Annotated in this window: 93 protein-coding genes, 1 tRNA gene and 1 other RNA gene; 28 read left to right on the top strand and 67 right to left on the bottom strand. The window is 72.3% G+C overall.

Annotated features, from left to right (window positions below; genetic code table 11):
* Positions 1–52 precede the first annotated feature (52 nt).
* From npdG to ACI79I_RS19230, 3 genes are all read right to left on the bottom strand, one after another.
* On the bottom strand, positions 53–748 hold the full coding sequence (npdG, locus tag ACI79I_RS19220) for an NADPH-dependent F420 reductase (protein ID WP_456993915.1): 696 nt from the start codon (positions 746–748) through the stop codon (positions 53–55).
* Positions 749–820: 72 nt separating this feature from the next.
* Positions 821–1,003: a hypothetical protein gene (locus ACI79I_RS19225; protein ID WP_456944992.1), complete on the bottom strand. Its 183-nt coding sequence runs from the start codon at positions 1,001–1,003 to the stop codon at positions 821–823.
* A gap of 46 nt (positions 1,004–1,049) precedes the next feature.
* On the bottom strand, positions 1,050–1,523 hold the full coding sequence (locus ACI79I_RS19230) for a cupin domain-containing protein (protein WP_456993916.1): 474 nt from the start codon (positions 1,521–1,523) through the stop codon (positions 1,050–1,052).
* Between the two features lie 117 nt (positions 1,524–1,640).
* On the opposite strand from ACI79I_RS19230, the gene ACI79I_RS19235 reads away from it, so the two are divergent.
* The gene (locus ACI79I_RS19235; protein ID WP_456993917.1) at positions 1,641–2,786 is read left to right on the top strand and encodes a diguanylate cyclase; all 1,146 of its coding nucleotides are present in this window, start codon (positions 1,641–1,643) and stop codon (positions 2,784–2,786) included.
* A gap of 66 nt (positions 2,787–2,852) precedes the next feature.
* Positions 2,853–4,163, top strand: a complete 1,311-nt coding sequence (locus ACI79I_RS19240) for a M24 family metallopeptidase (RefSeq protein ID WP_456993918.1) — start codon at positions 2,853–2,855, stop codon at positions 4,161–4,163.
* On the opposite strand, the gene ACI79I_RS19245 is transcribed toward ACI79I_RS19240, so the two are convergent.
* The 9 genes from ACI79I_RS19245 to ACI79I_RS19285 form a co-directional block, all read right to left on the bottom strand.
* Positions 4,147–5,163: an SDR family oxidoreductase gene (locus tag ACI79I_RS19245; RefSeq protein ID WP_456993919.1), complete on the bottom strand. Its 1,017-nt coding sequence runs from the start codon at positions 5,161–5,163 to the stop codon at positions 4,147–4,149. The genes ACI79I_RS19240 and ACI79I_RS19245 overlap by 17 nt on opposite strands.
* Before the next feature lie 110 nt (positions 5,164–5,273).
* Positions 5,274–9,404 carry an nSTAND1 domain-containing NTPase gene (locus tag ACI79I_RS19250; RefSeq protein ID WP_456993920.1) on the bottom strand — a complete coding sequence of 1,377 codons (4,131 nt, stop codon included), beginning with the start codon at positions 9,402–9,404 and terminating at the stop codon, positions 5,274–5,276.
* A 48-nt stretch (positions 9,405–9,452) separates the two neighbouring features.
* Positions 9,453–9,779 carry a CU044_2847 family protein gene (locus ACI79I_RS19255; RefSeq protein WP_456993921.1) on the bottom strand — a complete coding sequence of 109 codons (327 nt, stop codon included), beginning with the start codon at positions 9,777–9,779 and terminating at the stop codon, positions 9,453–9,455.
* 219 nt (positions 9,780–9,998) lie between these two features.
* A complete protein-coding gene (locus tag ACI79I_RS19260) occupies positions 9,999–10,424 on the bottom strand; it encodes a ChaB family protein (RefSeq protein ID WP_456993922.1) in 426 nt (141 codons plus the stop codon).
* Between the two features lie 31 nt (positions 10,425–10,455).
* Entirely contained in the window at positions 10,456–11,340 is an 885-nt protein-coding gene (locus tag ACI79I_RS19265) for an alpha/beta fold hydrolase (protein WP_456993923.1), read from the bottom strand.
* A gap of 4 nt (positions 11,341–11,344) precedes the next feature.
* The gene (locus ACI79I_RS19270; RefSeq protein ID WP_456994005.1) at positions 11,345–11,737 is read right to left on the bottom strand and encodes an acyl-CoA thioesterase; all 393 of its coding nucleotides are present in this window, start codon (positions 11,735–11,737) and stop codon (positions 11,345–11,347) included.
* Entirely contained in the window at positions 11,734–11,964 is a 231-nt protein-coding gene (locus ACI79I_RS19275) for a hypothetical protein (protein ID WP_456993924.1), read from the bottom strand. Before ACI79I_RS19275 ends, ACI79I_RS19270 begins: the two co-directional genes overlap by 4 nt.
* Position 11,965: 1 nt before the next feature.
* Positions 11,966–12,223: a DUF2795 domain-containing protein gene (locus ACI79I_RS19280; RefSeq protein WP_456993925.1), complete on the bottom strand. Its 258-nt coding sequence runs from the start codon at positions 12,221–12,223 to the stop codon at positions 11,966–11,968.
* 28 nt (positions 12,224–12,251) lie between these two features.
* Entirely contained in the window at positions 12,252–13,385 is a 1,134-nt protein-coding gene (locus ACI79I_RS19285; protein WP_456993926.1) for a baeRF2 domain-containing protein, read from the bottom strand.
* A gap of 138 nt (positions 13,386–13,523) precedes the next feature.
* Here ACI79I_RS19285 and ACI79I_RS19290 point away from each other — a divergent pair, with 138 nt between their 5' ends.
* Positions 13,524–13,868 (top strand): hypothetical protein, encoded by a 345-nt coding sequence (locus ACI79I_RS19290; RefSeq protein WP_456945002.1) that lies wholly within the window; start codon positions 13,524–13,526, stop codon positions 13,866–13,868.
* A gap of 67 nt (positions 13,869–13,935) precedes the next feature.
* Here the strand turns inward: ACI79I_RS19290 and ACI79I_RS19295 are convergent, their stop codons facing one another.
* The 9 genes from ACI79I_RS19295 to ACI79I_RS19335 form a co-directional block, all read right to left on the bottom strand.
* Entirely contained in the window at positions 13,936–14,823 is an 888-nt protein-coding gene (locus tag ACI79I_RS19295; protein ID WP_456993927.1) for a type II secretion system F family protein, read from the bottom strand.
* Positions 14,823–15,764, bottom strand: coding sequence for a type II secretion system F family protein (locus tag ACI79I_RS19300; RefSeq protein WP_456993928.1), 942 nt, complete (start codon positions 15,762–15,764; stop codon positions 14,823–14,825). The genes ACI79I_RS19295 and ACI79I_RS19300 overlap by 1 nt, the downstream gene beginning before the upstream one ends.
* On the bottom strand, positions 15,764–17,197 hold the full coding sequence (locus ACI79I_RS19305; RefSeq protein WP_456993929.1) for a CpaF family protein: 1,434 nt from the start codon (positions 17,195–17,197) through the stop codon (positions 15,764–15,766). Before ACI79I_RS19305 ends, ACI79I_RS19300 begins: the two co-directional genes overlap by 1 nt.
* A 28-nt stretch (positions 17,198–17,225) precedes the next feature.
* A complete protein-coding gene (locus ACI79I_RS19310) occupies positions 17,226–18,416 on the bottom strand; it encodes an AAA family ATPase (RefSeq protein WP_456993930.1) in 1,191 nt (396 codons plus the stop codon).
* Positions 18,413–19,201 (bottom strand): Flp pilus assembly protein CpaB, encoded by a 789-nt coding sequence (gene cpaB / locus ACI79I_RS19315; RefSeq protein ID WP_456993931.1) that lies wholly within the window; start codon positions 19,199–19,201, stop codon positions 18,413–18,415. Before cpaB ends, ACI79I_RS19310 begins: the two co-directional genes overlap by 4 nt.
* 9 nt (positions 19,202–19,210) lie before the next feature.
* A complete protein-coding gene (locus ACI79I_RS19320; RefSeq protein ID WP_456993932.1) occupies positions 19,211–20,182 on the bottom strand; it encodes a pilus assembly protein TadG-related protein in 972 nt (323 codons plus the stop codon).
* Entirely contained in the window at positions 20,170–20,565 is a 396-nt protein-coding gene (locus tag ACI79I_RS19325) for a TadE/TadG family type IV pilus assembly protein (RefSeq protein ID WP_456993933.1), read from the bottom strand. Before ACI79I_RS19325 ends, ACI79I_RS19320 begins: the two co-directional genes overlap by 13 nt.
* Positions 20,566–20,665: 100 nt before the next feature.
* A complete protein-coding gene (locus ACI79I_RS19330) occupies positions 20,666–20,878 on the bottom strand; it encodes a Flp family type IVb pilin (protein WP_456993934.1) in 213 nt (70 codons plus the stop codon).
* A 215-nt stretch (positions 20,879–21,093) separates the two neighbouring features.
* On the bottom strand, positions 21,094–21,783 hold the full coding sequence (locus ACI79I_RS19335; protein ID WP_456993935.1) for a prepilin peptidase: 690 nt from the start codon (positions 21,781–21,783) through the stop codon (positions 21,094–21,096).
* Positions 21,784–22,243: 460 nt separating this feature from the next.
* Here ACI79I_RS19335 and ACI79I_RS19340 point away from each other — a divergent pair, with 460 nt between their 5' ends.
* The 6 genes from ACI79I_RS19340 to ACI79I_RS19365 all read left to right on the top strand — a co-directional run bounded on the left by ACI79I_RS19340 (position 22,244) and on the right by ACI79I_RS19365 (position 25,440).
* On the top strand, positions 22,244–23,323 hold the full coding sequence (locus ACI79I_RS19340) for a sigma-70 family RNA polymerase sigma factor (protein WP_456993936.1): 1,080 nt from the start codon (positions 22,244–22,246) through the stop codon (positions 23,321–23,323).
* Positions 23,320–24,219, top strand: a complete 900-nt coding sequence (locus tag ACI79I_RS19345; RefSeq protein WP_456993937.1) for an STAS domain-containing protein — start codon at positions 23,320–23,322, stop codon at positions 24,217–24,219. Before ACI79I_RS19340 ends, ACI79I_RS19345 begins: the two co-directional genes overlap by 4 nt.
* Complete coding sequence (locus ACI79I_RS19350) at positions 24,216–24,602, top strand: STAS domain-containing protein (RefSeq protein WP_456993938.1); 387 nt, start codon at positions 24,216–24,218, stop codon at positions 24,600–24,602. The genes ACI79I_RS19345 and ACI79I_RS19350 overlap by 4 nt, the downstream gene beginning before the upstream one ends.
* Positions 24,599–24,880: a phosphatase RsbU N-terminal domain-containing protein gene (locus tag ACI79I_RS19355; RefSeq protein WP_456993939.1), complete on the top strand. Its 282-nt coding sequence runs from the start codon at positions 24,599–24,601 to the stop codon at positions 24,878–24,880. Before ACI79I_RS19350 ends, ACI79I_RS19355 begins: the two co-directional genes overlap by 4 nt.
* A gap of 75 nt (positions 24,881–24,955) precedes the next feature.
* On the top strand, positions 24,956–25,315 hold the full coding sequence (locus ACI79I_RS19360) for a hypothetical protein (protein WP_456993940.1): 360 nt from the start codon (positions 24,956–24,958) through the stop codon (positions 25,313–25,315).
* Complete coding sequence (locus tag ACI79I_RS19365) at positions 25,312–25,440, top strand: hypothetical protein (protein ID WP_456993941.1); 129 nt, start codon at positions 25,312–25,314, stop codon at positions 25,438–25,440. Before ACI79I_RS19360 ends, ACI79I_RS19365 begins: the two co-directional genes overlap by 4 nt.
* A gap of 7 nt (positions 25,441–25,447) precedes the next feature.
* Here ACI79I_RS19365 and ACI79I_RS19370 read toward each other — a convergent pair whose 3' ends face one another.
* A complete protein-coding gene (locus tag ACI79I_RS19370) occupies positions 25,448–25,960 on the bottom strand; it encodes a DinB family protein (RefSeq protein ID WP_456993942.1) in 513 nt (170 codons plus the stop codon).
* 80 nt (positions 25,961–26,040) lie between these two features.
* Between ACI79I_RS19370 and ACI79I_RS19375 the strand changes: the two genes are divergently transcribed.
* Both ACI79I_RS19375 and ACI79I_RS19380 read left to right on the top strand, forming a co-directional pair.
* Positions 26,041–27,009, top strand: a complete 969-nt coding sequence (locus tag ACI79I_RS19375) for a zinc-binding dehydrogenase (RefSeq protein WP_456993943.1) — start codon at positions 26,041–26,043, stop codon at positions 27,007–27,009.
* Positions 27,010–27,054: 45 nt separating this feature from the next.
* The gene (locus ACI79I_RS19380; RefSeq protein ID WP_456993944.1) at positions 27,055–27,273 is read left to right on the top strand and encodes a hypothetical protein; all 219 of its coding nucleotides are present in this window, start codon (positions 27,055–27,057) and stop codon (positions 27,271–27,273) included.
* Between the two features lie 33 nt (positions 27,274–27,306).
* Here ACI79I_RS19380 and ACI79I_RS19385 read toward each other — a convergent pair whose 3' ends face one another.
* Together ACI79I_RS19385 and ACI79I_RS19390 are read right to left on the bottom strand one after the other, a co-directional pair.
* The gene (locus ACI79I_RS19385) at positions 27,307–27,999 is read right to left on the bottom strand and encodes a response regulator transcription factor (RefSeq protein ID WP_456993945.1); all 693 of its coding nucleotides are present in this window, start codon (positions 27,997–27,999) and stop codon (positions 27,307–27,309) included.
* A 206-nt stretch (positions 28,000–28,205) separates the two neighbouring features.
* Entirely contained in the window at positions 28,206–29,663 is a 1,458-nt protein-coding gene (locus tag ACI79I_RS19390; protein WP_456993946.1) for a protein adenylyltransferase SelO, read from the bottom strand.
* A 264-nt stretch (positions 29,664–29,927) separates the two neighbouring features.
* Here ACI79I_RS19390 and ACI79I_RS19395 point away from each other — a divergent pair, with 264 nt between their 5' ends.
* A complete protein-coding gene (locus ACI79I_RS19395) occupies positions 29,928–30,404 on the top strand; it encodes a DoxX family protein (protein ID WP_456993947.1) in 477 nt (158 codons plus the stop codon).
* Between the two features lie 7 nt (positions 30,405–30,411).
* On the opposite strand, the gene ACI79I_RS19400 is transcribed toward ACI79I_RS19395, so the two are convergent.
* Complete coding sequence (locus tag ACI79I_RS19400; protein WP_456993948.1) at positions 30,412–32,244, bottom strand: GmrSD restriction endonuclease domain-containing protein; 1,833 nt, start codon at positions 32,242–32,244, stop codon at positions 30,412–30,414.
* 383 nt (positions 32,245–32,627) lie between these two features.
* Here ACI79I_RS19400 and ACI79I_RS19405 point away from each other — a divergent pair, with 383 nt between their 5' ends.
* Genes ACI79I_RS19405 through ACI79I_RS19415 form a run of 3 tightly spaced genes read left to right on the top strand, consistent with a single transcriptional unit; the run spans position 32,628 to position 34,702 of the window.
* On the top strand, positions 32,628–33,038 hold the full coding sequence (locus tag ACI79I_RS19405) for a YciI family protein (RefSeq protein ID WP_456993949.1): 411 nt from the start codon (positions 32,628–32,630) through the stop codon (positions 33,036–33,038).
* A 9-nt stretch (positions 33,039–33,047) separates the two neighbouring features.
* The gene (locus ACI79I_RS19410) at positions 33,048–34,268 is read left to right on the top strand and encodes an RNA polymerase sigma factor (RefSeq protein ID WP_456993950.1); all 1,221 of its coding nucleotides are present in this window, start codon (positions 33,048–33,050) and stop codon (positions 34,266–34,268) included.
* Complete coding sequence (locus tag ACI79I_RS19415) at positions 34,265–34,702, top strand: VOC family protein (RefSeq protein WP_456993951.1); 438 nt, start codon at positions 34,265–34,267, stop codon at positions 34,700–34,702. Before ACI79I_RS19410 ends, ACI79I_RS19415 begins: the two co-directional genes overlap by 4 nt.
* A gap of 450 nt (positions 34,703–35,152) precedes the next feature.
* Here ACI79I_RS19415 and ACI79I_RS19420 read toward each other — a convergent pair whose 3' ends face one another.
* Positions 35,153–35,716, bottom strand: a complete 564-nt coding sequence (locus ACI79I_RS19420; protein ID WP_456993952.1) for a dihydrofolate reductase family protein — start codon at positions 35,714–35,716, stop codon at positions 35,153–35,155.
* A 294-nt stretch (positions 35,717–36,010) separates the two neighbouring features.
* Positions 36,011–36,808 carry an endonuclease domain-containing protein gene (locus tag ACI79I_RS19425; protein WP_456993953.1) on the bottom strand — a complete coding sequence of 266 codons (798 nt, stop codon included), beginning with the start codon at positions 36,806–36,808 and terminating at the stop codon, positions 36,011–36,013.
* Positions 36,809–37,631: 823 nt separating this feature from the next.
* Between ACI79I_RS19425 and ACI79I_RS19430 the strand changes: the two genes are divergently transcribed.
* Positions 37,632–37,979: a recombinase family protein gene (locus ACI79I_RS19430; RefSeq protein WP_456993954.1), complete on the top strand. Its 348-nt coding sequence runs from the start codon at positions 37,632–37,634 to the stop codon at positions 37,977–37,979.
* Between the two features lie 411 nt (positions 37,980–38,390).
* Here the strand turns inward: ACI79I_RS19430 and ACI79I_RS19435 are convergent, their stop codons facing one another.
* From ACI79I_RS19435 to ACI79I_RS19485, 11 genes are all read right to left on the bottom strand, one after another.
* Complete coding sequence (locus ACI79I_RS19435; protein ID WP_456993955.1) at positions 38,391–39,905, bottom strand: hypothetical protein; 1,515 nt, start codon at positions 39,903–39,905, stop codon at positions 38,391–38,393.
* Positions 39,902–41,254: an SMODS domain-containing nucleotidyltransferase gene (locus ACI79I_RS19440; protein WP_456993956.1), complete on the bottom strand. Its 1,353-nt coding sequence runs from the start codon at positions 41,252–41,254 to the stop codon at positions 39,902–39,904. Before ACI79I_RS19440 ends, ACI79I_RS19435 begins: the two co-directional genes overlap by 4 nt.
* The gene (locus tag ACI79I_RS19445; RefSeq protein ID WP_456993957.1) at positions 41,251–41,718 is read right to left on the bottom strand and encodes a hypothetical protein; all 468 of its coding nucleotides are present in this window, start codon (positions 41,716–41,718) and stop codon (positions 41,251–41,253) included. Before ACI79I_RS19445 ends, ACI79I_RS19440 begins: the two co-directional genes overlap by 4 nt.
* A 175-nt stretch (positions 41,719–41,893) precedes the next feature.
* Entirely contained in the window at positions 41,894–42,628 is a 735-nt protein-coding gene (locus tag ACI79I_RS19450) for a M48 family metallopeptidase (RefSeq protein ID WP_456993958.1), read from the bottom strand.
* Positions 42,618–45,740: a type I restriction endonuclease subunit R gene (locus ACI79I_RS19455; protein ID WP_456993959.1), complete on the bottom strand. Its 3,123-nt coding sequence runs from the start codon at positions 45,738–45,740 to the stop codon at positions 42,618–42,620. Before ACI79I_RS19455 ends, ACI79I_RS19450 begins: the two co-directional genes overlap by 11 nt.
* On the bottom strand, positions 45,737–46,975 hold the full coding sequence (locus ACI79I_RS19460; protein WP_456993960.1) for a restriction endonuclease subunit S: 1,239 nt from the start codon (positions 46,973–46,975) through the stop codon (positions 45,737–45,739). The genes ACI79I_RS19455 and ACI79I_RS19460 overlap by 4 nt, the downstream gene beginning before the upstream one ends.
* Positions 46,972–49,422 carry a type I restriction-modification system subunit M gene (locus tag ACI79I_RS19465; protein ID WP_456993961.1) on the bottom strand — a complete coding sequence of 817 codons (2,451 nt, stop codon included), beginning with the start codon at positions 49,420–49,422 and terminating at the stop codon, positions 46,972–46,974. Before ACI79I_RS19465 ends, ACI79I_RS19460 begins: the two co-directional genes overlap by 4 nt.
* Positions 49,423–50,761: 1,339 nt before the next feature.
* Positions 50,762–51,112, bottom strand: coding sequence for a histone-like nucleoid-structuring protein Lsr2 (locus tag ACI79I_RS19470; protein WP_456993963.1), 351 nt, complete (start codon positions 51,110–51,112; stop codon positions 50,762–50,764).
* A 78-nt stretch (positions 51,113–51,190) separates the two neighbouring features.
* Complete coding sequence (locus ACI79I_RS19475; protein ID WP_456993964.1) at positions 51,191–52,564, bottom strand: helicase-related protein; 1,374 nt, start codon at positions 52,562–52,564, stop codon at positions 51,191–51,193.
* A 428-nt stretch (positions 52,565–52,992) separates the two neighbouring features.
* Positions 52,993–53,973, bottom strand: a complete 981-nt coding sequence (locus ACI79I_RS19480) for an AAA family ATPase (RefSeq protein ID WP_456994006.1) — start codon at positions 53,971–53,973, stop codon at positions 52,993–52,995.
* Between the two features lie 2 nt (positions 53,974–53,975).
* The gene (locus ACI79I_RS19485) at positions 53,976–54,167 is read right to left on the bottom strand and encodes a helix-turn-helix transcriptional regulator (protein WP_456993965.1); all 192 of its coding nucleotides are present in this window, start codon (positions 54,165–54,167) and stop codon (positions 53,976–53,978) included.
* Positions 54,168–54,273: 106 nt separating this feature from the next.
* On the opposite strand from ACI79I_RS19485, the gene ACI79I_RS19490 reads away from it, so the two are divergent.
* The 3 genes from ACI79I_RS19490 to ACI79I_RS19500 are packed head-to-tail and all read left to right on the top strand — an operon-like array spanning position 54,274 to position 55,974.
* The gene (locus ACI79I_RS19490; protein ID WP_456993966.1) at positions 54,274–54,846 is read left to right on the top strand and encodes a helix-turn-helix domain-containing protein; all 573 of its coding nucleotides are present in this window, start codon (positions 54,274–54,276) and stop codon (positions 54,844–54,846) included.
* Positions 54,839–55,459 (top strand): site-specific integrase, encoded by a 621-nt coding sequence (locus tag ACI79I_RS19495; RefSeq protein ID WP_456993967.1) that lies wholly within the window; start codon positions 54,839–54,841, stop codon positions 55,457–55,459. Before ACI79I_RS19490 ends, ACI79I_RS19495 begins: the two co-directional genes overlap by 8 nt.
* Positions 55,460–55,497: 38 nt before the next feature.
* Positions 55,498–55,974: a site-specific integrase gene (locus ACI79I_RS19500; RefSeq protein ID WP_456993968.1), complete on the top strand. Its 477-nt coding sequence runs from the start codon at positions 55,498–55,500 to the stop codon at positions 55,972–55,974.
* A 46-nt stretch (positions 55,975–56,020) separates the two neighbouring features.
* Here the strand turns inward: ACI79I_RS19500 and rnpB are convergent.
* The 5 genes from rnpB to ACI79I_RS19525 form a co-directional block, all read right to left on the bottom strand.
* Positions 56,021–56,421: RNase P RNA component class A (gene rnpB, locus ACI79I_RS19505), an RNA gene on the bottom strand.
* A gap of 48 nt (positions 56,422–56,469) precedes the next feature.
* The gene (locus ACI79I_RS19510) at positions 56,470–57,192 is read right to left on the bottom strand and encodes a PIG-L deacetylase family protein (RefSeq protein ID WP_456993969.1); all 723 of its coding nucleotides are present in this window, start codon (positions 57,190–57,192) and stop codon (positions 56,470–56,472) included.
* A 39-nt stretch (positions 57,193–57,231) separates the two neighbouring features.
* The gene (locus tag ACI79I_RS19515) at positions 57,232–57,792 is read right to left on the bottom strand and encodes a dihydrofolate reductase family protein (protein WP_456993970.1); all 561 of its coding nucleotides are present in this window, start codon (positions 57,790–57,792) and stop codon (positions 57,232–57,234) included.
* 30 nt (positions 57,793–57,822) lie between these two features.
* Positions 57,823–58,527, bottom strand: a complete 705-nt coding sequence (locus tag ACI79I_RS19520; RefSeq protein ID WP_456993971.1) for an alpha/beta fold hydrolase — start codon at positions 58,525–58,527, stop codon at positions 57,823–57,825.
* Between the two features lie 4 nt (positions 58,528–58,531).
* Positions 58,532–60,058: an MFS transporter gene (locus ACI79I_RS19525; RefSeq protein WP_456993972.1), complete on the bottom strand. Its 1,527-nt coding sequence runs from the start codon at positions 60,056–60,058 to the stop codon at positions 58,532–58,534.
* Between the two features lie 62 nt (positions 60,059–60,120).
* Here ACI79I_RS19525 and ACI79I_RS19530 point away from each other — a divergent pair, with 62 nt between their 5' ends.
* Positions 60,121–60,876 (top strand): sulfite exporter TauE/SafE family protein, encoded by a 756-nt coding sequence (locus tag ACI79I_RS19530; RefSeq protein WP_456993973.1) that lies wholly within the window; start codon positions 60,121–60,123, stop codon positions 60,874–60,876.
* Between the two features lie 206 nt (positions 60,877–61,082).
* Positions 61,083–61,301, top strand: a complete 219-nt coding sequence (locus ACI79I_RS19535) for a hypothetical protein (RefSeq protein ID WP_456993974.1) — start codon at positions 61,083–61,085, stop codon at positions 61,299–61,301.
* A gap of 83 nt (positions 61,302–61,384) precedes the next feature.
* On the opposite strand, the gene nadA is transcribed toward ACI79I_RS19535, so the two are convergent.
* The 4 genes from nadA to ACI79I_RS19555 form a co-directional block, all read right to left on the bottom strand.
* Positions 61,385–62,416: a quinolinate synthase NadA gene (gene nadA / locus ACI79I_RS19540; protein ID WP_456993975.1), complete on the bottom strand. Its 1,032-nt coding sequence runs from the start codon at positions 62,414–62,416 to the stop codon at positions 61,385–61,387.
* A 115-nt stretch (positions 62,417–62,531) separates the two neighbouring features.
* Positions 62,532–62,654, bottom strand: a complete 123-nt coding sequence (locus tag ACI79I_RS19545; protein WP_456993976.1) for a hypothetical protein — start codon at positions 62,652–62,654, stop codon at positions 62,532–62,534.
* Positions 62,655–62,731: 77 nt separating this feature from the next.
* The gene (locus ACI79I_RS19550) at positions 62,732–63,826 is read right to left on the bottom strand and encodes a bifunctional RNase H/acid phosphatase (protein ID WP_456993977.1); all 1,095 of its coding nucleotides are present in this window, start codon (positions 63,824–63,826) and stop codon (positions 62,732–62,734) included.
* A gap of 52 nt (positions 63,827–63,878) precedes the next feature.
* Positions 63,879–64,619 carry a zinc ribbon domain-containing protein gene (locus ACI79I_RS19555; protein ID WP_456993978.1) on the bottom strand — a complete coding sequence of 247 codons (741 nt, stop codon included), beginning with the start codon at positions 64,617–64,619 and terminating at the stop codon, positions 63,879–63,881.
* Positions 64,620–64,869: 250 nt separating this feature from the next.
* On the opposite strand from ACI79I_RS19555, the gene ACI79I_RS19560 reads away from it, so the two are divergent.
* On the top strand, positions 64,870–65,133 hold the full coding sequence (locus ACI79I_RS19560; protein ID WP_456993979.1) for a hypothetical protein: 264 nt from the start codon (positions 64,870–64,872) through the stop codon (positions 65,131–65,133).
* Positions 65,134–65,161: 28 nt separating this feature from the next.
* Here the strand turns inward: ACI79I_RS19560 and ACI79I_RS19565 are convergent, their stop codons facing one another.
* From ACI79I_RS19565 to ACI79I_RS19580, 4 genes are all read right to left on the bottom strand, one after another.
* On the bottom strand, positions 65,162–65,995 hold the full coding sequence (locus ACI79I_RS19565; protein ID WP_456993980.1) for a Nif3-like dinuclear metal center hexameric protein: 834 nt from the start codon (positions 65,993–65,995) through the stop codon (positions 65,162–65,164).
* Between the two features lie 47 nt (positions 65,996–66,042).
* Positions 66,043–67,428 (bottom strand): FAD-dependent oxidoreductase, encoded by a 1,386-nt coding sequence (locus tag ACI79I_RS19570; protein WP_456993981.1) that lies wholly within the window; start codon positions 67,426–67,428, stop codon positions 66,043–66,045.
* A gap of 298 nt (positions 67,429–67,726) precedes the next feature.
* A complete protein-coding gene (locus tag ACI79I_RS19575) occupies positions 67,727–69,112 on the bottom strand; it encodes an FAD-dependent oxidoreductase (RefSeq protein ID WP_456993982.1) in 1,386 nt (461 codons plus the stop codon).
* A 99-nt stretch (positions 69,113–69,211) separates the two neighbouring features.
* Complete coding sequence (locus tag ACI79I_RS19580) at positions 69,212–71,578, bottom strand: ATP-binding protein (protein ID WP_456993983.1); 2,367 nt, start codon at positions 71,576–71,578, stop codon at positions 69,212–69,214.
* A 135-nt stretch (positions 71,579–71,713) separates the two neighbouring features.
* Between ACI79I_RS19580 and ACI79I_RS19585 the strand changes: the two genes are divergently transcribed.
* The 4 genes from ACI79I_RS19585 (at position 71,714) to ACI79I_RS19600 (ending at position 77,179) form a co-directional block, all read left to right on the top strand.
* Positions 71,714–73,687: an FUSC family protein gene (locus ACI79I_RS19585; RefSeq protein WP_456993984.1), complete on the top strand. Its 1,974-nt coding sequence runs from the start codon at positions 71,714–71,716 to the stop codon at positions 73,685–73,687.
* An 18-nt stretch (positions 73,688–73,705) separates the two neighbouring features.
* Positions 73,706–74,662, top strand: coding sequence for an alpha/beta fold hydrolase (locus ACI79I_RS19590; protein WP_456993985.1), 957 nt, complete (start codon positions 73,706–73,708; stop codon positions 74,660–74,662).
* Positions 74,663–74,736: 74 nt separating this feature from the next.
* The gene (locus tag ACI79I_RS19595) at positions 74,737–76,140 is read left to right on the top strand and encodes a WS/DGAT/MGAT family O-acyltransferase (RefSeq protein ID WP_456993986.1); all 1,404 of its coding nucleotides are present in this window, start codon (positions 74,737–74,739) and stop codon (positions 76,138–76,140) included.
* A gap of 40 nt (positions 76,141–76,180) precedes the next feature.
* Positions 76,181–77,179 carry an NAD-dependent epimerase/dehydratase family protein gene (locus tag ACI79I_RS19600; RefSeq protein WP_456993987.1) on the top strand — a complete coding sequence of 333 codons (999 nt, stop codon included), beginning with the start codon at positions 76,181–76,183 and terminating at the stop codon, positions 77,177–77,179.
* Between the two features lies 1 nt (position 77,180).
* On the opposite strand, the gene ACI79I_RS19605 is transcribed toward ACI79I_RS19600, so the two are convergent.
* Positions 77,181–78,095 carry an alpha/beta fold hydrolase gene (locus tag ACI79I_RS19605; protein WP_456993988.1) on the bottom strand — a complete coding sequence of 305 codons (915 nt, stop codon included), beginning with the start codon at positions 78,093–78,095 and terminating at the stop codon, positions 77,181–77,183.
* Positions 78,096–78,325: 230 nt separating this feature from the next.
* Between ACI79I_RS19605 and ACI79I_RS19610 the strand changes: the two genes are divergently transcribed.
* Positions 78,326–79,138 carry an esterase/lipase family protein gene (locus ACI79I_RS19610; protein ID WP_456993989.1) on the top strand — a complete coding sequence of 271 codons (813 nt, stop codon included), beginning with the start codon at positions 78,326–78,328 and terminating at the stop codon, positions 79,136–79,138.
* Positions 79,139–79,193: 55 nt separating this feature from the next.
* Here ACI79I_RS19610 and ACI79I_RS19615 read toward each other — a convergent pair whose 3' ends face one another.
* The 4 genes from ACI79I_RS19615 to ACI79I_RS19630 form a co-directional block, all read right to left on the bottom strand.
* On the bottom strand, positions 79,194–79,994 hold the full coding sequence (locus ACI79I_RS19615; RefSeq protein ID WP_456993990.1) for an alpha/beta fold hydrolase: 801 nt from the start codon (positions 79,992–79,994) through the stop codon (positions 79,194–79,196).
* 15 nt (positions 79,995–80,009) lie between these two features.
* Entirely contained in the window at positions 80,010–81,257 is a 1,248-nt protein-coding gene (locus tag ACI79I_RS19620; protein ID WP_456993991.1) for an LLM class flavin-dependent oxidoreductase, read from the bottom strand.
* 160 nt (positions 81,258–81,417) lie between these two features.
* Positions 81,418–82,200, bottom strand: coding sequence for a bestrophin-like domain (locus tag ACI79I_RS19625; RefSeq protein ID WP_456993992.1), 783 nt, complete (start codon positions 82,198–82,200; stop codon positions 81,418–81,420).
* Between the two features lie 1,569 nt (positions 82,201–83,769).
* The gene (locus ACI79I_RS19630; RefSeq protein WP_456993993.1) at positions 83,770–84,636 is read right to left on the bottom strand and encodes a phage major capsid protein; all 867 of its coding nucleotides are present in this window, start codon (positions 84,634–84,636) and stop codon (positions 83,770–83,772) included.
* 290 nt (positions 84,637–84,926) lie between these two features.
* On the opposite strand from ACI79I_RS19630, the gene ACI79I_RS19635 reads away from it, so the two are divergent.
* Complete coding sequence (locus ACI79I_RS19635; RefSeq protein WP_456993994.1) at positions 84,927–85,556, top strand: hypothetical protein; 630 nt, start codon at positions 84,927–84,929, stop codon at positions 85,554–85,556.
* A gap of 146 nt (positions 85,557–85,702) precedes the next feature.
* Here the strand turns inward: ACI79I_RS19635 and ACI79I_RS19640 are convergent, their stop codons facing one another.
* The 11 genes from ACI79I_RS19640 to ACI79I_RS19690 form a co-directional block, all read right to left on the bottom strand.
* Complete coding sequence (locus ACI79I_RS19640; protein ID WP_456993995.1) at positions 85,703–86,809, bottom strand: EVE domain-containing protein; 1,107 nt, start codon at positions 86,807–86,809, stop codon at positions 85,703–85,705.
* A gap of 48 nt (positions 86,810–86,857) precedes the next feature.
* On the bottom strand, positions 86,858–87,418 hold the full coding sequence (locus tag ACI79I_RS19645) for a hypothetical protein (RefSeq protein WP_456993996.1): 561 nt from the start codon (positions 87,416–87,418) through the stop codon (positions 86,858–86,860).
* Complete coding sequence (locus ACI79I_RS19650) at positions 87,415–87,723, bottom strand: hypothetical protein (protein WP_456993997.1); 309 nt, start codon at positions 87,721–87,723, stop codon at positions 87,415–87,417. Before ACI79I_RS19650 ends, ACI79I_RS19645 begins: the two co-directional genes overlap by 4 nt.
* Positions 87,720–87,926 (bottom strand): hypothetical protein, encoded by a 207-nt coding sequence (locus tag ACI79I_RS19655; protein ID WP_456993998.1) that lies wholly within the window; start codon positions 87,924–87,926, stop codon positions 87,720–87,722. The genes ACI79I_RS19650 and ACI79I_RS19655 overlap by 4 nt, the downstream gene beginning before the upstream one ends.
* Positions 87,927–88,057: 131 nt before the next feature.
* Entirely contained in the window at positions 88,058–88,303 is a 246-nt protein-coding gene (locus tag ACI79I_RS19660; protein ID WP_456993999.1) for a hypothetical protein, read from the bottom strand.
* Positions 88,303–88,584 carry a hypothetical protein gene (locus ACI79I_RS19665; protein ID WP_456994000.1) on the bottom strand — a complete coding sequence of 94 codons (282 nt, stop codon included), beginning with the start codon at positions 88,582–88,584 and terminating at the stop codon, positions 88,303–88,305. Before ACI79I_RS19665 ends, ACI79I_RS19660 begins: the two co-directional genes overlap by 1 nt.
* A 125-nt stretch (positions 88,585–88,709) precedes the next feature.
* Entirely contained in the window at positions 88,710–90,383 is a 1,674-nt protein-coding gene (locus ACI79I_RS19670) for a DNA primase family protein (protein ID WP_456994001.1), read from the bottom strand.
* The gene (locus tag ACI79I_RS19675) at positions 90,380–90,841 is read right to left on the bottom strand and encodes a hypothetical protein (protein WP_456994002.1); all 462 of its coding nucleotides are present in this window, start codon (positions 90,839–90,841) and stop codon (positions 90,380–90,382) included. The genes ACI79I_RS19670 and ACI79I_RS19675 overlap by 4 nt, the downstream gene beginning before the upstream one ends.
* A gap of 143 nt (positions 90,842–90,984) precedes the next feature.
* On the bottom strand, positions 90,985–91,257 hold the full coding sequence (locus tag ACI79I_RS19680; protein WP_456994003.1) for a hypothetical protein: 273 nt from the start codon (positions 91,255–91,257) through the stop codon (positions 90,985–90,987).
* Positions 91,258–91,550: 293 nt separating this feature from the next.
* Positions 91,551–92,492: a tyrosine-type recombinase/integrase gene (locus tag ACI79I_RS19685; RefSeq protein ID WP_456994004.1), complete on the bottom strand. Its 942-nt coding sequence runs from the start codon at positions 92,490–92,492 to the stop codon at positions 91,551–91,553.
* Between the two features lie 100 nt (positions 92,493–92,592).
* A tRNA-Val gene (locus ACI79I_RS19690) sits at positions 92,593–92,664 on the bottom strand.
* Positions 92,665–92,855 lie beyond the last annotated feature (191 nt).

The raw sequence follows: 92,855 nt of genomic DNA on the forward strand, positions 1-92,855 counted from the left end.
CTGTGGCGCGTTCTCGCGCCACAGGTGCACACCACCCAGGGCCCGCGGCCCCTCAGACGTCGGTGACGCGGATGCCGGCGTGCGCCTTGTACCGGCGGTTGACCGAGACCAGGTTGATGGTCAGCGCCTCGACCTGGCGGGCGTTGCGGAGCCGGCCGGCATAGACGCCGCGCATGCCGGGCAGCCGGCCGGCCAGCGCCTGCACCGTGTCGGTCGCCTCGCGCACGTCCCCGACGACCATCACGTCGCCGTCGAGGGTGGGCCGGGAGAGGTCCTCGAGCAGGACGGCGGACAGGTGGTGGAACGCCCCGACCACGTGGGAGTCGGGCAGCAGCGCGGCGGCCTGCTGGGCGACCGACCCCTCGGGCACGTCGAGGGCGTAGGCCCCCAGCTCGTCGAAGGCCATCGGGACGACGCAGTCGACCACGACCTTGCCGGCCAGCGGGGTGGCCAGCTCGGCCAGGGTGTCGGCGTGCCCCGCGTACGGCACGGCGACGATCACCAGGTCCGCAGCGCCGGCGACGTCGACGTTCGAGCCGCCCTGCACCGACACCTCGGCGCCCCCGGACGCGGCCGCGGCCCGACCGACGACCTCCTCGGCCACCGCGGCAGCCCGCTCGGCGTCGCGCGAGCCCAGCAGCACCCGCTGACCGGCCGCGGCCAGTCGCACGGCGAGCCCCCGGCCCTGCGGACCCGTGCCGCCGATCACCCCGACGACCAGGTCCTCGCCCGAACGTCCGTCAGTCACGTGGCCACCTCCCGCGCCGCCGGACCGCCCGGCGTCCCCCGCCGATCATGCCGGTGCGGGGGCGCGGCCTCGTCAGTCCCCTCGCCAGTCGCGGTCCTCGGCGGTCAGCTTCTCCTCGCGCTCGGCCACCGACTGCAGCGCGTGCTCGGCCTCCTCGCGGGTGGCGTACGGGCCGAGCCGGTGGCGCTCGGCGCAGCCGTCCCGGTCCTCGACGGTGTGGTGCTTGAGGCAGTAGAACCACGGCCCCTGCGGCATGTGCGCCTCCTCGCGATCGCAGGCTGGGGACCCCACCCTGCCACCGTCAGACGTCGACCATCACCTGGTCGTGGCGGGCGTAGAACGCGGTCATCTCCTCCGGCGACAGCTGCCGGCCGCTGTTGCGCAGCTCGGCCATCTCGGCGAAGAACTGCTCGCGGGCGATCCCCGGGGCGAACAGGATCAGGAAGGTCGCCGGCTCGTCACCGTCGTTGCGGAAGCCGTGCACGCCGCGCTCGTGCACCAGGGCGAAGTCCCCGGCCCGGTGCGGCGCCCACGCGCCGTCGGCGAAGACGGTCAGCTCCCCGGAGAGCACGTAGAAGGACTCGGAGAACGTCTGGTGGTAGTGCGGCGCGGCCCCGGCACTGTGCGGCGCGACGGTGTACTCCACCAGTCCGAAGCGCCCGGCGGTCACCGAGCCGGGGGCCACCATCCGCAGCGAGCTGGCCGGCCCGTTGGGGACCAGCGGGTGGTCGGTCAGCGTCCGGACGACGACCCGGCCGGGCTCGGGGTGCGACATGCCCGCCACCCTGGCACCGGGCGCGGACGGCGTCGACCGGGAGCGCGTGCCCGGGGACACGGAACGGCCGAGGCTCGGGACGTGCCACGCAAGACACTGGTAGGGCATGCTGCGTCCGTGACCAAGTGGCGACGCATGGACACCGACACACCGATCGAAGGATGGGACGTCGCCGTCAGCCGCGGCATGGAACGCCGGGTCGCCGTCATGACCCTCGCCATCGTCACGTTCCTCGGTGGGCTGGTCGGCTGCGTCTCGTTGCTCGTGGACGGCACGGTGCACCCGGGCACCGCCCGGCTCTGGTACGCGCTCGTCATGATCGGGTGCCTGGCCGTCTCCCTGCCGCTGGCGGTGCGGCAGCGGGTCGGGCCCGTGGCCACGTCCGGCCTGGTGCTCATGGGTCACCTGGTCTACGTGGTCTCCGTCCTCGCCATCGAGGAGCCGCGGCACGCGCCGCCGCTGCTGCTCCTGCTCCCGTCCTTCGTCGCGGCCTGGTTCCTGGGCCCGGGGATGGTCGGCGTGAGCATGGCGATGACCGTGGTCTCCAGCGGCACCGCACTGGTCCACACCGAGGGGCTCACGCCGGGGGTCCTCGCGCAGTGGGCGATGGCCGCCGGGGTGCTCAACGGCGCATCGTTCGGCGTCTACGTGCTGCGCCGGCGGGTGCAGCGGCTGCTGGCGGCCACCCAGGCGATGTCCCACCAGGACCCGCTCACCGGCCTGTCGAACCGCCGGCACCTCGTCGAGCAGGCGCCGCGGCTGTGGCGCCAGGCCCGCCGGGAGGGGTCGCGGGTGGCGGCCATGGTCCTCGACCTCGACCACTTCAAGCAGCTCAACGACGCCCACGGTCACGCCGCCGGGGACGCGGTGCTCCGGGCGGTCGCCGGCTCCCTGTCGGCCACGGTCCGGCCCAGCGACGTCCTGGCACGCATCGGCGGCGAGGAACTGGTGGTGCTGGGGTTGGTGAGCGACTCCGCCGAGGCGGCGCGGCTGGCCGAGCGGCTGCGCCGGGCCGTGGCCGGCAGCCGGTCCGACGACGGTCACGCGGTGACCGCGTCGGTCGGTATCGCGTTGGTCCGGCCGGTCGACGGGGAGGACGCCACCGACGCGATGTGGCGGCTCGTCGACCGGGCCGACGGCGCCATGTACGAGGCCAAGCAGGCCGGGCGGGACCGGGTGGTCGCCGTCCTCCCCCGCCAGCGCACCGTGCGCCTGGAGGGCAACCGCCCGCACGAGGGCAGCCCCGCCGCCGAGCCGGCCTGACGGAGCCCCGCTGCCTCCCTCACCGCTCGACCGGTGAGGACGCCGGTTCTCTGGTTCCCTGTCTCCGTGACCCTCGTCGCGCCGGACCCGACCCGCACGGTGCCGCTGCCGCTGCGCGAGCAGGCCGACGTCCGGGAGCGGTGGCTGACCCAGCGGCTGCTGGACCTGCTGCCGGGGCTCATGGACCGCGCCGGCATCGACCTGTGGCTGGTGATCGGCCGCGAGTACAACGAGGACCCCGTCCTCGCCACGCTGCTCCCGGCGACCTGGCTGTCGGCGCGGCGGCGCACGATCCTGGTGCTGCACCGCAGCGACGACGGCGTCACCGCGGTGGCGGTCTCCCGCTACCCCGCCGGACAGTTCCTGCCCGCGTGGTCCCCGGAGGACGACGGCGGTCCGCGCACCGAGGCCGCGCAGTGGGCGGAGGTGCGCCGCATCGTGGCCCAGGCCGGCCCGCGCCGGATCGGGATCGACGTGTCGGCCGACTTCGCGCTCGCCGACGGCCTCTCGCACACCGAGCACCGGCTGCTCACCGAGGCGCTGGGTCCCTTCGCCGACCGCCTGGTGTCGGCCGAGGACCTGGCGGTGGGCTGGCTGGAGACGCGGCTGCCCGAGGAGATCGCCGCGCTGCACGGACTCAACCGGCTGGTGCGCGAGGTGGTCGAGGAGGCCTTCTCCCCGGCGGTCCTGACCGTGGGCGAGACGACCGCCACCGACCTGGCGTGGTGGCTCCGGCAGCGGTTGGCCGACCTGGGCGTCGAGCCCTGGTTCCAGCCGGTCGTCGACCTGCAGCGCGCGGGCGTGCCGCCGGCCGCCGAGCGCGGCGCGCTGCTCCCCGCCGTCCCCTACGACGTGCCGGTCGAGCCCGGGGACCTGGTGCACTGCGACGTCGGGCTGTCCAGCCTGGGGCTCCGGACCGACAGCCAGCGCAACGGCTACGTCCTGCGGCCGGGCGAGACCGACGCCCCCCAGGGGTTGCGGGCGGCGCTGGCGGCGGGCAACCGGCTGCAGGACCTCACCGTCGCCGAGCTCGTCGTCGGCCGCACCGGCAACGAGGTGCTCGCCGCCGCCCGTGCGGCCGCCGCGGTGGAGGACATCGACGGGGACGTCTACTCCCACCCCGTCGGGTTCCACGGCCACGGCGCCGGACCGGTGATCGGCATGTGGGACGACCAGCGCGGCGTCCCCGGGGCCGGGGACCGGGTGCTGCACCCGGACACCGTCTACGCCCTGGAGCTCTGCGTGCGCGTGCCGGTGCCCGAGTGGGGCGGCCAGCCGGTGCGGATGGCCCTCGAGGAGGGGATCGCGCTCACCGCGGAGGGCGTGACCTACCTGGGCGACCGGCAGACCGACCTGGTGCTCATCCCCGCTCGCTGACGCCGGCGCCACCCGAGGGACGCCGCCGGATCGCGCGCAGCAGCAGCTCCCCCGGGCGCAGCACCGCGCCGGCGACCCGCGTGACCGGGCTGGTCTCGAGGACGGAGTCGGCGAACTCGCCGCGCACCCGTCCGGGCCCGGACGTCGGGGTGTCGAGGATGTCGGTGCCGGTGTCGGGCCGGTCGGTGGTCTGCAACTGCCGGCCGGTGACGGCGAGGACCGCGTCGGTCAGGGCCGGGCTGAGCCGCTGGCCGGCGAGGAAGCCGAGCGCCGCGTCGCCGACCGGGATCTCCCGGCGCGGGTGCGTCGAGGCCCGCACGATCGCCTCGGCCACCAGTTCGGGCGCGTACACCGGCGGCGGGGGCTTGGGCATCGAGCCGAGCTTGGTGCGGGCGTGCTCGAAGAACGGGGTGGCGATGCCGGCCGGGAGCACGGTGGCCACCTCGACCGGCGAGGTCGCCTCGGCCAGCTCCATCCGCAGGCAGTCGTAGAAGGCCCGGAGGGCGAACTTGCTCGCCGAGTACGGGGCGTGCAGCGGGACCGCCCGGTAGCTCTCCACGGAGCCGATGCCGATCAGCACCCCGCCGCCGGCCCGCTCCAGCGCCGGGACGGCGGCCTGCGCCGCGGCGACGTGGCCGAGGAAGTTGACCTCCAGGACCCGGCGGAACTCGTCGAGGTCGATCTGCTGCACCGAGCCCCAGATCCCCACGCCGGGCACCGTGACGAACGTGTCGATCCGGCCGAAGCGCCCCTCGGCGGACGCCACCAGGGCCTGCACGGCTGCGGCGTCGGTGATGTCGGTGGGGACGGCGACGGCCTCGGCCCCCGCCCGGGTCAGCTCGTCGACGAGGGTGCCCAGCGCCTCCTCGCCGCGGGAGGCGACGACGATGCGCGTCGCTCCCTGCCGGGCGAACTCCAGCGCGGCTGCCCGGCCGATGCCGCTGGAGGCGCCGAGGACGACGACCACCTGGTCGCTGACGGGGCGGGGGGTTGCGGTCATGCCGCCGGGCTACCCGCGACCCGCCGCAGCGGAACGCCCCTGCACACCTCGCCTGCTCCGTCTCCGACGAGTTCTCGTCGTCACAGGCCAGTGGTCGTGGGGCCGGGACACTACGGACAGGCCGCCACGCGATCGACGTCGGGGGCGTACTGATCCCACTCCGTCCGCGACAGGTTCTGGCCGTCCGTGATGTCACACACGAGAGACAGCGCCGCTGCGGGTTGAAAGGCAACGACGTGCACGCCGGCACCGGCCATCACCAGTTCGATCCCGTCCTGGGTGAAGACGAAGGCCCCGGTGGAGGGCAGGAGTCCCAGGAAGGAGATGGGCAGGACCCCGATGAGCTCCCCGTCGAGGACCCTCCAGACAGTGATCTCTGACGAGTACGACGCGGTCTCCGTCGCGATGGCCAACAACTGCTCATCCGCACTGAACGTGGCCTGTCCGTATGAGGCTCCGGCAGGGAGTGGAGCGGGCTGTTCCTCGAGAGGGTCCATGGCCCACAGTCGCGTGTCGATGGAGGTCGTCACGCTGAGCCACCGGCCGGTAGGGCTGAAACTGAGCGCGCTCACCCCACCCCCCGCGAGTTCTGTCCTCTCCCTGCCCGAGCTGTCCAGCAACAGAGCTCTCCCGGCGTCGTCGAAGACGGCCACATGCCCTCTCTGAGGATCGAGAGCGAGTCCCGTCACCACGAATCCAGCGGGCGTGGCGAATCTCCGCTGGAGACCCTCGCTCGCACCCGTGGACCAGATGACCACCTCGGACCTGTCAGCGCCGTCGTCCCTGTGGGCAGCCGCCAGCAGTCGTCCGCGGGGATCGAACGACAGGACGTCCGGGGCTTCCTGCAGCTCGCGCAACCGTGTGCCGCCTCCATCCGGCGGGCTCCTGACATCAGCGAGGACGAGTTCCATCGCGGTGTCGTCCCAGAAGGCGAGAGATCGTCCGTCAGGACTGAGCGCCGGCTGCACGGACGAACCGGACACCATCGGGAAGTGTGACAGGGGTTCGTACTGGGTGCTGCCGATGCCGGCGAGCAACATCTCGCCGGTCGCGGACAGTATGACGACCTCGCTCCCGTTCCCGCCGGAGACGGCGACCTGCGATGCCTCGACCGGGATCCCCGAACTCGTTCCCACAGGCACGAGTCCGACGTATCTCTGAGCCGCTGAGAACGCGATCATCCGGCCGTCACGGTTCAGGACGACCTGTCCGAAGGACGGGACGACGTACGCCCCCACCAGCTCTCGCACGACCAGGTCCCAGATGTAGGTGCCGACGTCCGTCGACGCCAGAGCCCAGCGGCTGTCAGGCGTGAAGGACACGGTGGGGGGCATGGTGTTCGACAGTCGCGTCACTCCCGTGTCTCCCATCCGTGTTCGGTGGTCGACGTCCCACCAGAAGGTCTGTCCCTCCCCCGTGTCACACAGGGCGAGATGGCCGTCCGGGGTGATCGAGCAGCCGAAGAACTCGCCAGCGGACTCCACCACGCTGTCCCGAGAGACGAGTTGGCCCCCTGGCACGTCCCAGACGGTCATCTCGCCACGATCGAAGAACACGACGTCGCCATCGGCGGTGAACCCGAAGCCGCACGTGTCGCTGACCATCGGGATGGAGGCGACCAACCGCGGCTCGTCCACCGTCCAGAGTTGCACGTCGGCTCCGGTGCAGATGGTGAGCAACCGGTCGTCCGGCGTGAAACGCAAGGTCACGTAGTCCGACTCACCGAACACCATCGGGATGTCGATGACGCGGTCCTCCCCGGGCAGCCACACCCCGATCGACCGACGGTCCCCGTAGCCCTCGAAAGCCAGCATCCGCCCGTCGCGGCTGAACGTGGCCCCCGAGATGCTCGCGAACTGGTCGAACGTTCGTCGGTACAGGGTCGCCTCCCGCTCGATGTCCCACAGAGCCACGTCCCTGGTGCCCGACAGCGCCAGGACGTTCGGGTCCTCGGGACTGAACTCGAGACCGGAGACCGCGAAACTGGTGGCCTGGAGCCTCTCGGTGTGCCTGAGACCGCCTGCCAACCCGGTGAGGGTCCTCGTCGCCTCCTGTGTGGGTTGCAGGCGGTAGGCGGAGGCAGCGAGAGCCAGTGCTGCGTCCGGCCGGGAGCCGGCCAGGCTCGTTGCTCGGTCGGCGAGGAAGCGGGAGTCGGCGATGTCGTTCTCCACCGCGGCTCCGTGCAACTGCCAGGCCACGACCCCTCCGAGACCGGATGCGACGAGCACCAGGAGGGTCAGCGTGGCCACCGCTGTCCGCAGCCGGCGCACGGAACGCTCACGGACGGCCTTGCTCGCCCGGATGAAGTTCTTCTCGGGCTCGCTGAGGTCGCCCTCGCGGTCCTCCAGCCAGCGGTCGGCCTCCGCGAGTTGCACACCTCGTAGCAGCGCCTCCGGATCCCGCCCTGCCTTCTCCCAGGCCTGGATCGACGCACGCAGTTGCTCCTGCCAGGCCCGGAAGGCCATGTCCCCGGTCACCCACTCGTGCAGCCGTGCCCACCCGTCGATCAGGGCCTCGTGCACGAGTTCCACGGACTCCGCGCCGCTCGCGTCACGGTCGGCGACCAGCAACCGGGTCGCGGCGATGCGCTGTCCGAGCCGCCACCGCTCCTCGCCGAGTTCCGCGCGCCGCGCCACGCGGCGTACGGGTGCGGCTTCCGACGGTCGGACCAGTTGGATGAACAGGCGGCGGGCCTCGTCCTGGTCGTCCGGGAGCAGTTGCTCGGAGTACACGCGTTCGGCGTAGGTCGCGAGGGCGCCGTCCACTCCCCCCAGTTCCGTGTAGGCGGAGTGGCTGAGCAGTCCTCGCTCCTGCCGCTCCCACAGCAGGGTGAGGGCGAACTCCAGGAGCGGCAGGCTGCCGGGCTCCTCGCCGACGTCCTCGAGTATCCGGTCGACGAGCCCGGCCTCGAACCGCACCTCCGGCGGCAGGGGGCAGAGGATGACCGACTGGAGGTGTTCCCGGCCCATCTGCCCGATGGTCACGACCGATCCGGCCAGGGCGTCGGCCATCACCGGGTCCTGGAGCGCGCTTCCGAGGAAGTCGGCGCGCAGCGTCAGGACGACCGTGAGCGCCGGCCGTGACCCCTCCTGGGCCTGCAGCGCGGACAGGAGCGCGCGGGTGAACTGGGCCGTCTCCTCCGACGTCCCCCGCACGAAGAGCTCCTCGAACTGGTCGACGACCAGTAGCAGGTGGGCTGCGTGCTGCCGCGCGAGCACCCGGTCGACGACGTCGCACAGGTGCCCGTCGCGCAGCACCCCCGCCAGGCGGTCCAGGGCGGCGAGCCGCTCGGTCTCCGACTGGTCCGGCTCCAGGACGGGCAGGAACGCGCCGGCCAGTGCGTGCAGCGGGGACGACGCCTGGGCCGGCCGCATGCTGACGCTCACCCAGCCCGACCGCTGGAGGAGGCTGGGCACGAGGCCGGCGAAGACGACCGACGACTTCCCGCTCCCCGAGGGGCCGACCACGGCGACGAGCGGTCTGCGCAGCGTCTCCCGCACCAGCCGCTCGATGAGCTCCTCCCGGCCGAAGAAGAGGTCCGCGTCCTGGGCCCGGAACGGGTACAGGCCGCGGTACGGGCAGGGCGGCAGGGTCCGCCGAGCCAGCGGTGGCCAGGCCTCGATCAGGGTGTCCGCGGGGATGAGGTAGCCGGTGCGGAGGTCGCTGCGCGCATCCGCCGCAACGGTCATCCCGACGACACCGGCCAGCTCGTCGTCCCAGACCGGGCCGCCGCTGAAGCCGGCCTCGACGGGGTGACCGGACGGCACGCCCTCCATCTGGACCCAGCCGGCCCCCTGGGCGCCGCGCAGGACACCCGCGGCCCAGACCCCGTGGTCGTGTCGCCGGGGGTACCCGAACGCGCGGAAGCCGTGTCCCCAGAAGTCCGCAGCGGAGGTCAGCCGCGCCGGCACGACGCCCGGTGGTGTCTCGCCGGCGAGGGACAGTACGGCGATGTCGCCCCGGTCGTCCGGCTGGATGGGGTGCCACGCCGCCACGGAGGCCTGTACGGAAGCACCTGCGGCCACGAGAGGGAACTCGATGACGACCGTCTCACACTCGGCCGGCGCGTCCTGACCGCTCCGGCCGAGCGCGCTCGCCACGACGTGGGCGCAGGTGACGACGTGGGACGGATCGACGAGGAACCCCCCGCCGACCACGTCACCCGCCGCTGACCGCACGCGCGCGACCGCAGCCTCGAGGTCCCGCGGGACACCGACCGGTCGGCTGGTCCCCTGCTCCACCTCGCGCCCACCTCCACTCCGCGGTACAGGAGCGCTCGGGCTGTGGTCTCAGGTCCGGGAGGAGCCGTTCGGCGACCACGACAACTTGACGCTGAAGTGCCCCTCGGCGGCGGTCTTGGCGATGATGGCGCCAGCCTCGCCCGCGAGCTTGACGCCGAACTCGAGCTCGAGGCCGTCGGGCGACAACGAGTGCAGGACGTCGATCGACGCCTGCGCCGCGTCCCGGACGCTGCCCAGGGCCTCTGTCAGGCGTCGGCCGGCTTCGACGACCCCGTCCGGACCTCGACTGACCCGTTCGACACCGAAGGCGTCCTCATCCACCTCGACCAGCACCGTGGAACTGTCGCCTACCTGGAAACGCACGACCTCGGTCACCGCGCCCCCCTCCCCCGAGGAGGAGTCTGACAGCACAGAGTGGGCTGGGACAGACACACCGTGCTGAGGTGCTCCTGCAGACAGCGCTGCGGACGAACGCGTGCTGGCGCCCTGGACGAGGCGGTCGCGCACATCATCGAGGACGAGGACGAGACGCTGCGCGACGCCGTCGAGATCCGGCAGGAGACGGTCGCTCGTCCCCGTACCGGCAGGTGAGGACTAGCCGCGCTTTCGCGCCTCGGCCGTCTCCTTGTCGTTCGCCTTCTTGATGGCGTCGACGAGCTCGTCCTTGGTCATGCTCGACCGGCCGGGGACGTCGAGCTCCCGCGCGATGTCCATGAGGTGCTCCTTGGTGGCGTTGGCGTCGACGCCGCCCTTGGTCTCCCGGTTCGTGTCCCGGCCGCCCTCGGCCTGCGGGTCGCTCGGGCCCTTGTGGTCCTTCGGCTCCCAGTGGTCGCCGACCTTCTCGTGCGTGTGCTTCACCGCCGACCACGCGACCTGGTTGGCCCGCTGCTCGTCGTCGTAGGAGTCCATCGCCGAGTCGTGCGCCTTGGCGAAGGTCCGCTGCGCCTTCTCGTCGGATCGCTGCAGGGTGCTGGGGATCTCGCTCTGCTTCGCGTCCCCGCGCTTCGTCGTCTTCGGCATGCCCCTGCACTACCCCGCGGTCCCGGCACGATCACCCGCGCAGGAACGGGGCCAGGGCCGCGACCAGCTCCTCGGGCGCGTCCTCGGCCATGTGGTGGCCGCTGTCGACCGGTCCGCCGCCGCGCAGGTCGGTGGTCCAGTCCGCCCAGATCGCCCGCGGGTCCCCGTGCAGCTCCTCGAGGTCGTCGCGGGCCGACCAGAGCACCAGCGTGGGGCAGGTGACCCGTCGTCCGGCGGCGCGGTCGGCCTCCTCGGCGGCGCGGTCGACCGTGAGGCCGGCCCGGTAGTCCTCGAGCATGGCCCGGACGGTGGCCGGGTCGGCGATCGCGCGGCGGAAGTCCGCGTGGTTCTCCGGGCCCATCCGTTCGGCCCTCCCCGGTGCGAGTGCGCCGTACCAGGCGTCGGGGTCGGCGAGGATCGCCCGCTCCGGCTTGTCGGGCTGGGCGAAGAAGAACCAGTGCCACCAGGCGGTGGCGAAGCGCGCGTCGGCGCGGTCGAGGTGCTCGACGATGGGGACGCAGTCGAGGACGGCGAGGTGGGTGACCACCTCGGGGAGGTCCAGCGCCGTCCGCAGCGCCACGTAGCTGCCCCGGTCGTGCCCGACGACGGCGAACCGGTCGTGGCCGAGGGCCCGCATGAGCGTTCCCACGTCGGCGGCCATCGCCCGCTTCGACGCCTGCGCGTGGTCGCCGGCCGGGGGCGGGGCGGTGGAGGACCCGTAGCCGCGCAGGTCCGGGCAGACGACGGTGTGCCCGGCCGCGGCCAGCCGCGGAGCGACCCGGTGCCAGGTCGTGTGGGTCCGCGGGTGGCCGTGCAGCAGCACCACGGGCGGGCCGGCCCCGCCGCTGCGCACCCGCAGCGTGACGCCGTCGGCCACGTCGACCCGCTGCTCGGCGAAGCCCGCGAAGAACGCCACCGGCTCAGTCCACCCGGAAGCCGGCCCAGTGCGCCCGCTCGGCGTCGGTCATCGCCCGGCTGGTGTCGGTGGCGAAGTCGAACTGCACCATGACGACGTCGGCGCGGATCGCGACCCGGTCGTCCTGCACCAGCTCCTGGCGCACGGTGAGGGACTTGGTGCCCAGCCGGGTCACCCAGCTGCGCACGCACAACCGCTCCCCGACCCGGTAGTACAGCTGGCGGAGGTAGTCGACCTCCAGCCGGGCGAGGATCAGCCCCCGGTCGCCGGACGACCCCTCGGCCATCGCCAGCCGCGCGTCCTCGAGCAGGCTCAGCGCCCGGGCGTGGTTGACGTGGCCGAGGGAGTCCGGGTCCGACCAGCGCAGCTGGACAGGGTGCTCGTGGACGCCGCTCAGGGCAGGTCCGCGGTCTCGGCCGACTGCCGGTGGGCGCCCTGCGCGTCGTCCGGGTCGGTGTGCACCGTCCGCTCCTCGGACTCGGCCAGGATCACCTCGGCCGCCACCTCCTCCATGCCGCTGCCCTGGAGGGCCTCCTCCTCGGGCAGCAGCTGGGACCGGGTGCGGACGTTGTCCTCGGTGACGTTGGCCAGGGCCTCCCCGCTCGGCTCCTTGTTCGTGGTCATCTCAGAAGCGCTCCTGCTCGGTGCCGATGCCCAGGGCGCGGGCGACGTCCTGCACGTTGGTGAACTCCTCCCCCGACGGCAGCCGGCGCAGGTCGGCGAGCACCCGGTCGGGGGCGTTGCCCTCCTGCGCCTTGGCCACGAGGGTGTCCCGGTCCGCGGGCCACACCTCCTTGCCGAGGGCCTCGGCGAGCGCGGCGCGGCGCTCGACGTCACCGGTCGAGGTGCCGGGGGACGTGGCGGGCTGGTGGGGGTCAGTCACGACGTTCTCCTCGTTGGTCGGGGCGCGGTCACTGGGGCGACGGCGTGGAGTCGTCGGTGTAGCGGAGGATGGCGGCCACCGGGATGTCGCCGGGCATCGCCGCCCGCGGCACGACGACGACCGCGGCGCTGCTGGCCACGGCCGCGGCGAGCAGCGCGCGGTCGGCGGGCACCGAGTGCACCTCCTGCGCGTTCAGCGCGTCCATGTCGCCCTGGTCGACGCCGAGCTCCAGCGGGGATGCGCCCACCAGCAGCTTCTCGTCGTCGGGCTGGTCGGCGAGCACGAGCGTCTCCACCTGACCCTTGCGGAGGGCCTCCACCACGTTGGCCGTGCCGGTGACGGCCAGGCCGTGCGCACCGGCCGACGAGATCTTCTCGACGGTCTCGGCCTCCTCGTGGGCCTCGCGCTCGGCCACCAGCTCGGCGGCGCGCCGGTCGACCGGCTCGCGGTCGGCGCCGGCCGCCCGGCCGCCCTCGTCCATGGAGACGATGAGGTCCGACCACAGGTCGCTGGCGCGGTCGGTGAGGATCTGCCGGGCGCGCATGTCCCCGGCGAGCAGCACGAACTCCGGGCGCAGCCGGCGGACCAGCGAGGCGATCCGCTCGGCCACGTTGTCGGCGTTGTGGATCCACTTGTTCTCGGCGTTGTGCTGGTAGCGGTGGTGCGCCCAGCCGCCGCCCTGGAACTTGCGGATCTGGAAGCTGTCGCCCTCGACCTCGTCCTCGATCTCCGGCCGGCCGACGAGGCTGGCCACGGAGATGTCCGCGCCGACCCGGTCGGTCACGACGACGATGTGCGGCACGCGGCCGGGCAGCTGGCGCAGGACCGGCAGCAGGTCCGGTGCGGGCGAGTACTCGGCCACCTCCTGCCGCGGCGCGTCGACCAGCGGTTGGTCGAGGACGACGGAGCCGTCCGCGGCGACGACGAGGGCGCGCCCCTTGAGGGTGGCGATCTCCCCGCCGTCGTTGGCCTCGAGGAGGCGGCTGCGGACCGCCTCGACGACCGCCTCCGGCGCGCCCTGCTCGCTGAGCCGCTCCGCGACGGCGCGGACCCGGAGGTCGACCTCCGTGTCGGCGTTCTCTGTGGTGTGCGTGACGTCGGCGCACACGGTGGCGTAGGGCCCGGAGGCGGTGAAGACCTGCTCCAGGAAGGACACGTCCATGGGGTGGGGACCACTCCTCGATCACTGTCGACGATGAACAGCAGGACCCGCTGTGGGGCGCTCCGCTCCCGCCGCCTACCCACCGACCGTGCCCTCACACCCGGTGTCGGATCGGCGGGAACGGGTAGGCCGACCCCCATGACCGAGCACGACCAGCTGCCGCTGCCCGACTACGACCATCTGCCGGTGGAGGGGCTCACCTCGCGCATCCGCACCCTCGACGCGACCGGGCTCGAGACGCTCCTGGAGTACGAGCGCGCGCACGCGAACCGGCTGCAGGTGGTGACGATCATGGAGAACCGGCTCGGCGCGCTGCGAGAGGGCGCCCAGCCCTCCGGCGGCGACCCGGCCGCCGCGGCCGTCGACGACCCGGTGCACGCCGCGGCCGGCTCGAAGGTCTCCGGCGCGACCACCGGGCCGGTGATCAACCCGCCGTCGCAGGGCGACCCGACCAACCCGGCGCAGCCCCGCTCCACCGGCTGAGCCACCGCCCGGGACCGGCGCCCGGCGGAGGGTGGGAGCGCAGCGGACCCGCGCTCCCACCCTCCGTTCAGCCGCTGAACGCGTCGACGATGTCCAGGGCGGCCGGTCCCAGCAGCACGATGAACAGCGTCGGCAGGATGCACAGGATCAGCGGGAAGATCACCTTCACCGGGATCTGCATGGCCTTCTCCTCGGCCCGCTGCCGGCGCTTGAGCCGCATCTCCTGCGCCTGGGTGCGCAGCACGTCGGCGATGGAGACCCCGTAGGCGTCGGCCTGGACGACGGCGCGGATGAACCGGCGCAGGTCGGGCACCGCCGTCCGCTCGGCCAGGTCGAGGTAGGCCTCGCGCCGCGGCCGGCCGACCGCGATGTCCTGCAGCGTGCGGACGAGCTCCTCGGCCAGCGGCCCCCGCCCGTTGCGCCCGGCCCGCGCCACCGCCGCCTCGAACCCCAGACCGGCCTCCACGGCGATGGTCATCTGGTCGAGGGTGTCGGCCAGCTCCAGCGCGATGGCCTGCTGTCGCTCCTGGCCCCGGCTGTACAGCAGCAGCTCCGGCACCACGTAGGCCACGCCGGTGACCACCGCGGCCATGAGCACGGTCAGGGCACCGGGACGAGCGACGACGACGATCAGCCCGAGGGCCCCCGCGACCGCGGCCAGCACCAGCTTCGCCGCGACCAGTCGCGGCACCGGCCAGTCGGCCGGGCGCCCCGCGGCACCGGCCAGCCGGTTGAGCCGGCCGACGGTCCCGGCCGGGGTGAGCGCGCCGACCAGCCCGGCCAGCGCGCCTCGGCGTTGCCGGACGGCGACCGGCCCGGCCGGGTCGAGCCCGCGGCTGAGGTTGGCCCGCGCCCGCGCGGCGGCGTCCTGCGGGCGGGCGAACAGAGCCCACCCCAGCACGGGCAGGGCGAGGGCCACCGCGATCGTCGCGGCGTACACGGGAACCGGTGTCATCAGAACCTGATCCGGACGGTCTTCGTGAGCCACAGCGCGCCGACCACGAGCAGCACCACCGCGATGCCGGCCATGACGTACCCGGCCAGGCTCGAGGTGAAGGCGGACAGGTAGTCGGGGTTGACCACCGACAGAAACGAGATGACCCCGAACGGCAAGGCCATGAGGACGATCGCCGAGAGCTTGCCCTCCGCCGACAGCGCCTTGACCTGGCGGCGGATGGCGTTGCGCTCGCGGATCGTCTGCCCGACCGTGTCGAGGACCTCGGCCAGGTTGCCCCCGACCTCGCGGTGGATGGCGATGGCCTGGGCGATCCACCGGAAGTCGTCGCTGTCCATCCGCTCGGCGACCTCGTCGAGGGCGTCGCCGAGGTCCCGGCCGACCCGGGTCTCGTTGACGATGCGCGCGAACTCCTCGCACGTGGGTGCGGCGGCCTCGGTGGAGACCGAGTCGACCGCGCGGAGCAGGCTGTGCCCGGCCCGCAGGCTGCTGGCCATGAGTTGGAGCGCGTCGTCGAGCTGGTCGGCGAAGGCGGCCTGTCGACGGTGCGTGCGGACCGCGATCACCAGCCGGGCGGCGAGCGGCGCCGCACCGGCGAGGACGGCGGCCAGGAGCACCCCGCCCAGCAGCGCACCGAGCGCGCCGAGCACCAGGGTGGCCAGTCCGACGAGCAGCACGACGTCCGGCAGGGACATGGCCACGCCGGCCCGCTCCAGAGCGGCGGCGCCGGCCGCGATCCGGCCACGCCTGACCAGCACCCGCTCGACGGCGGCACCGGCGGCGGCCGACGCGCCGGCGAGCGCCGACGCGGGTGGCGCGACCGTGGGGTCGAGCCGGCTCAGCGGCACGCGTCGCGAGCCGGCCGGGAGGACGACCAGCGCGACGAGCAGCAGGGACCCGGTGACAGCGAGCAGCCCGAGCAGCAGCAGGGCCGGCGACATCAGGCCCACCCCCGCCGCACCGGCTCGACGACCCCGAAGGCCCGTGGCGACAGGGTGATGCCGAGCTCGTCGAAGCGGTCGGTGAACCGGGGCCGGACGCCGGTCGGCACCGGCTTGCCGAGGAACCGGCCGCCCGCGTCGACGCCGGCGGAGTAGTCGAACAGGAAGGCGTCCTGGAGGGTGACCGTCTCACCCTCCATGCCCTGCACCTCGGTCACGTGGGTGACCCGGCGGGTGCCGTCGCGCAGCCGGGTCAGCTGGACGACGACGTCGACGGCCGAGGCGATCTGCTCCCGGATCGCCCGCAGCGGCAGGTCCATGCCCGCCATCAGCACGAGGGTCTCCAGCCGGGCGATCGCATCGCGCGGGGAGTTGGCGTGCACCGTGGACAGCGACCCGTCGTGGCCGGTGTTCATCGCCTGCAGCATGTCCAGGCTCTCCCCGCCGCGGCACTCCCCGACCACGATCCGGTCCGGCCGCATCCGCAGCGAGTTGCGCACCAGGTCGCGGATGGTGATCGCGCCCCGGCCCTCGACGTTGGGTGGCCGCGACTCGAGCCGGACGACGTGTTGCTGCTGCAGCTGCAGCTCGACGGCGTCCTCGATGGTGACGATCCGCTCGTCCTCGGGGATGAACGAGGAGAGGACGTTGAGCAGGGTGGTCTTCCCGGTGCCGGTGCCGCCGGAGACGATGATGTTCAGCCGGGCCTCGACGCAGGCGCGCAGCAGCTCGGCCATCTCCGGGCTCAGCGTGCCGAAGCCGATCAGGTCGTCGACGCCGAACGGGTCCTTGGCGAACTTGCGGATGGTCAGCGTCGACCCGCTGAAGGCCAGCGGCGGGATGATCGCGTTGACCCGTGAGCCGTCGGCCAGGCGTGCGTCCACCAGCGGTGAGGACTCGTCGATCCGCCGTCCCACCCGCGACACGATGCGGTCGATGACCCGGCGCAGGTGCTCCTCGGAGGTGAACCGCGAGCCGGTCCGGACCAGCTTGCCGCCCTGCTCGACGTAGACGTTGTCCGGACCGTTGCACATGATCTCGGTGACCGTCGGGTCGTCGAGCAGGCGCTGCAACGGTCCGAAGCCGAGGACGTCGTCGGCCAGCTCCCCGGTCAGCCGCTGCCGTTCCTCGCTGCTGAGCGGGATCCGCTCCTCCTCGACGACCTCGTCGAGCTCGCCGAGCACGAGAGCCCGCAGCTTGTCCTCGGACAGCGACGGGTCGTTCATCCGCTTGCCCATGCGCTCGAACAGGGCCTTGGCGACCCGGTCCTTGAGCCTGGTCAGCGCGTCTGTCGGTGGCGGGGCGGCCGGGGTCACCGGCCGGGGCGCAGGGACGGCGGACGGGGTGGCCGGCACGGCGACGGGGGGCGCCGCCGGGGCGTCCGGCGCCGCGGAGCGCCCCTGGACGGCGGCCAGGCGGGCAGCGAGGTTCACGGGGCCCTCCGGACCGGCGGAGCGGGGTTCACGACGCCGCCCGGTGCCTGGCCCGGTAGCGGCCGGGCTTCATCAGCGGGGTCGCGGCGAAGCGGGCGACGAGCCGGCGCAGCTCCTTGACCGCCGGGTCCTTGCGCCCGCTGGCGAGGATGGGCACGCCCTGGTTGGTCGACGCCGGCACCGCCGCGGAGCGCGGGATGACGACGTCCACCCCCGTGCCGATCGCCGTCTCGACGTCGCGCACCGACAGCCCGCCCTTGGCGTCGGCGAGGTTCATGACCACGTGCCGCCCTGCCGGGATCATGCACAGCTCCCGCAGGACGTCGAGCTCCTTGCGCAGCCCCCGGACGCCGGGGACGTCCATGCTGCTGAGCATGACCACGTCGGTCGCCCGGTCGAGCGCGGCCAGGGTCTGCTCGGACAGCCCCGGAGCGGTGTCCACGACGACGTAGCGGAACTCCCGGGCCAGCGCGGTCAGCAACCGGGTGACGTCGGCGCCGGTGACGGTGTCGCCGGCGGCCGGTGACTCGGCCCCGCACACGGCGTAGAGGCCGCTCGGGTGCTGGGTGAGGAAGGTCTTGAGCACCATCGTGTCCTCGCTGGCCGGGCCCTGGACGGCCTCGGGCAGCGTGTGCTCGGGGACCAGGCCCAGGGCGGAGGCGACGTCCCCGAACTGCACGTCCAGGTCGACCAGCACCGTCGACTGCGGTGCCGCAGAGGTGAGGCCCAGCGCGAGGTTGGCGGCGATCGTCGTCTTGCCGACCCCGCCCTTGGGCGAGGCGATGGTGATGACCCGCCCGGTGTAGCGGGCGGTCTCCTCCAGTGGGCGCAGCACCCGCCGCCGGCCGGCCGCGGCGGCGCCGGCCCGTTCCACGGCGGCACGGATCCCCTGGGCGTCCGCGCCCGGGGTCAGCAGGTCGCGGATGCCGGCCCGCATGGCCGCCTGCAGCATCTCCGGCACGGGCTCGGCCAGCAGGACGACGCTGATGCCGGGGCACTGGACGTCCAGCCGCTGGGCGAGTGTGAGCACCTCCTGCGGCGGCGCGAGCGGTCCGATGAGCAGCACGTCCGGCAGCTCCCCGTCGAGCAGCTGCTCGAACAGCCGCGCCGGGTCGCCGGGCAGGCGGCCGGGCGGGAGGACCTGGACGTCACCGTCGACCGCGGCGTGGACCCTCCTGGCGAGCCCGTCGTCCGCCGCGGCCAGGACCACCCGGCTCACTCGGAACCCCCGTAGACGGTGCCGAGGCCGGCGAGCAGGTCGCCGTAGACGTTCCCCTGGGTGACGATCCTGGTGTCGTCGACGTCCGCTCCCTCGGGCTCGAGGGCCAGCCACACGGTGCCGTGCTCCATGCCGAAGACGACGAGCTCGGCGTCCCGGGACGGCACGGCGAGGGTCACCATCAGGCTCCCCGTCGGGGCCGCGCCGCCCGAGGAGGCCGTCTCGACCCCGTCCTCGGTCTCGGGTGCGGGAGCGCCCTGGACCTGGGTGACCAGGACGCCGTGCAGGGTCGCGTGTGTGACCCCGATCTTCTTGCCGGCGTCGTTCTCGAGGTCCATGGAGATGTAGACGCCGATCTCGTTCCCGGCCGCGAGCCGACCGCCGACGGCGCGCTGCGGCTCGAGCAGCACGCTCACCTCCGACGAGCCCTCGGGTGGCGGCACGGTCCCGGGGAGGGCCATGTCCTCGGGAGCGGTGAACCGGCTGGCCAGCAGCTGCTCACCGGGCTGGAGGTCGGCGGTCGCCACCTGGCCGGCCAGCGCGGACAGGTCGGTGACCCGGCCCTCGACGGCGGCCTTGGCGGGCAGCTCCTCGGTTCGCACCAGGTCTGCGATCTCCTCGCCGGCCGTCCCCTCGGGGATGAGCCGGTCGACGACGAGCACCTCCACGGTGCGCACGCCCGCGAGGGCGCGGGCGTCGGCACCGCGCACGTAGGCCAGGAGGACCACGGCGCCGGCGGCGGCGAGGACGAGCGCCGCGACGGCGGCGAGGAGTCGGCGTCTCACGGAGTGCCCCTATCTGATGAGTCGGAGGACGGACGCCCCGGTCACCGGCGCGCTGGGGTCGTAGTCGAAGCGGTCGGACATCTCGACGAAGCGGGTGAAGTAGCCGCTGACGCAGCGCTCGTTCCCGCCGCACGGCCTGGGACTGGAGCTGAACTGGCCGCCGAAGTGGAAGCCGGTGACGTGGAAGGCCGCGTAGGCGTAGACGTGGTACCAGGCGTTGCTGCCGGTGTCCCCGGAGGCGTCGAAGAGCGGCAGGAGCACGGTGTCGCCCACCAGGGACGCGACGTAGGAGGGCTCGCACACCGACGGCGGGGTGTTGCCGGTGGACGAGTACGAGCGCTCGCCGCGCGCACTGGCCGCCTCGCAGGTCCCCGGTGGGGTGTCGAGGTAGGCGAAGCCGCCGGGGACGACGTTGCGCGACGGCCCCGTGCAGCCGACCGTGCCGGACGTCTTCGTGAAGTAGATGGTCCTGATGGCCGTACCGGACGGCAGCCCACCGCCGGTCTGCTGGGAGAACTCGCACCAGGAGAAGGTCAGCGGCAGGACGGCGGTCCCCCGGCTGGGACCGCCCCAGGCGACGGTGGCGGTCGCCTGGACCTGGGTGGCGTCGTGGCCGAGGACGGGCGCGAACCAGTGCTCGGTCGGCGTGCTGCTGGTGACCGTGACGCTGGTCGGGTTGCTGCCGAGCAGCGGCGGGGCCGCGTCGGCGCCGCCGAGGTTGGCGTCGACCAGGCTCTGCGCGGTGGCCCGCATGTCACCGCAGGCGCCCATCGCGCAGTCGCGGGCGACGGCGAGCGCGGCGGCGTCGGCCGCGGTCTGCAGCCGGGCCTTCTCGGCGTACATCGCCCCGACGTCCACGGCGATGGCGGTGAAGCCCAGGACCGGCACGAGCAGCAGGGCGACGAGGACCGCGGTGGACCCGCGCTCGCCGGCGAGCCGGCGGCGGGCCCGCGCGAACCGGCGGGCGGTCAGCCGTTGCACCGCATGACCCCCGTCCCGGTGAGGTCGATGCTCGCGCCGAAGAAGTCGGTGAGGAACGGCATCGGGTAGTCGATGGTCACGCGGACGGTGGCGGGCCCGGACGTGGTCGTGGGGCAGGAGGCCGGCGTGATCGCGATCTGCGCGTCGGTGATCGCCGGGTCGAGCGTGGGGGCCGCGGTCCGGACGGCGGTGCGCGCGGCGGCCCGGTCGTTCTGCAACGCCATGACCCGGGCGCCCTCGCGGGCCGCGGCCGACAGCGTGCCCTGCACCTGGAAGGCGTGACCGAACTCGGCGATGCCCAGCACCAGGACCAGCAGGAGGGGCACCACCATGGCGAACTCCACCGCCGCGGCCCCGTGCTCCTCAGGCATGCGCTTGCGCACGTCCCCCTCCTCTCCGTGGTCGTCGTCCGCACGTCCGTGTGCGGCGGCGCAGCGGCTCGCCGGGGGAGAGAGCCGCTGCGCCGCGGTGGCCTGGGGCGGTTCAGCCCTCGCCGGCGCCGTTGAGGGCTGCGGAGATCTCGCGGAACAGCCCGTCGAGCTCGTCGCCGAGCAACATGACGGCGCCGATGATGAAGACAGCGATCAGGCCGACCATCAGGCCGTACTCGACGGCGGTGGCGCCCTTCTCCTCGCGCTGGACGCGGTCCTTGGCGAGGGAGACGAGGGTGACGAGGGTGGCGAGCGGGTTGAACACGGGGACTCCCAGGGGGATGGGTGCCGAGCCGGTCCGGATCGGTCGATCCGGCCTCGCGGCAGTGAGGGAGCCGTCGGACAGGTCGTGCGCCGACTTGAGGGGCATCCACCCGGTCGGCCGACACACACCCCTCTCCCGGGCGTACCTCGACGTCCCCGCTGACTCCGCGTGACACCGGTCACGCGCACGTGATGCGCGACCGGTGTCAGTCCCCGTCAGGACAGCAGCGCGCTCCACCCGATGGCGACGGCGGCGCCGGCCAGCATGGCCGGGCCGAAGGGGAGCTCACCGCGCAGCCCGATGCGCCGCGTGGCGAGCAGGCCGAGGGTCACGGCGGCCTGCAGGACGAACCCCGCCAGCGCCCCGGCGAGGACCGCGCCCCAGCTGAGCCAGCCCAGGCAGAGGCCCAGCACGGCGGCGAGCTTGACGTCGCCCATGCCGAGTGCCCCCGGGGAGACCAGCGCCAGGACGAGGAAGACGGTGAAGAGGACGACGGCACCCGCCCCGGCCCGCAGCAGCGAGACCCAGGCCCCTTCGACCGCGGCGGGGACCACCAGGAGCGCCGCCGACCCGCCGAGGGCAGGCAGCACCACGCGGTTGGGCAGCACCCGGTGCCGCAGGTCGATCACGGCCAACAGCAGCCCGGCAGTGGCGAGCAGGAGGAACGCGGGGAGCTCCCAGGAGATCCCGAAGCGCAGTGCCGTGAGGCCGAACAGCAGTGCCGCGGCGACCTCGAGGAACGGCCGCCCGACGGCGCCCCGTCCGGGCCCGAGGACCTCGCGGGTGCGGGCCTGCGCCCGCCACGGGTAGCGGCCCACGGCCCGGGCGATGAGCGTCCCCACGGGCACGCCGAGGACCGCCGCGACGACGGCGACGATCACGCTCCCCGGGCCCGCTTCTCCCACGGCGGGGACGATGGCACGGCGACGGCCCCCACCCCAGGAGCCCGGCCTCACCATGTCGAGGGAGATCCGTGCGCGCATCGGGCAGGGGCCGGCCGGCGGACCGGGGTCAGGGGTCCGCCGGCCGGCGATCCTCGGTTCTGCAGCAGCGTGACCCTGTCCGGTGGTGCAGACGGTCTCCGTCGTGCTGCTGCGGCGGCGGTGCACGAGAGGAGACGGGTCCCGGCCCGCGCCCTGACGCGGGCGGGCGGCCCGGGCGTGGCGCGTGACGCGGCGGCTCCCCGCGCTGGTGAGCCCGGGAACCCGGCAGCCCTCAGCTCTGCGGGACGCGGGAGAACGCGGGTCCGGCACGACCGTCATCCACCGTCGTCGGCGGCGTCGGCATCCGGAACGTCCTGGTCCGGGGGCTGCACTGGACCGTTCCGCGCGCCGAGGCAGAGGTGACAGAGGTAGCGTCCGGCGGGTGGCGGCCGTCGAGCCGGTGGGCACCCCCGCCGAGGGCAGCGCGTCTCCGGACGTCGCAGCCCTGATCCCGCTCGTCCGCCGCATCGTGGCCTCCCGCGTCCCGGACGCGGCCACCGCCGACGACCTGGTCCAGGAGACGCTGGCCCGCCTGCTCGCCGCGTCCGACCGGATCGAGCCCGGCATGCTCGAGCCCTACGCCATCGTGACCGCGCGCAACGTGGTCGCCTCCCTGTGGCGGGACCAGGACCGGCAGCGGCGCAACCAGCACCGCGTCATCGACCTGCGGCCCCCGCCGGCCCCGGACGAGGACGTCCTCGCCCAGGAGGACCGGGCGGCGGTCGCCGAGGCGCTCGACCGGCTGTCCGACCGCGAGCGCGCCACGCTGCTCGCCCACGAGGTCGCCGGCCAGGACACCCGCTCGCTGGCCGCCGAGCTCGGCTCCACGGCCGGGGCGGTCGCCGCCCAGCTCAACCGCACCCGCGCCCGGCTCCGGGTGGAGTACCTGCTGGTGTCCGAGCGGGTGGAGCCGCCGACCGAGCGGTGTCGGCCGGTCCTCATGGCCCTCTCCAGCGGCGACCGGCGCCGCCAGCGGGAGGTCGACGCGGCCCGTCACCTGCTGGAGTGCGAGGTCTGCTCGCGGCTCGCCGGGCCGCTGCTGGAGCGGGGACGGTCCCGGGACGACGAGGTGCGCGTCGCCGTCCGGACCGACGCCGACGTCGTCGCCGCACGGCAGGCCGCGCGGGAGATCGCCACCCGGCTGGGGTTCTCGCCCACCGACATCACGCTGATCGCCACCGCCGTGTCCGAGGTGGCCCGCAACATCGTGCGCTTCGCCGACTCCGGCGAGGTGGTGGTCACCGAGCTGGCCGAGCCGCGCTGCGGCATCTCCATCGTCGCCCGCGACGCCGGCCCGGGGATCCCCGACGTGGAGCAGGCGCTGCAGGACGGCTACAGCACCTACCAGGGGCTCGGGCTGGGGCTGCCCGGCGCCCGGCGGCTGATGGACGAGTTCGCGGTGGTCTCCGAGACCGGCCGCGGGACGACGGTGACGATGACGAAGTGGCGGGGTGAGGCATGACCCGGAACGAGAACCCGACCGTGACCGCGGCGCCGGCGGACGGCCATCTCGACCAGGACGGCCTGCTCCCGCAGCTGGTCGCGCACCTGCGCGAGCACCGGACACGACTGCGGCAGGAGTGGGCCCGGCGCATCCAGGAGGCGCACCTCCTGCAGACGATGACGTCGCAGGAGATGGCCGCGGAGACCACGCTGGTCTACGACAACTACGTCGAGGTGCTCGAGACCGGCAGCGTGGAGGCGCTGCAGCACTACGCGCGCGACCTGTCCGAGCGGATCATCCCGCGCGGCGTGGAGACCCACGAGGTCGTCGGGATCGTGCTGCTGCTGCGCGACGTCCTGGCCCGGTCGCTGTTCGAGAAGTACCAGCGCGACTTCGCCCTGCTCAACCGGGTGCTCGACGCCTACGAGCCCGCCGCCAACCGGATCGCCAACACCGTCGCGGTGAGCTTCGTCGAGGAGCGCGAGCGGGTGATCCGCCAGCAGCAGGACTCCATCCGCGAGCTGTCCACCCCGGTGCTGCCGGTACGGGAGCGGCTGCTCATCCTGCCGATCATCGGGATGCTCGACCGCGAGCGCGCCCGGCAGCTGACCGTGCAGCTGCTCAGCGGCATCCGCACGCACCGGGCGAAGGTCGTGGTCGTCGACATCACCGGTGTCCCGGACGTCGACGAGTCGGTCGCCAACCACCTCGTGCGGACCGTGGACGCCTCGCGGCTGATGGGTGCCAGCGTGATCATCACCGGGCTGTCGCCGGAGATCGCCCAGACGCTGGTCACCATCGGCGTCGACCTGTCGAAGATGAACACCATCGGCGACCTGCAGGGAGGCCTGGAAGAGGCCGAGCGGCTGCTGGGGTACGCGGTCAGCCGGGACGACGGGGGCGGTGGGACGTGACCGGCCCGCGGCTGTTCTCGATCCTGCGGCAGGGGCCCTACCTGATCGCCTCGGTGCACACCGCGCTGGACGACTCGCAGCTGGTGCGGTTCCAGCGCGACCTCGTGGAGCGGATCGGCGGCGACCGCGCCCGGGGCGTCGTCATCGACGTCGCCGCCCTCGACGTCCTGGACTCCTTCGGCACCCGGACCCTGCGCGGCATCGCCGAGATGGCGCGGCTGCGCGGTGCGGTCACCGTCATCGTCGGCATCCAGCCCGACGTCGCGTACACCATGGTCGAGCTCGGCATGGACACCGGATCGGTGACGACCGCGCTGGACCTGGAGGAGGGGCTCGCCGAGCTCGACCGGCTACTGGGGACGCGGCCGGTCCCGGGGGCATGAGCGGGCACGCGGACCTGCTGCGGGACTACCGGGCGGCGTTCCTGAGGTACCTGTCCCGGCACGAGGAGACCTCCCTCACCGCCGGCTACCAGCTCGGCCGCACCGCGCTGGCCGCAGGGCGCAGCCTGCTGGAGGTCGTGCAGGTCCACCACGAGGTCCTCACCGAGGTGCTGCGGGACACCGCGGCCGACGAGGTGCCCGCGGTGGCGCGGTCGGCGTCGTCCTTCCTGCTCGAGGTGCTGGCCAGCTACGACATGGCCCGGCGCGGCCCCTCCTGACCCCTCCGCGTCATCCCGCGGCGGCCGCCGCGTCTTCCTCATGACGGTCCGGGAAGTCGACGAGGGGATGCCACTGTGACGACGCGACGCTCCGAGGACGACGGGGACCAGCTGCCGCGGTGCGGGGCGGTGCACTCGAGGACGGCAGCTCCGGCCGGGTGCGGCGACCGCGTCGCGTCGGGTGGCCGACGGCCGGCCCAGCGACCGGATCCGGGCCCGGGCCTCATCGAGCAGTTGCGGCAGGCGGCGGTCTACGTCGAGACGGCGGCGGTGCTGGAGCGGCGGGCGGGGCGCGCCGACGACCCCGCGCTGGCCGCGCTGCTGCGCGAGCGGGCCGACGTGCGCCGCCGGACCGCGGAGCGGCTGCGGGCCGCGCTGGCCGAGCAGCGGCCGCTCCCCCGCCGGCTGCCCGCCGCGGACTGGGAGTGGTCGTGAGCCCGCTGGCCTGGGCCCTGGCGGCGTGGGCCGTCGCCACCGCCGGCACGGCGATCTGGTACGCCCGCGCCTTCGCCCGCACCTCCCGCGGAGCGCCGCCCCGCGACCCCCGGCACCGGTGCTGAGGCCGGTTCAGTAGTACCCGCGGGCGCCGTCGAGCTGCTCCCGGATCAGGTCCAGGTGCCCGACGTGCCGGGCGACCTCCTCGACGACGTGGAGGAGCACCCAGCGCAGGGTCAGGCCGTCGGCGCCGTACTCCGTGTTCTGCCCCAGCGCGTCCAGCGACCACTCGGCGACGATGCCGTCGGAGACGGCGCACTGGCGGGCGTACTCGTCGAGCAGCACCGGCAGTGGGGTGTCACCGACCTGGAAGTCGGCCTCCGGGACGTCGCCGAACTGCGGGTTGACGTCGGAGGGGCGGTCGAGGAAGAGGACCTCGAACCAGCAGTGCTCGACCCAGCGCAGGTGGGAGACCAGTCCCGCGACGGTCATCGCCGGCGACGTGGGCAGCACCGACCGGTGGGCGTCGTCCTCGGAGAGGCCCTCGCACTTGTAGGGGACCAGCGCGCGCTGCAGGTCCAGCCAGCCGAGCAGCTGGGTCCGTTCGTCGGCCATCCCGGGCGGGCGGGTGCGGGGAGGGGTCACCCCCGGAGACCGTAGTGCCGCCGCGGTCGCGGTGCTCCATGCTCGGGGCGGCACCCTCGAGCGGCTCGCGGGAGGACGCAGTGCGACGCATCGTGTGCCGGGAGTTCGGCCCGGTCGACCGGCTGGCACTGGTGGAGGAGCCCGATCCGGGACCGGGGCCGGGCGAGGTCGCCGTCGCCGTGGAGGCCGCGGCGGTCAGCTTCGTCGACGGGCTCATCGTGCAGGGGCGCTACCAGGTGCGACCGCCGCTCCCCTACACGCCGGGGACGGCGGTGGCCGGCCGCGTGCGGTCGGTGGGTCCGGACCTGGCCGGCGTCGCCGCCGGGGACCCGGTGGTGGTGCTGTCGATGGCCGGCGGGGGGTTCACGACCGATCTGGTCGCACCGGCCACCGCGGTCGTCCCGCTCCCGGCCGGTCTGGCGCCCGCACTTGCCGTCACCGCGGTCGAGAACTACAGCACGATCAGCTTCGCCCTCGCCCACCGCGTGCCGGTCCGCCCCGGTGAGTGGGTGCTGGTCCTCGGGGCCGGGGGCGGGATCGGCCTCGCCGCCGTGGACGTCGCCCGTGCGGCCGGCGCGCGGGTCGTGGCGGCGGCGTCCACCGCGGCCAAGCGGGCCGCGGCGCAGGCGGCCGGCGCCGAGGTGGCCCTCGACTACAGCGACCTCAAGGCCCGCGTGCGGGAGGTCACCGGCGGCGGCGCGGACGTCGTCGTCGACCCGGTCGGCGGGGCGCTGGCCGAGGAGGCGCTCCGTTCCCTGACCGCCGGCGGCAGGTTCTGCGTGCTCGGGTTCGCCGGCGGCGAGATCCCGCGGTTGCCGGCCAACATCGTGCTGCTGCGCAACCGCAGCGTGGTCGGCGTCGACTGGGGCGACTGGGCGCGGACCGACCCCGGGGCGGCGACCGCCCTCCTGTCCGGCGTGCTCGGCCGCGTCGCGGACGGGGAGCTGCACCCGCCGGCGCCCACCTGCCTGCCGCTGGAGCAGGCGGCAGACGCCCTCACCCGCCTCGCCCGCCGGGAGGTCGTCGGCAAGCTCGCGCTCGTCCCCTGACGACGCCGGTGCATCCACCGCGGCGCCGTCGGCCGAAGTGGGGTCGTGGAGTTCCAGGCGCCGCACCCGGACTGGGTCCTCCAGCCGCTGCTCGACGCCGGACTGGCGACCGAGCGGATCCGCACCCTGGTCGACCGGCTCGGCTTCGAGGTCATCACCCGGGAGGGCTCCCCCACGGAGGCCGACCTCAGGACGGTGGTGGCCGATCAGCCGCCGGCCGTCCGGTCGGCCTGGGTGGAGGTCCTCAGCCGGTTGATCGTCTGAGCCCGCCGGCGCGGTCCCCCCGGCGGCCGGCGGTCACTCCGGAGCCGGGGACAGCAGACCGAGCTGCTGGGCCTTGACGACGGCCTCCAGCTGCGACCGGACGCCGAGCTTGACGTGCAGCGACTTCACGTAGCCCCGGCAGGTCTCCAGGGTGATCCCGAGGACCCGGGCGATGGCCTTGACCTGCATGCCCCGGCCCAGGCAGTCGAGGACCTCCTGCTCGCGGCGGGTCAGGTTCGGCCGCGGCTCGTTGACCGGCACCGGCCGGCCCCCGGGGACCGCCCCGGCGGAGAAGGTGGACGGGGCGACCAGCATCTGGCCGCCCTGCACGCGGGTGAGGACGTCGATCATCTCGGCCAGGGAGCCGTCCTTGGGGATGAACGCGGACGCCCCGGCCTGGGTGGCGCGCACCACCCACTCCGGGTCACGGTGCGCGGTGACCACCGCGACGACGGCGTCCGGGGCGACCTCGCGCAGCCGGCGGGTCGCGGACAGCCCGTCCTGGCGCGGCATCTCGATGTCCATCACGACGATGTCGGGCTGCAGGTCGCCGGCCATCGCGACGGCCTGCGCGGCGGAGTGCGCCGTCCCCAGGACCTCCATCCCGGCCGCCTCCAGGGCGCCGGAGAGGAGTTCGGCGAAGGTGCGGTGGTCGTCGACGACGAGCACCCGCGGCGGGGGCGGGAAGGCGGAGCGGTCGTACGGGTGGTGCTGGGCGAGCGGCACGGTTCCCCCGTGGATCAGGCACCCCGGTGTTGGAGCGCGCCAGCATGGAACGTGGGAGTTCCGTTGCAGGGAAGGGGTCGGGCCGAACTGGTGACCTAGGTCCCTGCTCGTCGACCGTGGTCGGCTGCGCGTCGGGACGATGCGTATCGATCCGGCCGCGTTCCGGTACCCGGCCCGCACGCCCGCCGGAGGGTGCCGCCGCGGCCTCAGGTCCCGCAGTAGGTCACGTAGGGGCCGGAGTCGGGGGCGGGCGCCGCGTAGCGCTCGAGGCCGGGGCGCTCGTCGAAGGGGCGGGCCAGCACCTCCAGCAACCGCTCCAGCGGGTCCAGGTCGCCGGTCGTCGCGGCGGCGAGCGCCTCCTCCACCAGGTGGTTGCGCGGGATGTAGACGGGGTTGGTCCGGTCCATCAGGTCGGCGTCGGGCTCCAGGGCGCGCCACCGTTCGATCCAGGCGTCGAACCCCGCGAGGTCGAGGACCAGGCGGCGCACGGGCTCGGCGTCCCCGCGCGCGGCGGCGCCGAGGAGCCGGAAGGACGACGTGAGGTCGACGCGGTTGCGCTCCAGCAGGGTCATCAGGTCCTCGACGAGGGGCACGGTCACCGCGTCGTCCAGGCCGTCGCGCAGGCCGAGCTTGGCGCGCATGCCGGCCGACCAGGCGTCGCCGTACTGCGCGCGGAACGCGCCGAGCGACTCGACCGCGAGGGCGACCGCCTGCTCCTGGTCGTCGGACAGGAGTGGCAGCAGGGCCTCGGCGAACCGCGCCAGGTTCCACTCGGTCACGACCGGCTGGTTGCCGTAGGCGTAGCGCCCGCTCTCGTCGATGGAGCTGAACACCGTGGCGGGGTCGTACGCGTCGAGGAAGGCGCAGGGCCCGTAGTCGATGGTCTCGCCGGAGATCGTCACGTTGTCGGTGTTCATGACCCCGTGCACGAAGCCGACGAGCATCCAGCGGGCCACCAGTGACGCCTGGGCGGCGACCACCGCCTCGAACAGCGCGAGGTGGCAGTTCTCGGCCTCCGCCGCACGGGGGTGGTGCCGGGCGATCGCGTGGTCGGCGAGGCGGCGCAGCAGGTCGACGTCGTCGGTGGCGCGGGCGTACTGGAAGCTGCCGACGCGCAGGTGGCTGCGCGCGACGCGGGCGAGCACCGCGCCCGGCAGCATCGTCTCGCGGCGCACGGGGCGGCCGGTCGCCACGACGGCGAGCGAGCGGGTCGTGGGGATGCCCAGGGCGTGCATCGCCTCGCTGACCACGTACTCGCGCAGCATCGGACCGACCACGGCCAACCCGTCGCCCCCGCGGGAGAACGGCGTGCGGCCCGCCCCCTTGAGGTGCAGGTCGCGCAGGCCGTCGGGGCCGTCCAGCTCACCGAGCAGCAGCGCGCGGCCGTCCCCGAGCCGCGGGGAGTACCAGCCGAACTGGTGCCCGGCGTAGGCCTGCGCCACGGGGTGGGCGTCGGCGGGCAGGGAGGTGCCCACCAGCAGGCCGATGCCCTCCGGGCTCCGCAGCGCGGCGGGGTCGAGGCCGAGCTCGGTGGCCAGGGAGTCGTTGAGGACGAGCAGCCGCGGGTCCGGCGCCTCCGCGGCTCGCCACGGGATCGCCAGCTCCGGCAGCTCGCGGGCGAAGGAGTCGTGCAGGACGACGGCCGATGCCGGGGCGAGGCTCACCCCACCACGGTACGTACGCGGCCGCGGACCGGCTCCGCGGCGCCGTCTCCCCGTCCCTGGCCCGAGGCCTCGACGAGGTCGTTCCAGCACCCGTTGACCTCGAGCGCACTCCAACTCCTACGGTCGCTCGCGCACCGACCGGCTCGATCCCGCCGATGACTTCGCGTCCGCGACGAGGTCGAAACGGAGACCGTTCGTTCGTCGTCCTGGTGAGGCCCCGCGGGCGACCGCCCGGGAGGCCGACACCCCGGAGGGACCCCCACCATGACCATCACCGACCGCACCCCGCTCACCCGGGACACCGGCCTGACCCAGGCCGCCCGCGACGTCGTCCTGCTCCTCGCCCGGATCGGCCTGGGCGTGATCATGGTGGCGCACGCCAAGCTCGAGTACGACTTCGGCGGCAGCCTGAGCGGGGTCGGGCGGCTGTTCGAGCAGTCGGGCGTCCCGCTCGGCAGCGTGACCGGCCCGGCCAACGTGCTCTTCGAGCTCGTCGGCGGGATCGCGATGATCGTCGGCGCCGCCGTCCCGATCGTCGGCGTGGTCATGGCGCTGAACATGGTCGGGGCCTGGGTCTTCGTGCACACCAGCGGCCTGTTCGCCATGGACCACAACGGCCCCGAGCTGGTCATCACGCTCGGGCTGCTCAGCCTCGTGCTCGCGGTGACCGGCTCGGGCCGCCTCGGGGTCGACCACCTGGTCGCCCGGCGCCTCCGCCGCCGGTCACACCGCGGAGCCTGACCGGCACCTACTCGCAGCCGACGCCGTCCTCGTCCCGGTCGAACTCCGGCTGCCAGCCGGGGTCCCCCGGGCGGATGGGCGCAGCGCCGGCGGCCCGTACCGCATCGCAGTTCTGGTAGTGGACGCCGGCGTCGGGCGCGGGGGCCGGGGCCGGTGCGGGGACTGGAGCGGGGGCCGGGGCCGGAGCGGGGGCCGGGGCCGGAGCGGGGGCCGGTGCGGGGACCGGGGCCGGAGCGGGGGCCGGTCGCGGTGCCGGCACCGGGACGGGCACCGGGACCACGTCGGTGTCGGGCTCCTCGACGGGGACCGGCACCGGGACGACCCGGGGAGCCGGGGAGCTCTCCGGCTCCGGTGCGGGCTCGGGCAGCGCGGCGACCACGCCGCCGGGCAGCGGCTCGTCGGGGCAGGTGGTGAGCACGGTGGCGACGGCGTTCTTCTCCGCCTGGGTCATCCACAGCCCGTAGCTCACCTTCACCGCCACCTGCCGGGCGACGTAGGCGCACCGGTAGGCGGTGTTCGGCGGCAGCCAGGTGGCCGCGTCGCCGTCGCCCTTCTGCATGTTGAGCGGGCCGTCGACGGCCAGCAGGTTGAGCAGGTCGTTGGCGAAGGCGGTGCGCCGCGCGGTGTCCCAGCCCTGGGCGCCCTTCTGCCACGCGTCCGACAGCGCGACGACGTGGTGGATCTGCACGTCGTCGCTCGTGTCCTGCCCGCGCTGGAAGGCGATGGTCCTGGCGGAGTAGGGGTCGGCCAGGGTGCCGGTCAGGACGACGCAGTCCCGGGTGCCCGGCTTGACCGTCTCCCCCGTCAGGTCGCGGGCGAGGACGTCGTTGCGGGTGTCGCAGCCGTTCCGGTCGGTGTCCACCCACCCGTTGCCGAACAGGTCCCGGTCGTACCCGGTCCGCGGCGCCCGGCCCTTGACCTCGACGGCGGCCAGGGCGGCCAGCGCCGAGGTCCGCGCCGCCTCCTGCACGGCGGTCTGCGTGGCGCCGTCGGACAGCAGCCCGGTCGTCCGGTCGACCCCGGCGACGGCCCGCTCGTCGGTCTCGGCCTCCATGAGCGCGGCCTCGGCGGCGGCGGTGTCCGCCTCCGAGGCCGATGGGCTCGCCGACGCCGGGGCGGCCGCCGACGGCAGCTGCTCGCTGCGGGCCGTGGCGGCGGTCGGGGTCGGCAGCAGCGTGCCGCCGGCGACCACCAGCGCCAGGCCACCGGCCGCGACGGCCCCGCCCACACCGCGCGTGGCGATGCGGACCCAGGGAGCCCGCCCGCGGACGAGGGCGATCCCGCCGACGGCGGCGACGGCGGACCCGCCGAGGACGAGGGCGCTGCCCGCCCCGCCCCTCAGCGCACCGAGCAGGACCAGGACCGCCACGACGGCGGCGACGACGGCCGGCCGGCGCGGACCCGCCGCGGTCCCTCCCCGGGCCGGGGCGGGTGCACTCGTCGGTGCGGGGCGGCCGGCCGGCGGCGCAGCCGCGGCGACCGGTGCGGCCTCGCCGGGGCGCACCGCGCGGGCGTCGGCCCAGGTGGCGACAGCCTCCAGCACCTGCTGCTCGACCGTGCCCAGCGGGAACTGCACGTCCCGCGGGGTCGGCACGGCCCCGGGCAGGGAGGCGGCGAAGGCGCGCACCTGCTTGCCGTTGGCGACCAGCCGGTTGCCCTCCAGGTAGAGCGTCACCGGGACGCTCGCCCACCGGGCGTCGAGGACCAGCCGGATGTACCGCGCCTGGCCGCTGCCTCCCGGTGGGACGGGCTGGTAGCCCAGCGCCACGGCCTGCTCGGCGGCCCGCCGCATGAGCGTGTTGCCGGACCTGCTCTCGTGGTGGGCCAAGATCGCACTCACGGCCGGCTCGAACACGTGTGCCCCCGATTCCCCGTGGCTCGTCGTCCCCACCCCGTCGGGGACCGGTGCCGAGCCCGGCGGAGTGTCACCCACGCGGGCGGCGCGCGGGAAGCACGGCTCGGGGCGCCCCTCCCCCCGCGCGCCCCAGGGACCCCAGCCGTCACCTGCGTCTTCGCGCAGCCGGCCGCCTCGGGAGCAGCGGCCCGGGACCCCCAGGTCTGGGGACCGGCACCGCGTCCGCCGTCCGCCGTCCCCCCGGTCCGGACCGGCTGCGCCGAGGATCCCTGCGCCGGACGGGTGGTTGCATGTCGAGAACCCGGAACCGGCTCCGCTCACCAGGTGAGGGCCACGACAGGCGCGGCCCACGAGACCCGGAGACCACCATGCCGAAGTACCTGCTCCTCAAGCACTACCGCGGCGGCCCGGAGCCGCACCGTCCCTTCCCCCCGATGGACCAGTGGGCCCCCGAGGACGTCGAGGCGCACATGGCCTTCCTGAGGCACGTCAACGAGCTGCTCGAGGAGAACGGCGAGCTCGTCGACGTGCAGGCGCTCACGCCGGTCCGGACGTGGGTGCGCTACGGCGGTCCGGACGCCGCGCCGGTCACCACCGACGGGCCGCTGCCCGAGACCAGTGACCTCGTGGCGGGCTGGTACATGGTCGACGTCGAGTCACGCGAGCGCGCGCTCGAGATCGCGGCCCACATCTCCTCCGAGCCCGGCCCGGGCGGAGGGCCGCTGTACGAGTGGATCGACGTCCGGGAGGTCATGTCCGGGCCGCCGTCGGACGACTGACCCGACGTCGTGGACGAGCCGACGCGACCGCTGGACGAGGGCGCGCTGCGCGCCCTCGTCCCCCGGGTGCTCGCGGGCCTGGTCCGGCGCGGGGAGGACTTCGACGCCGCCGAGGACGCGCTGCAGGAGGCGTTGCTGGAGGCGCTGCGGGTGTGGCCCGAGCACCCGCCGCGCGACCCGCGCGCGTGGCTGACGACGGTCGCCACCCGGCGGCTCGTCGACGCCCGCCGCAGCGAGGACGCCCGGTCCCGCCGCGAGGAGGCGACGTACGCCGAGCCGCGACCCGCCACGACCGAGGAGGGCGACGACACCCTCTTCCTGCTCTTCTGCTGCTGCTCCCCCGACCTCGCCCCCGCCTCCCAGGTGGCGCTGACCCTGCGCGCCGTCGGCGGCCTCACCACCCGGGAGATCGCCGACGCCTTCTACGTGCCGGAGGCGACCATGGCGCAGCGGATCAGCCGCGCCAAGCGCGCCCTGCAGGGGCGCCGCCTGGACTCCCCCGGAGACCTCGCCGTCGTGCTGCGCGTCCTCTACCTCGTCTACACGGCCGGCCACTCGGGGCGGGTGGACCTGGCCGGCGAGGCGATCCGGCTCGCCCGGCAGCTCACCCTCGCCACCGAGGAGCCGGAGGCGCGGGGGCTGCTCGCGCTGATGCTCCTGAACCACGCCCGCCTCCCGGCGCGACGGGACGCGGAGGGACGTTTGGTCCCGCTCGACCGCCAGGACCGCGGCCTGTGGGACACCCGCCAGATCGCCGAGGGCGTGCGCGTCCTGCAGTCGGCGCTGGCGCTCCAGCGTCCCGGCCGCTACCAGGTCGAGGCCGCCATCGCGGCGCTGCACGACGACGCCGCGAGCGCCGAGGAGACCGACTGGCCACAGATCCTCGCCTGGTACGACGACCTCGTCGCACTCAGCGACGACCCGGTCCGCCAGGACCCCGCCGCGGTGCTCGGCCGCGCGGTCGCGGTCGGGCACGTCCTCGGCGCCGCCGCCGGACTGCGCGAGACCGACCGGCTGCGCGAGGTGCTCGGCGAGCGGCACCGGTGGCACGCCGTCCGCGGCCACCTGCACGAGCTCGCCGGCGACCTGTCGGCCGCCGGCGCGGCGTACGCGGAGGCCGCCCGTCGCGCCACCGACGTCGCCGAGCGGGACCACCTGGTCCGCCAGGCCGCCCGCGCGCGGGCCGGGACCACGGAGGGCACCTCGTCCGGAGGAGGGGGACCCGCATGACGATCCAGCGGCTGGAGAACGTGGGCATCGTGGTCGACGACCTCGAGGCCGCGACCGGGTTCTTCGTCGAGCTCGGGCTCGAGCTCCTGGGGAGGGGGCCGGTCGAAGGCGACTGGGTGGACCGCGTCGTGGCGCTCGAGGGCGTCCGCGTCGAGGTCGCGATGATCCAGACCCCGGACGGTCACGGCCGGCTCGAGCTGATGCAGTTCCACTCCCCACCTGCGCGGACCGGCGACCGGGGCGCGCCGCCGAACACCCCGGGCATCCGCCGGGTCGCCTTCGCCGTCGACGACATCGACGCCACCGTGGCCGGTCTGCGTGCCCGCGGCACGGAACTCGTGGGTGAGGTCGTGCGGTACGAGGACAGCTATCGGCTCTGCTACGTCCGCGGCCCGGAGGGGATCATCGTCATGCTCGCCGAGCAGCTCGGCTGAGGGCCCGCCCGCCCGAGCGCAGGCGCCGGAGGAGTCGGAGGACGTGCGTCGAGGCGGGGTTCCATCGCGTGGAACCCCGCCGCAGCGCACAGCGTTCCGCCGTGCCGACCGGGCGCGCGGAGGCCGACCGTGGGGGGACCGCTCAGCGTCGACCCCTAGGGACGTCGGACGGCGGGGCGCAGCAGGACCTCTGACCGCACCCCTCCAGGTCATCAGGTGGGCGACGGACGAGTCGGCCTGTACGCCGGGAGCCGTGACGGTCGAGTCGACGATCGTCGGCTTCCGGTGGATCCGCCCCTGGAACAGCGGCTGTGCCGTTGGCGGCGCACAGCCACGGCTGGCGGTTCGCGGCCGAGTTGCGGAGTCTGTGCGGACTGGGCAGTCGCTGGCGAGCGGTCGATCGCGGCCTGCCACGTGTCCCCGGAGGCGGCTTCAGGGACCGTCGGGCACTCAGTGCCTGGTCTCGTACCTGGTCAGGACCACGCCGTCGGGGAACGTCCGGGTCTCCACCAGGTTCAGGTTCACCCAGTTGTCCAGGGCCGTGAAGAACGGCGTGCCGCTGCCCACCAGGACCGGTGCGGTGGCCAGCACGTACTCGTCGATCAGCCCGGCCCGCATCGCCGCCGCGGCGAGGGTGGCGCCGCCGATGTCCATGGGGCCGCCATCCTCGGCCTTGAGCCGGGTGATCTCGGTGACCGCGTCGCCGGTGACCAGGCGGGCGTTCCCGTCGACCGTGCTGATCGTGGAGGAGAACACCACCTTCGGCATGTCCTGCCAGCGGCGGGCGTACTCGATCTCCGCCGGTGTGGCGCCGGGCTGCTGGTCGGCGGTCGGCCAGTGGGAACTCATCGTCTCCCACAGTCTGCGCCCGTACAGCGCCAGGCCCGTCGCCCCCACCCGGTCGGACCACCACTGGAACAGCTCGTCGCTCGGCACGCTCCAACCGAGGTCGTCGCCGGGCGCGGCGATGTAGCCGTCCAGGCTCAGGTTCATGCCGAAGGTCAGTTTCCGCATCGCGAGGCCTCCCGTGGGTCGGTGTTCGGCGTACCGACCAGCAGGGCGCGGAGAACTCATCGGTCAGGCCACACCGAGGGCCGGTTGACCACCACCGCCCCCGCTGACCGCATGGTCCAGGTCAGCGGCGGGCGACGGACGAGTCGGCCTGTACGCCGGGAATTGTCAAGCAGGCAAGGATTCCTCTTCATCGTTGCGCAACAGCCCTTATGAGCTGCAGCGATCACTTGCTGTAATCGGCCACACATGTCATGGATGGTCATCCTCGCGTGCCCCCGCTGTGCCCCCGGCATGTCAGCGTTCTCCGCCGACACACGAGTCGACGGAGGAAGGTTGCCCAGGGTTGGTCGATCCCCAGGCGGCTCCATTTACGCCATCAGGCCCATTCGGCGACGCGCAGTCGGCGACGGCCGCGCGCAGCCGCATGAGGTCAGCCGCGAGGTCTGGTCTCTCGTAGGCGGCCAGGTAGACGGCCAAGCCCAAGACGCCCGTCAGATTGTCGCCCGGGGCCATGCCGATCGCGCCGTTGCAGCGCCGGCAGATCAGTCCGCGGACGTTGTCCGCGCTCGAGGAGTGATCATGGTCGGTCGCCAGACGGGTCCAGCGTGAGCGACCGGAGTCGGGCGCTCCACAGCTCGGGTTCGCACAGACGCCGCCCTGCTTCGCCAACATGGCGGCGCGTTCCTCGTCCGTGAGGGCCCAGCTGGTGTTGGTGGCCAGCCACTGGCGGGCTCGCTCCCGCACGCCGGGGTAGCGGCTGAGGCACATCCGGGCGTAGCGCTCCCCTGTTCCCCGCCGGCGGGAGATGAGCACTGGGGTGCCCTCACCGCATACCGAGCAGGTGGCCGTCTCGGCGTCCAAGTCGACGTCGGCCAGCCGATGCGGGGACGGCCCGGGCGGCCCGCTGAGACCGCTGTACTCGAAGCGAACGTAATGACTGTGGCAATAGCCCTTCGAGCGCCGTGGCCGCTCACATCCGTCCACCTTGCACACGGCCGGTAGTTCCGGCTTGGGGTAGAGCCTGTCGAGGACGCCACGTCGCCAGGCGGCCGAGTAGTGCATTTTGCAGAGGCCGCGACTCTTGTAGTACACGCCTCTTTCACACCGCTCCTCTCGCCATTTGCAGCGGTCGCTCACATTGGAAGAGATAGCCGAGAAATCCGCTGCGCGCAAGCCAGCAATCGGGTGACGCGATGTCCGCGACGCACCGATCGGCAACCTTTCCGGCCGACCCCGGGTTGTTAATCCGGGCGACGCGTGTCATACGTACATCCTCGCTCGGATTCCCGGGGGGAAGTGGGGCGACAGGGGTAATTCGACGGAAGCGGCGGACCGCGACCAACGAGTGCCTCGTGGGGCTGCACCGGGTTCGAGAGTGGAAAGTGGCCTGCTGTGGGCTGGTAGCAGCCGTGGCGGACGGCGCGCTCCGCGACTTCATGCCGCGCCGGTGCACCGTCCGGCCGTCTCGATGGATCCGTGTCGGTCGCGGGGCGTGAGCGTCGACGTAGTGCCAGCATGTGCGGCCCTCCCATTCCTTGTAAGAGGTGCACATGTCGGGCTGGTTCGCCGTTGCAGGCTACCCACTCGTCAGCGTCTTCGTCAGCGCGATCTGCATCTACCTCGGGCCGTACCGCCAGCTCGTCGAGCAAAAGTGGGGATTGCGATGTGCGCGGACGTGCCGCATTAGCGGACATTCCGGGCGATGCGTGGCTGATTAGCCACGCATCGGTACTAGATTGGCTGAATCCGACCATCCGAGACCATTTCTATCGTTTAGGTCACAACGCCTCACGACTCCGATCTCGGCCTTGAACCGAGTTTCGCTTTCCGGAAAGGCGGGGGTCGGTCGAGGTCATATGTCGTGGGCAGCCAGCCTCGAGGTGTCCACTGATGGCGTCTCGTCAGCAGCTGCGTCGTGAGCGATGCCTCGAGACACGGCCTTGCGGGTGGAGTCGCGCGGCAACCTGCCTACCCGCGGCTCACCGCCGCCATCGTGACCGGTGAGGTCCAGACGGTGCTCGCCTGGGCGCCTGAGGGGCTGCACCGCTCGCCGCGGGAGATCGAGGACCTCCTGGAGCTCATCGAGCGCCACGGCGTCAGCGTCGAGACGAGTGGCGGGGCTATGGGACGTCGAGCTGCCGTGGGCAGCGATACTCCCGCCTGCACGGCACCCGCAGCACTACGTGACGCGGGGCTGACATCGCCTGGATCTGCTCTGCCAACGACCCTGTCGGGGATTCGAGTCCCTTGTGGTGGGCCCTAAAGGGAGGTAGCTCGAACCAAGCGTCCCGGTTCCGACGGCTGGCCAAGGCCGTACCCACCCTGCTCCGCCAACGACCACACCGCGACAAGCCTCCAAAGCAGAAGCAGCGCCGGCTGGACACGGGAGCAAGTTGATCAACTGGTCGCCGAGTACCAGGCCGATGACGACATAATCATTTCGCGCCGCCCGCTGGGGTCTGCACCGGACGACCGTGGCCGCGCACCTCCACCGGGTCGGCGACACGCTGCGGCGGGTTGGACTCCCACCCGAACGGGTCGACGAAGCGGTCCGGCTGTACGGCGAGGGCTGGTCACTCCAGCGGTTGGCAGAGCGCTACGGCTGCTACGACGATACGGTGCGGCAAACCCTCAAGGACGTTGGCGTCCGCATGCGCAAGCCATGGGGGCGACATTAGGCAAGACCGAGCTGCCAGAGGATCAAGCGTCGATTCAGCTCCGAGAAGGCGTCGAGATCATTGCTGACTGCTGGCGCTGCATCAGCCGCCGTTAAGTTGGCGTGCAGTAACCGCTCAACCGGGGTTAGCCGCATCGCTTCATTGAGGAACCCAATGACCGCGGGCAGCAGACGTTCGATCAGGACGTCGATGTCGGCGTGCAATTGACCGGGGATAAGCTCCTTCATGCCCCAGGCAGCCCGTCCGCCTTGTCGGTCAGCGCACTCCAGCAGCGTCGTTGCGTCTGCGCTCGGCAGCGCGACGAGCGTGTCGGTCGGACCACGGAACGAACCGTCGCTGACGGCCAGCGGCGTCAGTGCGGCACCATGCACGGTATTGCGGAGTAGCCGCAAGATGGCTAGGACATCACCGTAGGCAGCCGACTTCGTGAGATCAGACAGCTGCCGGTGGTGGCGCCGTAGTTCGCGCTCCCACCGTCCGCCTCGCTTCCACGATGCTTGATAGAGATCGCCGGCGGACAGGCCGAGCACCATGTGGGCCACACGGGCGCTGACATCCACCGCCGCCATCAGAAGAAGCAGCAGGCGATCGAGCGCAGCCAGCGCATCGTCAGCCGTGTCGTTGTTCTGCGGCGCATTCAGGGCAGCGAAGGCCTCGTCCCGCGCCCGTAGGGCCTGGTCTACGCGCTGCAGGAGGGACTGCGCATGAAAGGTCAGCGTGTCGTCGCCGCTGGCGGTGGACTCCCGCACGCAAGCGGTCATCCAACGCCAGCCCTCAGGCAGCAGCGCCCGAGTGGCCACCCAGTAGAACAGGCCGCGGTTGAAGGTCGCCATGCCATGGCCGTCCGCAGACCGCCAGGTGATGTACTCACCCTGCTGGCGCAGATACAGGCCGATGAGCGGCAGGGCGTCCAGCGGCCGCAGCACGGTGATGCCCCGCGTCGGCGCGAACCGCCGGTCCTCGAAGAGATATGACCGCTCGGTGATGAACACGTCGGCATGCGCGGCGTCAACCACCCGCGCGGCCAAGACGTCGGCTGCTCGCCGCGTCGCGGCAACGCCGGCCGGGAGCTCCCGGTAGCTGACCGCTTCACCGTCACCCCGCGCTAGCTCCATAAAGTGGTGAGCCATCACTGCCCCTTGAGCAACGCCGTCCTCATCTGCGTACGTCACGGCGAAGTCACGCAGGGATTCGGGCGTCTCCTCCAGCGCGATCCAACCTGGCACCACTTCTCCGAGCCAGTCAATCGACCGGCGTGGCGCATCGGCGGGCGGTCCGTCGTCGGCGTAGCGATACAGCTCAATATGCGGATGGGTCAGCAGGCCAAGTAAGAGATGCAGCTTGTCCTGAGCCGTACTAGCGCCGACCGCAGCGTCGAGCACCACCCGCATCTTGCGGAGCGGCGCCCCCTGCGCGAACAAGGGCGAATCCGGGCCGTCTTCCGGCGGGCGACCGTATCTGCCACCGGGATGTCGACCCTCGCGAGAGCCTTTCAGGACCGCCATGCTCATGGCAGCCAGTGCCGCCACTTCGGGCTGTAAATGTTGATACGCATTTGCTCACTCTTGGCCACCACCGCCGTCCCGACTACCAAGAAGGCCTCGATGACATGGGAGCCGGTGTATGAGACCGCCTCCCAGTTCTCGCGCTCGTCTCGACTCGGCGCTCCCCCGAGCTGCTTGGCCTTGAAGAAGTCCCCGCGCAACCCGCCCTCATGGCGGGCATGGCCGCCGGTGTTGATGACACGCCACCAGATTTCGCCCCCGGTCGGGCCTGTGACCTCCGCCAGAAAGCGCAACTTGTGCTCGGGGAACAGCAGGCGGTCGTTGTCGCGGTAACGCCGACGCTGGCAGTCGCGGCCTCGCTGGTAGGTAGCCGTGCGCGTGATCGCGTACGCGGGGTGGTAGGCCTCGAACCAGCCCCTGTCCTCCGGCCGCTTGGCATGACTGCGGTCTCCCAACCGCACGCCGAGCGCCGTGGCGTGGGGCAGCGGAAAGACGTCGTCGCCCAGCAAGGCCTGCCACAGTTCCGTCGACTCCGCGTCGTCATCGGCGTCGAGCGCCTTACGGGCGGCGGCCGAAGCGTCATCGAGATGACTGATGAAGTTGGCCATCTCCTTCTTGGTCCAACGCCGCGCCAGGTTCTCGCCGGCAAGCACGGGGTTCGTCACGACCGGCACTTCATCGAGGCCGGACAGCGCCTGGGCCAGTCCCTTCAACGTCAGCGCGAGGCGCTCGGCGTCATCCGACACGCCGACCGGCATGTGGCGGCTGACAAGCACCTGCAGCAGGATCGACTTGATGGCGGCCCGGTCCTGCTGCCGGCTGCGCCAGTGCTTCAGGGTTTTGACCGTACGGGCGAAGGCATCGCCCTGGGCGGCGCACCACCGGGTGAACTCCTGCGGAGCGGTGCCATGCCAGCCTTCGCCACGGCGCGGCACCTCGAACGGAGCACCGTCGTCCGCGTGCGGCCGGACGGGGACGACGTCGACGTGGAAGCCGCCGATGGCGTCATCGGCATACTTCAGTCGAACGCACGGCGTTCTGGCCTCAATGCGGTCCTTGTAACGCCCATGTGAGGCCAGGGTGTCCTCGAGGGCCCTGAGGGCACTGGTGGCGCTGTTCTCCTCCGCGGCCGAGACGACGACCACATCGACGTCGTACTCGCCGCCCTCCGACGGCTTAATGGCAGTGCCGTTGGCGTAGGAGCCCTGCAGGAAGACGGCGCTGGCGTTGAGATCGAACGCCTCACGCAGGTATGCCCCAAGAGCAGTGGTCGCGCTTTGGATCCGCTCGACCTGCCGCTCGCGGAGCGAGATGTTGTCGATGAAGCCGGCGAACTGGTCGGGCAGCGAACTCACGCCTGAGACCTCCTGAGCCACTCCCGGTTTCGGAGGACGACCAGCAGCTTGGGGAGCTGCCACCATGCCAGGTGACAGCGGACGTCGAAGAGGAAGCTACGGGCAGCCGCTGAGACATCCGGGTGCTCGGCGTCAGGATCGGACCACGAGGGCCGAGCTGGCGGGCTCGCGTCCCAGGCCTGCTGGATGAGCGGACTGGTGACAGCCTTCACCTGCCTGACAAGGCAGGCGTATGACCGCTGCACGTAATTCGACTCGCTGCCGATCCAGCCGGTGTGATAGTCGATATCCAGCTGCAGGTCACGGAAGGCAGTGATCAGGGCATCCTCGGCATCGTCACTTCTGCGGCGGCGACGGATCCGGTAGAGCATCTCACGCCAGGCCAACGCCGCCCGATAGGCCTCGCCATAGAGCGTACGCCGCCGCGTCCGCTTCTCCCCGAAGTAGGCGAAGACAGCCGACAAGACCGCCACTGTAATCGCTCCGCTCGCCGTAATGGCGGCAGCGACTAGCGGTGTCGATCCTTGATTCATAGAGCCATTATATATGGCGCTGCAACGATCTTAGGCTGCTGATCGGACTGGAAGCGACCGACACCATTTGCGCCAGCACGCCAGGACGACGGTTCGGTCAGCTCCGCTAGTCCATACTCCCCCAGGCTTCGTCAGCCAACGGCAGCCGGTTAAGGACGTCGCGGTGCGTGCGCCAGGTCGGCATAAGTTGACTCATCAGGTCGAAGAAGCGCTCGGTGTGATTGCGCTCGAGCAGGTGGACGAGCTCGTGCACCATCACGTAATCAAGGCACTCCGGCGGCTTCTTCGCGAGCTCCAGATTGAGCCAAATCTTGGATTGTTCCCGCTGACAAGTTCCCCACTTCGTCTTCATGCGACGGACCGCCCACCCGGGTGCCTCAACGCCCACGAGCGGTACCCAATGATCAAGCCGCTCCGGGATCGCGGCCTTGAGCTCCTCGCGGTACCAGGCAGTCAGCCGGCGTTCAAGTGAGTCGCGGCTTGTCCCGACTGCGCTGTGCAGTTCCAGCCAGTGACCGTGCCGCTCAACGAGGCCCTGGCGTGCCCCGTCATCAACCACCCGGAGACGGTACTTGCGCCCCCACACATAGTGCGTCTCCCCATCGACGTACTGACGGGGTGTCTCGCGCTCCTGCTGCAGTAACCGCTGGCGCTGCTTGCGGATCCAAGGCAGGCGGGTAACCACCGCCAGTCGGACAGCGTCATCATCCAGGCCTGGCGGCGCGGCCACCCGGACGCGGCCGAACGGTGGATAAACGGCCAGGTGCAGGTTCTTGACGTCCTTGCGGACGACGTCGACGTCGAGGCCGGCGACGCGGATAACGGGTGAGCTAGTACTCATGCTGGTGCTTCACCACCTCGAACAGCGCGTCGACGTCGACAGTCGGCGCTTCCTCGCTCAGCACCCGCCGGATGGCGTTGTAGACCTCGCGTTCCTTCATCCGGTTCCCGCGCCAACTGTCCTTCTTGGTGCTGAGGATGACCGCACCAAGCTTGAGCGCCAGAGCTTCGTCGCCGTCGAGGTTGTCGTACAGCGAACGCAGCGCACTGCTGGCGATCGCCGCTGGGTAGTCCGAGCCGGTTTCCGGCGCGGCCACCTGCTTAGCTAGCGCTGCCAGCCGCTCCAGGTACTCCTTGTACTCGATGGCCTGCTGCCGGCGCAGTTCGATGAGGGCGTCGAGCAGCTGCGACATCTTGTCGAAGTACTTCGGGTTGATTGGCTGCTCATCGGTGATGAGCTTGCGGGTGTTGTTCTCGATCGTCTCAGCGACGGCCTCGGGGCTGGCCTTGATGCCATCCGGCAGCTGATCGACGGCCGCTGTCACGCCGTGCTTAACAATGAGGTCGATCAGTCCTTGATCCTCGAACGTCGTGACAGTCTCGGAGTCACTGGCACGGATGTAGGTGTCCAGCAGGTAGCGCATGTCGGCCTCGTACGCCTTGTAGTCGATGTTCTCCCCTGCACCGAGCTTGACCTCCTGGCGTACCCGCTCGTAGTGCTGGACCTCCGCCTTGATGTCCATGGCCTCCGTGACGGAGTAGCCGGCCTCGGTCATCTCGTTGGCGATGTTGGCGTACGCCCGGACGAGGGCGGTCACTGCCTTGTACAGCGCCACTCGCTTCGGCTCGTTCCTCTTGAGCGCCTGGGCGTCACCCGTATCGGCGGCACAGAAGTAGTGCTGGTAGTTCCGCGTGTCCTTCGGCGACACTGGCTCGCACAGCAGCCGGATGGCCTCGAGAGCCTCCTCCAGCCGTACGCGCCCCTTCTCCAGCCGGTCCTCCAGCAGGCCGGCGACGTCCTCCTCGTCGTAGCCGTCCAGGGCGCCCGCTGTGTAGTCCGTGACCGCGCCCTCAATCGACCGGAACAGGTCCTTGTAGTCGACGATGTAGCCGTAGTCCTTATCGTCGCCGTCGAGGCGGTTGACGCGGCAGATGGCCTGGAATAGGCCGTGGTCACGCATCTGCTTGTCGATGTAGAGGTACGTGGCCGACGGTGCGTCGAAGCCGGTCAGCAGCTTGTCCACGACGATGAGCAGCCGCATCTGCCCTGGTTCGTCGATGAACTTCTGCTTGACCTGCCGCTCGAACTCCTCGACTTTGTGCATGGCCTGGTCGGCCGGTTCGTCAAAGTAGTCGGCCAACATCTTGCGGTGAATCTCATACTGGCGCAGCGCCTCGTTCAGCCCCTCGCCGGCGTCCTCTTTGGCGATGTCGCTAGGGTTCGGCTCGTAACTCGTAACAATGGCGACCTTGCCCTTGAGGCTGGTCTGGCTGAACAGCTCGTAGAACTTGCAGGCCTGGTAGATGCTACTGCCGACCAGCATGGCATTACCGCGGCCATTGGCCAGCCGCTCCTTAGTGTCCATATCCATCAGAATGTCGGCGACAATCTTCTCCGCCCGCGATTTCGAACTGAGGACACGCTGCATCGTCCCCCAGCGCTTCTTTAGTTCGGCCCGGGCAAGGTCGGTCAAACCCTTGGTCTTATTGTCGAACCACTGGTCGACTTTGGCCAGCGAGGTGATCTCCTGATCGATGTCCCGAGCTTCGTAGCGCAGGTCCAGGACGACGCCGTCGCGGACGGCCTCGTCGAACTTATAGGTGTGAATGTAGCTGCCGAAGGTCTCGATGCTCTTCTGCTTGTCGGTCTTCAGCAGCGGCGTGCCGGTGAAGCCGATCAACATGGCGCCCGGCAGCAGCTCCTTCATCGCCTCGTGCAGCCGCCCGGACTGCGTCCGGTGGCATTCGTCGACAAAGACGAAGAAGTTCCCCCTCGGTGCGAAGTCCGGCGGCAGGCTCTTCTTCAGCTCGGCGATGTACTCCTCGATCGAGTCGCCTTCGCCACCCTTGCCGAACTTGTGAATCAGCGAACACATCAGCCAGTGCTCGCTAGTGTTGAGCTGGGCGATGAGGTCAGCGCCGCTCTTGGCGCGGTAGACCTGCTCCTTGACCCCCAGAAAGACGCCCTCGATCTGCTCGTCGAGCTCGGTGCGGTCCGTAATGATCAGGACGCGTGGATCCTCCTGGTGTTCACGGATCCACTTCGCCAGCCAGACCATGGTCAGGCTCTTGCCCGCCCCCTGGGTGTGCCAGATGATGCCGCCCTCGCGCGTCGCGATGCGGGCTTGCGCTGCCTTGACCCCGAAGTACTGGTTGGGGCGACACGTCTTCTTGACCCCGGCCTCGAAAACCATGAAGTCGTGGACGATTTCCAGGAGGTGCCCCTTGGTACACATCTGGGCCAGCGCCCGGTCGAGCGGCTGCTCAAGGCCAGCGGCGCACGCCTCCATGGCGGCGCGGGTGACGTCGTCCATATCGGAGGTGAGCTTCCATGTCAGCCAATACTTCTCGCGGGTCTCGATGACCCCGTAGCGCAACCCTTCGACGTCGTTGCCCGCAAGCATGAGCTGGACCGTCGAGAAGAACGGTTTGATGAAGTCCGCCTTCTGATTGCCAAGGTGTTGCCGGATGCCTTCCGACACGCTGACGAAGGACCGCTTCAGCTCTAGGACGGCGACCGCGATACCATTGACGTAGAGGACGACGTCGGGCCGCTTGTTGTTCTGCCCCTCGACCGATACTTCCTCCGCGACGGCGAAGTCATTGGCTTCCGGATGCTCCCAGTCGATGAACTCGACGGTCTGCTTCGGCTTGCCGGCCTCGGGGCTAACCTTGGCGCCGTAGCGCAGCAGGTCATACACCTCCTTATTGGCCTCATAGAGACTGCGGCCACCACCCACCAGCCGTGCCCGGTCAAGCGCCGCCACAGCCTTGCTGACGACGGCCTCCGAGTAACCCCGCTTGATCAGATTGGCGCGCAGCAGGTCCGTCTCGACGTTGCTGTTGCCAGCGCGCTTCTCCCAATTGCCGAGGTACTGATAGCCGAGCCGGTCGCGCACCATCGCCACGACGCGGTTCTGTGTCTTGCGCTCCGGCTGCCCGACATCGCTCACGCCGCTTCCTTCCCGACGGCCAGGCGGGTACGCCCGCTAAGTAGCTCTTGCATCATTCCCCGCTTGATTTGTTTCGTCTTCGCGAGGCGCGCCGTCAGCAGGTCAATCTCTGTGTGTGCATCAGTGATGACACGGGCTATCGCCTGCTGCTCCGGCAACTCCGGCAGGCGCACCTCAATAGAGCCGAGTGCTGCCGCGCTGATGTGAACGACTGCATCCCCTTGCCCCAGACGACTCTTTTCCTCGATCACGGATGCTGAGTTCATCAGGCTTGCAAGGAAGACAGGATCCTGCCCGTGACCCCGCTGAATGATGATGTCGCCACCCGCGACTGTCGGCATACTCGCGATTAACGCCGAACAAATACCGATGTCCTCAGACGTCTCTCCTGAAGCCGCGTACAGGAGGTCGCCTCGTTGCAGAGGCTGCGCCGTCGCTGCTACCGCGGCGTCGACATAGGAAGCCGGCGCCTCGATGTAACTCCCGTAACGGGTATAAAGCTCACCGTAACGAATACACGCAACGCCGCTCGGGCGCACATCGTCGCGCTTAATCCCGCGCCCCTTAAGAAACCTGCCAAGCGAGCCAACCGTTACAGGTGACCACTCGTTTGAGAAACCCGGTAGACGCGTTCGTCCAGCCAACAGGTGCTGCACTATACCTTTCTTCACCTGCTGCTTTTTCGCGATGAGGCGCTCAAGCGAATAGACGAGGTCGTCTGCCTCGCGCAAGGCACGGACGATGGCGTCCTGCTCAGGACGTGGAGGGACAGGAACCGGCATCTGCGCGTACTCTTGCCCGTTCACGCCTGGCTGGCCACTTCTGACCGACATCACCTTGATCCAGTTCCAGTATGCCTGCGTCTGGACGTAGTACGACAAGAACTCTGGATTCAGCTCGGCTGGGTCAGGCGTGATGCGAATCAGGAAGCCCGCATAGACGAGGATCCCATCCTCAGTTCGATAGCGATACGACTTGCCTACGCTCGCGCCCGTTCGAGCGAAGACGAGATCCCCTTCCTGCAGTAGGTACTGCGGAGCCGCCGGATGATCAACCGATACGCGGGGGGACGGCATGAACCGTCCATCGTCACTGATGTCAGTAATCCGGATGTACGTGGGTCTCGTCGGCACGTAGGGCGATGCCGCGGCGTTGACGCCGTAGCTCGGAGATCGCCGCAGCAGTTCCTGTAGCGGCCGTACGCGCCACTCAGCGGGCCAGATTGCCGTGGTCATGCGCGGCCCCCAAGCATGTCCTGAAGAACGGCTTCAACTCGGGCGGCAAGGTCATCCACACGTCCGTTGAGTTGAGTCAGGGTCGCGTCGTAGCGCCGTACGAGTTCCTCGCACCGCGCATCCAGAAGGTAGGCCGCCGCGCGCACAACCTCGCTGACGCTGGCACGGATAGTCGCGAACCACTTGTCATCGATGACCAAGCCCTTGATTTCATCTTCAGTAAGCTGCTCGTACTGAGCCAGTGTGCGCTTCTGGAGGTTGGTCAGTGCATCCTTATGCGCGTTCTTAGCCGTGGTTTCGGTCGCTAAGAGATCGGCGGCCTGCTTCGCCGCCTCGAGCTCGTCAGCACGCTCTGATTCGTTGCGGAGAGCCCTAACCTGCGCCGTCAAGGCCGACTTGGTCACCTTGCCCTTGTCATTGACGACATCCTCAAGGAGGCCACCTTCGACGCCATGTTCCTCGACAAAGTCCTCAAGCGCCTGCGTGGCGGCATCCAGCGCAAGCTGCAGCTGCTCAACCTGCGCATGCTCCGCCGCGAAGTATCGCCGCATCACGAGGCCTGGCGGGAGCAGGTCCATCTTGTACTTCTGCGCCGACTTGCCACTACCGATGACGAGGTCGGCGTCCTCCGAAATCTTCCGCTCCTTATCTACGAGCGGCGCCCGCGGCGCAGCGGCAGCTGCCCATCCCTCCGTCGAGACGAGATAGATGTCGTCCTGGAGGACAGAGCCCCAATAAATCATGAGCTGCTCGTAGACGTCGTAGCGGCTGATCAACGGCACGTCGACGAACGCACCGAGCAGATGCTCGGACAGCTCCCCGATGACCGGCTTAGGCGGGGTGCCCTCCTTGAGCCCTGACAGGGTCGTGCGATGAGCCGCCCACCAAGCGTCAAGTCTGGCCGCGATCAGTCTGTCAAGCCGCTGGTACTCGCCGTTGGCCTCGATGACGCCGGCCACGTCCGCCGGTGCCACACGGGCGCGGCTGTAGCCAGGGCGGTCGGTCTCGAAGAGTTGCTCGCGCAGACCGGGAAAGGCATTCCAGTAGTGGCTCAGCAGGTCCAGGTCGTGGTCAGGTATTCCACCCTGCAGATGCGCCACCAGGTCCTGAAGGTCCTCGGGATCGCTGGAATCGATGTAGCGCGAGATGTTGAGGTTGTAGTCGTTCTTCTTGTCCGCGATCTCTGCGAGCGGCACCAGCCGAGAGTAGCCGGCTTCTTCCATCTGCCGCGTGAAGACATCGACGATCTTGTGGATATCCTGCGACCGCAGCCTGTTCTTGTTGCCGTCCTTGATGAAGCCGCGCGATGCGTCAATCATGAAGACGCCGGTGCGTCCAACGGCACTCTCCTTGTCGACGACGACGATGCAGGCTGGGATGCCGGTGCCGTAGAACAGGTTCGGGGGCAGGCCGATTATCCCCTTGATGAGGCCGCGCTTGAGCAGGTTCTTGCGGATCGTCGCCTCGGCATTACCGCGGAAGAGGACGCCGTGCGGCAGGATGACTGCGGCCTTGCCGGTTGATTTGAGCGACTTGATGGCGTGAAGCAGGAAAGCGTAGTCGCCGTTCTTGGCCGGCGGGACGCCGTCCTCGAAGCGCTCGTACTTATCCTTCTTGGGGTTGATGCCATTGCTCCACGATTTGCTGGAGAACGGCGGGTTGGCAACGACGAAGTCGTGCGGCTTCAACCGGTCGTTGACCGTGAAGCCGGGAGACGTGATGGTGTCCCCCTTCTCCAGGTCGGCCGTCTCGTAGCCGTGCAGGATCATGTTCATGCGGGCAAGTGCCCAGGTGGCAACGTCCTTCTCCTGGCCATAAACCGTCAGGCCGTTCGGCGCCTCGTCCGCTGCCTTCAAGAGCAGCGATCCAGAACCGCAGGTCGGGTCGTACACCGACTGGTACTGCTTGGTGTCCTGACCGATGCCCACCACCTTGGCGAGCACGCGCGACACCTCGGCCGGGGTATAGAACTGCCCCTTGCTCTTGCCGGACTCGGTGGCGAAGTGCCGCATGAGGTACTCGTAGGCGTCGCCGAGCAGGTCATCGCCGCCGGCGCGACCGCTCCGGAAATCGAGGCGTTCAAAGATGGCGACCAGCTTGGACAGCCGGTCGACCATCTCCTGGCCCTTGCCCAACTTCTCGTCATCATTGAAGAAGGCGACATCGATGACGCCACCAAGATCGTTGGCCTTGGCCAGCTTTCCGATGACCGTGTCGATTCCTTCACCGATGTTCTTTTTGCCCTTCAGGGCCACGATGTCGGCAAAGGATCCCCCGTCGGGAATCTCCATGAGGGCGTCGGGGTCGACCTCAGCCTTGTCCGATACATACTTTACGAACAACAGCGTCAGGATGTAGTCCTTGTATTGGGATGCGTCCATGCCGCCGCGCAGTTCGTCGCAACTGCGCCACAAGGAGCGGTACAGGTCGGACTTCTTCAGGACCACAGAAACTCCCGACGTTTCGCATTGGTAAGAAATGACAGGCTAGGCATTTCGCCCATCTTAACATAATGGTATGACATTCCGGCGGCATCCAGGGCTGCGGCGTGGCTGCGGCGCTACTCGATGATGGGAGGACGGCGTCGGTGACTTCACTGGCAACCGTTTTGTCCGTGACGCTTAGGCACGGCCGTCCTGTCGGTCACCACCGCCCTGCCCTACGACCACGCCGGCCGAGCCGCCGCCGGTCTCCGGGCGCAGGTTCGGCTGTTGGCCGTCGACCGCGGGCTCGCGCCGGACTGGTTGACGCTCACCGTTACGGCGCTCGAGTCGACGGTCGACGTCCGCGGTCATTGCTGGTCCAGGTGGTCAGCCACGGTCACCTGCCTCGACCACGGAACAGCTTGAGCCGCGTTAGCACTGTGGCAAGGCGTCGAGGAGAGCTTCGTCAATGTCGCCGCAGGTGAGCGGCGCGTACTGCGTCGGCCCCGGGGAGCCAATGCCCTGCACCCAGACATCGGACCGGCGCGGCCGCTCGCCGACACTCGGGTCGAGCACCACCATCCGGCCCGTCGTCCTGCAGACGGCCGGCGCCGTCTGGCCATCCTTGAAGGTCCCGTTGTGGACCAGGTCGTCCGCTCCGACGTCCGGGAAGACACGGATGTACGCCGAGTCGCCGCCGAGCGCGTCGAAGCGAAAGGGTCCGAGGCTTTCGCGGCCGGGCTGGCTCCGGGCGTGGATGTCGCGGCATTGGCTGTGATGGCTGGGCGGCGTCGTCCTGGCGCAGCCCAGCCATCACAGCCGCCACGATGCCGAGGGCAAGCCCCTCCACTCCTGCGGACCGAGGGCCAGCGCGCCCAGCGGCGTGACGACGTCGACGGCGGCGCTGGCGCCTGCGGTGTAGGGGGACCGGCTGCCCGCGCGCCCAGCTCGACAGACTTGATCAGATGCTGGGCGATCAGTTGGAAGACGGCCCGTCGATGCCTCTCGAAGTCGGCGGCCGATGGCCTTGCGGCGCGGCGCTCTTGGATGCCCGTGCGGGACCGTTATGGCGGCGGCTGACGGGGCCCATGACACGCCGCCGTTGGGGAGGAGCCGAGCGTCTCTGGGGCGGTCAGACCGTCTTAATGCGCAACAGCGCGGCCTGCTGCTCCTTCCGCGCCAGGCGTCCCTGGCCTTCCGGTCGTACTTGTGGTCGTTGAGCACTACCCAATTCCCTCCGGGAACGGGGAACGGTGGCGGGCCACCCGTCTGATGGCCTGGTTCAGCCGGGCGGGCTTGTCCGGCGGCAGTGAGGGCGGGGCCGGGCGGTTCGCGCGACACCCGGCCCCGCCCAGACCGTCGATCAGTTGCCGGCGGCGTGGAACTGATCGACCACGCTCCGCGGGATGCGACCGCGGCTTGGCACATCGATGTTGTTCGCCTTGGCCCAGGTGCGGACGTCCTGGGCGTTGTAGTCCGCCGGGGCGGTCGACTTGGCACCCGTGGACTTGGTCCGGGCAGACCGGCGCGTGACCCTCCGGGCCGCGCTGACGTAGCGGTCGAGAACCGCGGCCATTTCGTCGGCGTGCTCGTTCGTCAGGTCGATCTCGTATTCGCGACCGTCCAGCGCGAAACGGACCGTCCGGCCGGCTCCGTCGACGATCTCGGTTCCATCCAGGTCGTCGAGGAAACGCGTAATCTTACGCTGAGCCATTGCTACTCCCTTGGGTGAGTATCGGTGTAAGTCAGAGAAGAATGAATGCTGTCAGTGGAATATGGTGTCCGCACCGTGTTAGGGGGTTGCCGTGATTACCATGGCGGCGTGCTCCTCCTTCCTGAGAACACGGCGCGCTGCCGAGCGGTCGTAGGCGCATTCGGTGAGGACGACGTAATGCTCGACCGCGTAGAAGGGGGAGCCGTGGCGCACAATGCGCCCGATCTGCTGCTCCAGACGCGCCGGGTTATCCGGCAGCCCTACCGTGATCAGGTACCGGCAGAATTGCAGGTTGAGCCCGCGCTCCAGGACCTTGGAGCCCAGCAGGACCCGCAGCTCGGAATCTGACCGATACCGCTCGACGACGTCGGCGCGGTCGGTCTGCTTCGTCTCGCCCCGCACCTCGGTCCAGCCGATCCCCGCCTTGGTCAGGTCGGAGGCGATCAAATCCAACTCCGTGAGGCTTTCCGCGATTATGAGGACCTTCCCGGTCGGGTCGCGATCAACGATCTCGGCGACCAGCCGCGCGGCCTCCAGGGCTCGGGCCGAGAGGCCACTGACCGCGCCGGTGACGATCGCCTTCTGCGCCTGGTGACGTTTGAGCCCGTCGTTCCGGTCCGCTGCGGCCATCAGGCGGGCCTGCCCCGGTGAGAGCGGGACCCACCGGTCCGCCCGGGCGTACGTTGGCCGCTTCAGGTCGGCCACGGCCTCCTCCCAGCGGAAGAAGTGCGGGGCGGTCAACTGCCGGAAGTACTCCGCGGCCAGGTCGGTGGCCCAGCCGACCGGCTGGCGCCGGTTGTCGTACTCGCGCCAGGCCACGTAGTAGTTCTCGAAGTCCGCCAAGGTCGGCAGGTCGGGCAGGTGCAGCAGGGAGTAGATGAGCCACATCTCGACCGGGTCGTTTTCGTACGGCGTCGCCGAGAACATGTGCACCCGGGTCGCGTCAGACGCGATGGACATGACCGCCTCGTAGTCCGCGCCGCCGCCTTTGAGCGCGGACACCTCGTCCAGGACGAGGACAGACGGAACCGGGCCCTCCCACAGTTGCCGGCGGGTGCGCCACTGGGAGTAGGTCATGACCTTCACGTGGGCTGGCCGGTTCAGCGTCTCCCACCGGCGGCGCTCACTGGCCGAGGAGGCGAGACCGCGGTGTCCGGCCAGGCCGAGGACGGTGAGAGCCGGAAGGAAGCGGGACAACTCGGTCGCGGTCTGGTGGGCCAGCTGTGAGCCCATGGTGAGCACCAGAGCCGGATGGTCCGAGGACACCTCGCCGGTCTCGGCGAGGTGGGCGATCAGGCCGGCGGCCTGAACCGTCTTGCCGGCGCCGACCGGGTCGGCGCATAGCGTTTTCGGGGTCGTCGCCATCAGCGCGACGCCCTCGGCTTGGTGCGGCCGCAGGCGGCCGCCGTCGACCTCGGCGCAGGAGAAGTACTTCAAGTTGTTCGGGTCCATCGGTGTCTTTCGTCTCGGGCTCCCTGCCTCAGGGCAGGGGTCAGCCACGGCAGCCCCGACGGCGGCCTGGCGGTGCGGTTAGAAGTTCGGGGGCCCAAAGCCCCCGACGCGGCATTCGCTGGCCGACGGGCTCGCAGCCCGTCTGCGCTTCGGGCTGTGCCTTGACCAGTGGTCGGTGGTGCTCCGAGCGCCCTGCGTGGCGCTCGATCCGGGCCTCGGTCAGGGAAGCCGAGGCCAAGCCGGGCGGCTGCGCTCGCGCGCAGCGGCCCGGACTGGCGTCTGTGCTGGTCCGGGCCCTAAGGGGGGCCCGGAGCACGGGCGGGCCGGAGGGGGGCCCGCCCTTCGGGGGCGGGCTCTCGACGGGTGATTCGTGCGTGGGTCGGGGAGGGGGGTTGTAGGGGGGAACCGACCCACCCACCCAGCCCCGTTCACCCGTCTCTCACCCAGCTGAGGGCGGCGAGGGGACGCCCGGCGTGGGCGGCCACAGCCCCTTCTCCTTCAGCGCCTTGAGGATCCCTACGCCCGCGTCTTCGGTGTCGACGCTGGCCATGTTGTCCCTCAGGTGCCTGCCGAGGGCCCGCTGGCCGAGGCCGGGGGGCGCCTGCTGCAGAACCGCCAGGGCCTCCTGGTGTCGAGCCGAAGCGGTGGGTCGACCGACGACCAACGCGGCGGTGTCCCCCTCGGGGGGGGACCCTGGTGTTGCTCTTCAGGCCCCCGTCGAGGATCCGGCCGCCGTGTCGGGCGAGCCAGTAGGTGGCCCCTGGAGCGTCGTTGCCGTGGCTCCGGATGCCGGCGGGGGTCACCGCCAGGCTGTGACGGAAGAAGGCCGGGATCGAGTGCACGCCTGCCGGCTTGCGTCCGCCGCTGTTGGTGTGGTGCACCAGCGTCACCGCGACGCCGGCCTCTGCGAGGGTCTTGAGGCATGCGAGGGGCCCGGCGACGTCCGCGTTGGAGTTCATGTCTACGTCGCCGGCCCAGGCGTACAGGTTGTCCACGACCACGATGTCCATGCCCTCGGACGCGGCGTCGGCGCCGACGGCCTTCCAGGTCTTGATGTCGGGGGGCGGGGGACTCCCGAGGTGCACGCCGTCTCCGAGGCCGTTCCCGAGCCGCTCGGCGTACTCCCACTTGCCGCCCGCGTCTGCGGCCAGAACGAGGGAGCGACGTGGACCGCCGTTGATCGGCTTACCGAGCCAGTTCTCACCTCGGGCGAGGGCCGCGACCAGGTCGACCATCAGCCAGCTCTTCCCGGCCTCGCTGAGGCCATAGACGAGGGTGGTGGTGGCATGCACGAGGCCGTCGACGATGAACCGCGCCCGGCCCTGGTTCTCCCTCAGCACCTCGTCGACCGTCTGCGCGCCGACGAGGTCACGCAGCCGTCCCGGCGGCGGGACGACGGACATGGACATCGTCACGGCGTGACGATGCTGGCCGGCGCGGCCTGCTCGTCGATCCACGTGTCGACGTCCGCCCGGCGGTAGCGGACGTACTTCCCGACCCGGTACCGCTTCGGGCCGAGGCCCCGGCTGTTCCAGGAGTAGATGGTGGCCGTCGGCACGCCCAGGTACGAGGCGAGGTCGGAGACGGTCATGAGGGTGCTCATCGCGTGGTCCTTCTTGTTCGTTATGACGACCAGTTCGTCGTCATGGACACGAAGAAGGGTTCACGAGACCTTGCTGGTTGTCAAGGACAGCGATAGATTCGCTGTCATGGCAACTCGTGATCTCGAACGCGGGCCGGTCGCCGAACGGGTGAGTCAGAACCTCGCCCGTCTTCGGAATGAACAGGACATGACCCTCGGACGCCTGTCCGAACGGCTCGCCGAGCTGGGGCGCCCGATCTCTATCAGCGGCCTGAGCAAGATCGAGCGTGGGGAGCGACGGGTCGACGTGGACGACCTCCTGGCGCTCGCGGTGGCGCTGGATGTGAGCCCCAACCGACTGCTCCTCCCCAGCCCATCGCAGGCATCGGAGAAGCAGCCCGACGTGGCGCTCACACCAAACGAGCGCGTCGCGTGGGATCAGGCGTGGCTCTGGGCTACCGGCGCACGCGCGCTGCGTTCTGTGGATCTACACGGGGAGTGGAAGGCCCAGAACAGACCGCACGACGAGCCTCTCCAGGCCGAGGACTTCGAGGCCATGGCCAGGGCGATCGACGCGGGCGTGGCCGCGCTCGAGCGCGCTCGAGCAGCCGGTTTCGCCACCGGCAACGACTCCCTGGCCCACCTCTTCCTCCACGGCGGGCTCACGGCCCTCCGCTCTTCGGACACCAGCCGTGGCTAGCGTCTACAAGCGCGTCCGGGCACGGGAGGGCAAGGCCGACCTCGTCACCTGGGAGACGCGCTGGCGTGACCTGGCGGGCGCCCAGAGGAAGAAGACGTTCACCCGCAAGGTCGACGCCGATCGGTACGCCACCGCCATCGAGCACTCCATGCTCACCGGGGCGTACGTCGACCCGAAGGCCGGCAAGGTCACGCTCCAGGAGTACGCGGAGCAGTGGCGGGCCGGGCAGGTGCACCGGCCGACCACCGCGGCGCACCACGAGACGATGCTGCGCCGGCACGTGTATCCGCACCTGGGCCACCGGCCACTGGCGGACGTCCGGCCCAGCGAGGTCCAGGCCTGGGTGAAGCGACTGTCGGAGACGCTGGCCCCATCCACCGTGGGCGTGGTGCATCGGATCGTGGCCGGCATCTACAAGGCCGCGGTCCGCGACCGGCGCGTGGCCACCAGCCCGTGCGAGGGGACCAGGCTGCCGAAGCGGCAGCCGAAGCGGGTGGAGCCGCTGTCCACCGAGGCGGTCGCCGCCCTCATCGCCGCCGTGCCCGACCGGTACCGGACTCTCTTCGTCGTGGCCGCCGGCACCGGGATGCGGCAGGGCGAGGTCTTCAGCTGACCGTCGACCGGATCAACTTCCTGCGGCGGCAGGTCACCGTGGACCGCCAGCTGGTGCTCGTTCCTGGTCGCGAGCCCTTCCTGGCCCCGCCGAAGACGGCGGCGTCCCACCGGACCATCCCGCTCCCCCAGATGGTCGTCGACGCCCTGGCCGCCCACCTGGCAGCCTTCCCGGCCGCTCCGGACGGCTTCGTCTTCACCACCGAGGCTGGCAAGCCGATCCGGCGGACGGCGTTCTCCGCGCAGGTGTGGCAGCCGGCCGCCCGAGCTGCGGCGCTGCCGTCGACGGAAACGTTCCACGGCCTCCGGCACCACTACGCGTCCCTGCTCATCCGGCACGGCGAGTCCGTCAAGACCGTCCAGGCACGCTTGGGCCACGCCTCGGCCTCCGAGACCCTGGACACCTACTCGCACCTGTGGCCGGACTCCGACGACCGCACCCGTGAGGCCGTGGACGAGGCCTGGCGTGGAGCTGGTGTGCCCCCGGTGTGCCCCCAGGACTCCGCGGCCCAGTGACGCAGCGGAGTCCCTGCAGGTGGGACCTCCGTTGAGGCGGGGGCGACGGACGAGTCGGCCTGTACGCCGGGTTCTGTCCACGGGGGCCTCGCGGCCTCCCGATGGGCGGTCATCCATCTAGGCCTGCCGTTGCCGGCAGGCTCGAGCGGTCCACCCGCAGGCATCGGGCGGGCAGCCCTCGAACGCCTGCGCAGGACGACGTCTCCGCCGTCCCTCTCGACCTTGCTCCGGGTGGGGTTTACCGAGCCACACCGGTCACCCGGTGTGCGGTGGTCTCTTACACCGCCGTTTCACCCTTACCAGCGGCGAACCGCTGGCGGTCTGTTCTCTGTGGCACTGTCCCGCGGGTCGCCCCGGGTCGCCGTTAACGACCACCCTGCCCTGTGGAGCCCGGACGTTCCTCGGCGACGGGGTCTCCCCCGCCGACGCGACCGCCCGGCCGACTCGTCCGTCGTCCGCCCAGTCTAGGCAACCCGGGCCGCGGACCTCGACGGGTCAACCCCAGTAGAGGCGGAAGCCGACCCGCCGCTCCCCGTCCTCGGTGAGGGTCGCCATGTCGATCTGCTGACGTGCCTGCTCCTCGACCGGCTGGTCCGACAGCACCTCCAGGTACCGGCGGTGCTCGGAGAGCGAGGCCACCGCCTTCTCCACCCCCGAGCTGACGTCGACGACGTGCGGCGGCTCCTCGCCGACGCTCTGGACGGCGATGTACTGGACGCCGGTCCACCGCGGCTCGGCCAGGTCCGGGAAGATCCACTCGTTGGCGGCGTCGGCGACCGCGTCCAGCACGCTGCGGGACAGCGCCCGGTGGTCCGGTGAGTTCAGGGCCCCCGGCGTGATGCCCGGCGGGGTCCAGGTGTCCCCGCCGTGCATGGTGACCACGAGCTCCGGCCGGTGCCGCCGGATCGCGGCGGCCAGGTCGCGGCGCAGCGGGAGCCCCGCCTCCAGGACGCCGTCCCGGTGCCCGAGGCACTCCACCTCGGAGACCCCGACGACGGCGGCCGACCGGCGCTCCTCCTCCTCGCGCAGCGGCCCGGCCTCGTCCGGCGTCATCCCGGCGATGCCGGCCTCGCCGCGGGTGGCCAGCAGGTAGTGCACCTCCTTGCCGGCCGCGGTCCACACCGCGACCGCGGCCGCCACGCCGTACTCGATGTCGTCGGGGTGGGCGGCCACGACGAGGGCGCGCTGCCAGTCGTCGGGCATCGGCAGGGACGGCATGGCGGGCAGTCTGCTCCGGCGGACGGCGTCCGGGGAGGGTCAGCTGCGCACCGGCCGGTGGACGAGCAGCGTGATCCCGGATCGGAACCGCCGCGCCGACACCGACTGCAGCCGGACGTCGGTGCCGTCGGGGAACAGCCGGCGCCCGCGGCCGAGCACCCGCGGGAAGACGAACAGCCGGTACTCGTCGACCAGGTCCGCGGTGATCAGCGCGTGGCAGAGGATGATGCTGCCGGTCACGCCGACCTCCCCGTCCGCCGAGGACCGCAGCGCGCGCACCTCCTCGACGGGGTCCCCCGACAGCACGCGCGTGTTCGCCCACCCCGGCTCGCCCAGCGTGCGGGAGACGACGTACTTGTCCACCTCGTCCAGGTGCCGGGTGATGCCGGTCGGGTCGTCGGTCTGCGCCGGCCAGAAGCCGCGCATGTCCTCGAACGTCTGCCGCCCGACGAGGAAGCCGGACTGCCCCGCCATGTGCTCCCGGACGACGGCGAGGTGGTCACCGGCGTCGACCGCGTCCTCGGTCGGGTCGAACCACCCGTCGAGGGCCTCGACGACGCCGTCCAGCGTGGTGTTCTGCGTGATGACGATCCGTGCCATGACAGGGCGGACCCGCCCGGGGCCGAGAACTCATCGCCCGGCGACGTCCAGCAGCACCGCGGCCAGCTCGTCGGGAGCGCTCACCATCGGGTCGTGCCCGGTGGCCAGCGCGACCACCTCCCAGCCGGGCTGACTGCGCGCCCGCTCCCGCGACGGCTCGATGCTGGGCAGCGCCGGGACGCTGCAGTCGACGTAGGTGCGCGGACGGGCGGCCCAGCGCTCGCCGTCGAAGTGCAGCGGCTCGTCGTAGACGCCGCCGGGCTGCGGGGTCTGCCGCCGCTGCACCCACTCGGCGTCGGCGCCGGTCAGCCCGAACGCCGACGGGTCCGGCGGGGGGATCACCCCGGTCTCCCGGATGACCGCCCGCCGCTCCTCGCGCACGCCCGGCGGGTTGGGCGTCGACCAGCACTCCCCCGGGGTCGGGACGACGCCGTCGACGTAGACCAGCCGGCCGACCTCCTCCCCCAGCCGGTCGGCCGCGCCGGTGACCACCATCCCGCCGTAGCTGTGCCCGACCAGCACCGCGTCCCGGCACTCCTCGGCGCGCACGGCGGTGACCACGTCCTCGACGTGGGTGGAGAGCGTGATCGAGGGCGAGAGCTGGTGCGCGCGCTCCCCGAGCCCGGACAGCGTCACCGGGACCACGCGGTGCCCTTCGGCCCACAGCGACGGCAGCACCCGCCGCCAGCACCACGCGCCGTGCCAGGCCCCGTGGACCAGGACGAGATCGGTCATCCGGTCATCGTGCCGGGGCCGCGGCCCGCTCCGCCTCCGGGGCCGGCCGGCGGGGAGCGGCCGGCGCCTGCGCCCGCACCAGCCAGAACACCAGCAGCCCGCCGAGCAGCCCGGCGACGCCGCAGGTGAGGAAGGCACCGCTCAGGCCGTCGACGTAGGCGGCCGACAGCAGGTCGGCCAGCGCCGGGCGGGCAGCCGGGTCGGCGGCCTGGAGGATCCCCGGCGCCTGGCCCCCGGACAGCGCGGAGGCCGTGCCCGCCGGGTCCGGCACGCCACCGTCCCGGAGCACGCCGGCGGCGGCCGAGGTGAACACCAGGCCGAGGACCGACACCCCGAGCGCCAGCCCCAGCTGCCGGGCGGTGTTGACCGCACCGGAGGCCATGCCGCTGCGCTCGCGGGGCACCGCGGCGAGCGCCGCGGAGGCCAGGGTCGGGTTGGCCAACCCCGCACCGACGCCCATGACCGCCAGCCCCGGGACCAGCACCGTCCAGCTCGAGCCCTCGCCGACCCGGGCGAGCAGCAGGGCCCCCACGCCCACCAGCACCAGGCCGGTGCCGAGCACCAGGCGGGGCGAGCGGGCCTGCAGCACCCGTCCGGTGCCGGCGGCGACCACGAAGCTCATGAACGACAGCGGGATGAACACCAGCCCGGCGCGCAGCGGGGTCATCCCCTCGACCGACTGCAGCCACAGCGAGGCGTAGACCAGCTCGGAGAACGCCGCGGCGTTGAACAGCAGCGCGCCGGCCATGATCCCGGTGAACGACCGGGACCGGAACAGGCGGAGGTCGAGCATCGGCGCCGGCCGCCGCAGCTCCACCCCGACCCAGACCGCCAGGACGACGAGCCCGCCGGCGAGCGGCGCCCACGCCACCGGCCGCCCCCAGCCCTCCGCCGCCGCCTCCACCAGCCCGTACACGACCGCGCCGGCGCCGAGGGTGAACAGCGCGATGCCGGCGACGTCCGGCCGGGGCGCCGACGTCTGCCGGGACTCCGTCACGGCCGTGAGCGTCAGCGCCACCGCCAGCACGCACACCGGCAGGTTGACGTAGAAGATCCACCGCCAGGACAGCTCGGTGAGGGCGCCGCCGAGGATCGGCCCCAGCGCCGCGGCCGCACCCACGACGGCACCCCAGACGCCGAACGCGCTCCCCCGGTCCCGGCCCTCATAGCTGGTGTTGACCAGCGCGATCGTGGTCGCGAACATCGCCGCGCCGCCGATGCCCTGCACGCCGCGGGACGCGATCAGCCACCCGGCGCTGGGCGCCAGCCCGCACGCCAGCGAGGCGAGCGCGAAGACCACCAGCCCGACCAGGAACACCCGGCGCCGCCCGTACAGGTCGGCCACGGAACCGGCTCCCAGCACCAGCGCGGCCAGCGCCAGCGCGTAGACGTCGACCACCCACTGGAGCTGGTCGAACGACGTCGACAGGTCCCGGGCCATCTCGGGGAGCGCGACGTTCACGATCGTGACGTCGAGCAGGAGGATGAAGGTGCCGGTGCAGATCGCGATCAGCGGGAGCCACTTGCCCACCGGCCCAGGGTGCCCCTGTGGTGCACAACGCAACCAACCGGGTCGCCGTAGGCTCGCCGTCCGTGTCCGCCGTCGACCTGGCCATCGCCGCGGGGGTCGCCCTCGCGGCCGGCGTCATCAACTCGATCGCCGGCGGCGGTTCGCTGATCCTCTTCCCCACCCTCGTCGCGCTGGGGCTGGGGACGGTCGCCGCCAACGTCACCAACTCCATCGCCCAGTGGCCGGGCTACCTGGGCGGCGTGCTCGGCTTCCGCCGCGAGTACGCCGGTCAGCGCGGCCGGCTGCTGCGGTTCGGCGTGGTGGCCCTGCTCGGTGGCACCGCCGGGAGCGTCCTGCTGCTCACCACGCCGTCGGAGGCCTTCGACGTCGTCGTCCCGGTGCTGGTGCTCCTGGCCAGCCTGCTGCTGGCCGTCCAGCCCCTGCTGACCCGCCGGTTGCGCAAGGCCGAGGAGGAGGGGCCGCGGCGGGACCCGGTCTGGCTGCACGCCGCGCTGTTCCTGGCCACGGTCTACGGTGGCTACTTCGGCGGCGCGCTCGGGGTGATCCTCGTCGGCGTCCTCGGCGTCGGGCTGCACCGGCTGAAGCTGGCCAACGCCCTCAAGTCGGCGCTGTCGGCGGTCACCGCCACGGTCACCCTCGTGGTGTTCGGCATCTGGGGTCCGGTCGAGTGGCTGGTGGTCGCCGTGGCCGCCCCGGCGAGCCTGCTCGGCGGCTTCCTGGGCGCCCGCATCGCCACCCGGATCCCCACGACCCCGCTGCGCGTGTTCATCGTGGTGTTCGGCGTCGCGGTGTCGGCCTACCTGTTCACCCGGGTCTAGGCCTGCCCCGGAGGGGTGGACCGGCCGGGAGCCGATCCACCCGAGGCCGTGGGGAGCCGAACCAGAGGGCGTGCCCACTCTGTGGGTGGCGCTGCAGGTCTGACCGCAGTCGCCTCCCGCGACGGGTGTGACGGACGGGTCCACCTGACCGCGGACACGCGCTCGCGGTGCCCGGCCGGGTGGGCGGGGCTGCCTACCGTCGGCCCATGCGCGAGAACCGACTCCCCCCGGTCCCGAACGCCACCGAGAGCCCCACCGCCCGGGCCCAGCGGCTGCACCTGGTCGCCGCCGCCCGCGTCGCCGCCGTGCGGCCCACCTCCCAGCAGCAGGTGTCCGACATCGTCCGCGTCACCGTGGACGACGAGGTCGACACCCGCACCTTCAAGGCGATCGTCGCCGACCTCTCCACCGCCGTCCGCACCTGACCGCCGGCCGACAGCCCCGTCCCGGCCTCGGCCCCCTGCTGGGTCCCACCGCGAGCGCGAGCGGTGGGGGGCAGGGGGTCCTTCTACTCCCCGCCGCGGCCCGGCTCGCCGATCGAGATCATCGCCTCGACCGCGCGGCGGGCGCGGGCAGCGGTCCCCGGGTCGACGTCGACGGCCCCCTCGCCGGTGCGCAGCGTCTGCAGCAGCTTCGCCGGTGTGATCATCTTCATGTAGCGGCAGGCGGCCCGGTCGTTCATCGGGATGAACCGCGTGCCCTCGTTGAGCGCGCGCAGCTGGTGCAGGATGCCGACCTCGGTGGCGACCAGCACCTCGCGCGACTGCGTCCTGGCCGCCTCCTCGACCATCCCGCCGGTGGACAGCACCCGCGTGCGGTCCGCGGGCAGGTCACCGTGGCTGACCAGGTCCAGCACCGACGTCGTGCACCCGCACTCGGGGTGCACGAGGATCTCCGCGTCCGGGTGGGCGGCGACCTGCGCCCGGACGTCGGACGGGCTGATCCCGGCGTGCACGTGGCACTCCCCGGCCCAGATGGAGATGTTCTCCCGCCCGCTGACCCGCTTGACGTGCGCGCCGAGGAACTGGTCGGGGCAGAACAGGATCTCGCGGTCGGCCGGGATCGACCGGACGACGTCGGCGGCGTTGGACGACGTGCAGCAGATGTCGGTCTCGGCCTTCACCGCGGCGGTGGTGTTGACGTAGCTGACGACGACGGCGCCGGGGTGCTGAGCCTTCCAGTCGCGCAGCTGCTCGGCGGTGATCGAGTCGGCGAGCGAGCAACCGGCGGCGTGGTCGGGCAGCAGCACCGTCTTGTCCGGCGAGAGGATCTTCGCCGTCTCGGCCATGAAGTGGACGCCGCAGAAGACGATCTCGCGGGCGTCGGTCTGCGCCGCGACCCGGGAGAGGTACAGCGAGTCGCCGGTGAAGTGGGCGACGTCCTGGATCTCGGGCACCTGGTAGTTGTGCGCCAGGACCACCGCGCCGCGCTCCTCCGCCAGGCGGCGGACCTCGGCCGCCCAGCGCTCGTACTCCGCGGGCGAGAGCGTGCGCTCGTCACCGACGACGGCGGAGGTGGCGGGGGCGATGGTCACGGTCACGGGACTCCTCGGGTGGGGGGCGTGCGGGCCCCATGATCTCCCGGGCCGCCGGTCGGCCGGGTGTGGCGTGGGGCACCCCCTGCAACGCCCGGCGCGGGTCGCCGCTTCCCAGACGTCAGCGGCGCACGTCGGAGAGCAGGTGCGTGACCCGCCGGCCCTGGACGACCCGGGGGTCCTCCAGCAGCACCCCCGGCGGGCCGCCGACGCCGGAGGAGGGCCGGCCGGAGCCCAGGACCACCCTCCTGCGCCCGGGGACCCCTGGTGGCCCCACCCGGGAGGAGACCGCCGCGGCGTCCTCGACTCACCGGTTGGGGACTAGCGCAGGTGGCTCGTGTCGTTCACCAGCCGGACCGACGAGCGCCCGTCGGAGCTCCACGCGACGGTGCAGAACGAGGCGGCCTCCAGGAAGACGCGGTGGACGACGTCGTCGGGCACGTCGAGGCCGGCGGCCAGCAGCAGCTTGATCGGCGTCACGTGGCTGACGACGAGCACCGTCCTCCCGGCGTGCGCGCGCAGGATGCGCTCCCGGGCGCGGGCGACCCGGCGGCTGACGTCGGCGACCGACTCCCCGCCGGGGGCGGCGACGGTGACGCCCTCGGCGAAGCGGCGGGTGACCAGCGGGTGCTCGCGACGGGCCTCCTCGGCGGTCAGCCCCTCCAGCCGGCCGAAGTCCAGCTCGACCAGGTCGTCGTCGACCTGCACCGGCAGCCCGAGGACGCCGGCGACGACCTCGGCGGTCTCCCGTGCGCGGCGCAGCGGCGAGGCGACCACGACCTCGATGCCCAGTTCCGCCGCGCGCTTCCCGGCGGCCTCGGCCTCGGCCCGGCCGGTCGCCGACAGCGGCAGGTCGTTACGGCCGCTGTACCGACGCTCCGGCGTGTGCTCGGTGCGGCCGTGGCGCAGCAGGTGGGTGACCGTGGTGGTCACCGGCGCCGGCTCGGCGACCGGCTGGACGTCGTCCTCGGTGGTGGCGGGCTCCGCGGCGAGGTCGCGCCGCACCGGCCGGCCGTCCATGGCGCTGTTGGCCAGTGCGTCGGCCGCGGCGTTCTGCGCCCTCGGCACCCAGGTGTAGCGGACCCCGCCCAGCTGGCGGGCGATCTGCTGGGCCTGCAGTGCGAGCTTCTGCATGTCGGGGTGCTTGACCTTCCAGCGACCCGACATCTGCTCGACGACCAGCTTGGAGTCCATGCGGACCTCCACCTGCGCGCTCGGGTCCAGGTCGAGGGCGGCCTGCAGCCCCGCGACCAGGCCGCCGTACTCGGCGACGTTGTTGGTGGCCCGCCCGACCGACTCGGCCCGCTCGGCGAGCACCCGTCCGGTCGCGGCGTCGCGGACCAGGGCGCCGTAGCCGGCCGGGCCGGGGTTGCCCCGGGAGCCGCCGTCGGCCTCGACGATGAACCGCCGGCTCACCGCCCTCCCCGTCCGATCCGGTCCTCGGTCGCCGGCACTCCCTGGCGCGTCCTCACAGGCCGCTCTCCGCCGTCCGCACCAGGATCCGGCCGCAGTTGTCGCACCGCACGACCTCGTGCGGGTCGGCGTTGCGGACGGCGGCCAGCTCCTTGCCGAACAGCTCGATGCGGCAGCCCTGGCACTGGCGGGCCTTGAGCATGGCCGCGCCGGTGCCCCCGGTCTGCGTGCGGATCCGCTCGTAGAGGGCCAGCAGGTCGGCCGGGATGCCGGCGGCGGCCTCCTGGCGGGCCTTCTCGTGCCGGGTGGTGCCGTCGGCGATGTCGGCGAGGGCGTCGTCGCGCAGCTGCTCGGCCCGCTCCCGCTCGGCCTGGGCCTCCGCCTGGCCTGCCTGGGCCTCGCGCAGCGCGGCCTCGGCGGTCTCCAGCTGTTCCATGAGCTCGAGCTCGGTGTCCTCGAGGTCGGACTGCCGGCGGGCCAGTGACTGCAGCTCGTGCTGGAGGTCGGTCATCTGCTTGGCCGAGACCGAGCCGGAGTCGAGCAGCTTCTGGTCCTTGGCCGCGCGGTTGCGCACGGTCTCGACGTCGTCCTCCAGCCGCTTGACCTCCCGCTGCAGGTCGCGCGCCTCGGTCTCGGCGCGCACCACCGCCTCGGCGAACCCGCGCTCGGACTCCACCGCGGACTCCACCGCGGCGAGCTCGGGCAGCGTGCGCTTGCGGTGGGCCAGCTGGGACAGCGCGACGTCCTCGGCAGCCAGGGCCAGCAGCTTCTGCTGGTCGAAGTGGTCGGCCTTCACCCGGCCAAACTACCGGGGCACCGCCCCGGCCTTCGGCGCCCGGCCCCCGTGCAGGGTCCCGCCGCGAGCGTGCGAGCGGCGGGGGCACGGGGGTCCTTCGACCACCTGCGCGTGGCCGGCTCCCCCCGGCGCTCCCGGCGGCGCCCACGCCAGCGGGTCGCGAGCTCCGGACGGTCGGGTCCGCCGTCCGGTGTGGTCGCCTCTGCCCCCGGCGTCCCCGTACGGTGCCGCTGTGGCGGCGGAGGGGCTGGTGGCTGAGGTCGAGGCCCTGCTGTACCGCCATGACCCGATCGGCATCGCCGTCGCCGAGAACCCCGACGAGTACCGCCCCGAAGCGGGGAGCATCGTGGCTCGCCTGCACGGAGCCCGGTCCGTCGAGGACGTCCAGCGGCTCGTGCACGAGGAGTTCGTGCGCTGGTTCGACGCGGACACCGCCGGGCCCGCGAGCCGGTACGCGGCCATCGCGCAGGACGTGTGGTCCACCTGGCGTGCCGCCGCCTCGACCGGGGCCTGACGACACACCCGCACGCCCTGCCCGGGGCTCAGCCGGCCGGGGCCGCGTCCCCCGCGGCGTGCCACGTCCAGGGGTCGGTGCGGCGCCGGGAGACGGCGACCTCCACCCGTCCGGACAGGTCGCGGTGGAGCACGTCGGCCGCGACCGGCAGCCAGGGCCACTCCGAGGCGAAGTGCGCCACGTCGCACAGGGCGGGGCCGCTCACCTCGAGCGCCTCGGAGACCGGGTGGTGCCGCAGGTCGCTGGTCAGGAGGACGTCGGCACCGGCGACCGCCGCGGCGGGCAGCAGCGAGCCCCCGCTCCCCCCGCAGACCGCGACGGTCTCGATCCGCCGATCGGGGTCGCCGGCCGCGCGGACGCCCCCGGCCGTGTCCGGGAGGGCCGCCGCGACGTGGGCGGCGAACTGTCGCAGCGTCATCGGTCCGGGCAGCCGGCCGACGCGGCCGAGGCCGGCGCGGGGGTCGGTCACGGTCGGCTGCAGCGGAACGGTCCCGGTGAGCCCGACGACTCCGGCGAGCGCGTCGTTCACCCCGTGCTCGGGTGCGCGGTCGGCGTTGGTGTGCGCGGCGAACAGGCCGGCGCGCGCCCGGATCAGCCGGTGCACGAGCCGGCCCTTGGGGTCGTCGGCCGGGACCCCGTGGACGGCGCCGAGGAAGAGCGGGTGGTGGGTGACGAGCAGCTGGGCGCCGGTCTCCTCCACCTCGTCCACCACCGCAGCGACCGGGTCGACGGCGAACAGCACCCGTTCCACCGGCTCGTCGGGGTCGCCGCACACCAGCCCGACGGCGTCCCAGTCCTCGGCGAGCGCAGGGTCGTAGCGGGCCTCGAGCGCGGCGACGACCTCGCCCAGCGTCACGGTCACCCGCGGACTGTAGGTCAGACCCCGGCGCCGCCCCGCCGACGTCGTCCTCACGCCTCCGCGAGCGCTCGCGGGCGAGACACCACCACCGGCCGGCGACGCGACGCCCGCGCGACGCGGGCCAGGACCGACGGGGACATCAGGCTGGGCGGAGACGCCTCGAGGTTGGCCACCCGCAGGAACGCCGCCCCGACCGCGGGGTCGACGGCGGCCGCGCGCTGCACCCGTGCCACGTAGCCGTTGAGCAGCCGCGTCCGCCGGTCCACCGGCCCCGGGACGCCGGGGAACCGCCGGTCGCCGCCGGCAGCCATCTGCCACGGGACGTCCACGACCGGCGCGCAGGCCCGCCAGAACTCCTGGGCCAGCGAAGGCCGGTCCAGCCCCGCACGGAGGACGTCGCGCAGTGCGAGCGCCTCCAGCGACGCCACGGTCATCCCCTGGCCGTAGACCGGGTTGAAACTGCAGACCGCGTCGCCGGTGACGAGCAGCCCCTGCGGCGACCGCGCCAGCCGCTCGTACCGCCGGCGCACCGACGCGGGGAAGCGGAAGCGCCGAGGCGCATCGAGGGGCTCGGCGGAACGGATGACCTCGTGGAGCAGGGACGATGGCAGGCTCGCGGCGTAGGCCTCGAAGCCCTGGGGGTCGAGCGGCGGCCGGTCACCGAGGATCCCGCCGAGCCCGCAGATCCAGCGATCCCCCTCCTGGGCGAGCAGGACGCCGCCCCGCGGGTTGTCCGGCGTGCCCGGCATGGCGAGCCCGAGAGCGCCGTCGAGGTGGGCGGCCTCGCGGCGGTACTGCCGCGTGGCGTAGGCGACGTCCACCTCCACCCGCTCCTCCTCCGGCGGCTCGAAACCGAGCGCGGCCAGCCACTCCGGTGCGCAGGACTGCCGACCGGAGGCATCGACGACGAGGGCGGCCTCCCAGTGCCGGATCCCCGGCCCGGCGACGTCCCGGTCCAGCCCGGCGACGCCGAGCACCCGGCCCGACGCGTCGTGCAGCAGGGACCGGACGTCCACCCGCTCCCGGATGGTGATCCGAGGGTCGGCCAGGGTGCGGCGGCGCACCTCCCGCTCGAGCAGCGGCCGGCTCACCATGAGGCCACGCAGCCCCGACCGGCCGCGGGCCATCGGCAGGCCCTGGTTGACCCAGCGGAAGTCGTCCTGCATGTCGCCCGACACGGCTCCCCGCGCGAGGAGGTCCTCGGTCAGCCCGGGGAACAGGTCCTCCAGCGCGCGCCGGCCCCGCGCGAGCAACCCGTGGGGGTGGGCGGTCTGCGGGGCGCCACCCCGGGGGACGGCGTCCTCGGGCAGGGCGTCGCGGTCCAGCACCACGACGCGGTCGGCGTGCTCGGCGAGGACGCGGGCCGCCAGCAGCCCGGCGATGCTCGCCCCGATGACGACGGCGGTGCCGTCCCGGCCTGCGGTGCCAACGGTCATCACTACCTCCGGGTCCTGCCACCCCCACCGCGGCGGCTCCTGGATGACCTGATGCGGGACCTCCCGCGCCTGATACGCCCGCCGACCGAGGCCGGGGACAGGTCGGAGACGCCGCGCGACCGGACCAGCTCGTCGGCGGCGGCCTCCACGGCGGGCAGCTCGGCGGACCGGTCCGTGCCGGATGCGCGCCCGGTCAGGACGCCGTCCGGCAGCACAGAGTGGCGCCGGCCGGCCGGAGAGCGACACGTCGCCGGGTCGACACGTCGACCTCCCGACATACCGACCCGGCGACTCGTTCTCACGCGGGGACCCGGAACTCCTCCAGGCCCACCGGGACACGCCGGGCCCCGCGCAGCACGTGCGCCACCACCCCCGGCGACATCAGGCTCGCCGGAGGCGCCTCGAGCTGGGCCACCCGCATGAACGCCGTCCCGACCGCCGGGTCGAACGACGCCGCACGGTGCACCTTGGCCAGGTAGGCGTTGACCATGCGGGTCCGCCGGTCGACCGCGCCGCGGTAGCCGGGCAGCCGCATGTCGCCGCCCACCGCGATCTGCCACGGGTTGTCGACCACCGTGGCCGCCGCCTGCCAGAACTCCGCCGCGAGGCCGGGCCGGTCCGGTCCGCCGGCCAGCGCCTCCCGCAGCGCGAGCGCCTCGAGCGCGGCCACGGTCATCCCCTGGCCGTAGACGGGGTCGAAGCTGCAGATCGCGTCACCGACCACCACGAGCCCCGCGGGCGCGCTCGTCAGCCGCTCGTACCGCCGGCGTACCGAGGCGGGGAACCGGAAGCGCCGCGGCTCGTCCAGCGGGACCGCGGAGCCGACCACCTCGGAGACCAGCGGCGACAGCAGCGTCCCCGCGTAGGCCTCGAACCCGTCGGGGTCGACCGGCGGCCGGTCGCCGAAGAAGCCGGTGAGCGTGCAGATCCACCGGTCGCCCTCCTGGGCGAGCAGCACGCCGCCTCGCTGGCGGTCCGGCGAGGCGGAGACGATCGCCCCCACCGCGCCGTCCAGGTGACCGGGCTCGCGACGGTACTGCCGGGTCGAGTACGCGACGTCGACCTCCACCCGTTCCTCCTCGGGCGGCTCGGCGCCCAGCGCGGCCAGCCACTCCGGCGCCCGCGACGTCCGTCCCGTGGCGTCCACGACGAGCTCGGCGTCCCAGTGCCGGATCCCCCCGCCGGAGGCGCCGTCCCGCTCGAGCCCCGCGACCCCCAGCACCCGCCCGCCGGCGCCGTGCAGCAGGGTCCGCACGTCCACCCGCTGGTGCAGGTCCACGCGCGGGTCGGCGAGGGTCCGCCGGCGCACCTCCCGCTCCAGCAGGGGCCGGCTGACCGCCAGCCCGGTCAGGCCGGACCGGCCGAACGCCATCGTGTAGCCGTCGTTGACCCACCGGACGTCGGCCTGCGGGTCCCCGGCGACAGCGCCCCGCGCCACCAGCTCGGCGGTCAGGCCGGGGTACAGCTCCTCGAGGACGGCCCGGCCGCGGGACAGCAGCGCGTGCGCGTGCGCGGACTGCGGCGCCCCACCCCGCGGGACGGCGTCCTCGGGCAGCGTGTCGTGGTCGAGGACGACGACGCGGTCGACGTGCTCGGTCAGCACCCGCGCCGCCAGCAGTCCCGCCATGCCGGCCCCGATGACGACGGCGGTGCCGCGCCGGCCGGTGCGAGGAAGGGTGGACATGACGACCTCCCGTCGGCGGCCACCTCCGGACGGGCGGCCGCTGCCCGTCCAGGGTCGGTACGGGTCGGGTCGGGGGGATGCGTAGGACTACCCGACCGACTACCCGTCCGGGTCCACCCCGAGCTCGGCGAGCCGCCGGACGGCGGCCGTCCGCGACCGGACGCCGAGCTTGCGGTAGGCCGAGCCGAGGTGGCCGCCGACGGTGCGCACGCTGAGGAACAGCGCCCGCGCCACCTCCGCGTCGCTGCTCCCCCGCGCGACCAGCCGCAGGACCTCCAGCTCGCGGGCGGACAGCGGTTCCGGCAGCGGGTCCGGGGACGGGGGCGGCGCGGCCAGCTCGGCCACCTGGTCGGCCAGCCGGGCGCCGCCGGCCCCGGAGTGCGCCGCGGCCGCGTCGGCCGCCGCGCGCAGCTGGGTGGCCTCGGCCGCGCGCCCCTGCGCGTCCAGGGCCTGCGCGCACACCCGCGCGACCTCGACGACGCGCAGGCCGTCGCCCAGCTCGGCGAAGCCGGCGGCCGACCGCGCGCACGCCCGGGCCGCCTCGCGCGGGTCGCCGTCCCGGAGGTGCCACTCCGCGTCGTGCATGGCCCAGCGCGCCGACCCCCAGCGGTCGCGCACCTCGGCGCTGGTCCGCTCCGCCTCGCGCTGCACGACGGCGGCGTCCCGGAGGCGCCCCGCCCGGGTCAGGGCGAGCGCCGACATGCCCGTCGTCCGGGCGACGGCCCAGCGGTCCCCGGCGACCACGAACGCCCCCCGCGCCTCCGCGAGCAGCCCGACGGCCGCGTCGGCGTCGCCCTCGGCGAGCGCGAACAGCCCGTGCCAGTACGTCGCCGCACCCCGCGCCCAGACGTCGCCCGCGGCCCGGGCGCGGGCCCCGCTGGCCTCGACGAGGGCCCGTCCCTCGGCCAGCGCCTGCGGTCCCACGACCACCGCGGCATCGAGCCGCAGCGCGGCCAGCCGGTGCAGCACGAAGGAGGCGCCGGTGTGGTCGCCCAGCTCGTCATAGAGCCGGAGCGCCTCGGTCAGCGCCGTCCGGGCCACCTCGGGCGCGTCCTGGTGGCGGGCCAGCCAGCCCAGCCCGTGCAGCAGCTCGGCGCGCTCGGCCACGGTGCCGGCGCCGGTGGCCAGCGCCGCCCGCAGCCACGTCAGGCCCTCGGCGAACCGGCCCAGCCGCCACCAGACCCACCACTGCGGCACGACCAGGTCGACGAGCAGCTCGGCCTGGCCGGGGGTGTCCCGCGCCCACGTCAGGGCCGCTCGCAGGTCCGGGCTGCGCGAGTCGAAGTGGTCGAGGACCTGCTGCTGCACCCCGGAGCCACACGGTCCCGGCAACGCCGAGGACAGCTGCCGGGCGAGGACCAGGTGGTGGCGCGCGTGGCGCCGGGCCACCTCCCCGGCCTCGCCGCTCTCGGCCAGCCGGGCGGCGGCGAACTGACGGACCGGCTCGAGCAGCCGGTGGCTGCGCCGTCCCCCCTCCGGCTGGACGTGGACCAGGTGCCGGCGCACGAGCCGCGCCAGCACCACCGGCACGGGGTCGTCCGGGCCCAGGTCGCCGGCGACGGCGGCGGCCGCGTCCCGGTCGAACGGGCCGGCGAAGAGCGCCAGGCGGCGGAACAGCGTGCGCGCGGCCGGGTCGAGCAGGTCGTGGCTCCAGGCCAGGGTGGCGTGCAGGGTCCGCTGCCGCGGGGGGACGCCGAGGCGGTCGTCGACGAGCAGGCGGAACGCGTCGTCGAGCTGCTCGTCGAGCTCGGCCGGTGCCATGACCGCGGTCCTGGCCGCGGCCAGCTCCACCGCCAGCGGCATCCCGTCCAGGCGGCAGACAAGCCGGCCGACGACCGGGACGTCCTCGGCCGACAGCGCCGCGCCCGCCGCGGCCGCCCGCTCGAGGAACAGCTGGACGGCGGGGGCGTCACCGACGGCGTCCCGGTCGCCGGTCGTGGGCAGGCCCAGCGGCGGGACCTCCCACACGTGCTCGCCGGCGACCTCCAGCGCCTGGCGGCTGGTCGCCAGCACCCGCATCCCCGAGCACGCCGGCAGCAGGGCCACGACCAGGTCGGCGACCGCGCCGGCCAGGTGCTCGCAGTTGTCGGCCACCACCAGGACCTCCCGGTCGCCGAGGGCACCGGCCAGCGCGGCGGTGTCGGCCCGGCTGTGCGCCAGGCCCAGGGCCGTGGCCAGGGACGGCGCCACGAGTGCCGGCTCGCGCAGCGTGTCCAGCGGCCACCAGGCGACCGACGTCCCGCGCGCCCCCTCCCGGGCCGCGACCGCCACCGCCAGGCGGGTCTTGCCGCAGCCGCCGGCCCCCACCAGGGTGACCAGCCGGGCCCGGCGGAGCAGCCCGGCCACGGTCTCCAGGTCCGCGGACCGGCCGACCATGGAGGTCAGCGGGACCGGCAGCGCGGCGGTGCCGCCCGACTGCGCGACCCTCCCCCGCGCCGCCACGGTGGCCGGCGCCTCCCCAGGCACACCCCCAGCCTGCTCCGGTCGGCGGGCGCGGCCAAGCAGTTGCGGAACGCCGCGGTCGGCCGGGCGCGCCCGACCGGCCGGGGGAACGACGACGACGGCGGCCAGAGTGCCGGTCCGCGCGGGTGACCTGGCGGGATGGAAAGCTCGGGAGCCGTGGCGGAGAGGGGGCTGCGGGCGCCGGCCTGGCTCGAGGAGCTGGTCCGGACGACGCCCCCGGCGGTCCCCTGGCGCGACGTCGCCCGCTTCGCCGTCACGGTCCCCGCCCCGCTGGCGGTGGCCGTCGCCGTGGCGGGCGGGATCGTGCCGGGATCGGCCCTCGGGGCCGGGGTATTCGCCACCACCGGCGCCCTCGCAGGCAGCCTCGCCCCGCAGCCGGGCCCGCTGCGCGACCGGCTCCGCCGCACCGCCGCCGCCACCGTCTTCGGCGGCGTGGGCCTGGTGGTCGGGCAGTACGCCTCCGGCGGTGGGTGGCTGCCCGTCGTCGTCATCGCCGTCATGTCCGCCCTCGCCGCGCTGATCAGCGCGGTCAACTCGGCGCTGTCCCTCGGCTCCCTGCAGCTGCTGGTCTACACGGCCCTGGGATCGGGGTTGACCACGCCGCTGTCGGCCGTGGCGGAGGTCGGGTTCTTCGTCGCCGGCGCGGCCTGGGCCACGCTGACCACGCTGGTCCAGTACGCCACCGAGACCTCCGACCCCGACCGGACGGCGGTCGCGGCCGTCTTCACCCGGATCGGCGAGCTGCTGTCCGCGGTCGGGACGCCGGACACCGAGGAGGCCCGGCGCCGGCTGACCACCGCGCTCAACGACGCCTACGACCGGGTCATCCGCAGCCGCAGCCGCACCGCCGGGCGCAGCAAGGAGCTCTCCGAGCTGGCCGGGGTGCTCAACGCGGCCGCGCCCCTGGTGGAGGGGACGGTCGCCACCGTCCGCGCCGGGGTGCCGGCCGACCCGCACGACATCACCGCCGTCCACGCGCTCGCCGCAGCGGTGGGCGGCGGACGGGAGCTCCCCGCGGAGCGCCCCGAGCCCCTGGAGACCGGGGAGGCCACCCGGCGTGCCGTGCGCCACGGGGTCCGGCTCGCGTGGAACGTGGTCGGCGACCCGGAGGAGCGGGCCGGTGCCGCGGTGCCCCAACCCCGGCCGGACCGGCGTACGCGGCTGCGGGACCTCCTCGACCGCACCGTCGGCAGCCCCGACACCCGCGCGTTCGCCGTCCGCCTGGCCCTGTGCATGACGATCGCGGAGATCGCCCGCCAGTACCTGCCCATCGAGCGGCCCTACTGGGTGCTGCTCACCGTCGCGATCGTGCTCAAGCCCGACTTCGGGTCGGTCTTCACGCGGGCCGTGCAGCGCGGTGCCGGCACCCTGCTCGGCGTCCTCATCGGCTCCCTGCTGCTGTCCGTGCTGCCCCGCGACGCGTGGGTGCTCGTGGCGATGGCCGTCGCGGCGGGGCTGCTCCCGTGGGCGCGCAGCGCCAACTTCGGCCTGTTCTCGGTCTTCCAGACACCGGTGATCATCCTGCTGCTCGACCTCGCCCTGCCCAGCGGGCCGGGCCTGGTCGGCGCCCGCCTGCTCGACACCCTGATCGGCTGCGCGATCGTGCTGGTCTTCGGCTACCTGCTGTGGCCGCAGACCTGGCGGGCGCCGCTGGACGAGGCGTTGCGGGACGCCGCCCTGGCCCTGGACGCCTTCGTGGAGGCCGCCTTCACCGGCAGCCCCACCGAGCGGCGGCGGGCCCGGCGCCGGAGCTACCGGGCGCTCACCGAGCTGCACACCCAGCTGCAGCGCCGGCTCGCCGAGCCCCCGCCGGTCAGCACGCGCGCGGCGGCGTTCTGGCCGGTCATCGTCCAGCTCGAGCGGACGTCGGACGCGGTCACCGAGGCGGTCATCGCCATCCGCCACGGGGAGCCCGCGCCCGACCTCGCGCAGGTCGCCGTCCTGCGCCGGGCGATCCGGGAGCTGGAGGCCGACATCCGCGCGCACCGGCTGCCGGACGACGCCGAGATCCACGCCGACGGCGTGCTGGCCCCGGTCGCCCGCGAGGTGGACGCCGCCCGCCGGCTGGTCCGCGACGCCGCCCCCGGCCGTCCGCGGGCCGGCGAGGACTGACCGGGCGACGATGGGCCGGTGACCGCCCTCCCCCACCCGCCCCCACCACCCGCACCCGGGTCGCGCACCGTCCGCACCGACGACGGCGTCGACCTGCACGTCGAGGTCGACGGCAACGCGTCGGCGCCGCTGACCGTCGTCCTCAGCCACGGGTTCACCGCACGGCTCGGCGAGTGGGACCTGCAGCGGGAGACCCTGCGCTCCCGCGCCCGCCTGGTGCTGTGGGACCAGCGCGGGCACGGCCGCTCGGGCTGGACGCCGCTGACCCGGGCCACGATCGACCGCACCGGCCGCGACCTCGGCCAGGTGCTCGACGCCGTCGTCCCGGCCGGGCCGGTGGTGCTGGCCGGGCACTCGATGGGCGGGATGAGCGTCATGGCCCTCGCCCGGCAGCGTCCGGAGCTGTTCGGCGCCCGCGTGGTCGGGGTCCTGCTGCTCGCCACCTCCGCGGGCGGGCTGGTGCGCACCGGGCTGGTCGGGTTGTGGGTCCGGGTCGTGCGCCGGCTCGGGCTGCTGCCGCTGTACCTGCGCCTGCTGCAGGCCCTGGCGCCGCTGCTGGAGCGCTCCCGACGGCGCGGCACGGTGGCCGGCCGGTGGTTCACCCGCCGCTACCTGTTCGGCCGGGACGACGCCGACCCCGACGCGGTGCGCATGGTGCAGGACCTGCTCGAGGAGACCCCGCTGCCGGTCACGATGGCCTTCTACGCGACCTTCCTCGAGCACGACGAGTCCGCCGCCCTGGCCGTGCTCGGCCGGGTGCCGGTCACCGTCGTCGCGGCCACCCACGACCGGCTCACCCCGGTCGGCCACGGGCACCGGCTGGCCGCGGGCATCGGCGACTCGGCCGAGGTGGTCGTCGTCCCCGGCGCGGGGCACAGCGTGAACCTCACCCGCCGTGAGGTGGTGGACGCGGCCTTCCTGCGGCTGCTGGACCGGGCCGAGGCACACCTCGACGGCGTGCGGCAGGCGGGGTGAGCGCTCCGGTGGACGTGATCGCCACCACGTGATCGGCTGGTGCCCGCGTCAACGACGACGGTGAGGAGCTGACCGTGGACCGCCTGAGCCCGACCGACGCCGGTTTCTACTTCGCCGAGAGCGAGAACACCCCGCTGCACGTGGGGTCGGTCGCGGTCTTCGAGGGCCCGGCCCCCTCCTACGGCGACGTGGTCCGGCTGCTGCTGGCCAAGCTGCCGATGGTCCCCCGCTACCGCCAGCGGGTGCGCACGGTGCCGATGAACCTGGGCCGCCCGCTGTGGGTCGACGACCCGCACTTCCAGATCCTCTACCACGTCCGGCACACTGCCGTGCCGCAGCCGGGCGGGGACGAGCAGCTGCGCAACCTGGCCGGCCGGGTGCTCGGCCAGCGGCTCGACCTCGCCAAGCCGCTGTGGGAGCTCTACCTGGTCGAGGGGCTGGCCGACGGCCGCTGGGCGCTGATCTCCAAGGTCCACCACTGCATGGTCGACGGCATCGCAGGGTCCGACCTGATGCAGTTGATCTTCGACCTGACCCCCGACGCGGCCCACCCCGAGCCGCAGGACTGGACGCCGCAGCGCAGCCCGTCGACCGTCGAGGTGGTCGCCGGCGCGGTCCAGGACGCCGTCACCCACCCGCTGCGGGAGCTCGCCCGGTTGCCTCGGCTGGGCGGGGTCCGACAGGCGTCGAAGGAGGCGCTCAGGACCGGCCGATCGCTGGCCGCCAACGCCCCGACCGTGGCTCGTCAGGTCACCACCCGAACCGCGCGGTCGCTCAACGGCCCGATCGGGCCGCACCGCCGCTGGGCCTGGACCGACGCGCAGTTCGACGAGCTCAAGGGGGTGCGGACGGCGCTGGGCGGCACCGTCAACGACGTCGTCCTGGCCGCGATCACCCGGGGTTTCCGGGACCTGCTGGAGCGGCGCGGGTCCCTCTCCGAGGGGCTGGTCGTCCGGTCGATGGTCCCGGTGTCGGTCCGCAAGGCCGGCGAGCGCAACACCCTGGACAACCGGATCGCCGCCGTCTTCGTCGACCTGCCCGTCGCCGAGCCCGACCCGGTGGAGCGGCTGACCTCGATCCGCCGGCAGATGGACGAGCACAAGCGGCTGCTGCAGGCCGTCGACGCCCGCTCGATCATCGCGATGGGCGACTTCGTGGCGCCCACGCTCCTGGCCCTCGGGGTGCGCGCCGCCGTCGCGGCGTCCTCGACGTGGTACCAGGCGGTGACCACCAACGTGCCGGGGCCGCGGGTCCCGCTGTACGTCCTGGGCCGCCGGATGTGCTCGGCGCACGCCTACGTGCCCATCGCCGGCGGCACCCGGGTGTCGATCGGCATCTTCAGCTACCTGAAGACGATGACCTTCGGGATCAACGTCGACTTCGACGCCTTCCCCGACGTCGACGTCCTGTCCGGTGGCATCCGGCGCGGGGTCGAGGAGCTCGTCGCCGCCGCCGCGAAGGGCGCCGCGGCCGGCTGAGACCGGGTTGACCCGCGGACCGGTCGGGTAGCCGGGCGGCGTGGCTGCTCCCGAATCCGACCTGACCGTCGCCGTCACCGGCCCGACCGGCACGTTCGGCGCCGGCCTGGTGCCCCTGCTGCAGGCCGACGACCGGGTGCGGCAGGTCGTGGGCATCGCCCGCCGTCCCTTCAACCCCGCCGAGCGGGGCTGGACGAAGATGACGTACCGGCGCGGCGACGTCCGCGACCCGGGTGCCCTGCGGGAGGCCTTCGAGGGTGCCGACGTCGTCGTCCACCTGGCGTTCCTCATCACCGGCAACGCCCCGCGGCGGACCACCCGCTCGATCAACGTCGACGGCACGCTCAACGCCTTCCGCGTCGCGGCCGCCGTGGGCGCGCGCCGGTTCGTCCACGCCTCGTCGGTCGCCGCCTACGGCTGGCACCGCGACAACCCGGAGCGGATCCCGGAGGACTGGCCGGTGCGGCCGGCCGCCCGGCTCTTCTACGCCCGCGAGAAGGCCGAGCTCGAGCACCTGCTCGCGGCGGAGGCCGCCGCGACGCCGGACCTGGCCCTGTACCTGCTGCGCCCGCCGGTCGTGCTCGGCCCGAACGTCATCGGCGGCAAGGACGTGCTCCCCGGCCCGCTCGCGCCGCTGGGTCGCCGGCTGTTCGGCCGGCCGCGGCGGCTGCCGGTCCCCGTGCCGCTGCTCGCCCCCGAGTTCCCCGTGCAGTTCGTCCACGAGGACGACGTCGGCAGTGCGCTGCAGCGGTGCGTCGTGGCGGCCGGCCCGCCCGGGGCCTACAACGTCGCGGGGGACGGCGTGCTGACCGCCGCCGACGTCGTCCGGGAGTTCGGCGGGCTGCCGATCGCGGTGCCGGCCGGGCCGGCGCAGCTGGCCGCCCGGGCGGTGGCCCGGCTGCCGTTCCTGCCCCCGGCCGCCGAGTGGGTGGAGGCGGTCAGCCGCCCGGCGATCATGGACACCTCGCGCGCCAAGGAGCTGCTGGGCTGGCGGCCCCGCTACACCGGCCTGGAGGCACTGCGCGCCACGCTGGCCTGACTCACGCGCCGCCGGTCACGGCCGGCAGCCAGTCGAGCACGTGCTTGGCCAGCTGCTCCGGGCACTGCAGCTGCGGCACGTGGCCCACCCCGGCCATCTCGACGTACTCCCACGTCGGGTGCCGCCGGGCGACGTCGCGCGCCGCGCTCACCGGGACCAGTCGGTCGCGGTCCCCGTGCACGAGCAGCACCGGCACGTCGATGCCGGCCATGGCCCGCCGGATCAACCGCGGGTCGGCCAGGAGCAGGAGCAGCGACCGGGCCGCGGTGAGGAAGGCGCGGTCCATGCCGGCGACGTCCTGGCGCTGGTCGATCAGCTCCACCGAGCGCTCGATGAGCTCCGGCGGCACCGTGGCCGGGTCCACGCCGCACAGCTCGAGCATGTCCAGGACCGAGGCGCGCGCCCCGCGCTCCCGGCGCTGGGCCGCCAGGTACCGCTCCCCCACGCCGGGCAGCGCGTAGGCGAGGAAGTTGCGGGCGACCCGCGCGTCGGGCCGGCCCCGCGGCCCGGGCACCGCCGGGTCGACCAGCACCAGCCCGCGGACCTTCGCCGGGGAGTGCGCGGCCTCGAGGATGGAGATCATCCCGCCCATCGAGTTGCCGACGAGCACCACCGGACGGCCCACGACCTCGCGGACGAACCGGTCGAGGACGGCGACGTTGGCCCGCACCGAGGCTGCCCGGTGCCCCGGCTCGCTGCGGCCGAAGCCGGGCAGGTCGAGGGCGTGCACGCGGGCGTGCGGGGTGAGCAGGGGGGCGAGGAGGTCCCAGTTCAGGTGCGACCCGCCGAGGCCGTGCACGAGGACGACGGCGGGGCGGCCCGGGTCGTCGTCGCCGCCGTAGTCGACGCAGTGGACCGGCCCGTCGAGGTCCACGGTGCGGCTGCGCCCACGCAGCCCGTCGTCCTCGGTTCCCACGACACCCCTCCCGTCGGCGGTTCCCGTCCACGCTGCCCCGAGGAGGCCCGGGCCGCCAGGCGACCCGCGGGGCGGCCCGCCACTGCGGGTGGGACCCGTGCGGCGCGCGTGACGAGTGCCACAGTCCGGAGTCGCCCGCCCCGCGCGTCGCGACAGTCAGGTGTGACCGTCCTCGCAGAGTGGTACCCAGCAGACGGGCCCGGACGGGCCGCGACGGCGAGGAGGACGACGTGTCACGACCGCTGGGGGACCGCTTCCGGGGTGACGGCCCGGCCCTGCCGCTCTACCTGAGCGAGCCGGCCCGCGGCGCTGCCGACTTCGGGCTCTTCCTCGCCGCCCGGCCGCTGATGCAGCGCCTGCCGCGGGGGGACGGGCACCCGGTGCTGGTGCTGCCGGGCCTGCTGGCCGACGACAGCTCCACCCGGGCCCTGCGCGGGGTCCTGCGCCGCCTCGGCTACCACGTGCACGGGTGGCGGCTCGGCCGCAACATCGGCCCCACCGCGGCCTGCGTGGGCGGGATGCGGGACCGGCTCGACGACCTCAGCGACCGCTACGGCCGCCCGGTCAGCCTGGTCGGCTGGAGCCTGGGCGGCATCTTCGCCCGCGACCTGGCCCGCCGGACGCCGGACTCGGTCCGGCAGGTGATCACCCTCGGCACCCCCTTCCGGCTGGCCCGGCACAGCCAGAGCCGGGCGTCGAGGGCCTTCGACCGGTACTCCCACCTGCACGTCGAGCACCGGACCCTGCCGCTGGAGGACGACTGCAACCCGCTGCAGGTGCCTGCCACGTCGATCTACTCGCACTTCGACGGGATCGTGCACTGGCAGACCTGCCTGGACACCCCCGGCGAGCGCTGCGAGAACATCGCCGTCCTGGCCAGCCACCTGGGCCTGGGCCACCACCCGGCGGCGATCTGGGCGATCGCCGACCGGCTCGCCCAGCGCGAGGGCTCGTGGACGCCGTTCCGCCCGCCGGTGTTCCTGCGCCCGGCGTTCCCGCGCCCCGACGTCCCGCCGGCCACTCGGCAGGCCGCCGCCGCTTGAGAGGCCGCGACGTCCTCCCGACGCCCTCCGAGGGGCAGCGGGAGGGCGTCGCCGTTCAGGCCTGCGCGCGACCGAGGAAGCCCAGGACGAGGTCCCGGACCGCCTCGGGCTGCTCCAGCTGCGGCAGGTGACCTGCACCGTCGACGACCTCGAGGCGGGAGTCGTGCAGCCGCGAGGTGAACTCCTCGGCGTAGACGGGGTCGACCAGCCTGTCCTGCGCCCCCCAGACGAGCAGGGTCGGCGCGGTCACCCGGTGGATGCGCCGGTGCAGACCCTTGTCGGGCAGCGGCCAGATGAAGTGCAGGATGCTGGCCATCCGCATCGCCGCCTCGAACAGCGCCTGCGGGTCGTCGGCCGGCGGGGTCAGCATGCTCGCCAGCGGACTGGCCGGGTCGGCGAGGACCAGGCCCGGCAGCGTCTCCGGTGGGATGCCGGCGATGTCCGGGATGGGCGCGTCCTCCCGCCAGAAACCGATCGGCGCGATCAGGGCCAGCCGGGAGACCCGCCGCGGGTTGTTGGCCGCCACCTCCGCGGCCACCATGCCCCCGAACGAGTGGCCGACCAGCTGCACCCGGTCGAGGCCGAGGGTGTCGAAGAGCGTGTCGTAGAAGAGCACGAGCTCCCACATCCCCGGCAGGTGCCTGGCCAGCGCCTCGGTGTCGTTGGCGCCGGGGTGCTCGACCGCGTGGACGGTGTGCCCCGCTGCCAGCGCCTCCAGCAGCGGATCCCACACCAGGCCGCCGACGCCGTGGAGGAACACGACCGGGTCGCCGGTGCCGGCGACGAGGACGCGGGCCTGCAGGGGGCCGACCTCGACGATCCGCTCGTCGACCTGCGCGGGCGCGGTGGTGGTCATCGGTTCCTCCCTCCCTCAGGCCTGCGCGCCGGCGGGCTCGGTGACGGCTCGGACGGCGGCCCCCGACGGCCACCACTCGTGGGTCCATCCCTCGGCGTCCCACACGGAGCGGATGCGGGGCATGACCTCCTCAGCGAAGAGGGTGATGTTCTTCTTCGTCAGCTCGTGCGGCATGGAGCCGATCTGCAGCAGCGCGTGCAGGTTGCCGACGCGCAGGGTCTTGGCGACCTCGATGAGCCGGTCGGCGACCGTGGTCGGGCTGCCGGCGATGATGAAGCCCTCCTCGTTGAGGGTCTTCCAGTTCTTCTCCAGCGCCGCCGCCGCGGCGATGGCGCCCGGCTGGTTGGTCTTGATGGCGAACTCGGCGCTCTTGCGGGTGCGGTATCCCGGCGCCTCGAAGAAGTACGGCGGGATGTGCAGGCACTTGTTGAAGAAGTACGAGACGTGCTCCAGGTACTCCTTCTCCGCTCGCTCGTCGGTCTCCGAGACGCAGATCTGCTGCGCGAAGCCGGCGCGGAAGGGGTTCCGGTCGACCCCCATCTCGTCCATCTTGGCCCAGAAGCCGTCCATCAGCTTCTTGCCGAACTTGGCGCCGAAGAACGACAGGTAGCTGTACGTGTAGTCCTTCGTGGCTGCCAGCTCCCAGGTCTCGACCGATCCGCCGCCGGCGAGCCACACCGGCGGGTGCGGCTCCTGCAGCGGCTGCGGCCACGGGTTGACGTAGCGCAGCTGGTTGTACTGACCGTTGAAGGCGAACGGGCCCTGTCTCGTCCAGGCCTGGATGATGAGCTCCTCGGCCTCCCGGAACCGCGGCCGCGTCTGGGTCGGCGGGACCCCGTAGCAGAAGTTCACGTCCATCGAGGTGCCGACCGGGAAGCCCGCCGCGAGGCGCCCGTTCGACAGGACGTCGAGCATCGCCATCTCCTCGGCGACGCGGGTGGCCGGGGAGTACAGGGCCAGCGTGTTGCCCAGCACCATGATCGCGCTGTTGTTCGGCGTCCGCCGGGCCAGTGCTGCGGCCATGATGTTCGGCGAGGCCATGAAGCCGTAGCCGTTCTGGTGGTGCTCGTTGACCCCGACGCCGTCGAAGCCGAGCCGGTCGGCCAGTTCCAGCTCGTCGAGGTTCCACTGGTAGTACTGCGCGACCTGCCGCGGGTCGCACAGCTCGGTGTTCGGCGGGGTGATCCAGATGCTCTCGTACCGCTGCTCGAAGTCGGCAGGGAGGTCTCGGTAGGGCATCAGGTGGAAGAAGATCGACTTCATGGCCATCCCTTGATCAGGCCGCGTCTCGGCGCTGGGGTCGGGGGGATACGAGCCCGACGTGACCCACGTCACATCGGCCCGGAGCCCAGCACTCGCCCTCGACCGTGTCAACGGGCCCGGTCGCCGGACGACGACGGCTCGCCGTCCGTTCAGCGACAGGTCAGGGTCCGAAGTCCGCCAGCACCCGGTGGAACGGCTCCGGCTCGACGGCGACGTCGCCGGCGAACGGGTAGTTGATCATCAGCGTCACGAAGAAGAGGACACCGACGAGCGCCGCCAGGCTGCCCACCATGAGCGAGTGCAGCACGGCCCGTTGCAGGCCGAAGAGCAGGGCGAAGCCGACCGTCACGACGCCGCCGACCACCAGGGCGGTCCAGAGCACCCCGGGGATGCCCCGGTCGGCGAAGTCCAGGCGCTGGCTCCGCAACGCCACCAGCTCGCTGAGCCGCTGGGTCTCGGCACCCACGAACTCCTGCTGGGCCGGCGTCGTCACGGGGACCGAGGAGATGACCAGGGCCATCTCGTCGAGGACGTCGCCGACGCGGGGGTCCCCCGGCTCGGCCTCGGCCATCGCGGGCCACTCGGCCTCGACGACCTCCGCCGCGTACTGCCGCACCAGGTCGTGCACCTGCTCCCGCGACTCCGGGGGGAAGGCGGCGCTCTCCCGGTACATGCTGCGCAGGGTGCTGGCCTCCTGGCCGACGATCGACTCGGCCTCGTTGAAGGCCTCCCACGTCACGATGACGACGAACCCCAGCAGGACGGCGTAGATGACGCCGACGACGGCGATGATGAAGCCGACCACGTCGTTGTGCTGGCCCTCGGCCATGGCCGGCCACCGGCGGCGGATCCCCCACTGGACGAGCAGCACCAGCGCCGGCAGCACCAGCACGAGCAGGACGCCGATCAGCCAGCCCGGCAGGGACAGGATGCCGTGGGCCACGGGGACCTCCCCGGTCGGTGGGCCACTGACCGGTCGCCCGTCCTCGGACGGCAGCGACCGCGTGCGCCTGGCGACACTAGGGAGTTCCCGAACGCGAGCCCAGGGACCATCGGCCCTCGATCCTCGACCCGGGCCGGAATGGGGTGGGCGCGGCAGGGATCGAACCTGCGACCGCTCGCTTGTAAGCAGACAGGGCTTGAACGCTGTGCTTACCAGCGCTTTTGCAGGCGGGTGCGCTCCGGCTGTGCAGGTGTTACAGCGGTGTCTGCGCGGAGGGTCCAAGAGCAGGACCCAGAGGATCCGCCAAGGTTCTTGTGACCCGGAGGACAACGGCTTGGCAGAGGTGAAGAACGATCACATGGCCGAGCACCCTGCGTCAGGGAAAATTTACGGCGTGTCGCTCGGGACGCGCCGTAGCGCCCGCCTACGGCTACCAGGGGACTGAGAAGATGCTCCGGACGGCGGCCCCATGGTTGGGCCCGGAAAGGCCGCCGTCCGTCACCACACACAGAGAGGAACCGCCGTGGGTCATACCCCCCCGACACCTAACCCCCCCTGTAGCCCCGGAGCGTACACATCCTTACCTCGTGTACGCCAGCGTATGTACGCCACAGAGGTGCCTCCCCCCTCGTCGGGGGTGAAGCCGAGGCGCGCCGCTGATACGCCGCCTCCGCCTCAGGGGTGGCAGCGTGTCATCCGGTTGGCGATCGTTGCGAGCGCAGTCACGCTGACGGCGATCTTCGCCGACTCGCCTGACCTGACGACGGTCGTGGCGACACTGCTGCCGCTGGTCCGCTAAGTCCCTGGGTGCCTGGTCGGCCTCGCGGTCGGCCAGGCACCCAGTGACCCGGAGGACAAGGGCCTAGCCGATGTGCGGCGTGTCGTTAAGACGCGTTCGGCGTGTCGAGGAGATGTTAGGTAGGTCACACGGGATCGCTTCCGCGGAAACATTTCCTATAAAGCAATCCGCCCGGAAGTGAGAACCGGCAGGTCAGCGCGACTGACCGTACACCCCGAGTTGATGCTCAGTAGGTGCAATTTGTCCATTACCCATGGACACCCTCGCTGAGCAGGCAAAATGCCATTTGCCCGGCTCTTGTCCGTCGCGCTCAGTGATGGTTACCTAGCGGGGCGGTCGACCGAGAGCCGAAGGGTCACAAGGACCTGAACAGGCGAGCAGCCTGGCGTCTGACCACACCAGGCTGCTCTTGGTCTCCGTTGTCCTTAACCGCGCCCGTGCCTACATGGGCTGAACACCAGAGGAGTTCAGCATGCCGTCAAATTGCCATTTGTCAACCGCCCCCGACGGGGGCTCCCCCTCAGGTCCCCCCACCGGGGGGCCGACGATCCTGGTGTGCGTAGTGATGGTGGCAGCGTGCGCCACGCTCGTCATCGCCATGATCATCACCAGATCAGCCGACGTGGTCGGTCCCGTGACCCAGGCCCTCCTGGCCATCCTTGCGCTGCTGGGCGTCGGAGAGCTCAGCAGGCGTCGGCGGTAAACATCAGCAAGGCCCCGGCGGGCGTTGAGCACCCTGCCGGGGCCTTGCCTCCCGACTACCGCCTCGGTCAGCTCGCAGCGAGCCGGATGCGGACCAGAGCGGCCATGTGCGGGAACCCGAACCCGACCCGGCAGGTGGCGCGGACGGCGACCCGGTCGCTGGTGAAGAACACCGACCGGTCGGCCTTGACCTCGGCGTCGCGCCGGACGGCGGTGACGACCCGCTCGGCGGGCAGCCCCCACACCGTCCCGGCCGGGGCCTCCGGGGAGGTCAGCAGCGGCACCCCGAAGATCACCCGGCGGGTCGGCTGGGTCGGGTCCGGTTGAAGCAGCGGCTTGCCCGAGCCGGTGGCCTCCTTCATGTTCGCCAGCACCAGCGCGGTCGCGGGGTTGGTCACGAAGGCGGTGAGCTGCGCGCCGACGTTGGCGGCGAGCATCTGGGCCTCGGCGAAGGCGTCCAGGTCGGTCGGGGCGGTTCCGGCGGCGATGTCCTGCACGCCACCCGCGCCGACCGTCAGGGCGGCCAGCCCATCAGGCTGCTCCCCGCTCTGGGCGGTTCCGTCACCGAAGAAAGCCGCGTCGACCTTCCGGGCGATGTCACGGGCCAGGCCCCGCCCGACCTCGGCGGTGGCCTCCGGCGAGCTGTCCTCGGCCAGCTCGGAGGTGACGACGGAGAGGCCGGCCACCTTCTTGGTGAGGACGTCGACCTCGGCGGTGGTCAGGTCGGAGATCGGGATCTCCGCGCCCTCGGCGACCCACGCGGCGGTGGGGTCGGCGGTGACGGCGGGCAGCCGGACCGACGGGGCGGTCGGCCGCAGCACCCGGCTGCACAGCGGGTTGAGGGCCACGCTGGCGGCCAGGACGGGCTTGATGAGCAGGCTCTCGACCTGCTCGGGGGTCAGGAGGGGTCCGGTGGTGCCGGTGGTCAGGGTCATGCGTGCTGGCTCCGAGAGTCAGCCCCGGTACGGACGGGGTGATCCCTCGGGCCACGGACCCTCGGGTGCGCCGCTGGCGCGTCGTGCTGGCCCTGCACCGGATCGCAGACCGCAGCACCGGACTAGCTGGTGTCGATCATGCCAGGCCCGGGTGACAACGGCACCCGCCTTGATCAGCGACGTGCACTGGTTGGGCGGCGCGGATAGGCTGTGCCTCCGGTTCGACGACAGGCTTTGCAAGGGATGCGCTCGCGGGGGTCTCTCGCTTCTTAGCTTGAAGGAGCCGACCATTGTCTTTTGCCGACTGGGTAGCCCTTGGAAGCTTAGTCGCGGCCGTAGTCAGCATCGCAGTTGCTGTATACTACGGTAGGCGGGCGCTTAAAAGGCCCAAGAGAGAAATTAGGTGGAGCTTCCATGTCGACGCCCTCTTCTCGCAGGGGAATGAGGAGTGGCGAAATTTGGTCGAAGTACGGGTCTCTGACCGCGCGATACGCAACCCCTGTATTGCGACGCTGTCCATAAGGAACGTCGGCAGCGATGACATCCCTTCCTCACTCTTCGATGGTGGTCGACCCATTGAGTTCGAGGTTGCAGGAAAAGTGGCGTATGTATTGCCGCCGGACTCGCCCTCGGCAGTCACAGTGCGCGACAGTCGCTTGGCATTCGGCCCCGAACTGCTAAAGTCGGGCGACAGGTGGACGGCAAGGATGATTACAGATGGTACGCCTCAGGCCAGACTTGTTTCCTCGTACGTGATTGACTCAATCCTGGAAAAAGAGCCCGAGATAGTCGATGGGGTGGATTCTGCCCGCGCAGAAAGGCAGGCGTCCATCAGGGTGGCCCTGCTCGCTGGCGCGAGTGCTCTCATTGCGGGCGTAATTGGATCACTGGGGTCGATTCTGGCGGCCAACCTTCGCTAGTAGTGAGGTGGGCTGGCACTCGCCTCCGACAAGGGCACGCTCGGAACTGCCTCACTGACTCGTCCGCGTAGTCACGGCCCCCACGAGAAGTCGTCGTACTGGTCGACCCCAAGCTCCGCGGGCGCCTACGGATTGCCCATACGGCGCTAGACCTCGTCGTAGGCGCATGACTCGCTAATGGTCTGCAACCAGTCGGACTTCAGGTAGCGCACGAACGCCTGGGCCTGCTGCAGGCTCTCCTGCAAGACATCGAAGGAGATGTACCGGCAGACCTCCACGAGGGGCGGCTTCATCCGGTCGAACGTCGGCCGGTTCACCTGCTGGATGACCTTGTTGCGCCGCTCGTCTGGCGCGACAAGGAACAACGGGATGGCGATGTTGGGCTGCATGGCGAGCAGATCGCTCATCCGCAGCAGGCCAGAGTAGATGGAGGTAGTGCTCTCAATCTCGAAGGCGGCCGTGATGGCATTGCCCTGAAGCCAGAGCAAGTCGATCAGCTCGATGGTGCGGTTGGTGGTCGGGTCGAACTGCTGTGGGAGGTTCTCGCGCAGACGCGGGAGGTCGCCGAGTCGTTGTCCCTTCCAGACGCGGCTGGTGTCATTGCGGGCCAGGTGTACCTCGAAGCCCATGTCGGCACCCAGGCGGGCGAGCAGGTACTGGATCTCGGTGTGAGTTGTGCCCTCATCGTCGCCGGCCGTCGGCTCGACAGGGTCGTCCACGGGGGCCGGGTCGACGACGTTGCCTTCGGGGTCGCTGACCACCACAACTTCCCGACCAGGCATCCGGCGCATCTTGCCGAGGGGGCGCTCGACGGGGTTGTCCATGGCGATTTGGAGGGCGCGCACGATGGCCTCACCGTCGGCGGGCTTCCATTTCGCGGGCGAGCCGCGGAACGGCCCGCTCCACCGATTTGGGTTCTCCAAATTCTGGAAGACGGTCAACTCGTCCCGCATATCCAGGACCGGCACACCGAACTCAGGGTCGAGGGCCATGACGGGCTTGACCGGGATGCGGCTAGGGAACGGCTGCGAGGACCAGATCGGGGTCGGGTCGAAGTACGCCTCGCCGGTCACCTCCAAGATGCCCACCCAGCGAGACGCCCGCGTGAGGTAGCAAAGGAGGTAGTCGCCGGGCTTCATCCGCCGAACGGTGGTCATCCGCGCTTCGCTGAAGCCGGACACGCTTGCGCCATGGTCGCGGAACTCCTGCCATGTCTCCACCGTGAACAGGTCGAGCCAGTAGGTGCGCGGCACGCCGTCACTGTGCCAGACGGCCTTTGGGGATCCCGGATGCCGTGAAGCTCAGTCGTGTCCGCGCAGGACTCCACCCCAGGTGACGCCGCTGCCCTGGTCGACGGCCAGCCGGCGACCCTGACCGAAGGACATGGTCGGCACCCGCGCTCCCTTCGCCAGGCCCGGCTTCCACTCCACGAGCTGCTTGGCGCGCTCGGCGACCTTCGCTGGATTGGGGGTGCCGTCGTCGTCCAGCACGTCGGCGAGGTCCGGCATGAACAGCATGAGGTCCGAGCCGTCCTCCAAGGTGTCCCCGGCGATCCGAGCGACCTCTCGGGACAGCAGGCCCTCGACCTGCTGCTCCAACTCCTGGACACGAGCCCGGGCCTCGTTGCGCTCACGCCGGTACCGGGTCTCACGCCGGCCAGGCCGCTCCTCCTGGTCGACCCCGTCGTGCTGGATCTCCGCGTCCTCGCCCTGAGCGCCCCGCTGAGAGCCTGAGCCCTCGTGGTCGTGGTCGGGGTCAGGAGCCGGCGTCCGGGGTTCCCGGCCGTCCTCGACTCGGTTCACCTGAGGAATGTTCCTCGCGTCGTCGGTGATGGGCTCGGTCTTGGTGCTGTTGGCGGTCATGCGGCGATGCCCTTCTTCTGGGTCCAGTACCGCCGGAGGATCCCCGGCGACATGGGCGTGACGTTGGTCCACGGCTCGATGACGGCCGGGTCGATCCCCACGGCGGCCAGCAAGGTCTTCTCGGCGTCGGTGACCGGCCGGGCGAACGGCCCGAGCCATCCGGCCGCGCGGCGCAGGTCGGCGTCGGCGGTGGCGTCCTCGGCGCGGCCCAGGGCGCAGGTGGTCCGGTCGTGGTCGAACACCAGGTGCCCCTTGGGGTGGCCGGGGAGCTGCGGCCCCGCGCACTCCGGGCAGGTCGCCGTCATCGGGGAGCCTCATCGATCCGCAGCGGCTCGATCACCTCGCCAGCCGGGTGCTGCACGCCGTACCGGGCTCGCGCCCAGGCCGGCCAGCGAGCGGGGTTGAGATCGCGAACCCGGTCGTCGAGCAGTTCCTCCTCGCCTGCGGCGTTCACCGGCGTCGAGGTCGTCGTCTTCGCCCTCTGCGTCTTCGTCGTGGTCCTGGTCATCGCCTTCCTCTTCCTCGTCGTGGTTTCCGTGGTCACGTCGTGTCCCCCAGACCCTCGGGCGTCGAAATGCGCGCGCCCTGCGGTGTCCGCGATCGGCCGGGGGGAGGGGTCCCCTGCCCCCTCCGGCGTCATCAGTCGACCGCCGTCATGCACATGAGGCGCAGGGCATCGATGACCTCGGCGGTCGGCCGGTCGAAGCTGCGGACCAGCGAGTCGCCGATGGTGACCAGCGCCAGCGTCACGCGGGGCAGCTCATCGAGGTCGGCGACGCCGTCGAGGTCGAGCGGCTGGCCGGTCACCTTGGCCTCGATTAGGTTGATCGCCTTCTGCATGGCGACGTGGACGGCGTCGGCGGCCTGAGGGTTCCTCTGCGCCATCACAGCCCCCGGCCGCGCTGGATGACCTCACGGCAGGTGTCGAGGATCTTGGCGTGGGCCTCGGGGTCGTTGCCGACCTGCGCGCGGATGACGGCGGCCAGCATGAGCACGGCGGTGCCGAGCGCGTTGACGGCGTCGAGCCAGCCCTCCGGCATCAGCTCGGTGAGGGCGTCCAGGTCACCGTCGAGGGCGGCCCTGGTCATGGCCACCGGGATGTTCTTGACGGCGCACTGGTCATCCCACGAGGGCATGGCATCGGGCTGGATGATGGAGGGGATCATGATCTTGTTCTCCTGGGTGTGTTGCAGGGATTGCAGGCAAGCCCTGTAGATCTCTAGATCCGGCCTTCGCGTAGGGGTTACGGAGGTTGCCTGCAACGGCTGCAACCCCCCGCTGGCCTGGTCATTCACATGGCGGACTCCCCGAGCAGGGACCCCTTGTGGGGGGCCTCGCGAGCGTGGTCTCCGCCGTCCGCGTCCTCGTCGTCGCGGCGGAAGCGGACGTTGCGGACGACGGTCTGCTGGGTGCTGGGCAGCAGCAGGTAGGCCTTCCTGCCGGGCCGGTCCAGGTCCTCGTACTTCTTGGTCCGCGCCGCGGTGACCTTGGCGGCCTGCGCCGTCGGGTGCTCTAGGAGGCGGGGCTTGAAGGTCTTGGCCGACCACGCGCCGATCCCCTGGGTGTCCAGCCAGGCGACGAACTCGTCGTAGAGGTCGGTGGACAGCACGCAGCTCCCCGGCCCCAGCACCAGCCGGTCGTCGATGAACGACAGGATCAGATCGGTCTCGGCGCGCCAGGCACGAGTGTCGTCCCGGACCCGCTGCGGCAGCGGCGGCATGGACCGGCCGGCGGCGTACCAGCGGCGTGCGCCGTCGACCAGCCAGGCCAGCACCGTCTCCAACAGGGCCGGGTCGGCGATCTCCATCCGGGCGCGCAGCCCGGTGTCCCCCCGCCGGTCGTCGGCGCCCTCCAAGGGTTCGCCCTCGGGCCGGTAGCGCAGCGGGAAGGTCACCTTGGCCAGCCGTCGCCACGCGCCGTGGTCGGTGTCGCCGACGATCGGCGTGGCGTTGGTGGTGATGAACAGGGCGTGCGTCGGCTGCCAGGTGACCGGGTCGCAGCGCATCCGGCGGGCCTGCATCACCGGCGTCCCGACAATTTTCTTGATCTTGTTCATGTCCAGCTTCCGGCCGCCGGGGACCTCCTCGGTCAGCCCCAGGCGTGCGCCGAACAGCTCCATGCGCTCGGTGGAGTGGCTGCTGGTGTCATCCAGCAGCACCTTGTCGTCCACGGCGGCGGCGTACTCGCCGAGGCACTTCATGACCGTGCCCATCAGCGTGGACTTGCCGTTGGCCCCGCCACCGAACAGCAGGATCAGCAGGTCGTCCGGCGGCACGTAGCCGGTGGCGGCCTGCCCGAGGCGGACCTGCATCCAGCACCGAGTCTCAATGTCGGGGATGCACTCCAACACCCGCGTCAGATCCGGGTCGGCCAGGGCCTCCGGCCGGTAGGCGACCTCGGTGATCTTGCGCAGTAGCAGCGCCGGGTCGTGCGGCCCCAGCTCCCCGGTGGCCAGCTTCACCACGCCGTTGGCGGCGTTGAGCAGGTCCGGGTCGGCGTCGAAGGCGGTGGCCTCCACCAGCACCTTGCCCCCAGCCAGGGCGGTGACGGCATCCAACCACCCCTTGGACAGCAGCCGGTTCAGGCGTGCCAGGTGGTCCCGGTCGGCCTTGCCGACATCGGCCCAGGTGCCGCCGGCCTCGGCCAGGATCCGCGCGTGCTCGGCGTCGTTGAACCGGCGGTAGTGCTCGGAGATCTCGTCGCGGACCAGCTCCATCGGGCAGTCCCGCCACCGGCGGCCGTCCCACCGCAGCCAGCCCAGCTCCTTGGTGAACAGGTAGCGCCCGGCCAGCAGGTCGCGGGCCAGGACGGCGGCCTGGTCGGAGTGGGTGAACTTGCCCCGGCGGCGCTCGGTGAGGTCGTCGTCGGGAGCCTGCGGTGTCGCCCCGAACTCGGGTTCCGGCTCGGGTGGTTCTCCGTACGTCTCCCGCATCCAGTCCTCGTCCGTGGCCTGCGGCGCGCTCATCGGATGCCCGCCCGGGCTGCCCGCTCGGCGAGGGCCTGCACGGCGTCCAACTCCCGGCGCACCAGGCCGGCCAGGTCGCCGATCGGCACCCGCTCGGCGGCCTGGTCGACCCGCGCAGCGGCCTCGTGAGCGCGGCGGCGGGTCGCCTCATTGAGAACGGCGGCGGCGTAGAACCGGGCCGAGGCAGGCACGGCGGCGCTGGCGTGGAGGTCTGTCAGCAGCAGGGCCACGGCCTGCGTGCGCGCGCCGTTGGCCCGCCCCTCGCCCCGCATCAAGGCCAGGACGGCGGTCGGCTCGGGGTCGATGCCCAGCTGGGCCAGGGCGGTCACGACGGTCAACAGTTCGGCCAGCGCCGGGCTGGCTAGCTCCTCGGGCCGAACCAGCTTGGCGACCTGGACGGCGCGGGGGGCGTCCAGCCGCAACAGGCAAGACAGCAACGCCCGCTCGGAGGCGGTCACCACCGAACGGGCCGCGTCTGAGGAACGGTCCTCAGATGCGCGGCCGGTAGCCTGGCGGGCGACTTCCCTGGCCGGGGGGTCGATCAAAGCCGACGAGGGCGCGTGTTCGGACGCCGCGCCCTCGTCGCGCGTCTGAGCCAGCTTCACGCCGTCCGACCGCCCTGGTGGCTGCGCTTCCGGCGGGCCTTGGCCGACGCCAAGGCCAGGCGGGCCATGTCGGCCCGCCTGGCGCTCTCAGCACGCCTGGCGCGCTCCTCGGGAGGAAGGACCCCCTCGGGGTCGACCTGACGCTCCCAGCGTCCTGCGGCGGCGACCCGGGCGGCGGCGGTGGCGGCGGTGCGGTCGGGCTCCTTGGCCCAGCGGGCGTGGGCGGCGACCTGGGCGCGCAGGTGGGCAAGGTTTCGGTCAACGGGCATGCGGGGGCAGCTCCCTGGTGGGGGTGGCTGCCTGTGCCGCTACGTCTCGCCCATGTCCGAATCCGGCTTCGTAGTCACTCAGGCTGAACGCTAAGACTCTCAGTCCGCCCGCCACGGGGCCGATCCCTCAGGGACCCCGCGCAGTCACGGCAACGATCCACTATGGGAGTCGGACGCAAGCCCCCAGGGGAACCGCTGCAAGCACAGACGGTACACGATTCGCTACGGCGGCGCGAGGGGGTCCACCAGCCAGTGCAACTGCCCCTAGGGGGTATGGGTACCCAGGATCATGGTCAGATCCGGTCGCCGAGGGCCAGCCGCCGGTGCTCGGCCCGCGCCCGCTCGGCCCGGGTACTGGCCCCGTAGCGCCGGACCATCTGCGCGCTGGACCATCCGGCCAGGTCCATCAGCCCGGTCTCGCTGCCCCCGGCCGCTAGGTGGGCGTGGGCGAAGGTGTGCCGGAACCGGTGGGCGTAGAGCCGGTCGATGCCGACCGCCTCGCCCCGCCGAGTGAGCATCTGCCTGATGCCGTCAGCGGTCAGCGGCCCCCGCCCCTTCTCGGCCAGCCACAGCCGGTCGGTGCGCCCGGCCGCCGGGTCGGCCTTCCGCACCCGCAGATAGCGGCCCAGTGCCTGGGCGGTCTTCGCGCCGAACGGCACGGTGCGGACCTTGTCCCCGCTCTTGCCGTCGCCCTTGCCGACGACGGTGATCTCCTGAGTGGTCATGTCCACGTCGGCCAGCCGCAGCCCGGTCAGCTCGGCGCGGCGGCAGCCGGTGTCGATCAGCAGCCGGATCAGGGCGGCGTCCCGGCGGTCGACCAGCTCCCGGCCCGCGCAGGAGGCCAGCAGCTCGCGGAGCTGGTCGTCGGTGAGCGGCTTGATCTCGGGCGGACGGACCGCGCCCAGCCGCATTCCCTCCATCGGGCTGGTCGTGCCCTCTTCGTCCCGCAGCCAGCGGAAGAACTGCTGCAACGCCCGGAAGGTCAGCGAGACGGTGGAGGGCTTCCAGCCCTCACGCAGCTCGGCGACGAACGCGTCCAGGTGGCGGCGGGTCAGCTCGGCCGGGTCGGCGACGCCCCGAGCCTGCGCCCAGCCGGCCAGCCGGTCCAGCGCCCCGGTGTAGAGCCTCAGGGTGTTCGGGCTCTTGTCCTGGGCGCGCAGGGCCACCAGCCAGTCCCGCCGGTACTCCGTCCACGGCGTGTCGGCGGGCAGGTCGGGGACGACGGCGAGGCTCATGGCGGGCGGCTCCCGGACGAGTGTTACGCAGTGTCTGGCGGCTGTGCTTGCTGCCAGACTACCGCATCCGGGATGAAACCGCAGGTCAAATGCGGAGTTGTGGGCGCGGCCGGGATCGAACCGGCGACCGCTCGCTTGTAAGGCGAGAGCTCTCCCGCTGAGCTACGCGCCCCGCCCGCCCAGGGTAGAGGAAGGACCCTCCTGCCCCCCGCCGCTCGCCAGCTCGCGGCGAGCCCCTGCAGGGGGGCCGTACCGGGGCGGGGGGACGGGGGGGGGGGGGGGGGGGGGGGGGGGGGCCCCCCCCCCCCCCGCCCCCCCCCCCCCCCCCCCCCCCCCCGCCCCGCCACCCCCCCGGCCGCCCGC

It is taken from the genome of Geodermatophilus sp. SYSU D01105, assembly GCF_054050095.1.

Bases quoted from the DNA above. Each gene is read 5' to 3' on its own strand.
- ACI79I_RS19645 (WP_456993996.1), bottom strand. From the start codon at position 87,418: ATGACCGCCAACAGCACCAAGACCGAGCCCATCACCGACGACGCGAGG.
- ACI79I_RS19570 (WP_456993981.1), bottom strand. From the start codon at position 67,428: ATGACCGTTGGCACCGCAGGCCGGGACGGCACCGCCGTCGTCATCGGG.
- ACI79I_RS19615 (WP_456993990.1), bottom strand. From the start codon at position 79,994: ATGACCACCACCGCGCCCGCGCAGGTCGACGAGCGGATCGTCGAGGTC.
- ACI79I_RS19620 (WP_456993991.1), bottom strand. From the start codon at position 81,257: ATGAAGTCGATCTTCTTCCACCTGATGCCCTACCGAGACCTCCCTGCC.
- ACI79I_RS19475 (WP_456993964.1), bottom strand. From the start codon at position 52,564: ATGGACCCGAACAACTTGAAGTACTTCTCCTGCGCCGAGGTCGACGGC.
- ACI79I_RS19685 (WP_456994004.1), bottom strand. From the start codon at position 92,492: ATGAGCCTCGCCGTCGTCCCCGACCTGCCCGCCGACACGCCGTGGACG.
- ACI79I_RS19575 (WP_456993982.1), bottom strand. From the start codon at position 69,112: ATGTCCACCCTTCCTCGCACCGGCCGGCGCGGCACCGCCGTCGTCATC.
- ACI79I_RS19515 (WP_456993970.1), bottom strand. From the start codon at position 57,792: ATGGCACGGATCGTCATCACGCAGAACACCACGCTGGACGGCGTCGTC.
- ACI79I_RS19650 (WP_456993997.1), bottom strand. From the start codon at position 87,723: ATGACGGCGACCTGCCCGGAGTGCGCGGGGCCGCAGCTCCCCGGCCAC.
- ACI79I_RS19450 (WP_456993958.1), bottom strand. From the start codon at position 42,628: ATGAGTACTAGCTCACCCGTTATCCGCGTCGCCGGCCTCGACGTCGAC.
- ACI79I_RS19670 (WP_456994001.1), bottom strand. From the start codon at position 90,383: ATGAGCGCGCCGCAGGCCACGGACGAGGACTGGATGCGGGAGACGTAC.
- ACI79I_RS19295 (WP_456993927.1), bottom strand. From the start codon at position 14,823: ATGACACCGGTTCCCGTGTACGCCGCGACGATCGCGGTGGCCCTCGCC.
- ACI79I_RS19245 (WP_456993919.1), bottom strand. From the start codon at position 5,163: ATGACCGCAACCCCCCGCCCCGTCAGCGACCAGGTGGTCGTCGTCCTC.
- ACI79I_RS19490 (WP_456993966.1), top strand. From the start codon at position 54,274: ATGGCAACTCGTGATCTCGAACGCGGGCCGGTCGCCGAACGGGTGAGT.
- ACI79I_RS19470 (WP_456993963.1), bottom strand. From the start codon at position 51,112: ATGGCTCAGCGTAAGATTACGCGTTTCCTCGACGACCTGGATGGAACC.
- ACI79I_RS19405 (WP_456993949.1), top strand. From the start codon at position 32,628: ATGCCGAAGTACCTGCTCCTCAAGCACTACCGCGGCGGCCCGGAGCCG.
- ACI79I_RS19345 (WP_456993937.1), top strand. From the start codon at position 23,320: ATGACCCGGAACGAGAACCCGACCGTGACCGCGGCGCCGGCGGACGGC.
- ACI79I_RS19260 (WP_456993922.1), bottom strand. From the start codon at position 10,424: ATGCCGAAGACGACGAAGCGCGGGGACGCGAAGCAGAGCGAGATCCCC.
- ACI79I_RS19230 (WP_456993916.1), bottom strand. From the start codon at position 1,523: ATGTCGCACCCCGAGCCCGGCCGGGTCGTCGTCCGGACGCTGACCGAC.
- ACI79I_RS19585 (WP_456993984.1), top strand. From the start codon at position 71,714: ATGGAAAGCTCGGGAGCCGTGGCGGAGAGGGGGCTGCGGGCGCCGGCC.
- ACI79I_RS19435 (WP_456993955.1), bottom strand. From the start codon at position 39,905: ATGAGCATGGCGGTCCTGAAAGGCTCTCGCGAGGGTCGACATCCCGGT.
- ACI79I_RS19420 (WP_456993952.1), bottom strand. From the start codon at position 35,716: ATGCGGAAACTGACCTTCGGCATGAACCTGAGCCTGGACGGCTACATC.
- ACI79I_RS19520 (WP_456993971.1), bottom strand. From the start codon at position 58,527: ATGACCGATCTCGTCCTGGTCCACGGGGCCTGGCACGGCGCGTGGTGC.
- ACI79I_RS19460 (WP_456993960.1), bottom strand. From the start codon at position 46,975: ATGACCACGGCAATCTGGCCCGCTGAGTGGCGCGTACGGCCGCTACAG.
- ACI79I_RS19535 (WP_456993974.1), top strand. From the start codon at position 61,083: ATGCGCGAGAACCGACTCCCCCCGGTCCCGAACGCCACCGAGAGCCCC.
- ACI79I_RS19665 (WP_456994000.1), bottom strand. From the start codon at position 88,584: ATGATCCCCTCCATCATCCAGCCCGATGCCATGCCCTCGTGGGATGAC.
- ACI79I_RS19355 (WP_456993939.1), top strand. From the start codon at position 24,599: ATGAGCGGGCACGCGGACCTGCTGCGGGACTACCGGGCGGCGTTCCTG.
- ACI79I_RS19485 (WP_456993965.1), bottom strand. From the start codon at position 54,167: ATGAGCACCCTCATGACCGTCTCCGACCTCGCCTCGTACCTGGGCGTG.
- ACI79I_RS19630 (WP_456993993.1), bottom strand. From the start codon at position 84,636: ATGACCCTGACCACCGGCACCACCGGACCCCTCCTGACCCCCGAGCAG.
- ACI79I_RS19680 (WP_456994003.1), bottom strand. From the start codon at position 91,257: ATGCCCGTTGACCGAAACCTTGCCCACCTGCGCGCCCAGGTCGCCGCC.
- ACI79I_RS19415 (WP_456993951.1), top strand. From the start codon at position 34,265: ATGACGATCCAGCGGCTGGAGAACGTGGGCATCGTGGTCGACGACCTC.
- ACI79I_RS19655 (WP_456993998.1), bottom strand. From the start codon at position 87,926: ATGACCAGGACCACGACGAAGACGCAGAGGGCGAAGACGACGACCTCG.
- ACI79I_RS19225 (WP_456944992.1), bottom strand. From the start codon at position 1,003: ATGCCGCAGGGGCCGTGGTTCTACTGCCTCAAGCACCACACCGTCGAG.
- ACI79I_RS19660 (WP_456993999.1), bottom strand. From the start codon at position 88,303: ATGGCGCAGAGGAACCCTCAGGCCGCCGACGCCGTCCACGTCGCCATG.
- ACI79I_RS19285 (WP_456993926.1), bottom strand. From the start codon at position 13,385: ATGGACGTGTCCTTCCTGGAGCAGGTCTTCACCGCCTCCGGGCCCTAC.
- ACI79I_RS19300 (WP_456993928.1), bottom strand. From the start codon at position 15,764: ATGTCGCCGGCCCTGCTGCTGCTCGGGCTGCTCGCTGTCACCGGGTCC.
- ACI79I_RS19480 (WP_456994006.1), bottom strand. From the start codon at position 53,973: ATGTCCATGTCCGTCGTCCCGCCGCCGGGACGGCTGCGTGACCTCGTC.
- ACI79I_RS19395 (WP_456993947.1), top strand. From the start codon at position 29,928: ATGACCATCACCGACCGCACCCCGCTCACCCGGGACACCGGCCTGACC.
- ACI79I_RS19290 (WP_456945002.1), top strand. From the start codon at position 13,524: ATGACCGAGCACGACCAGCTGCCGCTGCCCGACTACGACCATCTGCCG.
- ACI79I_RS19510 (WP_456993969.1), bottom strand. From the start codon at position 57,192: ATGCCGTCCCTGCCGATGCCCGACGACTGGCAGCGCGCCCTCGTCGTG.
- ACI79I_RS19275 (WP_456993924.1), bottom strand. From the start codon at position 11,964: ATGACCACGAACAAGGAGCCGAGCGGGGAGGCCCTGGCCAACGTCACC.